Below are 115343 nucleotides of genomic sequence, written 5' to 3' on the forward strand. Positions count from 1 at the left end.
GCGGTGGTGGGACGGGCGGAGGTGGGACGGGCGGTGGTGGGACGGGCGGTGGTGGAACAGGCGGAGGTGGAACAGGCGGAGGTGGAACAGGCGGTGGTGGGACGGGCGGAAATGGCGACGGCGGTCACGGCGACGGCGGTCATGGTGGCGNGTCCGGTGGTCATGGAGATGGCGGCCATGGCGACGGCGGTCATGGTGACGGTGGTCATGGAGATGGCGGCCATGGCGACGGCGGTCATGGTGACGGTGGTCATGGTGATGGTGGTCATGGTGACGGTGGTCATGGAGATGGCGGCCATGGCGACGGTGGCCATGGTGATGGTGGCCACGGCGATGGAGGTCATGGCGACGGAGGTCATGGCGATGGCGGTCATGGCAGCGGTGGTCATGGTGACGGTGGTCATGGAGATGGCGGTCATGGCAGCGGTGGCCATGGTGATGGCGGTCACGGCGATGGCGGTCATGGTGACGGTGGCCATGGTGATGGCGGCCACGGCGATGGCGGTCATGGTGACGGTGGTCATGGCAGCGGTGGCCATGGCGATGGCGGTCACGGCGACGGCGGTCATGGAAGCGGTGGCCATGGAGATGGTGGCAAAGGTGACGGTGGCCACGGCGACGGTGGCCACGGCGATGGAGGTCATGGCAACGGTGGCCATGGAGACGGTGGCAAGGGCGACGGTGGCAAGGGCGACGGTGGCAAGGGCGACGGTGGCAAAGGCGATGGTGGCCATGGCGACGGCGGTCACGGCGACGGCGGCAAAGGCAGCAGCGGCCAGGGCCATGGCGGCGGTTTCGGTGGGGGCTTCGGCGGCGGTGGCGGCCATGGTGGCGGTTACGGCGGCGGCCACGGCAACGGCCACTAATGCATCTTGCAATCCTTAGCGCGCGGGCGGCCGACAAACGGCCGCCCGCGCCGCTTCAATTACCCGCCTTCTAAAGTTCGAAAAACATCCCCCCGACGCGACCCACGAAAACGCAAACAACCTCCGCCTGATAAAGTGCCGTCCATGATTAAATACCGGGTCACGCTCACCGCATAAAACGCCAAAGCCAACCCCCGGCGGCCACACCGCATCAGTCCATTTACAACGTTGCGCATTGCGCAAAACGGAGTCTGCGTTGAACAACAAACAGGTCTCGCTGCCGCAAGCACCATTGCGAATTGCGGCGGCGCAAGCGCAACCGGTGTCCGGCGACGTCACGGCGAACATCGCCAGAACGGTCGAACTGACCAACATCGCCGCCGACCGCGGCGCGAAACTGGTGGTCTTCCCCGAGAAATTCCTAAGCGGCTACGAACCTGACCTGATTGCCGGCGACCCCGCGAAATACGCTTTCGACGAACACGACGCGCGGCTCGAACCGATTCGCGAAGTTTGCCGCGAGCGCGAGATCGCCGTAATCGTCGGTGCGGCGACACGCGGCATAGGCAACGTGGACGGCCTTCATATTTCGTCGCTAGTGTTCAACCGCGCAGGCGAGCTGATCGAGTCGTATCACAAGCAGCATCTCTACAGCGGCGAGACAAAGATCTATCAGGCCGGCTTGCAAGGCTGCATGCTTGAGATCGACGGCTGGCGGCTCGCGCTCGGCGTGTGCTACGACTCCGGTTTTCCTGAGCACGCGCGCAACGCCGCTGTAAACGGCGCGCACGCTTACCTGGTGAGCGCGCTCTTCAGCGTGAAGACTGGCTATCATCAGTCGCGCATCTGGTTTCCCGCGCGTGCTTTTGACAACACCCTGTACGTGCTCTTGTCGAATCACGTCGGCACTACAGGCGGCTGGGAAACGTGCGGCGCGAGCGCGATCTGGGGCCCGTATGGCGACGTCGTGACGGAAGCGAGCCGCGATCGCGAGGAAGTGATTACCGCGCTACTCGATCCAACTGTGCTGGCCGATGTCCGGGAGCGCGAAACAATGCTCGCGGACTTCAAGGCGCACGTCGCTGAGACAGCGGGTGAGTACGTAGTGCATCGTCTGGATTAACCGCACGCGCGGCAAGATCACAAAGCGTGCCGTTACCGTCACTCGGCGTGGATGTCGAATAAGTTCACGCGAGCAATCATCCCGGCCAGAACATGCCGGCCGCAGCGAGTCCCATTGCTGCGGTAGCGATCCAGCCGAGCCAGCGCAACCAGCCGGTCACGACGAACTGGCCCATCACCTTGGGGCTGGCCGCCATCACCATCACGAGCACCATGATCGGAACCGCTGCGACGCCATTGATTACCGCGCTCCAATACAGCGCTTTGATCGGGTCGAGCCGCATGAATGTGAGCGCAATACCACCGAGAATCGCCACCGCGACCACGCCATAAAACTGCTTCGCCAGACGTACCTGTAACGCCAGACTATTGCGCCATTTCATCGTGCCCGCAGCCGCGTAGGCGGCCGAACCCGCCAGCACCGGCAACGCCAGCAGACCCGTGCCGATAATGCCGAGGCTAAACAGCGCAAACGCCAGGTTGCCGGCAATCGGCTTGAGCGCACTGGCGGCATCGGCGGTGGTTTTCACTTCGACGTGATGCGCGTGTAGCGTGGCGGCGGCAGTAAGCATGATGAAAAACGCCACGCCGTTCGAAACGGCCATGCCGACCCACGTGTCCATGTTGATTCGCTTCAGTTGTGCGGCCGCCTGCATCGGTGCGCGCAAAAGCGATTGCTGCGCGGGATTCGAGCGGATCTCCTCGACTTCCTGCGATGCCTGCCAGAAGAAGAGATACGGGCTGATGGTCGTCCCGAGTACCGCAACCACGGTCGTCAGATAACCGCCGGACAGTTGAACCGGCGGTTTCACGATGCTCAGTCCGACTGCTTTCCAATCAATCGGAATCACGAAGATGATGGCGACGTAAGCGAACAACGTGAGTGTCAGCCATTTCAGAATGCTCGCGTAGCGTTCGTAGGGAATGAATACCTGCATCAGCAGGGAGGCCGTGCCGAACAACGCGACGTAGAGTTGGACCGGGCCGCCGATCACCAGTTTTGCGGCGGCGCCCATTGCCGCGAGATCGGCCGCGATATTGATGGTGTTGGCCGCGAGCAGCACCAGTACCGCGAGATACAAAAGCGGAGCGGGGTAGTGGCGGCGCAAATTGGTTGCGAGTCCGCTGCCCGTCACCCGTCCCATGCGGGCACTGACAAGTTGTATCGACACCATCAGCGGGTAGGTGATCAGCAACGTCCATAGCAATCCAAAGCCGAATTGCGCGCCGGCCTGCGAATAGGTGGCGATGCCGCTCGGATCGTCGTCGGCGGCGCCGGTAATCAGACCGGGACCGAGCCGCTTCATCCAGGAGCGTTCGCCGATATCTTCGACGACAAGTTCCGGTTCCAGGTTTTCAGTAGTCATGGCATCCGCCTGCGAAAGGAACCGTATTGAGTCACTTGCAAAGCGCGCGTGCGCGCCGGGGCGACCCTACGTGCCGCTCGTCAGGAAGTAGCATTCTCTGTGCCACGGACTCTGCCGCTCAACTGCCTTTGCGCCTGTGATTGCCCAGCATCGGCGGTCAACGGCCTGCAACATGTCATCCGCTACAATGACACGCATTACCCACCTGGAGACTCGCTTTGAAATCTATCGTTGCTTTGGTCGCCGCGGCTGTTCTTTCTTCGACGGCGATGGCCGCTTCCACCACTGAGAAACTGCCTTCCGGCGTCATCGTTGAACATCTTACGCAGGGCACGGGCGCCCAGCCGGCCGCAGACGATGTCGTCAAGGTCAACTATCGCGGCACGCTCGCTAACGGCACCGAGTTCGATAGCTCGGCGAAGCATGGCGGTCCGGCAACCTTCCCGCTCAATCGCGTGATTCCGTGCTGGACGCAAGGCGTGCAAAAGATGAAGGTCGGCGAGAAGGCCAAGCTGACCTGCCCGTCGGCCACGGCCTATGGCGAGCGCGGAGTAGGCCCGATTCCCCCGAATAGCGACCTGACGTTTGAAGTCGAACTCGTAGGTATCGTCAAGTAATACCGCGCGAAGTGCGCTGAGACTGAACCCCGCTCCGGAGATCGAAGCGGGGTTTTTCTTTTTCAGGGCACTGCATTTGCCCACTGAAATCTATCTGTGATAAAAACCGCGCCGCTCTCGCGGTGATCTAACCTGACGTATTCACGATCAACGGGATTTCCTGAAAGGAAAGAAGTTCTCGCTTCGGTCGGCGGGCGTGGCGTATGTGTTCCCCTAAAAGTAGTGGCATTCTTTTTTAAGTCCTGTTGCACTCGGTCGTTTACCCTCTGCGCGTGCAGCGACACTGCAATCGCCGCTTTGCGCATTCCGGAATATCTAGCCGTCATTCGTCATTCGTCGCGCCTCAGGAGCGTTTTCCATGAATATCGACTTTCACTACGGGGTGGTCTATATCGTCGCCCGTATCGGCGGGATGGCGCCCGCCGAGGCGCTCACGGTGGCCCATGCCTGCCAGTATGTCGACGACGCGACCACTTCAGGAATACTGCGTTTTGCCGGCGGCGAGACATTCGAGCGCTTTGCTACGGCGCACAAGCTATTCGATTACACCAATACGGAAGACGACCAGAACCGTCTGGTGTGGACGCCATTTCATTTTCTGCCTGCCGGCGAGGGGGATACGCTCGAAGAGAAGGCGGTGTGCCGGCCGGATAGCGCAGTTGCTCGCGAGGTGGTGCGCCGGGCGATCCGGCAGCGGGGCGCCGATACGGCATTGCACCGCCTGGGTGTGACGCTTCACGCGTACGTCGATACGTGGGCCCACCAGGGCTTCGCCGGTATCGAAAGCCCGATGAATCGCGTTCATATGCTGGAGGCGGAAGATTGCACGAAGGAAAGCTGGCTTGCCCGTCTTACCCGCGCAACCCGGCATCTGGTCGAACACGTCGAGGAAGATGTGCTGACGCTTGCACTGCCTGTCGGTCATGGGGCCGCTTTGCACTATCCCGATCAGCCGTGGGCAAAATGGCATTACACCGACGGTAGAAATGAGCGCGTCGACAGGCACAATCTGCCGGAGTTCATGCAGGCGGCCGAGATGACTTGCCGTGCGGTGCGCGGCTATGTCGCGGGACGGGAAGATTTTGAATCCCAGCCAGGCCTGCCGGAAGATGTCAAAACCGCACTCACGAAGCTTCTCGACACCAATCGGAATCTGGACGACAACAAGCGCCTGCAGACCATTTGCGAAGCGGTGAAAACCGACGTCATTCCAGGCCTGTCAGAGTCGGTTCCGGACTATGTGGCCAAGGGGCTCGGCTCCTGGAAATATAAGGCCACCGGTTTGCAGTCCGATGACGATAGCGGGGACCGCCCCCGGTGGAGCGACATCTTTGAGAAAAGTGATTACCGGCGCTTTCACGACGCCGTCAAAGAGCACCGTTTTGTAATTACGCAGGAGATTCTGCCGGCTCACGGATTGCGGATCGCCTGAAAAGAGGACGCTTTTGCGCGTTATTTCAATAGCCGCCCCAGCGGCCGCATTCATGCCATTCGTGCTCGCGCCATTGCGCGCGACGCCATTCATGTTCACACCATTCGCGGCGTTCGCGCCGCTCGCGTGCGCATCAATCATAGATGAAACAGCGCTGCGAGATTGGTAACGTGGGCTTACCGGCAAAAAAATGAACTGCCGCCCTTTGAATCTCCGGATGCTTGCCTATAGTAGAAGCGGCTATTGCCGCATTGCACGGCGGCCGGCTTCTTTTGACATGGGTGACGGGGAAACAGAAATGACGCCATCGAATGCTGCAATCTATCAGGCCCAGGCTTGCACGCCGGATTCATTACGAACGCTTGCCACCTATCTCGAACTGGCGCTCGACGAGGGAGAAAGCGTGGTTCTGATGCGGATCGGCACGCAGGTGCGCAGTATCTATGTCGGCAATCCGTCCGGCACGTTGGAGGATTTGACTGATCACGGTGTAGTGGCCGCCTTCCAGGCCGACGAGATGCTTGCATTGACGCAGTTGGGACTCAACCGGATAACTGCCGACGATCAGCAGTACCGGTTCATGCGCAGTGTGAGGTATATCGCTGACCGCCAGGTTGTCGTTTTTACTCCTATTTGAGTGACTGGCCGGCAATTGGAAAGGTTAAGGAATGCGGTTATCGAGTAGTGAGCTCGAAAGGTTCGTACTCCACGGGATGCATTCCCGTGTAAACCTGATGCCTTTATAGTTGCATAGATCTGCCTTTCTCGCGCTATTCATGGCATAGTTCGATCGATTACCACATAAGGAGCAATCAAATGCCCACGTTAGAGCAAATCCAAGCAAAGCTTAAGAAGCTCCAGGCGCAAGCTGACGTCCTTATTGCCAGGAAAGCACAAGTTGCGGTCGACCAGATTCGCGAGCTGATGCTCAAGCACGGTCTCACTACCGCAGATATCGAAGCAAAGGCAAAGGCGAGACGCGCCGCGCGCGGCTTGAATGGCCATGCTGCAGGTGGCAAAGCAAAAGCCGCTGGCGCAGGTAAGTCGCTGCCGAAGTACCGCGACCATAAAACGGGCGCGACATGGACAGGTCACGGGCGTGCACCGGCCTGGATTGCCGCCGTGAAAGACCGGACTCAATTCCTGATTGAAGGCGCAAGCGAACTGAAGTCCGCGGCAAAGGCAGCGGTTACTCAGGCCAAGGGCAAAAGTAAAGGTCAGCCCAAAGGCGCACAGCCGCCCAAGTACCTCAATCCGAAAACTGGAGCGACCTGGAGTGGACGCGGCCCGGCGCCGGCATGGCTCGCCACGGTCAAGGACCGCACCAGATTTCTGATCGATGGCGCTTCGGCTACCAGCAATGCCGCTGCCAAAAAAGTTGTGACGGCGAAAAAGGCAGTGGCGAAGAAAGGTACCGCGGCCACTAAGAAAGCTGTAGCAAAGAAAAGCGCGGCCAAGCCCGCTGCGAAGAAAGCCGCGGCAAAGAAGACTGCTGTGAAGAAAACGGCAACGGCCAGGAAAGCGGCGGGCCGCAAGGCGGGTGCTAAACGCAAGGCCGGCGCGACGAGCGCCGCCGCAGCACCGCAAACCTCGTCAGTGCAAGCCGGCGCGTGAGCGCAACGGAGTCGCGAAGTAGATGACCAGCATGCTCGAAGTACCCCAGCAGGAGGACCATGTCGTCCTGCTGGATTCCGTTCCTCACCCGGCAGCCGACGCCGCCGAACCATTCATTGTCGCCAGCGACCGCCGGGTGATTCTGGCTTATCCGATTGCTGAATCCGACTTCGAACGGTTCGGACCATTCGATTCCGACGACGATCCATTTTGCACGGTGCTATTTCCCGACGCCGTGTTTCATCGTCTTGGGCCGCCCGGTGACGGCGATCTCGAGATACATCCACTCGCGTCGCAAGGACTCAGTGGGTACTCGGTTCACGAAGTCATGAATTCGTCGTTGGCCGCTGAGATTTCGGCCGTTACGTCGCCTGGTCCTTTGCAACGCCATTTCGTCATCACGTTTCAGGGTGCGACGTTCGAATGCGTGGCGTCGGACTATACGGTGGTCGGCGTGTACGGCGCGGGTGAGATTGCCTGGCGGGAAGCCTTCTCGCTGGTCCGCTAATCTTCCTGGCGGTTATTGCCGCTTGTTGCTGCTTGTTGGCGTTCATTGCCGCTGGGTGACGCGACCTCTTTCCAGTCTGTCCCATCGCCTGAACGCTCGCCTCGCGCAGCGTTCGGGCGTTCCAATGCCTGCCCCTCCAGTCAATCGGCACACTATGTAGCAAAACACGGTCCTGGCAACGGGCACGCGCAATGCGTCCTGCCCAGGTAGTAAGAACCCGGGCTTAAGGTCCCGGCGTGCCCGCCAAACGGCAAACCACGAACTGCAGGGTGCTTGCCCGCCGCATCCTGCCGATTAGCATCGAGGCCACGCATGCTGACGATTCCAATTACCGCCTTTGTCACGCTCGTCATCATATTGGTGATTGCCAATCTGTCGAGTGGCGAAAAGAAGATCGAACACAAGATCGAACGGCTTTATACGAGTGACGACCCGCAGTTTCTCCGTTCAATGGGCCTGCTGCTCGGGCCGCCCGTACTGTCCGGAAACCGCTTCGAGATGTTGCTGAACGGCGAACATATCTTTCCGTCGATGCTCGAAGGCATCCGCTCCGCAAGTAAAACCATCACGTTTGAAACCTTCATTTACTGGTCCGGCGAGATAGGCGAGCAGATCGCCAGCGCACTGGCGGACAAAGCACGCGAAGGCGTCGCCGTGCATGTGCTGCTCGATTGGGTGGGCTCGTCGAAAATGGATAAGCGTTATCTGAACATGCTTCAAGATGCGGGCGCGGAAGTGATCCAGTATCACAAGCCGCATTGGACCGGTCTCGGGCGAATGAACGATCGCACTCACCGCAAGCTGCTGGTGATTGACGGACACATCGGCTTTACCGGCGGCGTGGGCATTGCACCGGAGTGGACCGGCCACGCACAAGACGAAAAACATTGGCGCGATACTCATTTTCGTGTGGCCGGCCCGGTGGTTGGCCACATGCAGGCCGTGTTCATGGACAACTGGGTTAAAGCGACCGGCAATGTGCTGCATGGGCCCGACTACTTTCCGGAAGTTGAAGGCGTTGGTGACGGCCTCGCGCATATGTTCAGCAGTTCGCCTTCAGGCGGCAGCGATGACATGCAGTTGATGTATCTGATGGCGATCACCGCGGCAACCCGCTCTATTCATCTGGCGAGTGCCTACTTTGTACCGGACAAGCTGACAATCAATGCGATCGTCGAGGCGGCAAAGCGCGGTGTGAAAGTACAGATCCTCACGCCCGGAAAACGTATCGACACCCATACCGTGCGCGAAGCGTCGCGTGCCTGTTGGGGCAACTTGCTGCGAGCGGGTGTCGAGATGTTCGAGTATCAGCCGACCATGTTTCATTGCAAGTTGCTGGTGGTGGACGAGTACCTGGTCTCGGTCGGCTCCACCAATTTCGATAGCCGCTCGTTCAAACTCAACGACGAAGCGAACCTGAATATCTACGACCACGACTTCGCGAAGCAGCAAACCGCAACCTTCGCAGACGACATCAGACAGTCGCACCAGGTCACACTCGACGCGTGGCTGCGACGGCCGTTTCCGGAGAAGCTGATCGAGAAGTTTGCGTCGCTGCTGGATACGCAGCTGTGATGCGATGACTGCGCAACGCGCTGCTGTTTCCTTTCAATAACATTTTCCCGCCCATTTCGAACATATGCTCAATGACTTTTTTTAGCTTTTATTTTTGAAACATGTTAAAAAGCTTTCCGACATCGTATATTGACATGAAGTCTTCACGCAGTGAGGGCAGAGTGACAGCAACGAATGGCGTGCTGTAGAGATTGAAGCAACGCATTCGAAATTACATATAAATATATTACGAGGCATCGAACGCTCGATTGAAGCGGACCTGAGTTCAGGCGCGCGTCACGAAGAGCCGGCAGGTATCACGTCGAGTGGTACGTGTTTTCGGTGCAGCAGCGGTCGTCGCGGATCGGATTTGCCAGCGTAAGGGTACGTAATGGTACTTAAAGGCAAATCGCATGGGCCTGATCCCCGGTAGTACGGCCGCAAGGCGTCCGCGAGTGCGGGCGCGGTATCGGTACGCATTTGCGTTGCGCAAGTGCATGCGAATACGCCATGCCCATCGAAAAACTCCTTGTTCCGCTACCGGCGGGCCTGAAAGTCTACGTTGAACGTCACGTATTCGATCCGGCCTTCGAGAGTGTCATTCTGATCAACGGCGCGCTGGCCACCACGGCGTCGTTCGGACAGACAATCAAATACCTCGGCGAACGCTATAACCCAATTTGTTTCGATTTACCTTATGCGGGTCAATCGAAAACGCATAACGTGTGCGACTTCGTTCTGACAAAAGACGATGAAGTCGACATTCTGCTGCATCTAATAGGCTTATTCGAGCCGAGCTTCCTGTTATCGGTGTCGTGGGGCGGAGTGGCGTCGCTGCTGGCGCTCTCGCGGGCGCGCACCAGCGTGAGGCGCGCGGTGATTGCGTCGTTCTCGCCGCGGCTCAACGCAGCGATGACCGCGTATGTGACCGCGGCGCGCGACCACATCGCCGCCGGCGAAAATCTGAAGGCCGCGCAACTGCTCAACGATACCGTTGGGCAGCATCTGCCGCGCATCATGAAGCTCTATAACTACCGCTACCTCTCCACGCTGCCACGCGATGAGCAGGACCAGGTGGCCTTTCACGTCGACCAGATTCTGGCTATCCGTCCAGAGGACTATCTGCACGAGTTCCGCAACATCGAGTGCGGCCTGAAATTCCTCAACGGCGAGCTCGACGACTACACCACGCCTGAGGACGCCCGCTCGCTTAGCGCGCATCTGAAGCGCGCCGAGTTTCTCACGATCGAGCAGGCCGGGCATTTCCTCGATCTCGAAGGGCGGGCCGCACTGCGCCAGGTTCGGACGGCCATTTTCGATTACTTCGGCGCCGCGCGGGTCCAGGCGCCAGCCCGTGGGCTCGATGGTTTCGACACGTTCGCCGCCCGCACGTCCGCCATGCCGGTGCAACAACCCGCCATCGCGAACGTCGCGTTGCAAGCCACCGCCGATCACTCGTTCCAACAGGTCGAAACACCATGAATATCGCTCAGAGCATCACTATCGTCGTACCGTGGACGCTGTGGCTGCTGTATTGGATCGCGACGTCGAACCGCGTCAAGGAAACCGCGCGCAAGGAAGCGTCTCTGTCGCGCACGTTGCAGTCGATTCCGTTGATCGGCGGAGGCGCACTGATCATCCTGCCGGACTTCAACACAGCGGCGTTGTCCTTCGATCCGCATGCGATCGGGCCGCTGCAGCTGATGGGCTTGGCCGTGCTGTTAGCTGGCCTTGCGTTTTCCGTTTGGGCGCGGCTGCATCTCGGCACCAACTGGAGCGTCTCGGTCACGCTGAAGGAAGACCACGAGCTGGTGCGCAGCGGACCCTATGGACTGGTTCGTCATCCGATCTATACCGGCTGCCTGCTGGCGCTTCTCGGTGCTGTGCTGATCGGCGCGCAATGGCGTGGCGTGGCTGGGCTAGTGCTGATTTTCGCCTCGCTGGCGTACAAGGTCCGGGTCGAGGAGAGTTGGCTGACGGGTCACTTCGGCCGTGCGTATTCGCAATATCGCCGCGACGTCGCCGCGCTGATTCCCGGTCTCTTCTGAGCGACCTGAATGGCGAAAGTCATCATCACCGCGATCGGCTCGGCGGGCGACGTGCATCCTTTGCTCGGCATCGGCGCGGCATTAGCCGCGCGCGGTCACGAGATTGTCTTCTGCACGCATCCGCCGTTCGCGGAGGCCGCCTCGCGCCAGGGTTTCGCATTCGTACCGATCGGCACCGCCGCCGAATATGAAGCGGCGATGGCTAACCCGGCGCTATGGCATCCGCGTACGTCATTCCGCACGCTATGGGCGGTGATAGCGCCTACGCTGCGTCCGCATTTCGATACGCTGGCTGCGTTGACCGATAGCGACACCGTGCTGGTCGGCACGTTGTGGGCTTTTTCCGCGCGGTTGATGCAGGAGCTGTATCGGGTGCCGTTCGTATCGGTGCAGGTCTCGCCGTCGACGCTGCTCTCCGCGCATGCGCCGCCTACCCATCCACGGTTGACCATTCCGCGCGGCTTGCCATTGGCTCTAAAAACGGCGCTGCTGCGACTGATCGAGCGCCACGTACTCGACAAGATCTGCGGCCCCGCATTGAACGCGTTGCGCGTGGAACTGGGGCTCGCACCGGCGCGCCGCATTTTCGGCGAGTGGCTGCATTCGACCGATGGTGTGCTGTGTCTCTTTCCTGACTGGTTCGCGCAAGCTCAGCCGGATTGGCCGTCGCCGCGTTGCCTCAGTGGTTTTCCGCTGTTCAACGACACGGGCGTGCAGGCGCCCGATCCCCAACTCGAAGCCTTTCTCGCCGCGGGCGAGCGGCCGGTGGTTTTCACCGCGGGTTCGACCTTGATCGATCAGGCGCGCTACACGGATGCAGTGAGCGCGGCGCTGGCGGAAAGCGGGTTGCGCGGGATTCTTTTGACGCCGGATGCGCCAGCCGCCCAAACAGATGCGCAGACAGACGCACAGGGCATGCTGCTCAAGCGGCGTTACGTACCGCTGCAAAAGCTGTTGCCGCGCTGCCGGGCGCTGGTGCATCACGGCGGCATCGGCACCGCGGCGCTCGCGTATGCTGCCGGCATTCCGCAAGTGGTGACGCCGTTCGCGCACGATCAGTTCGATAACGCGCAGCGTGTCGTCGTGAGCGGTTGCGGCGTTCGGCTCGATAAGCCACTGGAGCCGCAGGCGCTTGCGCGTGCGTTGAAACATGTGCTCGGCAGCCCGTCGATCGCGACGCAGTGCGGACGCGTGCAGGACCGGCTTGCGTCGTCGCCGGATGGCTGCGAGGCGGCCGCACGGTATATCGAAAGTTTCGTGCCCGCCGGCGTGCGCGCGCAAAGCCTCGGCCGCGTGTCTATGCCGGCACTTGCAGACAGCGGGCATAGCGCATGAGCGCCGCCACGCCATTGCCGAAGCACGCTGCGTCGGCTGACGAGGCGCACGGCGTCGGCTCCGGCATTGGCCCCGCCGGCGAGCGCAGCACACCCGGCATGCGCGGTGCGCGGCTCGCCTTGCTGACGTTCGCGTTGTCGCTGGCCACGTTTATCGAAGTCCTGGATTCGACGGTAACCAACGTTGCGGTACCGGCGATTTCCGGCGGCCTTGGCGTGTCCAACAGCCAGGGCACGTGGGTGATCAGTTCGTACTCCGTGGCCGCCGCCATCGCCGTGCCTTTGACGGGCTGGCTCTCGAGGCGGGTCGGCGAAACGCGGCTGTTCCTAGGCGCGGTGATCCTTTTCACGTTGACGTCGCTGCTATGCGGCATAGCAGGCGACTTTCATCTTCTGGTTGTATGCCGGGCATTGCAGGGGCTTTTCTCCGGGCCGATGGTACCGCTCTCCCAAACGATCCTGCTACGGACCTTCCCACCGGATAAACGCGTCGTGGCACTCGCGCTGTGGGCGATGACGGTGCTGCTCGCGCCGATCTTCGGCCCGGTAGTGGGTGGCTGGATCATCGACAACTTTTCGTGGCCGTGGATCTTCCTCATCAATCTGCCGATCGGCATCTTTTCGTTTGCGGTGTGCATGACGCTGCTGCGCCGCGATGCACCCGTTGGCAAGGCGGTGCCGATTGATCTGCCCGGCATTATCTTGCTGGTCGTCGGCGTCGGCTCGCTGCAGACGGTGCTGGATCTCGGTCACGACCGCGGCTGGTTCGATTCGCCTTTGATCCTGACGCTCGCGATCATCGCCGGCCTGGCGATCGTGTCGCTGTTGATCTGGGAGGCGGGCGAACGGCATCCGGTGATCGATCTGAGCCTGTTCCGCGATCGCACGTTTTCGTTCTGCGTGTTGATCATTTCGCTCGGCATGATGAGCTTCTCGGTAGTCGGCGTGATCTTTCCGCTCTGGCTGCAGGCCGTGATGGGCTACACCGCGTACCAGGCCGGACTCGCCACCGCGCCGCTTGGCGTGCTCGCGCTGGTGTTCTCGATTCTGGTCGGCATTTATGCGGCCCGCTTCGACGCGCGCGTGCTCGCGACTTTCGGCTTTCTCGTATTCGCGGGCGTGCTGTGGTGGGATGCGCATTTCACACTGACCATGACCTTCACGCAGATCATCACCCCGGGTCTGATTCAGGGCATCGGCTTGCCGTGCTTCTTCATTCCGTTGACCGCTGCAACGCTCTCGCGCGTGTCCGACGACAAGCTTGCCGCGGCCTCGAGTCTGTCGAATTTTTTGCGCACGCTGTCGGCGGCGTTCGGCACGGCGATGAGCGTCACGCTATGGGATAACCGCGCGCTATATCACTACGACGTCGTCGCGCAGTCCGTGACGAAATCGTCCGGCAATACGCAGCGCTTCGTTCAGGGTCTGCACGGCATGGGCATCGACGGCGCGCGCGAACTCGCCACCTTGCATCACGTCGTGCAGCAACAGGCCTACATGATGGCGACCGGCGACATGTTCTACATGGCAAGCATCACCTGCCTCGTGCTCGCCGCGATGATGTGGCTCACGCGTCCGAAGCGCGGCGCGGCGATGGCTTTAGGTCACTGAGGAACTTCGAATGACGATCCTGGGCGCATTGATCATCCTGTTTCATCCGAGTGAAGAGCAGCTCGCGCGCGCGGTGGCGATGCGTTCGGCGTGCGACCGCCTGCTGGTAGTCGACAACTCGCCGTTGCCGGACGCGCGCGCCGCGATGGTGTTGGGCGAGGCGGGCGTTGCGTTGCTGCATCACGGTAATCGCAACGGCATTGCCGGCGCCTTCAATTGCGGCCTGAGCGCGCTGTTCGACGCAGGCGCGGATGCAGTCGCGCTGTTCGACCAGGATTCCGAGGCGCCAGACGCTTACTTCGCGGTGATGCGCGACCGGTGCACGTCGATGAGTGGCCGGGCATTTTTAGCGGGCCCGCGCATCTTCGATGAAAACGATCAACGCTTCCTGCCCGAACTCGCGACGAGCGGTCTGGCGGTGGAGCGGCTGTCGATACACGCCGACGCCGCGATGCAACGCTGCGCGTTTCTGATTTCGTCCGGCTGTGTGATTTCACGCGAGGCGTTCGCGCGGCTCGGCCGTTTCGATGAAACGCTTTTTATCGACCACGTCGACACCGAATACTGCCTGCGTGCGTTGCTGCGTAATGTACCGGTGTACGTGGTGCCGTCACTTGTACTGCTGCATCGGATCGGCTCACGGCGGCGCCACAAGCTGGGTTCTCTGGAATTGACGACGATGAATCACCCCGGTTTCCGCCGCTATTACAGCGCGCGAAACGCAATGCAGCTTGCGCTGCAGTATGGAATGCGCCTGCCGGTCGCCATCGTACCGAACGTGCTGACGCTCTGGCAAATCGTGCAGATTGCGCTGCTTGAAAAGGACAAGCTGGCCAAGCTCAATGCGATAGCACTGGGTCTATTCGATGGGTTCTTCGGACGAATGGGGCCGCTTGAGCGCACGCGTCCGCGACTCGCGGCCAAAGTTACCAGGACCGCGAATCTGGTTAATGCGACTAACCCGGCGAGGCTTGGCGAGATGAATACGCCGGTAGCAGGAGAACGTGCAATGCCTCTTACCCGGCACTCATGAGACGGTCTATGCAATTCCCCAAGCCACGCACTTTGCCGCTGCTGCTGCCGCCGCTGCTGATTGCAGCAGCGCTGAGCGGTTGCGTGAGCGACGCGGGCCTGCAAGCGAACGTCAAACCGATCAAGCCATCCGCCGATGCACTTTCGCAGACCATCGGGCCAGGCGCGAACGGCGCATGGCCCGCGCCCGATTGGGTAAAGCGTTACCGCGATCCGCAACTGGATGAGCTGACCGCTGAAGCCTTGCAAAACAATCCCGACCTGCGGATCGCCAAGGCGAGGGTGGGCGCCGCGCAGGCGCAACTCGAACAGTTTGCTTCGCTCACCGGCCTCACCGGCACGGCGGGCGCGACAGTGAGCAAGGCCCGCTTGCCGCAGCCGAACGACGTGGCCAACGTATCTGTCGGCGGCCAGCAGATTCCGGTGCAGTTGTTCAATGATCCGGTGGTGTCGCCGGCTGCGTTGTTCGCGGGCCTAAGCTACCAGCTCGACCTATGGGGCAAAAATGCCGCGCTAACCGGCAGTCTGCTGTCCACGCGCGACGCCGCACGAATCGATGCGGAGCAGGCGCGGCTCACGCTGACGGTCGCGCTCGTGACGCTGTATTGTGAACTCGACCGCGCCTTTGCGATGCAGGATATTCTGCTGCAGAAGCAACAGGCCGCGGATAAGGTCGATGCGGTGTTGCGCGAGCGGGGCGCACGCGGCATCGATAACGCGTACGACTCGGCGGAAGCCATACTCAAGCGAAGCCGGCTCGCCTCGCAGCAGGCGCTCAACGACGAGCGCATCAAGCTGACTGAGTTGCAGATCGGCGTGTTGACGGGACGCGGCGCAGAGCGGGGTTTGTCGCTTCATCGTCCGCAACTGGCCGCGGCGGCCGATGCGCCGATGCCTGCGCAATTGCCGGTCGATCTGCTGGGCCGCCGGCCCGACATCGTAGCGGCGCGTTTGCGGGCTGAAGCGGCGCTCGCCAACACCGACGCCACGCGGGCCCAGTTCTATCCCGACGTGAATCTGGTGGCGTTTGCCGGGCTGACAGCATTGACGCCCGGCGCGCTTTTCTCACGCGCGGCGTTGACCGGCTCGGTGGGACCGGCGATCTCCCTGCCGATTTTCGACCGGACCCGTTTGCACGCGCAATTGGGCGGCGATTACGCCAACGTCGACGCTGCGGTCGGCCTCTATAACAAGACTGTCGATGAGGCGCTCGGTGAGGTCGCGCGTCAACTGACTTCCTTGCGCACGGTCGATACGCTCGCGACCGAGCAGACGCGCGCGGTGGAAGCGGCTTCGCATATCGTCGCAATTGCTGAAGAGCGGCATCGCCGTGGTATCGGCATGCAGAAGGACGTGACGCTGGCCGACCTGTCTTTGCTCGACGAACGCGCGCAGCAAGTGGATTTACAGGGCCGCCGCAGAATGCTGCAGGTTGCGCTGGTCGGCGCGCTCGGCGGTGGCTTCGACGTACGCAAGGTGGCCGGCGCACCGATTTCTCACTATCAGACCACCTTTCCTTCCCACGCACGCATCACGGATACGCACTTCGATTGAATGCACAACGATAAACAGGCACAACACGCCGCGGGCTGGACCGAGGAGCAGGCAAACCCGGCAAACGCGGCAGGCATAACGAGCGACGCGCACGATGCGAAACGGGCGGCGCGCCGGCGGCGCTTTGCCGTTTTCTTCGGCGTGGCGGCGCTCGCCGGTATGGCGTGGCTGACGTACTGGGGCTTAAGCGCGCGCTTCTTCGAAGAGACCGACGATGCCTACGTGGCCGGCAACATCGTGCAGATCGCGGCGCAGATACCAGGCACGGTCACCGATATTCTGGTGGAGAACACACGGCAGGTCCGCGCAGGCCAGCCGCTTGTGAAACTCGACGACGCCGAAGCGGCCGCCGCGTTCGCGCAGGCTAAAGCGCAGCTGACGCTCGCCGTGCGACAAGTGGCCAACGCGACGATCTCGCGCAAGCTCTACGTTCAATCGATCGACGCGCGCCGCGCCGAACTCGCATTGGCGCAGCGTGCGCTGGCGGCGCGCGATCATGCGTCAGTGGAAGTCGTGTCGCCGGAAGAGTTGGCGCGCGCCCGCGAAGCAGTAGCCGTCGCGCAAGCGAATCTCGCCTCGGCGCAGGTCCAGCTCGACGCTGCACGCGCGCTCGGTGGGAAATTCCCGGTCGAAGCCAGCCCGCCGGTTTTGCAAGCTGCGGCGCAATTGCGGCTTGCTTACCGGAATCTGCAACGCACCACGGTCGTTTCTCCCGTCGACGGTACGGTCGGACAGCGTTCGGTGCAGATCGGCCAGCAGGTCGGGCCGGGGCTCGCACTCATGTCGATCATTCCGCTCGAGCGGCTGTGGGTCGAGGCGAATTTCAAGGAAGGCCAGATTCGCAGCATGCGCGTGGGGCAGCCGGTGCGCATCGTGTCGGATGTGTACGGCTCGCAAGTGGTGTATCAGGGGCACGTGGAGGGCTTTTCGGCTGGCACGGGTAGTGCGTTTTCGATGCTGCCGTCGCAGAACGCCGCCGGTAACTGGATCAAGGTCGTGCAGCGCGTGCCAATCGTGATTTCGCTCGACCCGGCCGAACTCGCGGCGCATCCGTTGCGGCTCGGGCTGTCGATGCAGGTGTCGGTGGATACGCATGTGCGCACCGGTCATCTGATCGGCAACGATACGCAGGCGGCCGCGCAGAGTACCCGCGTTCACGATAACGTTTCGCGCGATGCGGATGCGCTGATCGCGCAAATCATTCGGGACAATAGTGACCGTGGTGGTGCTGCTGACTAGCAATCTGCGCCGCTGAGATACGCTTCGACCTTCGATACTTGAGACGGATTGCCGCTCTCGTCACCAGGGCGGACAGGTACGGCAAGAATTGTTTTCGCTCGTTGATAAGCGCCGGCAAATCCTCGCAATTCCTGCGTAATCGGCCGGTCATCCAGCCGGCGGCGTAGCAGCGCTTGTGCAATGGAGCGTTCGATCAACGCGAGCTGGCTGTCGATATAGTCGAGGGACAACTGGCGGCAGCGTGCTGAAACACCTGCTACAGCCAATAGCGCCGGCACGATGGAAATGCTCAGAAACCCGCCCGCGGGAATGCGCGCCAACGCGGCGGGCGACTCGAATAGCTCTTTGCGCAGCGCTTCGAATACGGCCTTGCCCCATACCTTACTTTCGGCTGCGAGTGACTCACGGCGGCGTGCGAGTGCATCTCTCGCGGCCTCGTCTTCAATGCGGCCTTCTGCGACCATCAACTTGCCGTCAGCGCGGTCGCCTTCCTGAATACAATCGGTGCCGAGATACGCGGCACTCTGATTGCGTCCGGCCAATACCAGGTGTTGCAACGCATCCGGCACGAGTGGATCGAGCGGGACTACTTCGCACGTGAGCGGTTTGCCGTCGAAGTGAATCGCACAGCGTCCATCCTCTTCCAGCGCCGGGCAGCGTGCAAGAGAAGGGTAGTCGTAACCCTGCGTCGTGAGGCTGAACGTGTCTCCCGCGCGATGCAGCAGCGTATCCGCGATGGCATCGAAGGCGGCGACGTCAGTCTCGTCGAGTACGGTTTCGTATTTGCCGACCCGAAGCTTTTCACCCAATCGCTTGCGGGGCACACGCCCAATCGCAATGCAGCCGATGAACCGATCTCGATGTCGGAACAGTTCCGGCAACGACATCGCCGGCGGACTGTTGCAACATTTTCCGCACGCCGAGCATGCGAATGAAAACGTGCTCACCATGGCCGGCGTACCGAGTCCTGATAGTGCGTCAGGATGAAATGCGCGACCTCGGGTGAGTGATACGCGCCGATCAGTTGCGCGACCCACGGGTCAGTGCGGTCGCCGTCGCGCACGGTCAGCACGTTGGCATAGGGCGAGCGCGCGTCTTCGAGACCGAGGCTATCGCGAGCCGGGTAAAGACCCACGCGTGCCGCATCGTCGCTATCGATCACAGCGAAGGCCACGCTGTTCAAGCTGTCGAACAGGCGAGCATGCGGCACCTGACGGATCTTCAGGTTCAAGCGGTTGCTCGTGATGTCGGCAAGCGTGGCATGCAAACCGGCGCTGTCCTTGAAGGTCAGCAGCGTGAAATTTTGCAGCAGGATCAAGGCGCGCGCGGTGCCTTCACGGTCGTCGGGAATCGCAATGGTCGCGCCTCGCTGCAACTGGCCGAGGTTCGTCAATTTGCGCGAATACAGCGCGATCGGAAATGTGACGGTGGTCGCGACGCTCGTCAAGGCGTAGCCGTGTTGTTTGCGCTGCGCTGCGAGGCTCGGCCCGTCTTCGAAGCTTGCAGCATCGATCTGTTTTGCGGCGAGCGCGGCGTCGATGCCATCGGGCTTGTCGAAGACGACGACGTCGAGCGTAAGGCCTTGCGTGGCGGCAATACTCCGTACTTCGTCCATGATCTGCGCGTGGGCACCGGCGGTGACGCCGATCTTGACTACCTGCGATGCGGCGGCGTGCGCAGGATGGACCCACGAAGCTGCAATCAGCAGCGCCGTTGTGATGAACGCGCGTGGTTTCACGATGCATCCCTCAAGACAGTACGAAAGCCGATATGCGAGGCCGGCAAATCCGCTTCCTGCTGTTCGCGGGACGCCGCCCGATAGCGTACGCAATAGTCGCGCGAACACAGGAACGAGCCGCCTTTGATGATCATCGGCGTGTCGTGTTTGCGGCTTGCAGGTGCGACTGCCGCGGTATCGCCATTGGTGTGCGACTGATGCGGGCCGCTGTAGATGTCTCTCGTCCATTCCCATGCGTTGCCGATCATGTCGTAGAGCTTGAAATCATTCGCCGCATAGCAACCGACCGGCGCGAGGCCAATGTGACCATCCTCATTGGTGTTCAGCACGGGAAACACGCCTTGCCAATAATTCGCACTTGGCTTGCCGCGTTGGTCGCGTGGTGCAGTGTCGAGATCCGCGCCTTCGTGGCCGGCTTTGCCCGCATACTCCCACTCGGCTTCGGTCGGCAGATCGCGGCCGAGCCAACGCGCGTAGGCCAGCGCGTCAGCCTGCGTGACCATCGTCACCGGCTGGTTCATGCGGCCATCGAGATTGCTGCCGGGCCCCGTCGGATGATTCCACGCGGCGCCCTTGACCCACGTCCACCACGCCAGATCGCGCGCGTTCATTTCTTCGCGCGTCGGCGTATGAAAAACCACAGCGCCGCCCTGGCGCTCCGAATCGCTGACGTAACCCGTGGCTTTCACGAATGCGGCGAACTGCGCATTCGTCACATCGGTCTGGTCGATCCAGAAGCCGGCGACGTGGGTTTGGCCGTCGCCGGCAGGGCGCTCGTCTTCATACCCGAGTTTGCTGCCGAAGACGAAGTTGCCGCCATGCAGATGCACCATGCCGGCTTTCGGATCGTCGCGCCAGCGCGAAGGCAGGCCGGCATAGCGCTCGCATTGCTGTTCGGAGCCGAGCGCCACTAAAGCGCGCGAGCGGTTCAGTTCGTCGAATGCGCTCTGCTTCCCGCCGCTCAATGCCGCCGAGGCGGCCATCGCGGCGGTAAAGGCCGCGGTAAAAGCGACCGTGGCGATTGCAGCATAGGCGCCGTACAACGCCGCGGTGCTTTTCAGTTTGAATCGGACGGACATGGCGGGCTCAGTAGTAGCCGCGCGGACGCAACGGCTCGACACCGCCGACGCTGCTCATATAGCTGTTCCACTGCTGCACGAGGCCGTCGATTACCGACGGATTCTGCGTTGACACGTCCTGCGTTTCGCCGCGGTCGGCGCTCATGTCGAACAGTTGCCAGTGACCGTCCACCGGACCCAGCGGCGGTTCCGTCCACAAGGCTTTCCAGCGGCCGTCGGCGCTGCGCAGATAGCCGCGGCCGTAGGCTTCGTCGCCGAATGACGCGGTGTGCACGGCGTCGGTGGTCTGATCGTTCAGCAAAGACAGCAACGACTGCCCGGTGATCGGATACACATAGCGATTGTTGTAGACCACCTTGCCCTTGTTCTGATCGACGCCGGTGAGCGTATTGATCAGCGGCGGCGCAGCTTGTGTGGGCGGCGAGATCTGTGCGACGGCGAGGAATGTGGCGGTGTTATCGGTCACATGCGTGAAGTCGCGCAGCGTGGGCTTCTGTGTGGTCTGACCCGGCAGATGCACGATCAATGGCGTGGATACGCCACCTTCTCCGGAATAGCCCTTCGTCAAACGGAACGGCGTGGCGCTTACTTCAGCCCAGCGCAAGCCGTATTGCAGACGTTGCGCGTTCTGCTTGCCGTTGTCGGTGCCGAGTGTTGAATAGACCGGGTCGGCGGCATTCGCTGTGTCGGTGGCGGTCGGGTCTGCGCCGGAGTCGATCGGCCAGCCTTCGGCGCCATTGTCCGACTGGAACATGATGAAGGTGTTGTCGTACTCGCCGATGTCCTTCAGATGCTGGATCAGCAGGCCGATGTTGTGGTCGAGATTTTCGACCATGCCCGCGTAGATTTCCATGTAACGCGCCTGGGCTTTCTTCTCGGCTGGCGAGAGGCTCGCCCACGTCTTGTTCACCGTGCCGGGACCGTAGTCGGTATAGCCCTGCGCGGCGCTATGCACGGCGCTTACATATTTCGCGTTGGCAGTGCCGTTGTTTGCCGTGGCCGCTGTCGCTACGAGCGTTTCCGATGCGCCGCCGTACGGCACGAAGTCATTCGGAATGATGCCGAGCGTTTTTTGCCGCGCGATGCGCGCGTTGCGGATCACGTCGTAGCCGGCGTCGTATTTACCGACGTAATTGTGCAGATAGGGATCGGGCACCTGCAGCGGCCAGTGCGGCGACGTGTAGGCCGCGTAGGCGAAGAACGGCTTGCCGTCGCCCTTGTTCGAGTCGATGTACGAGATCAGACGTTGTGTGTAGAAGTCTGTTGAATAGAACACGGGGGGGCTGCCGCCTGCGCCGCCCGGCTGTCCAGGCTGACCGGGCTGCACGTACTTGCCGTCTTCGGTGTAGTTCTGCGAGTTCGCCAGTTCGTGAGCAAAGTGATTGGTCGCGGCGCCGCCGAGCAGCGCGTAGCTGTGCTCGAAGCCCCATTGATCCGGCGTCTGCCCGCCACCCGTCGTGCTGCCGACGATCCCGGAGCCGATGTGCCACTTGCCGGCCATGTATGTGTGATAACCGCCGTCCTTCAACAATTGCGCGACCGACAACGCGCGGTCGTTCAAATAACCTTCATAGCCGGGCAGGCCTTTGCGTTCGTCGGTCGGCACACCCATCGTGCCTTCGCCGACCAGATGGTGATCCGTGCCGGAGATCAGCATGGAGCGCGTGATCGCGCAGACGGTGCCGGTATGGTGATTCGTCAGGATGCGGCCCGACTGGACAAGAGCGTCGAGGTTGGGCGTATTGATTTCGCCACCGAAGGCATGGATGTCGGAATAGCCGAGGTCGTCGGCCATGATGTACAGAATGTTCGGGCGCTTTTGCGCGGCTACCGGCGCAGACGCCGTCGGTCCGGGCAGCTTGTCGTCGCCGCAGGAAGCGAGTACGACGAGGCTGGCGACGGCCGCGCCGATTATACCGAGACGAAGAGTGGGGCGTTGCGATCGTTGTGTTGTCATTGTTGTGCTGACCGGATATGTCGGGTCGCCGATGTTAGCAATGACGCGAGAGTGGCCAAAGATCGATTTCTGCGTTGCTATGTTTGATTGTCGATATAGGTGTTAAAGCGTGATGGGCGATATAACGCACGACGCAACTCCGTGTGCTGCTTCGTGTGTTTTTTCGTGCGCGGCTAGTTGCCGGGATCGATCACGGGCTTCTCAGGATCTGCCAGCGTTTTATAAGGTAGCGACGCGGCGCGCGGGTTGCTTGTGGTGTCGTCGATCACGCGATCGACGTCCGCGGTTTTCGCGAGTTCCGTGAGGAATGTCTGTTTGTCGAAGCCTGGTGCGACGCAGCCTTGCACGTAGATGAAGCGGCGTTGCAGCGTGAGCCACAGCGTCGACTGTTCGCGCCAGTGGATGGCGTAATTGATGTTGGTGAGACGCCGCTGGACGGCGTCGGCGATTTCCGCGTCGTAGAGATACGCGTTCGACAGACGGCAACGGCCCTCCACCCAGCAGCTATTGCCGCGCTCGATCCGGTAATGACTATCGTCGAGCCACTCCTGCTCGGTCTCGAGTGGGCCTAAGGGCACCGGGCAGTCGCTGATCGCTTTGGATATCTGAAAGAACGGATCGTGGCCGCGATTGACGCGCGCTGCTTGTGCTTGCGCCTGGGCATGCGTCGCGGCCATGCAGATCAGCAGACTTGCCAGGTACTGTTGGATCAGGCGTTTCATCGTCTTGGGCTCCGGGATTTGAGCGTGGGGCAGACGGACCGACGGTTTGGATTCTCGACTACCCAATCGAGATTATGCAGCGGCGGCCCAAAACTTCACTGACTCTTGCGACGATTTTCAACGGCGAACTTGATCAGCTCAGCCTGGCCTTCAATATCGAGCTTGCGCTTCAGATTCAACCGATGCGTCTCCACCGTGCGCACCGAGAGGTCGTTGCGTTGAGCGATCTGCTTGCTCGAGAGACCTTCCGCGAGTGCATCGAGAATATCGCGCTCGCGCGGCGTGAGTCTTTCAATCGGTGATTGCGTCGCCGATGCCTGGATCAATCGAGCGCCCAGTCCCGCGCTGAAAAACGTCTTGCCCTCCAGCACCGCGCCGATTGCCTGAATGATTTCGGTGGCGGGCGAGTCCTTGAGCACATAACCGCTGGCCCCTGCGCGCACGGCCTGGGTCACGTACTCGAGGTTGTCGTGCATGGAGAGCATCAGCACGCGTATCGCCGGGAAGCGCTCATGAAACATGCTGGCCAGCGCGATGCCGTTCATTCCGTTCATGCCGACATCCATCAGCACCAGATGAGGTTCCTGGCTGGCGGCGAGCGCGAGTGCTTCCTGCGCGTTGCCCGCTTCGCCGACGATCTCGATGTTGCGCACGGCTTCGAGTCTCGCGCGCAAACCATCGCGTACCAGCGGGTGGTCGTCGACCAGAATCAGACGTGCGATGGCGAGTGACATGTCGTTCATAGCGAGGTTTCCTGCAAGGCCGGCGATTGAAGCGCAGAGGCAACGACTGGCACGCGCGCGGTCACGATCGTATGACCGGCTTGCGAGCTGAGCGACAGCTTGCCGCCCAATGTGTCCAGCCGCTCGCGCATATTGCGCAGACCCACGCCTGCGCGTGGATTGACAAGTGCGTGCGCCACGTCGAAACCGCGTCCGTTGTCCGAAATCGTCAGCGTGACGGCGTCGCTCGATACTTCCAGCGATAGCGCCGCGCTGGACGCCTGTGCGTGCCGCACGATGTTCGTGAGCGCTTCCTGGGCGATGCGGAACAGGACCGTGTTTACCGCTTCCGGCAAGGCCGCTGCATGAGTGTGGGCGATCTGCGTGAAGCCGATTTCGATGCCGGATTCGTCGCTCAACTCGCGCGTGAGTTGCTCCAGCGCGGCAGCAACGCCCAGGTCATCGAGCATCGACGGACGCAGCGCGTGAGAAATACGGCGCACTTCACGCAAGGTCTCGCCGATGCGCGCCACGCTGGTTGATAGCGCGGCTTCCGCCGCAGGCACGCGCACATCGCTGCGTTCGAAGCGCGCCAATGCCGATTCGAGCAGCAGCTTCACGGAGACCATCATCTGGCTAATGCCGTCGTGCAATTCACGCGACAGGCGCGCCCGTTCATTTTCCTGCGAGTCGACCACCTGCTGCGCGAGCCGCTTCAGTTTTGCATCGGCACTGCGATATTCGGTGACGTTGAGCACCAGTGCACACAACGCGATCACGGCGAGCCCGGCGAGTGCGATGGCATCGATCCACTGCATCGTGCGGTCGATGTTGGCCGCCGCGCGCTGATCGATGTCCGCGAGCGTGGCGTCGACGTCGTCGAGATAGATGCCGGTGCCGATCATCCAGCCCCAGCGTTCGAGCGGCACCACGTAACCCAGTTTCGACGCGAGCTTGCCCGTCGACGGACGATGCCACACATAGCGCACATAGCCGCCGCCGCGCGTGGCCGCGGCGAGCAATTGCTGGATCGTCAGCTTGCCTTGCGGATCGCGCAGCTCCCAGAGGTCGCGTCCGACGAGGTCGGGTTCGCGCGGATGCATCAGCGAACGGCCGTGCATGTCATAGACGAAGAAGTAGCCGTCCTTGCCGAAATCCATTTTCTCGAGGATGTCGAGCGCGCGGGTGCGCAGCATTGCGTCGTCACGCGCGTTGTCCTGGCCGGCGTTGTAGAGCGGGGCGATCGCCGTGGTCGCGAGCTCGACGTAGTGCTTGAGTTCGATTTCCTTGCTGGCCATGTACGCGGCCTGGGTGGTCGCGTGTTGCGTCTCGGCGAGCGCAGTGGCTTCCTGGCGCACGCCAATTTCAATGCTCGCGATGGCCGCCAGAAAGGGAACGATCGCCAGCAGGACAATCTTTGCTTTGAGTTTCATCGTAGACAGGACGGCCGACAGGCTACGTAATATTACGTAGCCGGCTTACGTAGTTGCGCGCTTGTGAGAGCGTTCACGAAGGCGAATACTACATCCCCACGACGCACCGCGCCTTCCGGCGCGCAATGGTGCGGCGCACAGTTGCAAAAGCAGAACCCGGTTTTGCCGTCTAATTTCAGGTAACCGGTTTTCCGCGTGCTCGACCACAAGTCATGGCGCGCGGTTTCAATAATAGACCTAGGAGATGTTTGTGGAGACCTCCCAATCTGCCGGCCGTTCATGGCTATGGCTCATCCTGCTGATCCCGTACATTGCGTTGCTGTGGTTGCCGTTCTATAACGACACGCGGCCCTCGTTCGCCGGCTTTCCGTTCTTCTACTGGTATCAGTTCTTGTGGGTTCCGTTGACCTCGCTACTGATTTACGTCGTGTACCGAGGTGTCAAATGAGCGATGTCACTCCTGTGAACCCGGTTGCGATGACCGTCTTTATCGCATTCTTTGTTCTCGTCACTGTCATCGGTTTTTTTGCCGCGCGCTGGAAGCGGGGCGATTTGACGCAATTGCATGAGTGGGGCCTGGGTGGCCGCCAGTTCGGCACGTTGATTTCGTGGTTCCTCGTGGGTGGCGATTTCTATACCGCCTATACCGTGATCGCGGTGCCCGCGCTGGTGTATTCGGTGGGCGCGTATGGCTTCTTTGCGCTCCCGTACACGATCATCGTCTATCCGTTCGTGTTCGCGGTGATGCCGAAGCTGTGGAAGATCGCGAAGGCGAAGGATCACATCACGGCGGCGGACTACGTGCAGGGTGAATACGGCGGCAAGTGGTTCCCGGCTGCGGTTGCATTGACCGGCATTGTCGCGACGATGCCGTATATCGCGCTGCAACTGGTGGGCATGCAGGTGGTGATCAAGGGGCTCGGCGTCACCGGCGAGATGCCGCTGATCGTCGCCTTCGTGATTCTTGCGCTGTACACGTATGCAAGCGGCTTGCGGGCGCCGGCGATGATCGCGTTCGTCAAGGACATCATGATCTATATCGTCGTGATCGCGGCGGTCTGGCTGATTCCGGCGAAGCTCGGCGGCTATGCGCATGTGTTCGATGCGGCCGATACGTATTTCAAGGCCAAGGGCGGCGCAACCGGGATCATTCTGAAGCCGACGCAGTTCACTGCTTATGCATCGCTTGCGTTAGGTTCGGCACTGGCGGCGTTTATGTATCCGCATACGATGACCGCAGTCTTGTCGTCCTCGTCGGCTAATACGGTGCGCAAGAATGCGATTTTCCTGCCGGCTTATACGTTGTTGCTGGGGCTGATTGCGTTGCTTGGGTATATGGCGATTGCGGCTGGCGTGCATGTGAAGTCGGCGTCGGATATGGTGCCGGCGCTGTTTAACACGCTGTTTCCGTCGTGGTTTGTTGGTTTTGCGGCTGCTGCTATCGCGATTAGCGCTTTGGTGCCCGCCGCGATCATGTCGATTGGGGCGGCTAATCTGTTCACTCGGAATTTGTGGCGTCCTCTTGTTTCGCCGGGTATCACGCCTGAGGCGGAGGCTTCTACTGCGAAGATTGTTTCGCTTGTTGTTAAGTTTGGGGCGCTGTTGTTTATTGTGTTCTTGCCTACGCAGTATGCGATTGATTTGCAGTTGCTGGGTGGGGTTTGGATTTTGCAGATCTTTCCGGCTATTGTGTTTTCGTTGTATACGCGGCGGTTGAATACTACAGGGTTGTTTCTTGGGTGGCTGGTCGGGATCGTGTTGGGGACTGGTCTTGCTATTTCTCAAGGGCTCAAGCCGGTGTTTGCTTTGCATGTCGGAGATGCTGTTTATCCGGTTTATATCGGGTTGATTGCGCTCGCCGCTAATGTTGTTGTTAGTTTTGTTGTGTCGGTTTTGTCGCCGCGCAGGGTTGTGGCGGCGGTTTGATGTTGTTGTTTGGCGTGGCTGACGCTGCTAGGGTGGTTGCTCCGGCGGCGTTGGCCTTTCCTTGAATTGTTAGTGGTCTATTAGCGTTGCCCCTGTGCGGGGCGGCACCTACTTTTCTTTGCCGCCGCAAAGAAAAGTAGGCAAAAGAAAGCGGCTAGAAACCCCTGCTAAGTGGGTCCCGCAGCTTGCTACCGGTAGTGGTGCATCTGGAATCTGTGTTCGTGCCACTACATGCGCTTGTGACAAGGGCGTCATACTTCCGGCGGCGCTGCGCGCGCCGAAGAGTTGTTCAAAAACCATTCGGTATTTGGAGCTTGTCTCGTCGGGGTGCGGCGGATGCTGCGGCGTGCTCCTTGTTAGCGTCTACGCCGAAAGTTAATCCCCACGAACACGGCCATCAATGTCAAAAATCCGCCGAACAGTAGGGCGGAATTGACGACAACGTGTCTGACGCCAAGCACGTCGACGTTGATGAAAGGATACGGATAAAAGTCTGACAAACTGCCGCGCCAGAAGGTAATGGCGAGGTACGCGACAGGATAGATCAGCCACAGCAGGCAATGCCGTAGCCGCAAATGGAATCGCGGTACGAATAACACCCAGTAAAGCACCGCCAGCATCGGTAAAAGGCTGTGCAACGATTCGTTGAGCAGCAGCCTGTACGCCCTCGGTGACCACATTCCGCGTAGAAGCAGGTTGTAGGCGATCCCCACAAATGCCATGTAGACAACGACCGCGGTCACGACGGTGGGCTGTCGAAAAAAATGCACGATTACCGGACTGCGCCTTCGTAACGCTACGCAGGTAAAACAGACCGCGCACGCTAATACCGTTAGATTGGTGAGGTAACTGCTCATCCGCGCAACCCCATCGAGCACGCCGAGCCCGCGGGCTAGCGTGCGGTCGATCGTCAAATCGGCTTGCGCAACGATCGAAATCCACGCGATTACGGCGATGATCGCCGCCAGCGTCACAGACGAGACGCTGGGCGTGTGGAGCGGAAGCTCGGGCTCATGGTGATGATGTGGGGCAGGGCGCATGCGAATGATTCTATACACACCACATTCGCTTTGCAGCAAGTGCGAAAAATCGAGTGAGCCGAGGTCGAAGTCGATCCGGACTCAACCTCTGCCCAATAAAAATTCTACGGCGTGCTATGTGAAACGCTGACCGGCTGCAAACGGCTCACTACTTCGGGTATAGCCGAACTTGCGGGCGATGTTTCGTCAATCGTCGTGCGGCCGCCGTCGTGGAAGAACGCGAGTTCCGCGGCCTTGTTCAGTACAAGGATACTGATGCGCCGATTGGTCGGCTCGTCGGCGACGTTGCTGTTTAGCGGCAACACATCGGCGAGTCCGCGCACCTGCAGCAGCTTCTCGCCGTGCATGCCGCCTGCTACCAACGCGCGGCGTGCGGCGTTGGCCCGCTCGGACGAGAGTTCCCAGTTTGAGTAGCCCTCTGGGCCGGCCGTGTACGGCACCGCGTCGGTGTGGCCGGCTATCGAAACGCGGTTCTCCACGTCGTTGAGCGCGGCGCCGATTTGCGTCAGGATCGTCACGGCGTAAGGCTGCAACTTTGAACTGCCGGACGGAAACATCGGGCGATTCTGTGAATCGACGATCTCGATGCGCAAACCCTCGTTCGTGATCGAAATGCGGATCTGATCCTTGAATGTCTTCAGCACCGGGCTCTGTTCGATCAGGGCGGTGAGCTTCTCTTTCAACTGCTGAAGCCGTGCCGCGTCGGCGGGCGCCACGATCGGTGCGACCTTTGTCGGCGGTGTGGGTTCGGTCTGGGTTTTCTTGCCGTCGCCGGGTCGGCTGTCGGTGATGTCGCGCCCGCCGCCCTGGATGACGTTCGGACGGGCCGCTGCCGTGCCCTCGTTGCCGCCGAGCAGGCTCGACAGCGGGGTGTTGAAATAGTCTTCGATGCCCTGCTTGTCGTACTTGGACGTCGAACCGAGCAGCCACATCAGCAGGAAGAACGCCATCATCGCGGTGACGAAGTCGGCGTAGGCGATTTTCCATGCGCCGCCGTGGTGGGCGCCATGGTCGCCACCCTTCTTCGAGCGGCGCACGATCACCGGAGCGCTTGTCTCGTCCTGCTGGGACGCGCGCGATCTTCTTTCACTCATGATGCCGCTCCGCGTCAGGCCGATTTCGGCATCTTGGTGGCGCGCACGGCGTCGTCGAGTTCCTGGAAGCTCGGGCGGTCGGCGGTGAACAGGACCTTGCGGCCGAATTCGACGGCGATCGGCGGTGCATAGCCGGAGAGTGAAGCGAGCAACACGGCCTTCACGCACTGGTAAGGTTTGGCTTCGGCGCGGCCCTTGGCGTTGAGCAGATCGGCGACCGGACCGATAAAGCCATAGGCGAGAAGAATGCCGAGGAAGGTGCCGACCAGTGCGCCGGCGATCATTTCGCCGAGCACGGCAGGCGGCGCGCCGACCGAGCCCATCGTATGAACGACACCCATCACGGCGGCGACAATGCCGAATGCCGGTAAGCCGTCAGCCATTTTCTGAATCGCGTTGGCCGCGACCGATGCTTCCGCATGATGTGTGGCCAGCTCTTCGTCCATCAGGTCCTGCACTTCAAGCACGTTCACGTTGCCGCCGGACATCATGCGCAAATAGTCGACGATAAAGTCGAGCAGATGATGGTCCTTCAGGACGTGCGAATACTTCTGGAACAGCACGCTCTCTTCCGGCGCCATGACGTCGGCTTCGAGCGACATCATGCCTTCCTTGCGTGCCTTCTGAAGCAGCTCGTAAAGCAGCGCGATCAGCTCGAGATATTTTTCCTTCGTATACCCACCGCTTTTAAAACACGAAGGAATCGCCTTGATCGTTTTCTTCAGCGTGGAGGTCGGATTGCTCACGACAAACGCACCGATCGCCGCGCCAAAAATACATAGCAATTCGAACGGTTGAACGAGCGCAGGAAGATGCCCGCCTACACCGACAAAACTACCGATCACAGAAGCCATTACCACTACCCAGCCGATTGCGACAAACATGCTCTCTCCGTTATCTTGCGCGACGCACGTTCGGCGGAACAGGCCCGATTTCATGGGCTTTTTCGAGTGCGTCACTCATATTCGCTATGTACCGGTAAACGGCCAGATTCGCGATGTCTGAAGTGTGCGCATCAGTGAAAAATAAAATATTCACCAACTGGTTAATCGCCTGTTTTATTTCCGGTAATTTTGTCCGCCGAATTTGATCAGTCGTTGCGGTCGCAACCAATAGTGGAGATTTGAAAACCGGGTGATTGAAGACGTGGTTGCATGACTGCATTATTCAAAATGCATGGTGTGGCATTTTTACCGGGCGGTCTGCTAGCATGGCTAACAGTTTGTAACGTCCCGGCGCTCGAAGCCGCTACGCGGCTTCTCGTCGGCTCACGAATGCCGGCAGCGACAGCGGCCCATCCGGAGATGCGAAAAACATGCGGAATCTGAATTCTGCCGGGAACATCAAGCTCACAACCAAAGCGTCCTCCTGCCTTGTCGGTATCGGGCTTCTGTTCGCGTCCAACGCGGCTGACGCCCAGGAGTTTTCCCTATTCGGCGGCGGCTCGCGCGCGGGCAGTACAAACACCTACACGTGGGCGTTCAACTATCAGGAAGGGCTCGGGCAATACTTCGCCGCGAGCTTCACGTGGCTCAATGAGGGACACATTCCCAACCATCATCGCGACGGCCAGATGATCCAGCTATGGGGCCGTATTCCCGTCGGCAGCCCGCAGTTCGTCCTGCAGGCGGGCGTCGGTCCATACCGTTACTTCGACACCACCACGGCCGTGCAAGGCGGCAGCTATTCGGACACTCACGGCTGGGGTGTCGTGTATAGCGTGCGCGCGGCGTACTACGCGTCGAGCCGGTGGATCACGCAACTGCAGTTGAATCGCGTGCATGTGCAACGCGGGCCGGATGCGACCAGCGTGATGTTCGGCGTCGGCTATCAGCTCGATGCCCCGGGCACCCCCGGTCCGCGCGACTGGGCGAGCGGCAGTACGCACAACGTCACTAACAACGAAGTGGCGGTGTACCTCGGCGAGACGATCATCAATTCGACCAGCTCGCCGACTGCACTTGGCGGCGCGATCGAATACCGGCGTGGGCTTGCGAAATACCTCGATGTGACGGTTGGCTATCTTCACGAGGGCAGCAGCAAGGTGGCGCGCCGCGACGGCTTGACCAGCCAACTGTGGGCGACGCGTGCCTTCCTCAACGATAAGGTATCGCTCGGGCTCGGCGTCGGCGCCTACTATGCGATCAACGAAAACGAGAACAGCCTGACGCCGGGGCCGGGCGCCGGGAAGTTTTCCGGGCTCGTTACGATCGCCGGCTCGTATCGCTTGACCGATCACTGGAATGCGCGGATCGAATGGAATCGTGTCGTGACACGCTATGATCGCGACTCGGATGTGATTTTCGGCGGTGTGGGCTACCGTTGGTGATGGCTCACCGTGTCAGCAGAAGCAGTCTTCTAGAACCGATAGTAAAGATTCACAGAAAAAAACCGGAGAAGAGCATGAAAGCCAGCACCATCGCCGAACGGGAGGCCCGTGGCCGTGCCGCCCGTGAGCACTCGAAGCGCTCGAGCCATCGCACGGTAGGCGAGTTGCATCGCAACCCGATCGAGTTGCTCAAGCAAAGCAGCGAGGGGCGCGTCGAAAGGCTTGTGCCGCTGCGCTACGGGCGCATGTCGGTGTCGCCGTTCACCTTCTTTCGCGGCACCGCGATCATCCAGGCGCACGACCTGAGCCGTGTTCCCGACACCGGCCTCACCATGCCGATTTGCGGCGACGGTCATCTGATGAATTTCGGCGGCTTCGCGACACCGGAGCGTCAACTCGTATTCGATCTGAACGACTTCGACGAAGTCGCGACGGGTCCCTTCGAATGGGACCTGAAACGCCTGACCGCGAGCCTCGTGGTCGCCGCGCGTCATATGCGTTTGAGCCGTGGCGCAGCCGAGAATCTGGTGATGACCGCCGTTACCGAATACCGCGACCGCATGACGCAATACGCGCAATGCGGCGCGCTCGAACTCTGGTACGACCGCATCACCTTCGACCGCATGGCGGAAACCGCGCTGACCCCCGAGCGCCGCCGTATCGTGCGCCGCGGTATGGAAAAGGCCGCGAGCCGTACCCACGAAAATCTGCTGGAGAAAATGGCCGAGCACGACGGTGACCACTGGACGATCCGCGATGCGCCGCCGGCGCTGTTCCACGTGCTGGGCGCGAACACGCTGTTCACGCCTGAAGAAACCGAAGCATTCAGGGGCCACAACTGGCGCAAGATGCTCGAACGCATGTGGGGCGAGTACCTGAAGACGATGTCGCATGACCGGCGAGAGTTGCTCAGCCATTTCACCGTGCAGGACATCGTATTCAAAGTGGTGGGCGTTGGCAGCGTCGGCACGCGCTGCATGGTGGTGCTGAACGTGGATCACATGGGCAAGCCATTGTTCCTGCAGCTCAAGGAGGCGCGGCCGTCTGTGATCGCCCAGTACTACAAGTCGGCTCCCGTGAAGCACGAGGGCGAACGCGTCGTGCAAGGGCAGCGCATGCTGCAGGCCGCGAGCGACATTTTTCTCGGCTGGGCGAACGGACCGCTAGGGCGCCATTTCTATTTCCGGCAACTACGCGACATGAAACTGTCGGCGAATATCGAGTTGTTCGACACCGACCTGCTGGAAGGTTACGCGAAGCTTTGCGGCTGGATCATGGCGCGTGCGCATGCCAAGGCGAGCGGCCAGGCGATCGAAGTCAGCGCGTATATCGGTCGTGGCGACCAGTTTGCGGAGTCACTCGCAGCTTATGCCGCCAGCTACGCGGATCAGGTGGAACGTGATTACGACGTGTTCCTGAAGGCCTGCCGCAGCGGCGAGCTCGAGGCGCGCACGGACGAAGACATGGCGGCGGATTTCCGGGTGTAAGAGGGCGCGGCGTGGCTCGCCACGTGTCGGTGGCCGAGCCACGCGGCAAGATTTCTCGCAGTTCAGTCGTCGACGCGCGCTTCACGCAGCGTAACGAAGCGCAGGTGCTGTTGGCGCGCCGCTTCGATCACGCTCGGCAGGACGGCGAGTATCAGCGGTTTGCCTTCGAGGGTGAGCGCGGCGTTTCCATCGTGCAGGAGCAGGATGTCGCGCGGGGCAAGGCCCTGAAGCAGCCGATGCGTGACCACCTGGGGATCGCGTTCGCGCGTGTCGTAGCCACGCCGCGTCCACGCCGCGAGCCGCAAATCGAGTTTGCGCAGCACGGGCTCGAGAAAAATGTTGCGCAGGCCCGCCGGGGCGCGGAAGAACATTGGCCGCTCGCCGCTCAATGCCTGGAAGGTGCGCTGCGCCGCTTCGATCTCGCGCGTGAGAGCACCCGGAAACGTGATCGAAAACGTGTGCACGTGAACCTGTGAATGGTTTTCCAGCGCATGGCCGCGTGCGACGATCTCGCGTGCGAGCTCCGGGTAGCGTTGCGCTTTCGCGCCGATACAGAAGAAAGTGGCGCGCACGTTGAAAGCGTCGAGCAGATTCAGCACTTGCGGTGTGACGACCGGGTCGGGACCGTCGTCGATGGTCAGTGCGATCGCGTCTGCGTTGCGCGCGCCGGCGGGCAGGCGCGTCCAGTTTGGGCCCAGCAGCGAGGTGCGTGGCAACAGGCCGGCTACCGTGAAAATAGCGTGATTCGCGAAGATCGCGGCGAGCCACCATGGCCATGCGGCGGGTGTCAGCAGCCAGCCGGCCAGTACGAATACATGCCATGCGGCGGTGGCGGTGACCATCGCGGGATAGCCGGTGCGCGGCCAGCGGTGCTGCGGCGCGACCTCATTGCGATGCGGGGTGAAAAGTTCGTTCATAAAGCGTGCTTCCTGTCTTCCTTCCTCCGTCCTGGGAGGGCCCTGAATCGCGCGCGTGACGCGCAACAGTCAACCATACCATTGATGCGCAACGCGGCGCTGTTGCGGAAGGTAACGATAAGTAATGAAAGAAATCTGAAAGACATCATGCTTCGCGAAGGCTGCGCCGTTGCCGTTGCGTTTGTGATGGGCGACCTGCTGTTGTATGGTGCTAGGGCCAAAGAAACCGAGCGGGAGAAGTGCTGTGACAGGAACGGGAATCAAGAAGGTCGCGCTGGTGACGGGCGCGGGCAGTGGCATCGGCCGGGCCTGCGCGCTCAAGATGCTGGAACATGGTTATAGCGTCGTACTCGCAGGCCGTCGCCAGGCGCCGCTCGACGCCGTGGTCGAAGAAGCGCAGCAACTCGGTGGCGATGCGCTTGCCGTGGCCTGCGACGTGACGGATGCCGATAGCGTCGCTGCGCTGTTCGACACGATCCGCTCGCGGCGCGGCCGTCTCGACGTGCTGTTCAACAATGCGGGCCGTAACGGCTCGCCGGTGGATATCGACGAGCTCGATGTCGACGAATGGCGCTCGGTGGTCGACACCAATCTCACAGGCGTGTTTCTCTGCACACGTGCCGCCTTCGGTCTGATGAAAACGCAGACGCCGCGGGGCGGCCGCATCATCAACAATGGCTCGATTTCCGCGCATGCGCCGCGGCCGAACAGCATTGCCTATACGGCGACCAAGCACGCGATTACCGGCATCACCAAAGCGGTTTCGCTCGACGGCCGCAAATACGACATCGTGTGCGGTCAAATTGACATCGGCAATGCGGCGACGGAAATGGCCGAGCGGATGGCGCGCGGCGTGCCGCAGGCGAATGGCGAAATCGCGGTCGAGCCGTTGATGGACGTGCAGCACGTCGCCGACGCGGTGCTGCATATGGCCGAATTGCCGCTGTCCGCGAACGTGCAGTTCATGACCATCATGGCGAGCAAGATGCCGTTCGTCGGGCGGGGTTGAGCAGGGCGCGTCCGCACGCATCGCAGGAGATCAACTTATACTGGGCGCTTCCCGCCTTCCGGAAAACGATTCGCCGTGCCCCGCGCCACACCCAAGGACGACCCGCAGCCGGTGCCGCCCGTGCAGCCCGACCTCGACGATTGTTGTCATAGCGGCTGCAATCCGTGTGTCTTCGATCTCTACGATGAAGCACTGGAGCGCTATCAGTCAGCGCTCGCCGAATGGCAAGCGCGGCAGGCGGCACTCAGGGTGCAAAAGGTACAAAAGGTACAAACCGTGCAAGCGCGGCACAGCAAACCGCGTACGCGCCGCTAAACGGTGTTTCAGGTTTTACGCCAAGGCCGCAGCCATACCCCGTCCCCGTCATGACCGACCTTCAGCCCGCGCACATCGAACCCTTCAACGAAACGCACACGCTGGACGACCTGCATACCTTCGTGCAGCGTTATCCGCGTCTGTTCGTGCTAACCGGTGCGGGCATCAGCACAGATTCCGGCATTCCAGGCTATCGCGACGACAACGGCGAATGGAAACGTTCGCCGCCGATCACGCTGCAGGAATTTCTCGGCACGGCTGCGATGCGCCGACGCTATTGGGCACGCAGCATGGTGGGCTGGCCGGTGGTGGCCGACGCGCAGCCGAATGCCGCGCATACCGCTCTCGCCCGGCTCGAGGCAGCCGGCCATGTGCCGACGCTCGTCACGCAGAACGTCGACGGTTTGCATCAGCGGGCGGGCAGCCGCGAGGTGATCGAACTGCATGGCGGTATCGATGGCGTGACGTGTCTGGACTGCGGGATGCAGCATTCGCGCGCGTCGATCCAGCGCACGCTCGAAGCCGACAATCCCGCGTTGCTGAACGTCACCGCTGAAACCGCCGCCGACGGCGACGCGCATCTGGAGTGGCACGATCTCGACGCTTTCCGCGTTCCGGCGTGCACGAACTGCGGCGGTTTGTTGAAGCCCGCCGTGGTGTTTTTCGGCGAAAGCGTGCCGCGCGAGCGTGTCGAAGCGGCGTCGCATGCGCTCGATGCGGCGGACGCGGTGCTGGTGGTCGGCTCGTCGCTGATGGTCTATTCGGGCTACCGCTTCTGCGTGTGGGCGCAGAAGCAGGGCAAGCCGATCGTCGCGATCAATCTGGGGCGCACGCGCGCCGATCCGCTGTTGTCGCTGAAAATCGCCGCGCCCTGTGCCGACACGCTGACTGCGCTGGCGGGGCGTCTGGCACTGGATTGAGCGGGCCGCCCGAGCTGCGCGCGGCTCGCACAAATCGTCGATAATCCCAATCCCACGCAGTGCCGCCCTCACGAAAAGCAACCGTCCCGCAAAAGGAACGCCGATGTTGACGACGATCGAACAGCTCGAAGCAATCTACGGTCAGCCCCACGAACGCGCAGTGAAGAAAGAGATTCCCTACGTCAACGAAGACTATCGTGCGTTCATCGAAGTCGCGCCCTTCGTCGTGCTCGCCACCGCCGGTCCGGAAGGCCTCGACTGTTCGCCGCGCGGCGACGCGCCGGGCTTCGTGCGTGTGATCAACGAACGCACGCTCGCGCTGCCGGACCGCATCGGCAACAATCGCGTCGACAGTCTGCGCAATATCATCGTTGAGCCGCACCTGGCGCTGCTGTTCATCATTCCGGGCGTCGGCGAAAGTTTGCGCGTGAACGGCCGCGGCCGCATTTCCAACGATCCGGAATTGCTGGACAGTTTTGCCGTCGAAGGTAAACTGCCGCGTACCGTGCTGCTGATCGACGTCGAAGCGGTGTACTTTCATTGCTCGAAGGCGCTGGTGCGCTCGAAACTGTGGGATCCCGCGCGTCATATCGAACGTTCGCGCCTGCCGAGTGCCGGCGAGATCCACCAGCGCATCAACGGCGCCAGTTTTGATGCCGCGACCTACGACCGTGAACTCGCCGAACGCGTGCGCACGACCCTGTACTGAAACAACCCGAACATGACTGATTCCCATCCGGCGTTGCGGCAACATTCGCCCTCCGCCGAACGCAATCGCGAACCGATCCTTGCCGTATTGCGCGAAGTGCTGCCGGCTACCGGCCGTGTGCTGGAAATCGCGAGCGGCACGGGGCAGCATGCTATCTGCTTCGCCGGCGCATTGCCCGGGCTCGACTGGCAACCGAGTGATCCCGATGCGGACGCGCGTGCGTCGATTGCGGCGTGGATCGCGCATGCAGGGCTGGCGAACGTGCGCGCAGCGCTCGCTCTCGACGTGCATCAGGCGGAGTGGGGTGTGCAAACGCTGAATGCGCCCGATCAGTTTGACGCCGTGGTCTGTATCAACATGATTCACATCTCGCCGTGGAGCGCGACGCAAGCGCTATTCGCCGGCGCGAGTCGCCGACTGGTCGACGGCGGTGTACTGTATCTGTACGGCCCTTACAAACGCGGTGGCGCGCATACCTCGCCGAGCAACGATGCGTTCGATCAGCAATTGCGCAGCCGCGACCCCGCGTGGGGCGTGCGCGACATGGAAGCGGTGGTCGCGTTGGGCGCATCGGTCGGGCTCGTGTGCGACGAGCCGATCGCGATGCCGGCGAACAATTTCAGTCTGGTTTTCAGGAAACGCCTGGACGCGGCGCGGGTCTGACAGACGTTGCGTAATGCGGTGTGTGCGGTGTGTAAGCGGTGCGTCATAAAGCGCATCACCGGGCACCGCCTAAAGTTGAGGCCCGCACGCAGTGGAAAGCCTGCTCGCTGAGCGCAAATGCGCGTCAGCGAGCGGCAAGCCGGCATTTCTTTTATCCTTTCACCCTCGACGTTCCGCCGACGTTCTTTCCGGCGCGGCGTCTCGACATTTTTTGGACTCTGGAGAATTCACATGGGCAAACAGGCAATCGGCGTGGTGGGGCTAGCGGTCATGGGCCGCAATCTGGCGCTCAACATCGAAAGCCGCGGCCACGCGGTGTCGGTGTACAACCGTAGCCGCGAGAAAACCGACGAACTCATCGCCGAATATCCGGACAAGAAGCTGGTGCCGGCCTTCACGCTGGAAGACTTCGTGGAGTCGCTGGAAAAACCGCGCCGCATTCTGCTGATGGTCAAGGCAGGCGAGCCGACCGACGCCACCATCGCGTCGCTCAAGCCGCTGCTGGACAAGGGCGACATCCTGATCGACGGCGGCAATACGCATTTCACCGACACCATCCGCCGCAATCAGGAACTGGCGAAAGCCGGCCTGCATTTCATCGGCACGGGCGTGTCGGGTGGCGAAGAGGGCGCATTGAAAGGCCCGTCGATCATGCCGGGCGGCCAGCGCGACGCCTATGACCTGGTTGCGCCGATCCTCACCGAAATCGCCGCCAAGGCGCCGGACGGCGAGCCGTGCGTCGCGTATATGGGTCCGGACGGAGCGGGCCACTTCGTGAAAATGGTGCACAACGGCATCGAATACGGCGACATGCAGTTGATCGCCGAGAGCTATGCCGTGCTCAAGCAGGTCGTCGGTCTGTCGAACGAGGAACTGGCCAAGGTCTACACCGAATGGAACGAGGGCGAACTCGACAGCTACCTGATCGAAATCACCTCGAAGATCTTCAAGAAGAAAGACGAAGAAACCGGCAAGGATCTGGTCGACGTGATTCTCGATCGCGCGGCGCAGAAAGGCACCGGCAAGTGGACCAGCCAGAACGCGCTCGACCTCGGCGCACCGCTGCCGCTGATTACGGAAGCCGTGTTCGCACGCGTGCTGTCGTCGTTGAAGACTCAGCGCGTGGCCGCGAGCAAGGTGCTGGAAGGGCCGGCAGCCAAGCCGCTCGGCGCCGAGCGTGACGCGTTCATCGAATCGGTGCGCCGTGCGCTGTACTTCAGCAAGGTGATTTCGTACGCACAAGGTTTCGCGCAACTGCGCGCGGCATCGGAAGAGTACAAGTGGGATCTGGACTACGGCACGATCGCGAAGATTTTCCGCGCCGGCTGTATCATCCGCGCCCGCTTCCTGCAGAAGATCACCGACGCCTATACGAAAGACAAGGCGATCGCCAACCTGCTGCTCGATCCGTACTTCCGCGACATCGCGAAGAACTATCAGTCGGCGTTGCGCGAAGTCGTGATTGCCGCCATCAATGCTGGCGTGCCGGTGCCGGCATTCGCGTCGGCAGTGGCGTATTTCGACGCATATCGCTCGGAACGCCTGCCGGCGAACCTGGTGCAGGCTCAGCGCGATTTCTTCGGCGCGCACACGTTCGAACGTATCGACAAGCCGGGCAGCTTCCACGCGAACTGGAGCTGAGCGTTTGAATCGTGGCCCGGCGCGCGCTTGCAGCAAGGCGCGCCGGGCCACATAAGCGATTGAATTCAAGGCGGGCAATTATTGCTGATAGCTATCGTGCAGATAGCGTGGCAGCACGCTGGACCCTCTACTATTGCGAATTTCGGAATAGAGTTTCATCGTTTTAGGGGTTTCCCCTAGATGTTGCCGCTCCTAAACTTCTACTTAAGCGCTACGGGACAACGAGCCCAAAGCACATTAAATACAAGTTCTGGAGGTTTACATCATGAAGACTCTTATCTCTGCAGTTGTCGTCGCTGCCGCTCTGGTCGCTCCTGTTGCTTCGTTCGCTCAATCGAACCAGCCGCTTACCCGCGCTGAAGTGCGCGCTCAACTGGTGCAACTGGAAAAGGCCGGTTACAACCCGATCGGCGATCATGTCGATTACCCGGCTAACCTGCAAGCTGCGCAAGCCCGCGTCGATGCACAGAACGGCACCGCTCAAGCTGTGAACAGCGGCTACGGCGCACCGATCGCTGGCACCTCGCAAGCCGGCCGTCCGCTGACCGGCAACGACCGTAACTCGGTCTACTTCGGCAACTAATTCGCCGAAACTGATGTGAACGCCGCCTGGCTGACAGGCGGCGGGTAATAAAAAAACGCCGACCGGATTGCCGGGCGGCGTTTTGTCGTTTACGGCGTTGCCTCGCCGTCAGATCGATTTCAAGGCGCGCTTCAACGGTTCGGCAAATGCGGAATCCCTTCGTTGCTGGTCAGATTCAACTGATGAATCTGCCGATGCGCCTTGTTCAGATGCGCCTGCGCGGCGACGCGTTGCGCTTCCAGTTGCGACACCTCTTTGCGCACCTGATGCTGCCGGTTCGACACGGTCTGTTCCTGCGCGCCGCGCCGTTGCAGATCCGTGCGCAGCCGTTCGGCCTGCGCCTCGGAGCGCGCGATCATGCGCGCCAGCTGTTCGTTTTGCGCCTCGAGTTGCGCGCGGCGCGTTTCGCCTTCGGAGAGCCGCGTCGCCTGTTCCTCGAAGTGATGGAAGGCCGCTTCCGCGGCTTCGAGGTCGGCGGCTTTGAGCGCGCGCCACAGCGAGCCGTCCTGATACAGCGCGACGTAGTACGTCAGTTCCTTCGCGTGGAACAGCAGACTGACCGAATAGGCGAAGCTGCGGAACACGCGGAACGGCGTCAGCGCTTCTTCTTCGGCGAGCCATTCGATTTCGGCGGTGTCGGCCATCTGCACGCCGCGCGCGCTAACCTGCGAAGGCACCACCGGCACCGGCCGTAACGTCGTTACCGGCCGCGCCGGCTCGGCGACGGGGGCGGGCTGGGCACCAGCGGCAGCGGGCGTGACGCCGGCCGCCGCGGCCAGCGCCGCCTCCTCGCTGTCGTCGGGCGAAACGGAATCGGCGGCGTTCTCTCGTGCGACCTGCACGAGATGCGATGGGCCTGCCAGCACGCTGCGGCGGTTCAGGAGACTTTTCACGGCGGTTCCTCCGGTTGACTCGCCCGAAACCTTCAGACGGCGTCGACAGTCAAGCATGCCGGACAATCTGGCGGTTCGGGCGGTGAGCGAAAAGTGGCGGACCGGCGGTACTAGCAACTGAGCACCGGGGTGCGCGGCAGTGCGGATGCGTTTTCCGCAAGCGCAGCTTTAATGCAAGGTGCGATGCCGGCGGCCTATTTCATCGAACAGCGCGCGGCTGGGTTCGAGGGCAAGCAACCAGGATTCGTCGTAACCACTGAGATTGTCGAGCGCCTCGCGCAGCCGTTCAATCGCCAGTGCCGGAATCTCGACGCTGGCTTCGACGCCGCTCGACAATCCCGCGATGCTGGCCAGCTGGACCAGCGCGTCGGCGGCTTCGGCGACGTCTGCCGCGAAAATCAGATGGGTGTTCAGCAACTCGACCAAACCGGGCGACGCCGCAATATCGTCGACGTTGAGTTGCACGGCCAGAAACGTGGCTTTGTTCATCCTCAACTCCTCGCTGGATCCAGGCGTTTGCGTACGGTGCGTTGCGGCAGCATGACTGAGTATAGGCGAGGGTTAAAAGGATTCAATAATCACACGAATGCGTTCGCCCGGCCGTGTGGCGGCGGTTGCGCCTGCCGCAACACCTATAATGGGGTCGGTCGAAACGCGTGATCCCGCTGGGCCGGGCGGTTTGGTATGCGGCACGGATAACGCGTCGACAGCGTCTGCTTCTCAATCCACTATTCACCATGAAGATCATTCGCAGCAAGAGCTTCACCGCGACGCGTCCGTGGGGCGCGCTCGATATCGCCAACATGGGCGGCATCACGACGCGCCTGCATTGGACTGATCAGCCGTACAAATGGCATGTCAACGACGGCGAGGAAGTGTTCGCCGTGCTCGACGGCCGCGTGGAGATGCGCTATCGGGAAGGCGGCGTGGAACAGTCGGCGATTCTGGAAACGGGCGATGTGTTCTACGCGTCGGTGGGCACCGAACACGTTGCGCATCCGATCGGTGTGGCGCGCATTCTGGTGGTCGAGGCCGAGGGCAGTGTCTGACGGTTCCTTGGCCCATGCCGTGTCGAAGCCGTTGCCAGCGCGCACGGCGGCATAATGGATAAGTGCCGTGGCGCCCGTGGCGAGCGGCACGGCGAATGCTTGGGGCTGATTGAATCCGATTGAATCTAAGTGTCGAGGAAAATCACATGACAAGACAATGGCAATTCACGGCGACCCGGTTGCTGATCTCGGCGACACTCGGCGTGATGATCAGCGGTTGTACGTCGATGCCGTGGGAAAGCACGCCGTTCTATAGCAGTGCGCCGTCCCGCCCGACTACCCTTGGCACCGTCCCTGTGCCAGCCGGTTACTACCGCGCCAATCAGGGTGACACGCTGGCGGGCATCGCGTCGGCGTACGGTCGCAAGCCGCAGGAGATTGCGGCATGGAACGGCCTCGCAGCGAATGCGGCGGTCAATCCGGGGCAGGTGCTGCGAGTGGCGCCGCCCATGGCGTCGGGTAGCGTGGTGACGCCGCCGGTCGGTGTTGCCGGTCAGAATGGCGCTGCCGCGACGCCTGGCACGCCCGGCGTGCCGCAGCAAGGCGTGCTGCTGTGGCCGTTGCGGGGTCCCGTGCTGAAAGCCTTTGCGCCGGGCAAGTCGAACGGTATCGTGATCGGCGGCCACGCAGGCGATCCGGTCAAGGCCGCCGCGACCGGCCGGGTGGTTTACGCCGGCACGGGTATCGAGGCGTACGGTCCGCTCATCATCATCAAGCACGACGATTCGCTGATTACCGCCTACGGGCAGAACAGCACGCTGCTGGTCAAGGAAGGCGATGCTGTCGCGCAGGGACAAACCATCGGCGAAGTCGGCGTGGATAGCCGCGGCGTGGCGTCGATCCAGTTCGAAGTCCGTCAGAATGGCCAGCCGGTCGACCCGCTTGCGTGGCTGCCGAAGTCGGGTGGGTGAACCGCGCCTATTAGCGCGGTTTTCAGCGCCGCGTTAATTAATTGAATACACTGTGTGGCTCAACAGCCGGAGTCGTGGCCGTTCATCGAAGCAGATGAAGCGGTACGCGGGCCGGCGATCACAGGCTGTCATGCATTGACACAAACAGGGACACACGAGGTTTTCACCATGATCGATTTGCGCAGCGACACCGTAACCCGTCCAACTCCTGCCATGCTCGCGGCGATGTCGGCCGCCGAAGTGGGCGACGACGTCTGGGGCGACGACCCAACCGTGCTGCGTCTGCAGGCAACGGTCGCCGAGCGTGTCGGCAAGGAAGCCGGCCTGTTCTTTCCGAGCGGTACGCAAAGCAATCTGGCAGCGTTGATGGCGCATTGCGCGCGCGGCGACGAATACATCGTCGGCCAGTTGGCGCATACCTATAAGTACGAAGGCGGCGGCGCCGCGGTGCTCGGCAGCATTCAGCCGCAGCCGCTCGAGAATGCCGCCGACGGTTCGATCCCGCTCGAGAAGATCGCCGCCGCGATCAAGCCGATCGACAACCACTTCGCGCGTACGCGGCTGCTGGCGCTGGAAAACACCATCGGCGGCAAAGTGCTGCCGGCGGGTTATGTCGACGAGGCGGTGCAGTTGGCGCGTAAGCATGGCTTGTCGGCTCACCTCGACGGCGCGCGGGTCTACAACGCGGCGGTTGCATCGGGCAAGCCGGTTGCGGCGCTGTGTGAACGGTTCGATTCAGTCTCGATCTGTTTTTCGAAGGGCCTCGGTGCGCCGGTCGGCTCGGTTCTGGTCGGCAGTCAGGCGCTGATCGACGTGGCGCATCGCTGGCGCAAGGTGCTGGGCGGCGGGATGCGTCAGGCCGGCGTGCTGGCGGCGGCCTGCCTGTACGCGCTGGATCACAACGTCGAGCGTCTTGCCGACGATCACGCCAACGCCGCGCATCTGGCGGCCGGTCTGGAATCGATCGACCAGGTCAAGGTGCAATCGATCGCGACCAACATGGTGTTTGCGCATTTTCCGCAGCAACATTGCGTACCGCTCGAAGCGTGGCTCAAGGAGCGCGGGATCCTCACGCAGATGCTGTATGCGTCGCGCTTCGTCACGCATAAGGATGTGTCGCGTGCGGATATCGATACGTTTATCGCCGCGGTGAAGGGGTATTTCGCCGCGCATTGATCGATCGAAATGCCGGGAAGAAAAAACGGGCGCACTGCCACAGCAGTGCGCCCGTTTTGTTTACTTCGCCGACGCTTTCGCGTGCGCGCCTGAGCGATGCGAAGGCGCGAACAGCCGCAGTCCGCTTGCAAGGCTCGCCGCGCCGGCAAAGAAGGCGCCGGCGCTGAGCGCGAGTGTGGGCCCATGACGGCCGGCGATACCGAAGCTCAGCGCGACCAGCGCAGCGCCGGTGGTCTGTCCGAGCAGCCGGGCAGTCGCGACGATGCCGCTGGCGCCGCCGCTGCGCTCGGGCGGCGCGCTCGCCATCAATGCCTTCAGGTTGGGTGACTGGAAGAAGCCGAAGCCCGCACCGCAAATCGCCATGCGAATGCCGATGTCGAGCACATGCGGATGCACCGGCAACAACGCCAGCGACGCCATCCCCGCCGACATTACCGCCAGGCCGATCGCGCCAAGCAGGCCCGGTGGATAGCGATCGGACAGACTGCCCGCCAGCGGCGCGGCCAGTGCGACCACCACGGGCCACGGCGTCATCAGAAAGCCGGTCTCGACCTGGCTGCGATGCAGCACATCCTCGAAGTAGAAAGGCAGCGACACGAACGCCAACCCTTGCGCGGCGAACGAGCACACCGCAGTCACTGCCGACAACGCAAACACCGGCCGCTTGAACAGATCGACCGGCAGCATCGGTGCGGGGTGACCGGCTTCACGACGAATCAGCAGTACGCCGAACACCACGGCGATCGCGGCCGCGCTCAGCACCAGTTGTGTCGAGGCGCGCTGGGCCGCTTCGCCGAGCGCGAAGATCAGCGCGGCGAAGGTGATCACGTTGAGGAGCGCCGCGATCGGGTCGAAGTTGTGTTTGCCGCGCTCGGTGTGCGGCAGCGCCGGCCATGCGAAGGCCAGCGCCAGCAGACCCAGCGGCACGTTGACCGCAAACAGCCACGGCCACGCGGCAACGGACAAAATCAGCGAGGCCACCGTCGGCCCGACCGCGAACGATACGCCGACGATCAACGCGTTAGTGCCGAGGCCGCGTCCGAGTCGATGCGGCGGATACAGATAGCGGATCAGCGCCGTGTTGACGCTCATGATCGCGCTCGCGCCGAGACCTTGCAGCACGCGCGCGGCGGCCAGCATCGGCAGTGTCGAAGCGAGCGAACACGCCAGCGACGCCAGCGTGAACAGCGCAATGCCGCCGATATAAATCCTGCGATGCCCAACGATGTCGCCGAGTGCGGCGAGCGGCAGCAGTGTCGCGACCATTGCGAGCTGGTAGGCGTTGATGATCCACACCGAAGCCGCGGGCGCCGCGTGCAGATCCGCCGCGATGGCGGGCAGGGCGGTGTTGGCGATTGCGGTATCGAGCGTGGCGAGCGCGACGGCGAGCATGATCGCGGCCATCGCGCGGCGATTGGCGGCGCTCATCGGGCCGTCCGTCGGAAAGGTCTGGTCGAGCGTGGCGCCACGGGCGGCGCTGGGTTTGTCGGACAAGGCGTGGCTCGTCGGGTTATGCATGCCGCAGCGCCGGGCGCGCCGGAGGGACGGCGCTGCGGCGTGCAGGCGGCAGGGTTGCGTGGCGTGAAGCGCGGGGCCCGAGTCCAGCGGTCAGGGCGGCGCGCGCGGCGAATGAAGTGATTGTTACAGAGACGTGGAAATCGTGCTGGGAGGGCGGCAGGGCGGGGCGCTTGATCGGACGTCTTCAACGCAACTAACGGTCAAGTCCGCCCGGCGTCTTCGAATCGGCGTGGCGCCTCGTTATCGCATATCGCTTCGGCATAACAGTTCAGCAGACGAGGCGCGCCGATGTGACCACGTATTGAACCGGTCAACGCTTTCATCGGCACGTCACACGTCGAAAAAGATAATCGTGCTGCCTCTCTCCCATGCAGTCGGCTTTCATCGCTTGATATCGTTTGCCTGTTTTGCGGGCCGATGCACGCGCCTAGTGCCGCGCACAGGCTACCGCTGCACCGCGTGCGTGCGCGGAATGCGTGTGAAATGCGTGAAGCCCCGTATGTCGGCGGGCATGGCATGTGCATGACCACCCGCTCGCGCCCGGCGGTGTTCCTGCGCCGTAAAATGTCGTACTCTGTTTGCTAACCCGCCTGACCGACACGCGCCTCCCGTCCGTCATCTATGCGGTTCGCGTATGTCGCGTCGTTTTTTCCCCGGAGGCCTCGATGACAGCCGTCGATCTGGAATTCGACCAGCTCAACAGTACCGTCGACGCGCTACGGCGCTCAATTTCCAATCGCATGATGTACGGCGTCGGCAAGGACGCCGTCACCGCTCATCCACATGACTGGCTGCACGCCGCGGCGCTCGCCGTGCGCGACCGGCTGGTCGCGCGCTGGATGAAGACCACGCGCCTGCAGTACGAACAGGACGTCAAACGCGTCTACTACCTGTCGATGGAATTCCTGATCGGCCGCACGTTTACGAACGCGTTGCTGGCGCTCGGCATCCACGATCAGATGAAGGAAGCGCTTGCGGATCTCGGCGTCGATATGGACATGCTGGTCAATATCGAACCGGACGCGGCCCTCGGCAACGGCGGCCTCGGACGCCTCGCCGCCTGCTTTCTCGATTCGATGGCGACGCTCGGCATTCCGGGTTTCGGCTACGGTATCCGTTACGAATACGGCATGTTCCGTCAGGAGATCGTCGACGGCGAGCAGGTCGAAGCGCCGGACTACTGGCTGCGCGCGGGCAATCCGTGGGAGTTTCCGCGGCCCGAGATCAAGTACATGGTGCACTTCGGCGGCCGCACGGTGCAGCGCGGCGAGCATGTGGAGTGGATCGACACCGAGCATGTGAACGCCACCGCGTATGACACCGTCATTCCAGGTTACGCGACAGACGCGACCAATACGCTGCGCCTATGGTCGGCGCGCGCCACCGAAGAACTCGATCTCGGTGCGTTCAATCGTGGCGACTACCGCAACGCGGTCGATACGAAGAACATGTCGGAGAACGTCTCGCGCCTGCTGTATCCGGACGACTCGACGCCGGCCGGCCGCGAACTACGGCTGCGGCAGGAATACTTCTTCGTCTCGGCGACCATGCAGGATCTGATTCGCCGCTATCAGCGCACGCACAGCACGTTTGGCCGCTTCTCCGAAAAGGTGGCGGTGCATCTCAACGACACGCACCCGGTTCTGGCGATTCCGGAATTGATGCGCTTGCTGGTGGATGTTCATCATCAACCGTGGGACAAGGCGTGGCATCACGTCACCAAGATCTTCTCGTACACGAACCACACCTTGATGCCCGAAGCGCTCGAAACGTGGGACGTCGAGATGCTCGCGCGTCTTTTGCCGCGGCATCTGGAGATCATCTTCGAGATCAATGCGGGCTTTCTCAAGCATGTCAGCGAGCAATCGGGACACGACGGCGAGATGATCCGCCGCATTTCGCTGGTCGACGAATATGGCCAGCGGCGTGTGCGGATGGCGTATCTGGCGATCGTCGCGAGTCACAAGGTGAATGGTGTATCGAAGTTGCATTCGCAACTGATGACGCGCGATATTTTCTCCGACTTTGCGCGCATCTATCCGGACCGCTTCACCAACGTCACCAACGGCATCACGCCGCGGCGCTGGCTGGCGCAGGCGAGTCCGTCGCTCTCGTCGCTGATCGATCAGCAGATCGGCAAGCATTGGCGCAGCAATCTGTTCGAGCTGGAGCAACTGCGCAGTCTGCGCAACGACAGCGCGTTCATCGACGCCTTTCATGAAGCGAAGCGGCAGAACAAACTGCGGCTCGTGCAGCGGCTTGCGCATCACACCAAACTGCACTTTGATCCCGATGCGTTGTTCGATCTTCAGGTCAAGCGTATTCACGAATACAAGCGGCAGTTGCTGAACGTGTTGCACGTGATCGTGCGCTACAACCAGATTCGCGCGAATCCGGAGCGCGATTGGGTGCCGCGCGTGGTGATGTTCGCCGGCAAGGCGGCGTCCGCGTATCGCATGGCGAAGACGATCATCAAGCTGATCGGCGATGTCAGCGAGAAGGTGAATCACGATCCGTTGATCGGCGATCGCCTCAAGGTGGTGTTCGTGCCGAACTACGGCGTGAGCGTGGCCGAGTTGATCATTCCAGCGGCTGATCTCTCCGAGCAGATTTCGATGGCCGGCACCGAAGCGTCAGGCACCGGCAACATGAAGCTCGCGTTGAACGGCGCGTTGACGATCGGCACGATGGACGGCGCGAACATCGAGATCTGCGACGCGGTGGGACACGACAACATTTTCATCTTCGGCCATACCGCTGATGAAGTGGACAACCTGCGCGCCACTGGCTACCGGCCGCGGCAAGTCTACGAGGAGAATCCGGAACTGCGCATGGCGCTCGACCAGATTCGCACGGGTTACTTCTCACCGGATGATCCGCTGCGCTTCTCGGACATTTTCCACACGTTGGTGGATTGGGGCGATCACTATATGGTGCTCGCCGATTTCGCTGCGTTTGCGAAAGCGCAGGACGAAGTGGATGCGCGTTTCGTCGACCGGCGCGCGTGGACCGAGAGCGCGATCGAGAACGTCGCGGGCATGGGGCAGTTTTCGTCGGACCGCACGATCGGCGAATATGCGCGCAATATCTGGCACGTGAACCCGCTCAGTATGGAGTGACGGGGTGGAGTGACGCAGGCACGTTTGTGTATGGCGCTTGCTCAAATGAAAAAGGCCGTGCGAAATTTTTCGCACGGCCTTTCTTTATCGATCGATGACTATCACGGGGCGAATCGTTCGCTCTCTTGCGCGGCATACAAACCGAACTGCCCGCGCGGGAAATCGAATAACACGTCGATGTTCTGCATGGCCATCAAACCGACCACGATGCGGTTAGCGTCCGGCTTCGCCTTGACGATCGTGACTTGCGCCTTCTCGTAACGGTGCACCCACGATCCAGTGCCGATGGCCGTCTCGTAGTTGCCCTGATCGAGCACGTTGCCGACATCGCCGTCACCGGTCCAGTTGGGCGCCTTGTCCATTTCGAGGCGGATCATGCCGGTGCTGCCGGTTGCGAACACCAGCGGCGCGCAGAAGGTCATCTTGTCAGCCACGTTCACACAGCCTCGTGGCCATTGCGCCGTGCCGTCTCTCGACATTGTCATTGGCACCATCGTGTAGTTTTTGGTGATGGTGCTCGAGGGGCTCAACACCATGTACGGCTTTGCGAAGTTCGCGTGCACCAGATAGCGTTGACCGATGTTGCCGGGCAATGCGCGCAACGGTTGCGTGTAGCTGTTGTCGTCGGGCTGCGCGGCGCCGACGCCGAGGATGCCGGAAAACGCCCAGCCGAATTCGCCGGTGTAGCCGTCCATCCCGACGCACTTGCGCGCGTTCGGCAAGCAACGCACGACGTCCACCGCTTGCGCGGCAATCGGCGTCGGGGTGGTGCCGGCGAGGCTGAACGGCACCTTCACGGCCGAGCCGAGCACCTCCACGCCGTTCGCGAACGACAACGATGTCACGCCGCCGGCGCTTGTGTAGCCCGAACCGGGCAGCACCGACTTCAACACCCGCGTGCCTTGCGTACCCGTGTCGAGCGCCATGTAAACCGGCTTGCCGTCGAGTTGAACCGGCAGACCGAGGCGCGCGTGGTCTTCGTCGGCACGCTCCACGTGCAGCGGAATCAGCAGGCCATCGTTGCCGCCGTTGATCAGCGCGGCATTGGGGGCTGGCGGCGTGGGGGTGGGGAAGGTGACGGCGCAGCCGGTCAGCGTGGAGAACGCGCCGGCTGCAAGCAGTGCCGCCGAAGCTGAGCGACGAAATTGAGAATGAAAATGAGAACCGACATGCCGGCGTGCGGCATCGAGAGACGACAGGAACATAGGATCACGCTTTGCAAAAAGGCGGGTCCCTGGCGAAGGCGATGCATCGTGGGCTGCGGGTCGGACAACTCGAACAGCACTGGCGGCAATCTCACTGGATTGCCGCGGCGTGAGCGGAAAAACCGGAACGCTTGCGGGGGCCTGCGGGAGGGAACACGCGATAACAGGAGCGGCGACTCTACACGGCCACCCGCGGGCATTTGCAAAGATGTGTAAAGGTTTTGGGGACGGCTAGCAAGTCGCCCGTGCAAGCGTTGATCTATGTCAATAGTCGCGCGGACGGCGGATTACGGTGGTTTGCGCGCGGCCGAGCGTGGCGCGGTCGAGAGCGCATGTCAGCAGGCCGATCACATCGTCGAGGGTGCGCGAGGTGACTTCGACACGGAAGGTTACGCGCTCGTGTTGCTGGTCGACGGTAACAACGTAGAGGCGTAGATCGTCGCCGAGGGCGGTATGCAACGCGCGCCGCCCGTGTGCCGACGAGGTGCCGGGCACGGTGACGTCAATGATGACGAGCGGAACGACGACATGCGTGCGGCGGGGAAGACGTGATTCGCGCGCTGCGCGCGGGATGGGGACTTCAGACGTTGCAACTGACGTGAGCATCGTGGTTGCGCCGATTCGGCGAGGCGGCGCGCGTTGTTGATACCCAACCACTCTAACGACGCGCGCCTCAACGACGCGCAAAAGCTGCCGCGTCGCGAATCAATTTTGTGTTAACGCGCCGCGCCTCGCGTATATCGGACGGCGGCTGCTCAGGCCTTGGGCGCTACAGCGACGCTCTTCGCTTCGTGCACGGCTGCGGCAACGCGCTCGACGAACTCGCGATCGGTGCTCATAAGCGCCTCACGCAGACCATTCGCGGTCTGCACCATCAGACGATGCGTGATGTCCTGGGTCGCCCACGTGAGCCAGCCGACCACGACCAGCATCGTGCCGCACACCATGCCGACCGGCGAGCGCAATATCCCGCCGACAATCGCGCCCACGAGTCCAAGCAACGAGATCGCACGGGGCAGGGCCTTGTTCTTCTGCACGGTGACGACTTGCACGTCGACGATGTCGCGCAGCGGAAAGACCTGGCCGGCCGACGAGAGTGCGTTACGCGTGACCGACACGCCGCGGTCGTTGAAAGGGGTTTCCATCGAGTCCAATGCAAGCGGTAGCAAAGGGCGCAGCGTACCAGATGCGGCGGCAGCGCTGGAAGTGGCGGGGGGAGGAAGACGCTGCTGGCGGATTTGATCAGTGTGACACTTTGGCCAGAAGCTTGAAAAATGGTATCACTAATGGCACCATTGATTCATGACGGAGAAAATTCTTGGCCAGATGCGCCGTGAGCCGACCAACGTCCGCTTTTCGGCGTTGCTCAAGGTATGCACGCAATATTTTGGCGAACCACGCCGCTCGGGCACGAGCCACGCAGTGTTCAAAACCCCATGGCCGGGAGATCCTCGCGTCAACATTCAAAACGATAACGGCAAAGCCAAGGCGTACCAGGTACGTCAGGTATTACAAGCCATAGAAAAGCTCACGGAGAGTCAACATGCCCGCTGATCACTACACCTATCGCGTTACCTGGTCGCCCGAGGACGGCGAACATGTCGGCTTGTGCGCGGAGTTTCCGTCCTTGTCGTGGCTTGCGCGCACGCCGGATGCCGCGTTGAAGGGAATTCGCGCTGCGGTCGCCGAAGCAGTCGCAGATATGCAGGAAGGCGGGGAGGCGGTACCGGAACCATTGGCCGAGAAGCGCTACAGCGGCGAGTTTAGAGTTCGGATCCCGCCGCAGCAGCATCGCGCGCTCGCAATGCAAGCGGCTGAACAGGGCGTCAGCCTGAATCGGCTGGTGAGTATGAAGCTTGCGGCATAGGTGTCGACGTGGGCACGCGAAAACCGCTCCCCTAAAAGAAAAACGCCCCGCAGGGCGTTTTCCAGAACCTCAGGACAGCAAGGAACTCGCGCTCCTCGCCGACCAGGTAAAACTCGCTTAGAACTTGTGACGCAGGCCTGCGCGAACTGCCAGTTGCGTGCTTGCGCCTGCCACCGGCAGGAAGCTGCTCGTGCTGGAGCCGATCTGCGCTTGCAGGCCGGTATTCTTCGACGTCTTGCCCGCAGCTGCCTGATAAACGCCCAGCAGGTACACGTCGGTGCGCTTGCTCAATGCGTAGTCGACGCTGGCGTCGATCTGGTTCCAGTGGCCGTTGGTCTGGTCCTTCGACTGCATGTACGTGTAGCCCAGCGCGCCCGTCAGTGCCGGCGTGAAGGCGTACTTGCCGCCTGCTTCGTACGCGTTGAACGTCGTCATGTGACCGGTGATCTGTTCGATGTTCGTGTGCGTCCAGAGAGCCCACATCGTTGCCGCGCCGATCGAGTACTTGGTGCCAACGCCGACCGTGGACAGGTCCTTAGCCGTACCGCTGATCGCCGAGTTTGCGAGCGTCGTCGAGAAGGTGGTCGGCGATGCCGAACCCGGGTAGCGGATGTCCGTGTACGCAGCGCCGATGCCGAACGGGCCGTTCGCATAGTTCACGCCAAAGCTGTACACCGACGACGAACCGGTTGCGCCCGGCGCGCCAGCAAATGCACCAGCCTGGTTCGAGAAGCCGTACATACCGCCGAAGGTCAGGCCCGCGAAGTTCGCGCTGGTGAACTTGACCGCATTGCTGACGCGGCTCGACGTGAGCTGGTCGACGTCGTTGATGTGATAGCCGTAGTTACCCGCGACGGTCTGGCTGCCGTTGCTGTACACGCCACCCAGGAAGTCCGTCGAGAACGAGTATTGGCGACCGAACGTGAGCGTGCCGATGCCGTTCTGCGACAGACCGACGTATGCCTGACGGCCGAACAGCGAGCTGCCCTGGCCGAGCGCGCCGGTGCCGGAGTTAAAGCCGTTTTCCAACGTGAACAGCGCCTTCAGGCCATTGCCGAGGTCTTCCGTACCGCGCAGGCCCCAACGGCTGGCTTGGGCGACACCGTCGCCGTATTGATAAAGCTTCTGGGCTTGAGGGCCAGCATGGTTGACATAGGTGAAACCGGCATCGATCAAGCCATACAGCGTGACGCTGCTTTGTGCGTGTGCGGCGGTGGCGAAGACGGCGAGCGTAGCGGCGGCCAATACTTTCTTGTTCAAGACTTTCTCCGATTAAAAATTAAGCGATCACCACGCCGTACTCTTAGGTAAGGTCGTGAGATGGAGCGAAATTTAAGGGAATGCAGAGTAAGGTATGTGACAGCTTTGCTTATTTTTGTAATCTGTCGCGCTGGCGCGACACTCACATAGCATTGCCAGTTGAAATCGAGCAAGGCACGTCGCGCATAAGCTTTTTCCAGATCGTGCATATAAGCGTGTGAAAAACGATTGGTTTTCGGGGGCATTTGCTGCATGCGAGGATCCGCACCTGCCAATCAAAATCGCTCGTGGGGAAATGCATGCAACGCCGGAAAATCATCCAGAATCTGCTCGCTATCGCCGCCGTTTCGCTGACGGCAACGTTTGCGCACGCCGACGACAAACAACTGAAGATCGGCACGATGAGCGGCCCGGACGCACAAATCTGGTCGGTCGTGACCAAGGTGGCGGCGCGCGAAGGGCTGAATGTGAAGGTCATCGAATTCAACGACTACGTGCAGCCGAACGCGGCACTTGACGCCGGCGACCTCGACGCCAACGGTTTTCAACACCAGCCGTTTCTCGATAGCCAGATCAAGCAGCGCGGCTACAAGATCGTCAACGTCGGCCTGACCTATGTGTCGCCGATGGGCTTCTATTCGAAAAAGCTCAAGTCGCTCAAGGACTTGCCGGAAGGCGCGAAGGTCGGCATCCAGAACGATCCGTCGAACGGCAACCGCGCGCTGCTGCTGTTGCAGAAGTACGGCGTGATCAAGCTGAAGCCGGGCGTCGGCACGAACGGCGTCAACGCCACGCCGCTCGACGTCGCCGAGAATCCGAAGAAGATCAAGCTGGTGGAACTCGACGCCGCGCAATTGCCGCGTTCGCTCGACGACCTCGACGCGGCGTCGATCAACACGGACTACGCGGTGAAGGCCGGCTTGCAGCCGACGAAAGACGCGATCGCAATCGAGGACCTCAAAGGTCCGTACGCGAATCTGATCGCCGTGCGCGCGCAGGACCGCGACAAGCCGTGGGTCAAGAAGCTGGTCGCGGCGTATGAGTCGGATGAAGTGCGCAAATACATCGACACGCAGTTCAAAGGCGCGATCATTCCGGCTTTCTGAGCGGTTTTACAGGCGGCTTTCCGGTCGCCTTTGAGTAATCCGCTCTTTTGCAACAGACCCGTAAACGCAGAACGCCCGCTGAAATAGCGGGCGTTTTGCTTTGCAGGCGCAACTTTTACAGATGAATCCTGCGAAAGCGCGGCTTCAATTGTTCCTTAGTTAGTTGCTCAACAACGATCCGCTTCTGAACGCCTTCGCACCGGCAATGCGTGCGAATTCCAGCCCGGCCGTCGCGAAGCGCGTCAAATGCCGCGCATACAGCACACCGGCTACGGTGCTCTTCAGCGTGATGACGCGATCGGTCAACGGATCGACGATATCGGCGATCTCATGGCCGACATCGACCCAGGTACCGACTTCACAGCGATACACGAGCACACCGCTGATCGGCGCGACGATCGGCTCGGCGCCGGCCAGCGGCGTAGCGGCGAATTCGAGCGCCGGCAGCGGAGCGGCCGTTCCGTCGATCACGCCACGCGAGGTCAGGTACTCGATGATCGCCTGAGCGTCGCGCTCCGCGTACTCGTACGACACGTCGCGTTGACCACGCAGTTCGATCGTGACCGAGACCGAACCGTTCGGAATCGGGAAACGGTCGCCGTAACGGCCGCGCAGATCCGACCAGCAGAAGCTGTGGATTTCGTCGAACGGATTACCCACCGAATTCAGCGCCAGCAACGACGCCTTGGCGTCCAGATAGCAGGCAAGCGGCTCGACTTCCGGCCACAGGTCCGGGTTCGTGTAGATGTGCATCGCGGCGTCCCAGTCGCAGTGCAGATCGAGCACGACATCGGCGTCATACGAGAGCTTTTGCAGCGCCAGACGTTGCGATTCGAGTTCGGTGACCGGCGCTTGCGCGTCGAGCGCTTCGCGCATTGCCGCGCGGATCGCCGTGCGATTGGCGTCGATGTTGTCGGTCAGGCGCGCTTCGATGCCGGGCTGAATCAGCGCCGACAGTTCGTAGAAGTTGCGGTTGAAGTTCTGCGCGCTGTTGGTTTCGAAGCGGCCCGTCAGATGGCCGAGAAAGTGCTGATTCAGGCCGATCGGATTGGCCACCGGCACGATCACGACTTCGCCGCGCACCTTGCCGGCGGCTTCTAGCGCGGCGAGCTTGCGGCGCAACGCCCACGAAACCAGCATGCCAGGCAACTCGTCGGCATGCAGCGACGACTGGATGTAAATCTTCTGCCCGCCGCCGGGACCATAGTGAAAACTCGTCAGATTACGGGCGGTGCCGAGCGTCGGGGCAATCAGCGGATGGGTTTGGGTTTGCATGATTTTCAAATCCGCGGGCATCTGGGGCGTGCCGCGCTATGTCGTTGATTACAAGGGGAAAGGGTGTTTAAAGGTCGGGCATTGGCGGGCGGGTTCGCAGCGCCTCTAGCGCACGATCTTAGCCGATATGACGCGGCGCGTGGTCTTAGGCGGCGCCGTTTGGATCGCGCGTGGCACGCGGGCCGGGCTATCCGGTTCGATCACAGTCCGGGCGGCGCGGCAAAGCGGCCCCGCAAACGAAACGGGCTCCGCGTGATGCGGAGCCCGTTTTCTGCAAGCCGGCAAGCGCGCCGTCAGGCGCGCGTGACAGGCTTAGCTGCCGTACACGTCGAAGTCGAAGTACTTCTTCTCGAGCTTCTTGTACGTACCGTCCTTGATGATGTCGGCAATCGCCTTGTCGACCTTCGCCTTCAGATCGGTGTCTTCCTTGCGCATGCCGATGCCTGCGCCGTTGCCGAGGATCTTCGGATCGTCGAGGTCCTTGCCGACGAAGTCGAAGCCCGCGCCGCGCGGCGTCTTCAGGAAGCCGATCTCAGCTTGCACTGCGTCTTGCAGCGCTGCGTCCAGACGGCCCGACAGCAAATCGGCATAGACCTGGTCCTGGTTCTGATACGGCACAACCTTCGTGCCCTTCGCTTCCCAGTACGTCTTCGCGTAGGTTTCCTGGATCGTGCCTTGCTCGACACCAACCGTCTTGCCCTTGAGCGAATCGGCGGTCGGCAGAATGCCCGAACCCTTCTTCGCGACGAGGCGCGTCGGCGTGTTGAACAGCTTCGACGAGAAGGCGATCTGCTCAGCGCGTTGCGGCGTCATGGACATCGACGACAGCACGCCGTCGAACTTCTTCGCCTTCAGGGCCGGGATCATGCCGTCGAAGTCGTTTTCGACCCACACGCACTTGGCCTTCAGGCGCGCGCAGATTTCATTGCCGAGGTCGATGTCGAAGCCCGCGAGCTTGCCGTCGGAGCCCTTGGACTCAAACGGGGGGTAGCTGGCGTCAACGCCGAAACGGATTGTCGACCAATCTTTAGCGTGTGCGCCAATCGAGACGGTTGCAAGCAGAGCAACCGTCAAAGCCGCTAGCAGTTTTTTCACTGTTTAACTCCTCGGTGTAGTTCGAATACTCCCGTATGCGGTTGTGCCGCTGCGGGACGCCCGGCGCGACTCACGACCGGGCTTGGGTTGAAGCTGCCGGCCGGGGCGGCCAGCAGCGCGCGCCAAGCTTATCAGTTCAAAAAGATTGGGTAGCTAGTGAAACACCGGATAGCGCACGGGAATAGCTTCTAAAGCCTGAATGTGGTGGAGTTTCGACGGGGTCGTCATGCGAATTGCATGGCCTTGGGATGCTACCTGTTGTCGCGTAAAGGAGCCGTAATGAAGTTGGCTACCCACGGCGCTTTTCCGGCGTGCTTCGCACCTTGCGCTGTGCCGGCAAAACCAGTATTCAGAATGGCGCTATTACCAGCAGTTATTGCAGACTATTACGCGACCGTGATTGTCTCAATTGAGCGTCGCCGAAGTTAAAGATTTCGCGAGAACAACCGTTAAATACAGATGAGCGTATTTGTTAAATCTCACCTGACCAATTGTTTTTTCTCGATTGAGGCGGGGCCGGAACCAAAAATGCATTGCTTGGCGCTATGATCAACGCTCCGCACGGCTGCCTTTGCAGCGTACGGTTGCACCGGTATCTGTCTGAACAAAGTCATCGAGCACTACGCCCGCGATTAAATACCGCGCGCCTGTTTGCGTTCGTCTTAATGACATTCTGCTAAGCGGTTGTATATGCACACGATTTCGATGGCAGACGAAATGCGCTGTTTCAAACCATCGCGCCGGAGCCGAACTGCAGTCGCAGCGGCACGCGCGAAGTCACTGCGCGGCCGCGCGTTTTCCGCTTTTTTGACATTACTGATAAACGCCGCTTTCTGCTGTAGCCTTTTGTCTTCAGCACCCGTCGTGGCCGCCGACAACGTTCTGCGTGTGCTGGCATGGCCCGGTTATGCGGACGCTGACGTCGTCAAGACTTTCGAGTCACGCTACAACGCGAAGGTCGAAGTCACGCTGGTCGATTCCGACGAGGCGCTATGGGCGCAGATGCATGCTCAGGGCATGCCGCAGTTCGATGTGCTCGCAGCGAATACTGCTGAAATCGAGCGCTATACCCGCGCGAATCTGCTGGCGCCGCTCGATCTTGCCAGTTTGCCGAATACGAAAAAACAGTTGCCGCGGTTTCAGGCGCTGTCGGCGATCGAAGGGCTGACCTCGGCAGGCAATGTGTACGCCATTCCATTCACGTACTCGTCGATGGGGCTGATCTATGACCGCAAGCAGATCGCCGTTGCGCCGCGCTCGATGCGCGAATTGTGGAACCCGCGCTATCGCGGCAAGGTGCTCGACTTCAATAGCGCCCAGCATAATTTCTCGTTCACCGCGCTGGCGCTGGGCTATCCGCATCCCTTCCAGCTCGACGCCACGCAGATGCGCGTGATCGCTCACAAGCTCGTCGACCTGCGCCGCAACCTGCTGACCTATTACACGTTGCCTGAAGAAGCGACCGCGTTCTTCATCCAGCACAAAGTTGCCCTGATGTTCGGCAACTACGGCACCCAGCAGGTTGAATCATTGCGCCGCGCGGGCGCCGACGTGGGCTACGTGATTCCCGAAGAAGGGGTGCTCGCCTGGCTGGACTGCTGGTCGATGACGCGTTCCGCCAAGGATCGCCCGCTCGCGCTTGCGTGGATCAACTACATGCTCGAACCGGACGTCAGTGCGTTGCTGACGCAACGCCAGGGGCTCGCCAACACGCTGACGGCGCCGGCGGAGAACGGCGACAAGGCGCATATCCTTTGGATCGGCCCGGTGGAAGATATTCAGCGGCGCGAAGATCTGTGGAGCAGAATCGTGTCCGGCGACAGGTCGGAGCGTTTCTGATGATGCGCCCCGGCCTGACATTCAAGTTATCGATTCTGCTTGCGTGCATTGGCGTGCTCGCGTCCGGTGCAACGGGTTATTACACGTATCGTGCCAACCGTACGATGCTCGTGAACGAAGCCGAACGCAGCCTGCTGACCTCAACGGAGTTGTTGGGACAGCGCTTTTCCGTGGCGATCGACGATGTTGCCGCAGACGCGCTGGTGCTCGCGAGTTTGCCCTCTCTGGCGGACGTCGCGCAGACCGACAACGGCGTCGGCGCGAATGCGCAGCGCGAACAGCTGGCGCAGGTGTATGCCAGCTTCATGATTCATCACTCCGAGTACCTGCAGATTCGTTTCATTGCCCGCAAGCACTACGGACTCGAGCTGATCCGTTTCGACCGCGATGCGGACGGCCTGGTGCGGGTTGAGGGGAACAACCTGCAGGAAAAAGGCCAGTTTGCGTATGTGTTCGACACGCTGGGGTTCTCGCCCGGACGCATTTACACTTCGCCGATCGCGGTGAATCACGAGTATGGCGCGCATGCCGCTGAGGGCAAACCGACACTGCGGCTCGGCACACCGGTGGCGAACGCGAGTGGCGCGGTAGTGGGCGTCGTGATTATCGATATCGATCTGGCCGGACTGCTCAACCGTTTGCAGAGCGACTTGCCGAGCGACTATCAGGTCTATCTCGCCAACGAATGGGGCGATTTCCTGGTCCATCCGGATGCCTCGAAAACGTTCGGCTTCGACAAGGGCCGCCGCGTTCTGATGCAGGACAGCTTTTCCGCCACCAAGCCGCTCTTCGATCAGTCAAAAAGCGAGGTTCTGCTGAACGGTCTCGTGCGGCCGGGGCAGGCGGCCGGCCAGGTGCTTGCTTTCGTGCGCAGACCGTTCGGCGCATCCGAAGGCAACCGTTTTATCGTGATCGGCCTTGCCAAGCCGCTCGAGGATGTCTTGTCCGGCGCTACGCAACTGGGTAACAGAATCATTCGCATGGTGCTGATATTCAGCGTGCTGGCGCTGTTCCTCGCGATTCTGTTTGCGCGCGCCTTGACCAAGCCTTTGCACATCCTCGCGTATGCGGCGACGCATCTGTTCGCCGAGCACACGATGGAAACGCTGCCGCTCAAACGTACCGACGAGATCGGCGTACTCGCGCGCTGCTTCGATCGTTTGCGCCGGGAAATCAAGTCGCAAATGGACGTGCTGCATAACAAGCAACGTGAGCTCGTGCATCTCGCCACGCACGACGGGTTGACCGGCCTGCCGAACCGCATGTTGTTCATGCAGAAGCTGGAGGCGGCGATCGAGGAAGCAACAAGGCGTCAGGAAGGGCTTGCCGTGCTGTTCGTCGACCTCGACCGCTTCAAGCAGATCAACGACCAGTTCGGCCATTCGATTGGCGACAAGGTGCTCGCCGCCGTGGCGAAGCGGCTGAAGAAGGTGCTTTGCACGGCGGATGTTGCCGCGCGCCTCGGCGGCGATGAGTTCATCGTGTTGATCGAGGGGCCGCGCTCCGCGGAGGCCGCACCGGGGATTGCCTCGCGCATCATGGGGGCGTTGAACGAAGAACTGGTGATCGACGGACAAAGCATGACGGTGGGCGCGAGCATCGGCATCAGCCAGTTTCCGGAGGATAGCGCCACGGTGGAGGAGTTGCTGCTCCATGCCGATGCGGCGATGTATGCAGCCAAAGCCGGTGGACGGTGTGGCTATCTGCGCTACCAGGATGTGCTGGCGGCGCGCAAGCGTGAGCAGGAGAGCGAAGGGGCAACGGAAGGCCGTGAGGCGGAGCCGACGGCCTGAAGCGCCGAATTTCATTGCAATGCTGTGATGGCTCCTCGTGCGCCGTGTTCGTGAAGCAGCTGCAATGCGTGTCGAAGCGTTTTTCTGAACTCGGGCAGGGCGGCCAGATCTTCCGGAAACACTTCACGCACAGTCAGTAACGCATCCATCAACGCTTGCGGCTCACCGTCAGCGGACGCCACGAGCGTCTTCAATCTGCCGGCCAGCGGATCGCTGATTTCGTAACGCGTGCCGTCGTCCGCGTGGCCGCACAAAAACATCATCCAGGCCGCTATCGCCAGCGCGAGACGCGTGAACGGTTGACCCGCGCCGATCCGCGCCGCAATCGTTGCAAGCAGACGGGGTGGAATCTTCTGGCTGCCATCCATCGCGATCTGCGCGCAGCGATGTTTCAGCGCCGGATTCGTGTAGCGCTCGAGCAGTGCGTCCCGATAGGCGGCCAGGTCGAATGATGCGGGCATGGTAAGCGTCGGTGCGATTTCTTCCGTCATCATCGCGTGGATGAGATTGCGCATGGGCGGGTGAGAGATCGCTGCATCGATCGTCTCGAAGCCGCCGAGCATCGACAGATAGGCCAGCGTCGAGTGCGTGCCGTTCAGCATGCGCAGCTTCGCCAGTTCGAACGGCGTCACGTCTTCCACGAGTTGCGCGCCGACTGCCTCCCATGCGGGACGTCCCCCCGCAAAACGATCTTCAATGACCCACTGCCGGAACGGCTCGCAGGGCACCGGTACGGTGTCTTCATAAACGATGGCGTGGGCCACGGTGACGCGTTCGGCATCCGTGGTGGCCGGCACGATGCGGTCGACCATCGTCGACGGAAACGCAACGTGGGCGGCGATCCAGTCGGCCAGCTCGGGATCGCGTTGCCGCGCGAACGAACAGACTACCTGGCGCAGCGCGGCGCCGTTATGGGAAAGGTTGTCGCACGAGAGCACCGTGAACGGTTTGCCGCTCGCGCTGTCGCGCCGCTCGCGCAATGCCGCGACGAGGATGCCCGGTACGGTACGCGGTTCGAGCGGGTTGGCCAGATCGTGTGCAACGGCGGGATCATCCAGCGCGACCTCGCCGGTTTTCGGGTCGCGGCAATAGCCTTTTTCCGTGACGGTCAGTGAGACGATCTGTACCAGCGGATCCGCGAGACGCGCGAACAGGGCGGCGCGATCGTGCGGCATGGCCAGCACTTCGCGTAGCGCGCGCACGACCGTCACCTTAGCGCCATGCGGGCCGCGCTCAACCACGCTATACAAACCTTGCTGCGCCATCAGCGCATCGCGCTTGTCGACATCGCCTTGCAGCGTGACACCGCAAATCCCCCAGTCACCACCCGCGGCAAGCATGGCCTCTTCGGTATAGAGGGCCTGATGCGCGCGATGGAAGTTGCCGATCCCCAGATGAACGATGCCGATGCGCGGCTCCTGCCATTGCGGTGAGAGCAGGTGTGATTGCAGCGTGGGCAGTGCTTGGCGGACGAGGCGAGGCAAGGTGGCTACAGAAATCATGTGACGAATTCCAGGTTGCGGAAAGGCTTCAAACCGACGCCGTTCAACGGGAAAACCCTGATTTGACGTGTCGCTATACTTGTATGGTAGCATCGTTCAAACGGTTTGAGACAGGTTGGCGAGTGCGATTTTCCACTGCAACCAGAGCCAAAAATCGACATGAAAAACAGCCAGTCGTATGCCGCCGTTGTGCGCGGTTCGCGGCTTGCCTCTGCAAGGAAGAAGTCATGAAGATCGTTCGCGCCGACGTGATCGTCACGTGCCCGGGCCGCAATTTCGTCACACTGAAAATCGTCACGGATGAAGGCGTATACGGCATCGGCGATGCAACGCTGAACGGCCGCGAACTCGCGGTCGCTTCGTATCTGAAAGACCACGTGTGCCCGTTGTTGATCGGCCGCGATCCCGGCCGTATCGAAGACACGTGGCAGTACCTCTACAAAGGCGCGTACTGGCGCCGCGGCCCTGTCACGATGTCGGCGATCGCTGCGGTGGATATGGCGCTGTGGGACATTCTCGGCAAAGTAACGGGCATGCCGCTGTACAAGTTGCTCGGCGGCGCCTCGCGAGAGGGCGTGATGGTGTATGGCCACGCCACCGGCCGCGATATTCCCGAAGCGCTCGACCGTTACGAGGAACACATCGAAGCCGGCTATCAGGCCATTCGCATTCAATGCGGCGTGCCGAATATGCGCTCGGTGTACGGCGTGTCGAAAGGCAGCGGCATGTACGAGCCGGCTACCAAGGGTGCGGTGGAGGAGCAGAGCTGGTCGTCGGAAAAGTATCTCGACTTCGTGCCGAAACTCTTCGAAGCCGTGCGCGACAAATTCGACTTCGATACGCATTTGCTGCATGACGTCCATCACCGTTTGACGCCGATCGAAGCCGCGCGTCTCGGCAAATCGGTCGAGCCGTATCGCCTGTTCTGGATGGAAGATCCGACGCCCGCGGAAAACCAGGCCGGCTTCCGGCTGATTCGCGAGCATACGGTCACGCCGATCGCCGTCGGCGAAGTCTTCAACAGCATCTGGGATTGCAAGCAGTTGATCGAGGAACAGTTGATCGACTATATCCGCGCGACCCTGACGCACGCAGGCGGCATTACGCATCTGCGGCGCATTGCGGATTTTGCTTCGCTCTACCAGGTGCGAACCGGCTGTCACGGGCCATCGGATCTGTCACCGGTGTGCATGGGCGCGGCGCTGCACTTCGACCTGTGGGTGCCGAATTTCGGGGTGCAGGAATACATGGGCTTTCCGCCAGAAGCGCTCGACGTATTCCCGCATGCATGGCGCTTCGAGCGCGGCATGATGCATCCCGGCGAGGCTCCGGGCCACGGCGTCGATATCGACGAAGCAGCGGCCGCGCGGTATCCCTACGATCCCGCGTATCTGCCGGTCGCACGTCTTGAAGACGGAACGCTATGGAACTGGTGAGCTGATTTTGCTCGACTGACCCTAACTACAAAATCATGGAGACACGCGTGAACCCAGCACGTCCGCAAGCCGCCGCGCCGGCCAGCACTGCCATGCTGCGTCGCGTGGCCTTCGCCTCGACCATCGGCACCGCGGCCGAGTACTACGACTTCTTCGTCTACGGCACGGCTGCGGTGCTGGTGTTCGGCCAGAAATTCTTTCCCTCCGCGGACCCGCTGATCGGCACGCTTGCCGCCTTCGCCACCTACGCAGTCGGTTTTCTGGCGCGGCCGCTGGGCGGCATCGTGTTCGGGCATTTCGGCGACCGCGTCGGCCGCAAGAAGGCTTTGATCGTGACGATCCTGATCGTCGGCTTGGGGACGTTTGTGATCGGCCTGCTGCCGGACTATCAATCGATCGGCATCTGGGCGCCGATTGCGCTGATCGTGATTCGCGTGTTGCAAGGCTTCGGCGTGGGTGGCGAGCAGGCGGGCGCGGTGTTGCTGACGGCGGAATACGCTCCGCCTGCGCGGCGCGGCTTCTTCGCGAGTCTCGTGCAACTGGGTGCGCCTGCGGGCTTCCTGATTCCTTCGGGTCTGTTCGCGCTGCTTAGCGCGACGTTGACGCAGGCGCAATTGCTCGACTGGGGCTGGCGCATTCCGTTTCTCGCGAGCGCGCTGCTGGTTGCGGTGGGCCTGTATATCCGCTTGCGCACCGAAGAGTCGCCGATCTTCGCAACGATCCAGCGCACCAAGGCAGTGGCTTCGCGCCCCGTGGTGGAAGTGGTAAGGCAGTTCGGCCCGACGATCGTCAAAGGTGTCGGCGCGAAATTGATCGAGGCTTGCGCCTTCGCGATGTACACGATGATCGTGCTCGCCTACGGCAAGGCACACGGCATTGCGCAAAGCATGCTGCTCGAAACGGTGATCGTTGCGGTCGCGCTCGAGCTCGTCACGATTCCGCTCGCCGGTGCGCTGTCCGATCGCATCGGACGGCGGCCGACCTTTATCGCCGGTGCGCTATTGCACGTGGCGTTGGTGGTGCCGTTCTTCATGGCGATCGATAGCGGCAATCGCGCGGCGATCCAGCTCGTGATGATTCTCGCCATTAGCGTGGGTCACAGCCTTTGCTATGCACCGCAAGCGGCGCTGTTTCCCGAACTATTCCCCGCGCGCGTGCGCTGCAGCGGCATCGCGCTGATCTGGCAGATCGGCTCGTTGCTCGGCAGCGGCGTGCTCGGACTGCTGGCCGTCAAACTGATTCAGGTCACGCATGGCAATTCGCTCGCGTTAATCGTCTATGTGGCCGTGCTCGGCATTGTGTCGGCTGTATCGCTTTTTGCATTGCCGGAAACCGCGCCTCTACGCCGCGGCGGCGATCTCCACGATTGGGGCGGCGGCGAGCCGGCAGAAGCCCATACGGCAGCGCAAGCCCTCGCGTCCTCATCTTCATCTTCTTTCGCGCGGCACTGAGCGCGAGACCTTTGTCATACCGGAGTCCTTCATGCTCGCAGCCGTGCTTCACGAACCCAAACTCATCCGCATCGACGAAGTCGAGCCGCCTGTACCCGGCCCCGGCCAGGTGCGAGTACGCGTGCGCGCCGGCGGTATTTGCGGCTCCGATCTCTCTTACTACTTCAAAGGCAAGAGCGGCGATTTCGCGGTACGCGAGCCGTTCGTGCTCGGACATGAAGTGGCCGGCGAGATCGATTCGCTCGGCGAGGGCGTGAGCGCGGAGAGTCGCCTGACACCCGGGCAGCGTGTTGCCGTCAATCCAGGGCTGGCCTGCGGGACGTGCCGCTTTTGCATCGGCGGGATGCCCAATCATTGTCTGAACATGCGCTTCATGGGCAGTGCATCGACGTTCCCGCACACGCAGGGCATGTTCCGACAGTACATCGTGGTCGCGGCGCGGCAATGCGTGTCGGTGCCGGATGGCGTCGATTTTGCGCAGGCGTCGATGGCCGAGCCGCTTGCCGTTGCATTGCATGCAGTGAAGCAGGCGGGTTCGCTCGTTGGCGCGAGTGTCCTGCTGGTCGGTTGCGGGCCGATCGGTTGCATTCTGCTGAGCGTGGCGCGCCGCGCCGGTGCCCATCGCCTGGTCGCGCTGGATCTGTCGGATCGGGCGTTGCAGGTTGCGCAGCAACTCGGTGCGGATCAGATCGTGAACGCGAAAGACAGCGCCGCGATCGATCAATGGTCCGCACAACGCGGCACGTTCGACGTAGTCATCGAGGCATCGGGCAGTCCCGCGGGACTCGATACGGCGCTGCGTGCGGCGCGCGCGGGCGGCACGGTGATTCAGGTCGGCAATCTGCCGGCCGGCCAGTCGCCGGTGGCAGCGAACCTGGTGATGTCGAAAGAACTCCGCTATCAGGGCTCGTTCCGCTTCACCGGCGAATACGCCATCGCCGCCGATGAAATCGCCTCCGGCAAAGTCGACTTGCGACCGCTCATGACGCATGCATTCGCGATGAGTGAAGCAAACCATGCGTTCGAAGTGGCGCTCGATCGCTCGCAGTCGATGAAGGTGCATCTGAACTTCGACTGAGCATCTCCCGTGGCATGAGGCGTTGCACCTGACCGCAGCGCCTTGCCATGCCAATCCAGCTACTTAAGCTATTCAAACGCCCATCAAGAGGCGACCCGAAGGAGACACCTGATGATCAAGAGTCAACGCTGGTTTGTTGTCGCGCTACTGTTTCTGGCCGGCGTCATCAACTATCTCGACCGCGCGGCGCTGTCGATTGCCGCACCGCTGATCCAGAAAGATCTGCACTTCTCGCATGCGCAGATGGGCATCGTGTTCAGCAGCTTTTTCATCGGCTACGCGTTGTTCAATTTCGTCGGCGGCGTGCTGTCGGACAAGGTCGGTGCGAAACGCGTGTTCGGCACCGCGATGGGCGTGTGGTCGGTGTTCTGCGGTGCGACTGCGTTGGCCACCGGCATCGGTTCGCTGATCGTGCTGCGTGTGCTGTTCGGCATGGGCGAAGGTCCGTTCAGTTCGTCGAACAGCAAGATGGTCAATAACTGGTTCCCACGCAAGGAAGTCGCGAGCGCGATTGGCGTGATCAGTTCGGGCACGCCGCTCGGCGGCGCGCTGGCGGGACCGGTGGTCGGCTTCATGGCGGTCCAGTTCGGCTGGCGCTGGGCCTTTGTCGCGATCATGCTGCTGGGACTCTTGTGGCTCGTCTTGTGGGCGGCAACGACCACTGAACACCCGCACGAAAACTCGCGCGTCACGCCCGACGAGATCGAACTGATTCGCGCCGGTCAGGCGGACGAACATGCGATCGCCCATTCGGCCGACGGCGAGCGACTCGGCCTGCGGCACTTCCTGAAGAAGCCGATCATTCTTGCGACGGCCTTCGCATTCTTCTCATACAACTACGTGCTGTTTTTCTTCCTGTCGTGGTTCCCGACGTATCTGACCGAAGCGCATCACCTGAGTCTGCGCGACATGAGTTTCGCCACGGTGATTCCGTGGCTGCTCGGCAGTATCGGTCTCGCGGCAGGCGGCTTCATCTCCGACTTCATCTTGCGCCTGACCGGCAAGCCGCTGCTGTCGCGCAAGATCGTGCTGAGTAGCTGTTTGGGCGCGGCGGCGGTGTGCGTCGCGTTGGCCGGGCGTGTTGCCAGTACGCAGAGCGCCGTCGCGCTGATGTCGGTGTCGATCTTCTTCCTGTATGTGACGGGCGCAGTGTATTGGGCCGTGATTCAGGACACCGTGCCGCGCGAACACGTCGGCGGTGCGGGCGGTTTTGTGCACTTGCTGGCGAATCTGGCCGGCGTGATCGGCCCCGCGGTGACGGGCTTCATCGTCGAAGCGACGCACGGTAACTACACGAGTGCGTTTGTGCTGGCGGGGGCGATTGCCGTGCTCGGCGCGGTGTGTTCGCTGGTGTGGATTCGCGAGCCGCGAGCGAGTGCCTTAAACATGAAACGTGCATGGTAGTATGGTGCGGCACACTTTAGTGGATAGGCTGGTGGGTATTCATGGTGTGTGCCGTCTCTGTCGATATTCATTCGTTGCTATCCGTTGCTTTAACCGATGCCGACCAAGAACCTCCACGCCAACCCGTCTTCTTTCTCCTCCGACACCATGCTTGCACCCCGCACAAGGCGTCGCGTGAGCGTGCAGGCCGGCGCGCGTGTCGAACTGCCGGATCTGACCGCCAGCGTCTCGTTCGACTCGCACGAGCCGATCGGCAAGCAGATTTTCCGTGCGTTGCGTCAAGCAATTTTCGCCGGTCAACTGGTGCCGGGCACGCCGCTCTCGGAGAAGGAAGTGTCCGACATGTTTCAGGTGTCGCGGCAACCGGTGCGGGAGGCGTTCATCAAGCTTGTTGAAGCGGGTGTGCTTCAGGTATTGCCGCAGCGCGGCACTTTCGTGAAGCGCATTTCGCCGCGTCAGGTGCGGGAAGGGCGTTTCATTCGCGAAGCGATCGAGACGGCGGTAGTGAAGAAGGCAGCCGTGTCGATCACGGACGAGCAGTTGCAGGCGCTGGCCGACAACCTTCGCGACCAGAAGCTTGCGGCGAAATCGAACGACACCGCCGCCTTCCTCGCGCTCGACGAGGCGTTTCATTATGCGATCGCCCAGGCGATCGATTGCACGGCGGCATGGGAAACGATTCAGGACATCAAGGCGCAGATGGACCGGGTGCGCTACCTGAGCTTGCCGGAGGTATCGCCGCTCGATCTGCTGATCAAGCAGCACGCGAAGATTCTGGCTGGCCTGCGCGCGCACGATCCGGGCGCGGCTGAAGAAGCGATGCGCAGCCATCTGCGCGAGATTCTGGTGTCGCTTGGTCCGATTGCGGAGCGCAATCCGGCGTGGTTCGACGCGGACGAACCGGAGCGTGTGCCGCTGTCGACTTAGGCCGATCTGCGGGCGGGCCGCCGGCTTGCTCGCTTACGGCCACATTACTGTCATGGGCGTAGCATCCCCGCTGCGCCCGTCAGCGAACTTCATGCATGACCCGCAGAGCCCCGTCCCGCGCCCTCTCCAGCCCACAATCCTCATACGAATATTCCCCTCCAAACGCGAGGCAACTTCGCCTCGTTCGACGCTTCATCGAGCGTCGAAGCAATCGTTTGCGCCGATCTTGAGGTAACTCTTTTTGATTTTCGCGGGCGCGTTTTCGACCTATCAACTTTTCCCGCGCGTCTGCCGAAAACAACTCTATAGCAACGGGATTGACTGGAGACGGGTGTGAAGCGACAGGTGTGGTTTTTTGTAGCCGTTCTCGCGCTGGCCGGGTGCGCACAGATGCCCGCGCAGAATGCCGCGCACACGGACAAGGCGCCTAACGAAGTCATCAGCTTCGAGATTCCGCCGGATGCGCTCGGGGCGCATGACCCGCAACTCACCGCCGTGCTGACCAAGGCAGGCGCACTGGCTGCCGCGCAACCGCAATCCACGGTCGTGCTGGTCACCGCGCTGGGTCAGGATTTCGCGTACCTGAACCAGGCAGTATGGAAGGGTGTGCCTGCGCAACGCATGTCGAAGGTGAGCTTCGAGAATCGAACCGCCGGCCTGGGTCAGCCCTATAGCGTGTCGATCAGAACGGTGCAATGAAGGAGGCCATCGCGATGTTTCGAATCACCTTACTGACGGTGGCCACATTGCTCGCCACGCCTGCTTTTGCGGGCCAGCCGGGAACGGATCTGCAGTCGGCAGGCGCGTTTCCTGCCACGTTTCCCCCGGCGGCGGACAAGGTTTATCCGCCGTTGCCAACGCTTGCGATGCTGCCGCCGTCGAGTGGCGCTGATGATGATTTGCCGGTGAAGCCGACGACGCATCGAAAGAAGTCGCGTGCGCCGATCCAGACGCAGGAACGCAGGGGAGCGCCGATGCCGGCAGTCCGGCTCGTCGTGTCCGACGCTTCACATACGTACCTCGACTCCGTGCAACGGCAAATCGATCTGGCGTTGGCCAAGTAATTCGCCCGCGGCGTGGAGTTCATCACTTTTGTCGCTATCAAGCGGAAGGATGAATCGTGTCCTTGAAACTCTTCTGTGCCGCGCTAGCGTGGCTGTCGATGTGCGGCGCGGCCCAGGCGGCAGACGATTGCTTCAATGAGGCCGCGGCCTACCAGGGCGTCAATCCCTGGGTATTGCGCGCGGTTGCATGGTTCGAATCGAAGGGCGACCCGGACGCGATACACCAGAACGCGAACGGTTCGATCGACGTCGGCCAGTTGCAGATCAATTCGATTCATTTCGGCGACCTCGCACGCGAAGGCGTGCCGCACCGCGCATTGACCGATCCGTGTGTGAACGTCTACGTAGCCGCATGGCTGCTGAAGCAGAAGATGGTCAAATACGGCAACACTTGGCGCGCGATCGGTGCATACCACTCGGAAACTCCGAAGCAGCGCGACGCCTACGCCCGCAGCATCCAGCAGGTGCTGGTCGGATGGGGGCAGTTGCCGTCGGCGCACCAATCGCTGCTCGCCGATCGCTAGTCACGAAAACGCAGTGTCGCGTGGTTATCATGAGGCCCCGGACGGCCTCGATTTCACGCACCGCGCAGCCTCATGCATGCTGCATCGTGCGGAGAAAGCAGGGCCAGGCTGTACTTGCTGAGGCCCTCGTTGATCAGATCACATACGCGTAAAGCGGCAGTGTTGGTGGCGCTTGCCGGTATCGGCCTCGCCGTCGGCGCGCCTTTCGTTCTCAATTCGCACGCGGCGTTCGCCGGACTGCGTAACGTCTCTCTGTACGTATTCGCCGTACTTGCCGCGAGTGCTGCGATCAGCGCGATGGCAAAAGCGGGCAAGCTGCATCTGATGCAGACCGCGCTCGGTTTCCGGATCAGTTTCCTGCGCACGTTTGCCATCACGTTGGCTACCGATTTCGCGTTCCTGGCGTCTCCGTTGGGCGCGGCGGGCTACGGCGTCAACATCGGCCTGCTGCAGCGCGCCGGGGCATCCTGGTCGCTGGCGACGACGGTCGTCGGCGGGGATCAGGCGCTCGATCTCGCGTTCTTCACGAGCGCCGTACCGATTTCCCTGTTGTTTGCCTTCGGGCCGCTAACGCAAGTGATTCCGCGCGCTAGCGCGCCGCTCGTGTTCGGCGGGCTGGCCGGCGCCGCATGTCTGATCGGCGTTTGCTGGATGAATCGCCGGCGTGTGGCGGCGGCACTGGACGCCGCCGGCCGGCGCGTTCATTGGCTCAACGAGCGCCGCGCGAGATTGAGCCGTTTTTTCCACAGCGTTCGCCGGCAATGGCTGGAGCTGGTCGCCGTACCCAAGTGGCGGCTTGCAGCGTTGTGTCTGCTCACCACGCTGCAGTGGTTGCTGCGCTATGGCGCCCTCTGGTTTATCTTGCGCGAACTCGGTTACCGCTTGCCGTTGGGTTTCGTTCTGGCCGTGCAGGCCGTCGTGCTGCATGCCGCGTTGTGGACCGGCGTGCCCGCAGGCGGTGGCACCGGCGATATCGCTCTTGCTGCCGCATTCGCGAGTTGGGTGCCCCGCGCGGGCATCGCGACGGCATTGGTGTTGTGGCGTTTCGCGACGCTTTACAGCCCGCTGGCGCTGGGCGCGGCAGGTTTTGTTGCGCTTGCAACGAGGGGGCGCAATCCGCTATCGGCCGCTGACTGAAACCTCGAGGGCCGGGTTTCAATGGCACCGTACGGCTCACGGCGCTCGCCAGCTTCGGTAAGCGCTTCAGCGCGCACTGTCGGTATCCGGCACTTTGCGCATGCGTGCCGCAAAACTCGCGCGTGAGTCCTGCTCACTGCGTAAGCGAAGCATTTGAAAGGTCTGTGAAATCAGCGCGAGCGGATAGACCGCTTTCAGAAGGTCCGCGATCATGCGCCATTCCGCACGCATGCCCCTCCAGTAGCCGAGTTTCTCGGTTTTTCGGGCTTGCGTGACGTGTGGCCAGTGCGTCACTGCAATCGGCAGACGGCGCGCGATGATGCGGCGGTTCATGAACACTTCGACCCCAAAGCGCGGCAGGCCATGAACCTCCTGCAGGACTTCGCTGAGCAGCGTTTTTTTGACCACGCGCTCGCCGGAGACGAAATCGAGGCCGATGGCGCGGAATGCGAGCAGGCTGTTCTGACGCAGGCTCATGCTTACTTGCGCGCTGCCTTGCAGGACGGGCAGGGCGAGCGCGCTGATGCTCTCGGCGGTCAGTCCCTTCAGGTCGGCATCGAGCAGCATTAGCAGTTCGCCACGCGCGGCGGCGATTCCGGCTGCCATCGCGGCGCTTTTACCGCGATTCTCGGCGCACCGGATCAGCCGCGCCGACGCGAAACGCTCGACCACGTCCGCGGTGCCATCGGTCGAACCGTCATCCACCACGATGACTTCGCCGAGCAAAGGATGCGCGCAGGCCACGGCCAGCACCGTGCCGATGCGGGGCGCTTCGTTGTACGCGCAAATGACGCAGGAGATTCGTGGAGGCGGTCTGAGTGGGGCGCGAGCGGTCATGTAAAGGGCCGTAAAGATCAACAATGGTGCATTGCAGCACGATGCTTGTTTTTCAGCTATAGTCGGGACACGGCTTACGCCCAGAGAGGTACAAAATGTACGACGCCGAAATCGCCGCCACTCTCCTGAACCGCTGGGACAAACGTTCATCAACGACCGACTTCGACACCTACCTCGAGTTGTTGCGCGAAGGTAATCTCAGTTTCACCTACCAATCCGGTCACGTGCGTGACGCCGGCATTGAAGAGGGGAGCGCATTCAATATCGAATCCCTGGTTTTCGGTGACGGCTCGCGCACCTTGCGCGTCGAAGCACCTGACCAGACACCCCGCTGGACGCGCTGGGCCGCGGTCGAACCGCTGCTGCCCGTCACCAGCGAGGCCTGACAACTTCATCAGACGATCCGCGCTCCGGCGCGATACGTTGCGCGCGGCACCGGCAGCGTGTCGAGCATCGTGACGCGCACGAAGTCAGCGCGCAAACCCGCTTCAATCGCCCCGCGGTCATGCAGGCCTGCCGTACGAGCCGGCTCGGCGGAAACCGTCGCCATGGCGCGCGGCAGGGTCCAGCCAGCCTTGCTCACCAGATCGAACACGGCCGTCATCAAACTGGACGGCACGTAATCCGAGGACAGGATATCGAGCAAGCCTGCCTTCGCCAGTTCGAGGGCCGACACGTTGCCCGAATGCGAGCCGCCGCGCACGATATTCGGCGCCCCCATGATGGTCGAAATGCCGTGCTCGCGTGCCGCCTCGGCGGCGATGCGGGTCGTCGGGAATTCGGCCAGCACGATGCCTTCGGCCTTGGCCTGTTCGATGTGCTCGATCAGCGTGTCGTCATGGCTCGCCACCGGAATGCCGAGCCGGTTACAACGCGCAACGATCTCGTGGCGGTGTGCGTCGGCGTAACGTTCCTGTTCCACGGACAGTTCGGCCAGCGCGGTCGCCACGTGTTCGTCGCTCAGCTTGCCATTGCGCTCCTGGAAACGGCGCCATTGCTCGCGGTCGTGCCATTGACGTTGGCCGGGCGTGTGATCCATTACCGAGGCAAGCCGCAGCAGCGGATGCCCGCACAACGAATCGAATACCTCGACTACGTCGGCCGTGGCGATTTCGCAGCGCAGATGCAGAAAGTGTTCGGCGCGCAGCAGCTTGCGCTCCGAGAAGCGCGCGAGGGATTCGGCGCACTGGGTCTGCAGATCGCGGCCGCGCAGCCCTACGTTCGAGCGCGAACCGATTGCGAGGGCGTCGAACACCGTGGTGATGCCGGCCGCCGCCACTTGCGCGTCGTGAATCACGAAGGCGGCGTCGGTATTCCACTGCACGCCCGGACGCGGCGCCAGGTGCTTCTCGAGGTTGTCCGTGTGCAGTTCGATCAGACCCGGCAACAGATAGTCGCCTTCCCAATCTTCCGCTTCGCGCGCCGAGGTCGTGCCACGCTCGACGTCGCGAATCACGCCGTCTTCGATGCGTACGACACCGGTAAATACTTCGTCTCGCGTCACGATGCGAGCGTTCCTGATCAACATCTACTTGCTCCGTAGTCTGTCCTGAGTGTTGCACCGCTGTGTTTCGATTTGGTGCTCGACTCAATGTTTCAGCTCAGTGGTTCAGTTTAGTGCCGTTTCGTGTCAGTTAGTGATGCAACTGCGGACGCAACGGCGGCTGGAGTTCAAGGCGGCGTGTGGCCACCTTGTTGCGGGTATCTTCGTCGTGAAAGATGCCGACGATCGCCGCGCCGCGCTCGCGTGCTTCGACGATCAGATCGGCAACCACGTCGCGGTTCTCCGCGTCGAGCGAGGCCGTGGGTTCGTCGAGCAACAGCAGCGGATGCTCAGCGATCAAACCGCGGGCGATGTTCACGCGCTGCTGTTCGCCACCGGAGAAGGTGGCGGGCGCGAGCGACCACAACCGCTCGGGCACGTTCAATCTCGCCAGTAGGGCTGCCGCACGTGCACGGGCTTCGTCTTCGGCCACGCCGCGCGACAGCAGCGGTTCGGCGACGAGCGTCAGCGTCGGCACGCGCGGAATCACACGCAGAAACTGGCTGACGTAGCCGACCACGCCGCGGCGCAGGCGCAACACGTCATGCGGCTCGGCACCGGTGATCGACACCGGCGGGCCGTTATGCGCCGCCGCATCGCGAATCGCAATCGAGCCCGCGCTGGTCAGGTAGTTGCCGTACAGACAGCGCAGCAGCGTGCTCTTGCCCGCGCCCGAAGGTCCGATCAGCACGACGCACTCGCCGCGCTCGACATCGAGCGACACGCCCGCGAGCGCCTCGATCTGCACGCCGCCCTGGCCGTGCAGCGTAAAGGTCTTGCCGATGCCGACCGCGCGCAGCATCAGCGCGTTGTTCTCGATGAACGCGCGTTCGGTGGCGTGGAAGTCCTTGCTTGTTTCAATGGATCGCATTGTGAGCCTCAAACCGGCAGAACCGAGGAAACCAGCGTTTGCGTGTACGGATGCTGCGGATCGTCGAGCACCTGGTCCGTCAGGCCGGACTCGACAACTTCGCCGCCTTGCATGACCATCAAACGATGCGCGAGCAGCCGCGCCACGCCGATATCGTGCGTGACGATCAGCACCGACAGATGCAGCGTGGACGTCAACGTGCGCAGCAAATCGAGCAGACGCGCCTGCACCGAGACGTCGAGACCGGCGGTCGGCTCGTCCATGAAAACAAGGCGCGGACCGGTGACGAGATTGCGGGCGATCTGCAAACGCTGTTGCATGCCGCCGGAAAACGCCGCGGGAAATTCGTCGATGCGGGTGGCATCGAGTTCGACGCGTTCCATCCATTGTGTTGCGGTGTGGCGAATGTCGCCGTAGTGGCGAGCGCCGACGGCCATCAACGGCTCGCCGATATTCGCGCCGGCGGAGACGCCGCTGCGCAGGCCGTCGCGCGGATTCTGCTGCACGAAGCCCCACTCGGTGCGCATCAACAGGCGCCGGCGCGGTTCGGACAGGGCGAGCAGATCGAGCTTTTCGCCATGCGCGGCCGTGTAGTGGAGCGAGCCGCTATCGGTTTCGGTTTTCAGCGCGAGCGCATTGAGCAGCGTGGTCTTGCCCGAGCCGGATTCGCCGACGATGCACAGCACTTCGCCCGGATACAGATCGAAGCTGACGTTCCTGCAGCCGTTGCGGCCGCCAAATTGTTTGGTGAGCGAGCGGGCGCTCAACAGCGGCGTCATGCGGTTTCTCCTTTGCGCGCTTCGTATGCCGGCAGCTCGAGGTCCTGATCGCCGCGGCGTTCGTGGCAGTAGTCGCTATCCGAGCAGACGAACATGCGCTTGCCGGCGTCGTCGACGATCATTTCGTCGAGGAAGCTTTCCGTCGATCCGCACAGCGCGCACGCGTGCTGCCACTTCTGCACTTCGAACGGATGGTCGTCGAAGTCGAGACTGCGCACGGGGGTGTATGGCGGAATCGCGTGAATGCGCCGTTCGCGGCCGGCGCCGAACAATTGCAGCGCGGGGTTCATATGCATCTTCGGGTTGTCGAACTTCGGAATCGGCGACGGCGAACTCAGATATCGGTTGTTGACGATCACCGGGTAGTCGTACGTGGTGGCGATACTGCCGTGATGGACGATGTCCTCGTACAGCTTCACGCTGATCAAGCCGTAATCAGCCAGTGCGTGCAGCTTCTTGCATTCCGTGGCGCGCGGTTCCAGCCTGTATAGCGGTTCAGGCATCGGCACCTGATAGACGAGAATCTGCTTGTCGGTGAGCGGCGCTTCCGGAATCCGGTGACGTGTCTGGATGATCGTCGCTTCCGTCGTGCGGCGTGTGGTTGCCACGCCGGTGGTGCGCGCGAAGAAGCGGCGGATGTTGACCGCGTTAGTGGTTTCGTCGGAACCCTGATCGATGACCTTCAGCGTATCGTTGCTGCCGATGATCGCCGCGGTCACCTGAATGCCGCCCGTGCCCCAGCCGTACGGCAGGGGCATTTCCCGCGAGCCGAACGGCACCTGATAGCCCGGCACCGCGACGGCCTTGAGCAACGCGCGGCGCAGCATGCGCTTGGTCTGTTCGTCGAGGTAGGCGAAGTTGTAGCCGTCCGCGGCGCTGTCGTACGACGCGGTGGTGTGAGATGTGGCCGGCGCGTTCATGCCGCTTGCTCCTGCTGATCGTGATCCTTGCGCAGATCCTGGCCGTCTGCGCTGTGTTGCGCCCGCAGTCGCCGCACGAGTTCGAGTTCGGACTGGAAGTCGACGTAGTGAGGCAACTTCAGATGCTGAACGAAGCCGGACGCTTCGACGTTGTCGCTATGCGAAAGCATGAATTCGATGTCCTGCGTCGGCGAGGCGAGCGTTTCGCCGAGTTCCTCGGCGCGCAACGCGCGATCCACGAGTGCCATGGCCATCGCTTTGCGTTCCGAGTGTCCGAATGCGAGACCATAGCCTTGCGTGAAAGTAGGCGGCACCTCGCTGCTGCCGGCGAACTGGTTGATCATCTGGCATTCGGTGACATCGATATCGCCGATTTCAACGGCTTCGCCCAATTCGTCGAGCTCCATTTCGACGGCGATCGTGCCGAAGCGGATCTCGCCGGCAAACGGATGCGTGTGCGCGTAGCCCCGCTGGGTGGCGTAGCCCATGGCGAGCAGGAAGCCTTCGTCGCCGCGCGCGAGATTCTGCAAACGCGTGGCGCGGCTCGCGGGAAACGCGAGCGGTTCGCGCGAGAGGTCACCCGGTTCCGGCGCGTCCGGCGTGGGGCGTTCCTGTTCGATCAGGCCTTCCTTGTCGAGCAGCGTGACCACGCGCGGCATGGCTTCAACTGCGGACTGGGCGGCTTGAATGGAAGCTGGGGTCGTGGCCAAATCGTTTCCGGCATCGCCTTCGGCAAGCAGCGCAAAATCCAGCAGACGTTGCGTGTAATCGTAAGTCGCGCCGAGCATTTGCCCGCCGGGCACGTCCTTGAACGTTGCCGAAATACGGCGCTCAACCTGCATGGCTTCCGTGTCGATCGCCTGCGTATAACCGAACCGCGGCAACGTGGTGCGATACGCACGCAGCAGAAAGATCGCTTCAACCAGATCGCCCGCGGCCTGCTTGATCGCGAGTGCGGCGAGTTCTTCGTCGTAGACCGAACCTTCGGTCATCACTCGCGCGACGGCGAGGCGCAATTGCTCGCGAATCTGCGCGACGCTGAGCTCGGCCAGCCGCGTATCGCCGCGGCGCGACTTGTCGAGCAGACGCCACGATGCTTCGATCGCGCGTTCTCCACCCTTGACGGCAACGTACATCAGTTCACCTTCGCTTGAGTTGTGCGCGGCAGGCCGATCAGCGTGCTGTCGCAGACGAGATAACAATCGATGCCGCACGGAAAGAGCGGCGCGAGGGCGGCGCGTTCGCGCCAGAAGTGCTCGGGCAGACCGATCGGCGCGATCGTCGTGGTGTGCTGAATGCCGGGACCGCTGAGCACGATCGGTGCACCGCCTGTCAACGCTTCGACGCGGATCAGCAAGGTCACCGAGTGCTCAGGCGATTCCGCTTCGCCGAGTGCAAAGCTTTCCAGTGCCGGCATTGCGCTTGCGTCGTGGATATAGGCGAAGGCAGCAAGCCCTGGTTCGTCGACGAGCGGCGCGCCGGTATGAAAGCGCAGTGCCGAGCCCAGTGCCGAATCGGGTTGTGCGAGCCAGACGGGCGTGGCGTAGTCGCACAGGGTCAGCAGCGCGGCGAAAGCGGCGAGCGCGGCGCGCGTGGCCCGCACCTCCGGCAAACCTTTTTCGACGACGCCCACCGTGCCCGGACGCGACAGTGCGTCGAGCAGCGTGCGGAATACGGCCTGGGTGTCGTGGACCGGGTCCGCGAAGCCGGGCGTCAAGGTAGACAATGCTATCTGCGAGTTTTCCATCAATCGCCTCTGACCATCGTGAAGAATTCGACGCGCGTGGCTGCGGCGTCCTGTTGGCGTTCGGCGCGTTGCGCGGCTTGCTGTTCGGCAAACGGCGCGATCAGTTGCTGGTGCAAGGCGCTGTAATGTTCGGGCATCTGCAGCAACGCATCGGCAAGCGCGGCCAGTTCGGCGCGGCGGCGGTCACGGCCCAGATGGCACGCTACGCCGACGGCTGCGGCTGCATCACCCGTGCCGCGCAAACGCAACGTGGCGCGCGTGACGGTGGCTTCGCCGAGATTGAACGGGTCGCCGCTGCCACCGACGCGGCCGCGCACCATCGCGAGGCCGATTTCGGGTGGCCGCAGCCAGTCGTAAGCAGGAGGTGGAGCGCCTTGCAGCGCGCGTTGCAGCGCAGCTTCGAGATCGGCGCGCGGGGTGCGGGCCAGCACGGCCATCCATGCGCGCCGCGTGGCGGAGGAAGGCGAGGCGGAAGTGGCACTCATCGAAATTCCTGTTGATCCAGCGAGTGGACATTTAAGCATCTATTCATCTAAACGTCTAGACGTTTAGGGGTATGCTCGCGGAGCGTTGTCGTGCATGGCCGCCGTTTCACATTTCCATCACGGCTTGCGCACTACAATGCATGGCATAGCGAATATTTGAACCCAAGGGAATGACAGCACCATGACATCGAACGACAACGCGACGCCGGGCACGCTGCTCGAACGCGGCGCGGGCGTTGCCGTCTGGCGGCAGATCGAACAGATTCTGGCAGCGGAAATTGCAGCGAGCGGCTTTGGCGAAGACGGCCGTTTGCCGAGCGAGGGCGAACTGGCCAAACGCTTCGACGTGAACCGGCATACCGTGCGCCGCGCCATGCTCGGTCTTGCCGCATTGGGCCTCGTCAGTGTCGAGCAGGGGCGTGGCACCTTCGTGCAGCCCGGCGCGATCGACTATTCGATTGGCCGGCGCACGCGGTTTACAGAAAACTTGCGGCAGCAGCACCATGCGGCGGCGGGCACGATGTTGTCGTCCGCACGCGTGAAGGCCGAGCCGAATGTGGCGAAGGCGCTCAGCTTGCGGGCGGGCGCCGCGGTCTACCGGATCGAGACCTTGCACGAATCGGATGGCGTGCCGCTCACGTTCGCGCGTAACTGGTACCCGGCTGGGCGTTTCCCAGACTTGCCGGAGGTGCTGGAGCGTACCGGCGGCGTGACCAAGGCCATGGCCGAATTGGGCGTAACCGATTACCTGCGCAAGTGGAGCCGTATCGGCAGCGTGTTGCCTGAGCCGGAAGTGGCGCGGCGTTTGAATATCAACCGGCAGCAGCCGGTGTTGTGGGTCGAAAACGTCGACGTCGATCTGGAAGGCACGCCGATTAAATACGGCTTCACGCATTTTGCGGCGGACCGTGTGCAGTTGCTGGTGGAGCATGAAGTATGAGCGCGGTGGTGGGGAACACCGGCGATCAGGTCGAATGGAGTGCCGGCGCACGGTTCGCGGTCTATTACGCGCCTTCGCGCGAGTCGGTATGGTGGAGCGCCGGTTCGGCGTGGCTGGGGCGTGACGCGGAAAGCGCCGAGCGCTGTGTATCGCCGCAACCGGAAGGCCTGGCGCGTGCGCTGGCGGAGCTAACCGAAGCACCACGTCGCTATGGCTGGCACGGCACGCTGGTCGCGCCGTTTCGTCTCGCTGACGGCGTGACTCAACAGCATGTGCTGGAAGCGACGCGTCAATGGGCGCATACGCAAAACCCATTCGCATTGCCGGTCGAAGCCGCAACGCTGGGCGATTTCGTCGCGCTGCGTCCCGCGGATCAGAACGGCGAAGCAAACATTGGTGCTGTTGCCGCAAGTGCATTGCGCTCGCTCGATGCACTGCGCGCCAGACCCTCCGCGGCCGATCTCGCGCGCCGTCTCGCCGCGCCGTTGAGTGAGCGGCAACGTGCGCTGCTGATCGAATGGGGTTATCCGTACGTCTTCGACGAATTCCGTTTTCACATGACGCTATCCAGTTCTCTCGCCGATGCCGATGAGCGCGCAACGCTGGTTGCATGGTGGCAGGCGCAAACGCCCGCGCTCGGGCCGCTCGCGGTCGATCACGCGGCGCTCTTTGTCGAACCCGCGCCTGGTGAGCCGCTCGTCTTGTGGCAGCGCGTGCCGTTTCAGACCCGCGAGGTGAAATAACAATGGCAGGTCGTTTGATTTATGTAATGGGGCCGTCCGGCGCGGGCAAGGATTCATTGCTGAGTTTTGCGCGCAGCCGCCTGATGGGCGAGCCGATTCTGTTTGCGCATCGCTACATCACGCGGCCGAGCGGCAACGGTGAAGAGCATGTTGCGTTGAGCGTCGAGGAATTCGCGGCGCGTTCAGTGCTCGGTCTGTTCGCGCTCGAATGGTCGAGCCATTCACTGCGGTATGGCATCGGTATCGAGATCGATGCATGGCTTGCACGCGGGTGCACGGTCGTCGTCAACGGGTCGCGCCAGCATTTGCAGCATACGTTGGCGCGTTATCCGCGCATGGAAGTCGTGCATGTGGACGCCGCGCCGCATATCCTCGAAGCACGGCTCGGCGCGCGGGCGCGTGAGTCGGCGGAACAGGTTGCGGCCAGGCTTGCGCGACGGGCACCGTTTTCATTGCCGGAAGGGCTTCGATGCACAACGATCGATAACTCCGGAGCACTGGAAGACGCGGGGCACGCGCTGATCGCTTTTTTGCAGGCGGAAGCGGATATTCCCCGCGTTTCCCATGCTCCCCACGTTCGCTAGGCTCGACTACCCGGCCGCCGCCATGCGCTTCCGGGTCGCTTCCTGCAAACACGATACCAACTGCAGCACCGCCGGCGTGGGCAGCAAATCGCGCCGCGAGATGATGCTCAAGAAACAGTATCTTGTTCGAAAAAGATGGCGTGGCTATAGTGCTCGTCTGTTTGCCGCGTCATGCGGCGTGAATTCCATGGAGCGATAGATGAGCGAAGCCGCGCGATTTACCGAAGTGTCCGACCTGGCGCCTGCAACCGAGAGCCTGCGCGAGATCCGCCATCACATCCATCACCATCCGGAATTGGCCTACGAGGAAGTGCAAACCGGCGCGCTGGTGGCGGAGAAGCTCGAACAATGGGGTTGGCAGGTTACGCGCGGAGTCGGTCAAACCGGCGTGGTGGGCACGCTGAAGGTGGGCAACGGCACGCGCAGCATCGGCATTCGCGCCGACATGGACGCGCTGCCGATCATCGAACAAACCGGTCTGCCGTATGCGAGCGGCACGCACGGCAAGATGCACGCCTGCGGTCACGACGGCCACACGACGATGCTGCTTGGCGCAGCGCAACATCTTGCCGCCACGCGCAATTTCTCGGGCACCGTGCATCTGTACTTCCAGCCGGCCGAAGAAAGCGGCATCGACAGCGGCGCGATGAAGATGATCAACGACGGCCTGTTCGAGCGCTTTCCGTGCGACGCCGTGTTCGGTTTGCACAATCATCCGGGTGCCGAACCGGGCGTGATGTTGTTCCGCAAGGGGCCGTTCATGTCGGCGGGCGACAAGGCGATCATCACGATCGAAGGCGTCGGCGGCCATGCGGCGCGTCCGCATCTGACGGTCGATCCGGTGGTCGTGGCGGCGAGTATCGTGATGGCGTTGCAGACGATCGTGGCGCGTAACGTGGACCCGTCGCAGCCGGCAGTGGTGACGGTCGGCTCGATGCATGCGGGCACCGCGAACAACGTGATTTCGAGCAGCGCGAAGCTGGAATTGAGCGTGCGCTCGTTCAGCCCCGAAGTGCGCACGCTGCTGAAGAAACGCATTACCGAACTCGCCGAAAGCCAGGCCGCGAGCTATGGCGGCAAAGCGGTGGTGGAATATATCGAAGGCTATCCGGTGGTGATCAATTCGGATGCCGAAACGGACTTCGCGGTGCAGGTGGCGCGTGAGTTGGTTGGCAACGACAAAGTGGTCGAGCAGACCGACATATTGATGGGCAGCGAAGATTTCGCTTTCATGCTGCAGAAACGACCCGGCACGTTCCTGCGGATCGGCAATGGGGCGGGCGAAGACGGCTGCATGGTGCACAACCCCCATTACGATTTCAACGACCGCAATCTGCCGGTCGGCGCGGCCTTCTGGACGCGGCTGGTGGAGCGGTACCTGGGGCAATGAAGCGCCCGGATTGCTAATGAGGCGCCGCGTCAGGCGCAATGGGCGCGCGTGCGAGAAGCGCGCGCCCTGATCGAAGCCACCGGCGCGCAATCAACCGCGCCGCGCCACCATCTCCGAGACCGTCTGCGCAGCCTGCTGCAGCGGCTCCAGAAACGCCTTCACCATCTGCTTGGCCGAATTGCGCTGAGCATTGCCGCTGATGTTCATCGCCGCGATCACGCGCCCCTGGCGGTTGCGAATCGGCGCGGACAGCGAAATCAACCCGCCTTCCAGTTCCTGGTCGACGATCGCCCACCCCTGGCGGCGCACCTGCGCGATCAGCTTTTTCAGCTCCTCCTTGTCGGTCACCGTGCGCGGCGTATGCGCATAGAGCGGCGTCGAACTCAGGGTCGCTTCGAGCGCTTCGTCGTCGAGCGCGGACAGCAGCACGCGGCCCATCGACGTGCAATACGCCGGCAAGCGGCTGCCGATCGACAGGTTGATGGTCATAATCTTGTGCGTCGGCACGCGCAGCACGTAGACGATCTCGGTTCGGTCGAGCACGGCCGCCGAGCAACTCTCGTGAACCTGCGACGACAGATTTTCCATCACCGGTTCGGCGAGATTCCAGAACGGCATCGAAGTCAGATACGCGAAGCCCAGATCGAGAATCTTCGGCGTGAGGCGGAACAGGCGGCCGTCGGCCTCCACGTAGCCGAGCGTCTGCAGGGTCAGCAGAATGCGGCGTGCGCCGGCGCGTGTCAGGCCGGTGGCCGCGGCGACGTCAGTGAGCGTCTGTTCGGGGCGGGCGGCATTGAACGCGCGAATCACCGAGAGGCCTCGCGCGAACGACTGCACATACGAGTCGCCCGGTTTGTCCGCGGCCGGTTCGGCGCTGGCAGGAACGGCAGAAGGCGGTGGCAGGGCTTTGCTCATGGACCTTGAAAGATGCGTTCGAAGAAGGGCGCGTAGCGTTCGCGCGTTTCAGCCGGCGCGATGCGGTGCAAAGGCGTGACGATAGCGTAAGCCTTTTGTTTCGCCAACATTGCCCGCTTTTGCGCCTAGGTCGATACGAGTGAAATCTGCTTTGCACCTAGTGGCTAAGTCGTTGATTATAAATAATTCGTTGACTCGGGAGGCGGACTAAACGTTAGCCTGCCTCCTGCGCGGCAGCGTCCCGATGATGATCGGCAGCGAGGAACATATACATTGCAGGCACGACGAACAAAGTAAAAAGGGTGCCGATCGATAGCCCCGTGAAGATCACGAGCCCCATCGCGTTACGGCCCGCAGCGCCTGCGCCCGAGGCAAACACGAGCGGCACGACGCCGAGCACCATCGCCGCGGTGGTCATCAGAATCGGGCGCAGCCGCACGGCCGCCGCTTCCTCCAGGGCTTCGCGCTTCGACTTGCCGGCGTGTTGCAGCTCGTTGGCGAACTGGACGATCAGGATGCCGTGTTTACTGACGAGCCCCATCAGCGTGACGAGCCCGACCTGCGTGTAGATGTTCAGCGTCGTCAAGCCGATGTTGATGAAGATGAGCGCACCGAACAGCGCCATCGGCACCGAAACCAGAATCACGATCGGGTCACGGAAACTTTCGAACTGCGCCGCAAGCGCAAGGAACACGATGATCGTGGCGAGCAGCAGCGTGATGACGAAGCCGCCCGATTCCTGTACGAACTGCCGCGACTGGCCCGAATAATCTGCCGCATAGCCTGCCGGTGCGACCTGGGTGGTCGCCTTGCGCAGAAAATCGAGCACCTCGCCCTGCGACACGCCCGGCACGATCACGCCCGAGATCGTCGCCGAGTTGAGTTGCTGGAAGTGGTTGATCGATTCCGGCACCACGTTGTGTTCGAGGTGCGCAATCGTCGAAGCCGGCATGACGCTGCCGTCCGGCGTGCGCAGGTAGTAGTCGAGCACCTGAGAAGGATTCAGACGATCGGTCTGCAGGACCTGCGGAATCACCTTGTACGAGCGCCCGGCGATCGAGAAGTAGTTGACATAGCCGCCCCCGAGCGCCGACCCGAGCGCTTGCCCGACGTCGCTCTGCGAGAGCCCGAGGGAGGCGACCTTGTCGCGATCGACCACGAGCGTGGCTTCCGGCTTGTCGAGCTTGAGATCGCTGTCGACGAAGAAAAACATCCCGCTCTCGCGGGCTTTTTGCAGGACTGCCTGCGAAACTTCGTTGAGGTTCTCGAACGGCTCGGTCGTGCTGATGACGAACTGCACCGGCAAGCCCTGCGAGCCCGGCAGCGGAGGAAACTGGAACGCCGCGACGCGCGCACCTGAAATCTGATTCCATTTCTGCTGCAGTTCCTGCTGCAAGGCGGTCGCGCCCTTGCTGCGCTGGTCCCATGTCTTGAACAGCACACCACCGATCCCCTGGTTGAGTGTCGGCGCACCCGTGAGCTGGAACATCTGCGCGTATTCAGGCAGCGCCTTGGAGATATCGAACACCTGGTCCGCGTACATCTGCATCTGCTGGATGGTTGCGTTCGGCGGCCCCTGGATCTGCGACAGGACGATCCCCTGATCCTCCTGCGGCGCAAGCTCCGCCTTCGAGGTCATGAACAGGTAGACCGTGCCGCAGAGCAGCAGCGCGCCCATGATGGTGAACACGGGCCACGTGTCGAGCGTCGAGTGCAACAGGCGGCCATAGCCACGATGGACACGTTCGAACTGGCGGTCGACGAAACGCGCGAAGCGCCCGGACTCCTGGTCCGCACGGAAGAAGCGCGAGCACATCATCGGCGACAACGTCAGCGCGATCACCCCGGAGACCGTCACCGCGCCGGCGAGCGAGAAGGCGAATTCGGTGAAGAGGGCGCCCGTCAGGCCGCCCTGAAAACCGATCGGCACATACACGGCGATCAGCACGACAGTCATCGCGAGAATTGGTCCGCCGAGTTCGCGCGCGGCGATCAGCGCGGCATCGAAAGGCGCCTTGCCTTCCTCCTTCATATGGCGATCGACGTTTTCGACGACGATGATCGCGTCGTCCACGACGAGCCCGATCGCGAGCACGAGCGCGAGCAGTGTCAGCAGATTGATCGAATAGCCGAGCAACTGCATCACGAAGAACGTGCCGATGAGCGACAGAGGCATCGCGATCAGCGGCACGATGACCGCGCGGAAGCTGCCGAGGAACAGGAAAATCACCGCGGTGACGATCAGCAGCGCCTCGACCAGCGTCTTGATCACCTCGACGATGGCCGTGTTGACGAAGTCGGTCGCGTCATAAACGATCTCGCCGGTCATGCCGGTCGGAAACTGCTTCTGCAGCCCGGGAAATACGGCCTTCACGCGTTTGGCGACATCGAGGATATTGGCGTCCGGCGCCACCTTGATGCCGATGAACACCGAACGCTTGCCGCTGAACGCGACGTTGAAGTCGTAGCTGTCGGCGCCGAGCACGACGTTCGCGACGTCTTCGAGGCGCACGATCGCGCCGTTCTTCTGCTTGATGACGAGTTGCTTGAAGTCGTCGACGGTATGCAGGTCCGTGCCCGCGTTCAGGTCGACGCTGACCATTTGTCCCTTAGTCGTGCCGAGCGTCGCGAGGTAATTGTTGTTGCCGAGCGCCGTGAAGACGTCGCTCGCCGTCACGCCGTGCGCGGCGAGCCGCGTCGAATCGAGCCACGCGCGTAACGCGAACTGCCGTCCGCCGAGAATTTCCGCCGTCTGCACGCCTTCAATCGAATCGAGCTTGGGCTTGATGACGCGCAGCAGATAATCCGTGACGTTGTTGCTCGGCAGCACGTCGCTGTAGAAGCCCATGTACATCGCGTCAGTGGTCTGCCCGGTCTGTACCGTCAGCACCGGCTGCTGCGCCTGCGGCGGCAACTGGTTGCGCACCGAGCCGATCTGCGTGTTGATCTCGGTCAGCGCGCGGTTCGCGTCATAGTTCAGGCGCAGTGTGGCGGTAATGGTCGACACGCCGGTGCTGCTCGTCGACGACATGTAGTCGATGCCTTGCGCCTGAGCGATTGCCGCCTCGAGCGGCTGCGTGATGAAACCGGCGATGGTGTCGGCGTTCGCCCCGTAGTAAGCCGTGCTGATCGTCACAACGGCGTTTTCGGTTTGCGGATACTGGCTGACTTTCAGGGTCGCCAGCGAGCGCAGTCCGAGCACGAGAATCAGCAGGCTGACGACCGATGCAAGCACGGGCCGCCGGATAAAGAGATCGGTGAATGTCATCGCGCGGTCTCTCTATTGTTCCTGCGGCGTCGGGTTCGGACTGTCCGAGGGCTGCACGCTGTTGTTGATGACGAGCGGCGTGCCGTTCTTGAGCTTGAGTTGCCCACTCGTCACGACCTGCGTGCCGGCGGCGACACCTTTGAGGATCGCGACCTGATCGCCGCGCGTCGGCCCTGGCGTGACGAACACCTGCTGCGCGACGGGCAGCTTCTTGCCTTGCGCATTGGCTTGTGTGCCCGGCTTGACGACGAACACGGTCGCGCCATAGGGGTTGTAGGTGATCGCGGTTTGCGGCAGCGTCAGGTAGCGCTGTCCGGCGCCCGCGTCGATTTTCACGTTCGCATACATGCCCGGCAGCAGCTTGCGCTCGTGATTGTCCACGCTCGCTTCGATCTGCACGTTGCGCGTGGTGCTGTCGACTTTCGGGCTGAGCGACTGGATCTTGCCCACGAATGTTTGACCGCTAAACGCGTTGGTGTCGACCACGATGGTCTGGCCGATCGCGAGCTGGCCGAGCTGCTGTTGCGGCAGGTAGAAATCGGCGTAGATCGGATCGATCGCTTGCAGCGTGACGATCGCATCGCCCGGATTGATGTATTGGCCCGGATTGATCGTGGTGATGCCGAGACGCCCCGCAAACGGTGCGCGGATGGTCTTCTTGTCGACGAGCGCGGCCTGTTGCGCGACTTGCGCCTTCTTGCCCTTCAGGTCGGCGGCGTCCGCGTCGAGCTGCGCCTTGGCGATGGCCTTGATGTCGTACTGCGCCTTGTCGCGCGTGTAGACCGTCTGTGCAAGTTCTGCTGCAGCCTGGAGCGACTGGAGCAGCGCCACGTCGCTGTCGGCATTGAGTCTGACGAGGACTTGCCCGGCCTTCGCTTCCTGCCCCGAGCTGAACGCCACCTCGCGCACGAGGCCCGCGACTTCGGTCGTAACGTCGACGCCGCGCACGGCGCGCAGGCTGCCGACCGCCGCCAGCTGCGGTTGCCACGACTGATAACCGGCGACGACCGCCGAAACGGTGGCGGGCGGCGCCGCGTTGCCCGCCATGAACTTGGCGAACATATACGAGCGGAACTGGTTGAAGCCGACGAGTGCGGCCAGCAGCAGGCCGACACAGATCAGCATGATCACCATCCGCTTCGTCATCGGTTTTCTTTCGGTCATCGTGATGTCCTTTGCACGGCATTGGGCGAAGCGCCGGACCTTGCATGCCTTCGTGTCTAACAGCGCGTGTTGCAAAGAGCGGTACGGCGAGCGTTCTGTCTGGCTATGTCAATGCGTCAGTTATTGCGACGGTCATTGCGTCGTCGCAGCGGCGGTCGGCGCGGCAGCGTTCCACCAGCCGCCACCGAGCGCCTGGAAGAGGGCCGCGGTGTCGGCGTAGCGGGAGGCCTGGGCCTGCGCGAGGCTCACCACCGTTTGCTGATACTGGCGTTGGGCATCGAGGAGCGCCAGGTAGCTCACGCCGCCGACGCGATACTGCCCGCGCGTCAGTTCGAGCGAATCGCTGGCGGAGCGCCAGGCGTCCGTCTGCGCTTTCAGGCCGGTCGCGTCGTGATCGAGCGCGCGCAGCGAGTCCGCGACGTTCTGGAACGCCAGCAGCACCGTTTCACGATATTGCGCATCGGCCTGTTCGTATGCCGCCTCGGCCGCGCGCTTCTGCGCGCTCAGTTGTCCGCCGTGGAAGACCGGTTGCAGCAGACCGGCGCCCAGGCTCCAGATCGTGCTGCCGGCCTTGAACACCTGGGCCGGCGTCAGGGCCTCGGCGCCGTAGCTCGCGGACAGCGTGATCTGCGGATACATCGCCGCGGTCGCCACGCCGACTTGCGCGCTGGCCTGATGCAGCACGGCGTCGGCAGCGAGGATGTCGGGCCGCTGCTGCACCAGTGCCGACGGCAGGCTTACAGGCAGCGCTTCGGGCAACGAAAACATCTCGAGTCTGAATTCTGGCAATGTAGCGTCGCTGGGCAATTTGCCGGCCAGCACGGCGAGCTGGTGACGGGTCTGGTCGAGCTGTTGTTGCAGCGGCGGCAGCGTGGCGCGAGTTTGCGCGAGGAGGGTTTGCTGCGCGAGCACCGCCGTGCGGCCCACGCCGCCCAGTTCGAACTGCTTGCCGAGTACGCCGAGTTGCTCGTCTTCTTCCGCGGCGATCCGCTCGGTTGCCTCGATCTGCGCGCGCAGCGACGCTTCCTTGACGGCCGCGGTCACGATGTTGGCGGACATCGCAAGATAGGCGGCTTGCAACTGGAAACGCTGGTAATCGATTTGTGCGTGCAGCGCTTCGAGCTCACGCCGCGAGCCGCCGAACACGTCGAGTTTGTACGACACGTTCACCGATGCGTTGTACAGATTGAACTCATCGACCACGCCGGGTTGGCCGAATGCGATGCCGTTCAGTTTTTCGCGCGTGGCGCCAAGCTGCGCGTCGACGCTAGGCAGAAGGGTGCCGCCGGCTTGCGCCGAGAAGTTTTCGCGTGCCTGCCGCAAGGCGGCCTGCGCCGCGGTGATGTTTGGACTGTTGACAAGGGCCTGACGGATCAGCGCGTCGAGCGGCTCGCAATGAAAGAGAGCCCACCAGGCGGCGGGAATGTCCTGTCCCGGCACAAAGCGCTGCGGCAAGCCGGCGGCTCCTGGAGAAGAGGCCGTCTGGTCGGGCAGTGGCGAGGCGGTGTAGGTGTCGGTAGCGGGTGCGGGGGGAGTACGGTAGTCGGGACCGACCATGCAGCCGGCGACTGCGGCGCAGCCGCATAGGGCGACGCACAGGCGCCGCTGCCGGACAATATGCTGGATAACGTCGATCATCGATCCACCTTATATCGCCTGCGTTTAACCTAAACGACGGAGCGGACGCGGATATTCAGGCAACTTGAACTTTCGATGTTTCTTTTCCCGACGCCGCAATTTATACCACGCGGGACATTTCTACGCGTAGCCTAGCATGGCCGATCGCTGCGCTTGCGCACGAGATCACGTAGTCAGGGCGCTTTACGGACTTTCGGGCTTGGGGATTAACGTCGCCGGGACATCCAGATGAAAGAGATCGCCGCATTTCCCTTCTTTAGCCGCCGCGACAGCGAAGCGGTCCCGTGGCAGCGATCGGCCGTCGCCCCTGGCGTTGAAGTCAAAAACCTCGGCACCGCGGACGGCCGCGCAATTCAGTTAGTGAAATTCGCTCCGGGCGTGACCTTTCCGGACCATTTCCATACTGGGCCGGAATTCATTTACATGCTCGAGGGTGAGGCTGTTCAGAACGGCGAGGTCCTGTCGGCAGGATGGGTCGGCATTGCCAGCGCGGGAACCATCGATCACGGCTTCAGGAGCGAAACGGGGTGCGTGTTTCTGTTTATCTATGACCATGGGCAGGTATTTGATTCTGTGCAGCCGCCAGTGAAGGAATAGGAACACCACCGCCGACTGATGTCCGATCGGCCGTTACGACGTGCGCGCCATAGGCGTCGCGCGACCGTGCCCAGAAAACTCAGGGTTTGCATCGATGCCGCCCGAGCCTCAAATTTGTATGATGACCCGACAACCTGATTCTTCGGGGCCCCCATGTTCGACAAGATTCCTGCCCGCGCGCTGAGCGATACCGTCGCGCAGCAGTTGCTCAAGCAGATCGACAAAGGCACCTTCGCGCGCGTCGGCAAGCTGCCGACCGAGGCGGTGCTGGCGCAGCAGTTCGGCGTAAGCCGCACGGTGATCCGCGAGGCGATTTCGCGGTTGAAAAACGAGGGCGTGGTCGAGCCGCGCCAGGGCAGCGGCGTGTTTATCGCCGCGCACGGCGCGATCCGGCCGCTGCGCATCGACTATGCGGAAGCGGTCGAAACCGGCTCGGTGCTGCAGATCCTCGCGCTGCGGCGGGCGATCGAGGCGGAAGTCGCCTCGGAAGCCGCCATGCGCCGCAGCGACGCGGACATGATGTCGATCGACGCCGCCCTCGCGAAGATCGACGAAGTGGTGGCCGAAGGCGAGAACGGCGTCGCCGAAGATGTCGCTTTCCATCGCGTAATCGCCGCGGCCACCGGCAATCCGTATTTCCTCAAGACACTCACCTTCCTGAATCAGTACCTCGAGGCCGGCACCTTGGTCACCCGTCGCAACGAAGCGCTGCGCGATGACTTCTCACGCCAGGTGCGCGAAGAGCATGCGGCCATCGTCGCGGCGATCCGGGCCGGCGATTCGATGGCGGCGCGCAATGCGGCGAGTACGCATATGAACAATGCGGCCCGGCGGCTCGCCGACGCGGGCATTTGTTGAGCTGAACCAAGCCGGCGCGGGTGCCGGGTTGGGTTTTATCGCTGCGCTCGCGGCTAACCAAAGTAGAGGTCAGGCATGTCCAGAAATGTCGGCGTTATCGGTCTCGGGGCGATGGGCATGGGCGTCGCGCGCTCACTGCTGAGCGCGGGTTTTCAGGTCCACGCATGCGATCTGCGCAGCGAGATCCTGCAAGCGTTCGTGGCGGCGGGCGGCGTCGGCTGTGCGTCGCCTGCCGAGCTCGGCGCGCAATGCGAGGTAGTCGTCACGCTGGTCGTGAATGCGGCCCAAACCGAAGCGGTGCTATTCGGCGCGCAAGGCGCGGTCGCCGCGATGAAACCCGGCAGCGTGGTGATTGCAAGCGCAACCGTCGCTCCGGACTTCGCGATCGAACTCGGCAAGCGCATCGAAGCGGCCGGTTTGCAAATGCTCGACGCGCCGGTCTCCGGTGGCGCGGCGCGCGCCGCGTCCGGCGAAATGACGATGATGACGTCCGGCCCGGACACCGCTTATACCGCGTGCGAGGACGTGCTGGCCGCGATGGCGGGCAAGGTTTATCGGCTGGGCTCGGCGCACGGCGCGGGGTCGAAGGTGAAGATCATCAATCAGTTGCTGGCCGGCGTGCATATCGCCGTGGCCGCCGAGGCGATGGCGCTCGGCTTGCGCGAAGGCGTCGATCCTGATGCGCTGTACGAGGTGATCACGCACAGCGCTGGCAATTCGTGGATGTTCGAGAACCGCGTGCCGCATATTCTGAGCGGCGATTACACGCCGCTCTCGGCGGTCGATATCTTCGTGAAGGATCTTGGTCTCGTGCTCGATACCGCGCGCCGCTCGAAATTCCCGCTGCCCCTATCGGCGGCGGCGCATCAGATGTTTATGATGGCGTCGACTGCAGGGCATGGTGGCGAGGACGATTCGGCTGTGATCAAGATCTTCCCCGGCATTGACTTGCCGGCGGCGAAGTAAGCGCGGAGCCTGCCATGACCACTCCGTCCAGACGCGCGCTGCTCGGCTGTATCGCCGACGATTTCACCGGCGCCACCGATCTCGCCAACATGCTGGTGCGCGGCGGCATGCGCACGGTGCAGACCATCGGCGTGCCCGCGTCGAACGATGCCGTCCAAGCCGACGCGCTGGTCGTCGCGCTGAAATCGCGCACGATTCCCGCCGCCGACGCGGTCGCGCAATCGCTCGCCGCGCTCGACTGGTTGCGCGCACAAGGATGCCGCCAGTTCTTTTTCAAATATTGTTCGACGTTCGATTCGACCGACGCCGGCAACATCGGTCCGGTCACGGATGCCTTGCTCGACGCGTTGTCCGCAGAGGTTGGCGCAACGGCTTTCACGATTGCCTGCCCGGCATTTCCCGAGAACGGCCGCACGATCTATCGCGGCTATCTGTTCGTCGGCGACACCTTGCTGAACGAATCGGGTATGGAAAACCATCCGCTGACGCCGATGCGCGATGCGAACCTCGTGCGTGTGCTGCAGCGACAGACTGGATCGAAAGTCGGCCTCGTGCGTTATGACACGGTGGCAAAAGGCGTGTCGTCCGTACGCGATTCCCTCGATGCACTACGCGGCGATGGCGTGCGAATAGCGATTGCCGACGCAGTATCAGACGCGGATCTTTATGTGCTCGGCGAGGCATGTGCCGACCTCACGTTGATCACCGGTGGCTCCGGCGTGGCGCTAGGTTTGCCCGCCAATTTCCGTCGCGCTGGTTTGCTTGCGGAAGGCAATGATGCCGCGCAATTGCCGCGTGTCGAAGGATTGTCGGCGGTGCTGGCCGGCAGTGCTTCGAAAGCGACTAACGCGCAAGTGGCGGTCTGGCGCGAAACACGGCCCGCGTTCCGCATCGATCCGCTGGCGGCGGCACGCGGCGAACCGGTGATCGAGCAGGCGCTGGCCTTTGCGCAGCCGTACCTGGACAAAGCCGAGCCCGTATTGATCTACGCGACCGCCACGCCCGACGAAGTCAAAGCGGTGCAACGCGAGCTCGGCGTCAACGAAGCGGGACACCTGGTTGAATCCACGCTGGCGTCGATCGCACGCGGTTTGCACGAACGCGGCGTGCGCAAGTTCGTGGTGGCGGGCGGTGAAACCTCGGGCGCCGTAGTGCAGGCGCTCGACGTGCGCACGTTGCGGATCGGCGCGCAGATCGATCCCGGCGTGCCCGCCACTGCAACGACGGACGCCGACCCGCTCGCGCTCGCATTGAAATCCGGCAACTTCGGCACGACCGACTTTTTCGACAAGGCGCTGCGTCACCTCGATGGAGGCGTGCAATGACCGGCACACCCGCACTCCACACGACGAGCGAAGCACGCGTGCGCGAAGAAATCTGCGTGACCGGTGCGAGTCTCTATCAACGCGGCTATACGGTGGGTAGCGCGGGCAACATCAGCGCGCGCCTTGACGACGGCTGGCTGATCACGCCGACCGATGCCTGTCTCGGCCGGCTCGATCCCGCCGATATCGCCAAGGTCGATTTCGCCGGCAATGCGGTGTCCGGCGGCAAGCCGTCGAAAACGCTGGCGCTGCATCGGGGCATTTACGCACGCAATGGCGAGGCACGCGGCATCGTCCACACGCATTCGACGCATCTGGTTGCGTTGACGCTCGCCGGCGTATGGCACGACGACGATGTTCTGCCGCCGATCACGCCGTACTACGTGATGAAAGTGGGTCACGTCCCCCTGATTCGTTACAAGCGCCCCGGCGACCTGCAAGTGGCCGAGCAGATCGCCGCACTCGCCGGCACCGTTCGTGCGGTGTTGCTCGAGCGCCTCGGCCCGGTGGTGTGGGAGCGTTCGGTGGCGCAGGCGTCGTATGTGCTTGAGGAGCTCGAAGAGACCGCCCGCCTGTGGCTGATGACGAACCCACGACCCTTGCCGCTCGACGAAGTCGCGCTCGAAGAACTGAAAACCGTATTCGGCGCGCGCTGGTAGACGCATGCGCCATCGTGAGATTTTGCGTGCGGAGCACGCATTCATGGCTGCTTCCGCACGCTGAACGAAACCGTTTTAAAGGAGTTGCTGCCATGCCTCGCTTTGCTGCGAATTTGACCATGATGTACAACGAGCACGCCTTCCTCGACCGTTTCGCCGCCGCGGCTAAAGACGGCTTCAAGGCTATTGAGTTTCTGTTCCCCTACGATTTCCGTGCCGGGGAAATCAAGGCGCGGCTCGAAGCGAACGGCCTGACTCAGGCGCTCTTCAATGCGCCGCCCGGCGACTGGGCCGCGGGCGAACGCGGCATTGCTTCGCTGCCCGGGCGCGAAGACGAATTTCGCCGCAGCATCGAAACCGCGCTCGATTACACGCGCGTGCTCGGCAATCGCAAACTGCATGTGATGGCCGGTTTGATCGGCGCGGATCAACCGCGGGCGAAGCATCGCGAGGTGTATCTGAAGAATCTCGCTTATGCCGCGAAGGCCGCGCAAGGGGACGGCATTACTGTCGTGATCGAGCCGATCAATACGCGCGATATACCGGGCTTCTTTCTGAACCGCCAGGATGATGCGCAGGCGATTTGCGCGGAAGTGGGTGCACCGAATCTCAAGGTGCAGTTCGATTGTTATCACTGCCAGATCGTCGAGGGCGACCTCGCGGTCAAGCTCAAACGCGATATGGCAGGTATCGGCCACATTCAGGTCGCCGGTGTGCCGGAACGTCATGAACCCAATATCGGCGAACTGAATTATCCCTACCTGTTCGATCTGATCGACACGCTAGGCTACGACGGCTACATCGGTTGCGAGTACCGCCCGCGGGCCGGCACATCGGCTGGGCTCGATTGGCTTAAGCCGTATCTGAATGCCGCGCGCTAGCAAGCGACAGAGCAGCCGATCAAGCAAGGACAAAGCACATCATGAAAGTACTGATTACCGGCGGTGCGGGTTTTCTCGGCCAGCGTCTCGCGCGCGAACTGTTGGCGCGCGGTTCAGTGAAGGATGAGCACGGCAAGCCGCAAGCGATTACCGAACTGGTGCTGCTTGACGTGGTGCACGGAAGCGATTTCGGCGATGCGCGTGTACGCACGGAAGTGGGCGATATCGCCGAGCGCAGCGTGCTCGAGCGCGTGATCGACGACAGGACGTCGGCCATCTTCCATCTTGCCGCGATCGTGAGTGGGCAGGCCGAGGCGGATTTCGATCTCGGCATGCGCATCAATCTGGACGCGTCGCGCCTGCTGCTGGAAACGTGCCGGCAGCGTGGGCATGCGCCGCGTGTGGTGTTTACGAGTTCTGTGGCCGTGTACGGCGGCGATCTGCCCGCAGTCGTGCAGGACGACACCGCGCTGAATCCGCAATCGTCGTACGGTGCGCAGAAGGCGATCGCAGAGTTGTTGCTCAACGACTACACGCGGCGGGGTTTCGTCGACGGGCGGGTATTGCGCCTGCCCACGATTAGCGTGCGCCCGGGCAAGCCGAATGCGGCGGCCTCGTCGTTCGCGAGCGGCATCATTCGCGAGCCGCTGAACGGCGAAGCGGCGGTGTGCCCGGTAGCGGGCACGACGCGTTTGTGGCTGCTGTCGCCGCGCAAGGCCATAGAAAGCCTGATCGCCGGACTCGAAATCGATGCCGCTGCGCTCGGCAACCAGCGTGTGCTGAATCTGCCGGGGATTTCGGTGAGCGTCGACGAGATGGTGGCGGCGCTGCGCGAAGTAGCGGGAGAAGAGGCCGCGAAGCGGATCGTGTGGCAGCCGGATGCGCGGGTGGAGAAGATCGTCGGCAGCTGGCCGGGGCAGTGGGACCCTTCGCGTGCCGAACGGCTCGGCTTGACCGGCGACCAGAGCTTTGCCGATGTGATTCGCGGCTATATCGCCGACGAGGGTATTCAGATCCGCTGATAACGCGCGTGTTGAAGCTGCCATTTCAATCATGGCATCCCGGACAGCAGAACCGTCCAAAGCCTCATGCCGGCAGGCGTAAGAACACGCTTGCCGGCATGAGCGCGTCAATCTTCAGACCTTTTGGCGGGTCACGGCTAGACGCCACCGGCCTGCAGATATTCCCTGGTTCGAGGCCGGCTTTGCTTGACATGGTTTCGGGCACACGCCTATTATCGAGCCTAAGTTGTTCGATATATGACCTTGTGTTCGTGTATAGAACAAATGACTAAGATCCTGAGCCCATCGTTCATCATCCTGCGCTAAGCTGATCAGTCGCGACGGCTGCTATGTGACCGTTCCCGTTGCGTCAGCCGGGTCGATACCGCACGGTATCCAGCGCGCGTCACGCGCGAGCGGCCGGCGTCACGAACCGATATCCGCTAGCGGCGCAGCGCATGCAGCACATCAACTGGAGACATCACATGACCGAAGCATTCCTGTGCGACGCGATTCGCACCCCCATTGGCCGCTATGCGGGTTCGCTGTCGTCGGTTCGCGCCGACGATCTGGGCGCGGTGCCGCTCAAAGCGCTGATGGAGCGCAACAAGGACGTCGACTGGAACGCGATTGACGACGTGATCTACGGCTGCGCGAACCAGGCCGGTGAAGACAACCGCAACGTCGCGCGCATGTCGTTGTTGCTGGCCGGTTTGCCGCAAGGCGTGCCGGGCTCCACGGTGAACCGCCTGTGCGGCTCGGGCATGGACGCCGTCGGCATTGCCGCACGCGCGATCAAGTCGGGCGAGGCTGCGTTGATGCTGGCCGGCGGCGTCGAAAGCATGAGCCGTGCGCCGTTCGTGATGGGCAAGGCCACCAGCGCGTTTTCGCGCCAGGCCGATATCTTCGACACGACGATCGGCTGGCGTTTCGTGAATCCGCTGATGAAGCAGATGTACGGCGTCGATTCGATGCCCGAGACCGGCGAAAACGTCGCCACCGATTACAAGATCAGCCGTGCCGATCAGGACGCGTTTGCGCTGCGCAGTCAGCAGAAAGCAGCACGCGCACAACGCGACGGCACGCTCGCGCAGGAAATCGTCGGCGTGACCATCGCGCAGAAGAAGGGTGATCCGATCACGGTGTTGCAAGACGAGCATCCGCGTGAGACGAGCCTCGAAACGCTCGCCAAACTCAAGGGCGTGGTGCGTCCGGACGGCACGGTCACGGCGGGCAATGCGTCGGGCGTGAACGACGGCGCGGCGGCTTTGCTGCTCGCGAATGAAGAGACCGCCAGGCGCTTCGGCCTCACGCCGCGTGCACGCGTGCTCGGTATCGCAACGGCAGGCGTCGCGCCGCGCGTGATGGGCATCGGCCCGGCGCCGGCCACGCAGAAGTTGCTGGCGCGTCTGAACATGACCATCGATCAATTCGACGTGATCGAACTGAACGAAGCGTTCGCGTCGCAAGGCCTCGCGGTGCTGCGCGCACTCGGCGTGGCCGACGACGACGCGCGCGTGAATCCGAACGGCGGCGCGATCGCGCTCGGCCACCCGCTCGGCATGAGCGGCGCGCGTCTGGTGACCACCGCGATGTATCAACTGCACCGCACGCAAGGCCGTTTTGCGCTGTGCACGATGTGTATCGGTGTCGGTCAAGGCATCGCGATCGCGATCGAACGTGTGTAACGGTTTGGCGTTTGCGCGGGGAAGTGCCGCAGCATCTTGCGTGTCGACGCTTCGCGTATAGCAGTCCCGTAGCCGCATAACGAACAGCCCCTTCGCTCAGGCGACGGGGCTGTTTTATTTTGCGCGGCGCGTGAATTCACAGGCTATTGAATTGATGTTTAATCGGTGTTAATGCGGTTTCCTATTGCATTGCGGCGAATGTCGTCGATAAAAGAATAATGAAACCATTGGGTCGCCATGCAGTACGTATTTAATGCTTTATGCATGGCGAGTATTGTCGCCATATATAGATGATCTGGCAGGTTAAAGCAATGCTGTCAACTCGCTAGGTGCCGCTACGACGGCACGTTGTGGCATTTTGCAGCATGCCGCACGCTGATTTTAAAATCAGCAATATAAACGGCCGTAGCTTCTTGTAAGGCATGTACAATCGTTGCGCCGTACCCTTTTAGTAATTGTCACCCCGAAACTGTATGCATTCGTGGCGTTAATCGGCATCCTGCGGTTTCAGATCGCCGTCACGCCAGATCGAACAATTTCTCGAGGAGAGAGTAAATGAAGGCAGCGACGATTGGAGCAGCGTTGATGGTAGCGGCTTTCGCCGCGGCACAACCGGCATGGGCGCAAGATGCGATGGCCAGTGCCGCGCAGGGAATCGTCAGCGCAGTGCAACCGGTGCACGTGAAGGCGCAGATCGTCGGTATCGATCCGGGCACCCGCACGCTCACGCTCAAAGGGCCGGGCGGCAATGTGGTGGTCGTGCTGGTGAGCCAGGAAGTCGCGGGCTTCGATCAACTGAAGATCGGTGATCGGGTGGACGTGCTCTACAAGAATGCGTTGCTGGTGAAGGCAGACAAGGTCGCCGGTCCGGACAAGGGCATTCGTGCGCGCGTCGATACCCAGGTGTATGCCCCGGCCTCGGGTGGATTTGCATCAGCGCGTCAGGTCGAAGTGCTCGCCACCGTGCAGAAGATCGATCACAAGAAGCGCCTCGTTACGCTGCGCGGCGCGTATCAGACACAAACGCTCCAAGTCGGACCGGACGTCGACCTGAAGGGCGTCAAGGTCGGCGATACGATTCACGCGGTATTCGTTTCGGCAGCGGCCGTGCAGGTGACGCCGCAATAGGTGGCACCACATCAGGTGGCGCAGTCAATGCCACGTCAGCAAACACCCCTCATTGCAGGGGTGTTTGCTTTTCTACGGCACGAAAGTACGAAGTTCGAATCGCGAGGGGCGTGCTATCGAGCCGCCGGTGGCCCGAGGCCCAACCATGCGAGCCGCCCCAGCCATCGCCTGATGAAACCGCGTTGGGCGGGCAGCGCGCAACTCAACGACACGCGCGCGGTGCGTTCGCTATCCGTGCTGAGCCACACGCGTTCGCCGCGTTGCAGCCGGAACTCGTTGCCGGGTTCGAGCCAATGATCGTAAGGCGAGCTGACGCGCGTGAGCCATAGGCGCGCGCCTTGAACACTGAGCGTGCTGTCGGCATCGACACGCCACGTCAGCGTCGCGCCTCGCACTACGGAAAAATGTACGACTACCTTCGGCAGACGCTCGTCCGGTTGATATCCAGACAGACTTGAGTCGTCGTCCATGCACTGCGGGCTTGCCTGATCCATCTTGCTCTCCGTCATCGAGCCGGCGGGCGGAGGCACCTACAAAACAAAAGGCCCCTTCCGTTACCGGCGGGGCCTTTGGGTCCTGTTTGCAGATTCAGACTGCTAACGCGCACATGCTCCCAAACGCCTGCCGATGATGGCATGCATTGTTCGGTTTTTAATCGCGACTGCGATGGAGGTGTGCGTCAACATGCGAATGAGTGTGCCGTTTTGCCGCACGTCTTGTCAATAAAAAAATCGCAATGGATTCAAGCGACAACGCGAGGCAGGCAGAGCCGGCTCGCTTTGCTTGCTGAGACGCTGACGCGGATTTGCGCGGCGAGTGCGCTTCGCAATGCGTAGCGCTTGCGACGGATTGCGCTGCCGGTATTGTCGCCCTGACGTTCAGCCAGATAACGTGCCGGCGGTGCGAGAACGAACCAGCCATTCCAGCGCGCGAGCGCCCCGCACTCGATCGACAGCCGATCGTAGTCCGCGGCCACGCGACGCTTTCTCAGGCAATAGCGCCAGTTCGCGTAGATGTGCGCCTGCTTCGAAACGATGAAGGTGCCGCCTGCATCGAGCGCCGCGGCGACACATTGCGCGAGGTAAATCACCAGCACTTTCGGCCGTAGTCCGTACCAACGCTTGGTGAGCGCGCGAAACAGCTCGCGGCCATTGACCGACGTGTCCGGACCCTGGACGGAGCCGATGCAAAGACGCGGCCGCCGCACTTTGCCGCCGAGATAGGCGAGGCTGAAGGTGCAGGAGACAATGCGCCGGTCCCGCGCATCGCGGATGCACAAAGTCCAGTCGCCTTCCTTCTGAAACTGTTCGATCGACTCGAGCGACACGTGCCAGCGTTCGGCGCCTACCTCAAACGATGCGATCGGCGCCGAGCCGGCTGCGGCGATGCGCGCGGCAAGTTGCGGCACGCGCTGCTGGGTCAGCGCATGATGATCGAGGCTCGCCGTGAGGCGTTCGCGCGGACTGAAGCGGGTATGAAGGAACGGTCGATGCATGCGTTCGAGCGCGGTGGGATGACGTCGCACCAGATCTTGCAAGGGTGAAATGGCGCAGCCTTTGAGCCATACTTGCGTCGAACGCCACGACATCAGCGAGCGCAGCCATAAGCGCAGGCGGCGCCAGCGATGAAACACGCTGGTGCCGGGATAGAGTGCATGAGCGGCTTGCTGAATGACCGCAAAGGACGCAGTGGCTCTCGCGAACCACGGCGAGCGGGCGCGAGCCCCCTGGTTGGAAACGGTCGTCATGGCAGATCCCTTGGCTATTTCAACGAGGCGATGCTAGTGGCGGGGATTGCGCTACCGTGTCGAATTGCTTGAGTGTTTGTCGAGTTTTGTCGCGCATGTCGCATGATGTGCGGCGCATCCGCTATGCTGTGCGTCGAGCCGCCTCGTCCGGTTCGTTGCCGGCCGGGTCCGCGCCGTGCGGATGCGCGTGCTGAGCGGCGCCGTCGCTTGCTGGCCGTGCAGCGCTCCACACTGTTGCCCGCCGCTATTAAATGAGTTAGCCCTGAACGATTCGTCCCATGCCATTCCGGATCCTGCTTGTCGAAGACGATGACCGCTTGTCCGCGCTGGTCGCCGGTTATCTGCGCAAACACGAATACGAAGTCGAGGCCGTGCTGCACGGTAACGACGCCGTGCCGGCGATTCTCAAACGCCGCCCGGACCTGGTGATTCTCGACGTGAACCTTCCCGGCAAGGATGGGTTCCAGATTTGCCGCGAGGCGCGCGAGCAATTCGACGGCGTGATCATCATGGTGACCGCGCGCGACGAGCAATTCGACGAAGTGCTGGGCCTCGAATTCGGTGCGGACGACTACGTGCACAAGCCTGTCGAGCCACGCGTGCTGCTGGCGCGCATCAAGGCGCAGTTGCGCCGCGTGAGCGCACGCACGCCGGAGTCCGGCCGCCCGGAGAGCTATACCTTTGGCAAGTTCGAGATCAGCCGGGCCAGCCGCACGGTCAAGCTGCCGGACGGCAGCCTGCCCGATCTGACATCGGCCGAATTCGATTTGCTGTGGGCCTTGGTGAGTAGCGCGGGCGAGGTGGTGAGCCGCGACGAGCTCATGCGGCAATTGCGCGGTATCGAATTCGACGGCCTCGACCGCACGATCGACGGCGGCATTTCCAAGCTGCGCCGCAAGCTGCATGACGACGCTAGCACTCCGCAGCGCATTAAGACGATACGCGGCAAGGGCTACCAGTTCAGCAAATCGGCGTGGGATTGACGAGGCTTACGGCAGTTGCGCTTGAGTGTGGTCGCAGTTCGACGGAGTCCGCATTGAGTTTCAATTGAGTAATACGTCGAAATATCGGCCGACAAAACTCCACAAACGCGGCATCAAATCGACAGTCACGCGAGACGGGGATGATTAGCATCGCAGCCTTGTGTAATGACAGGCTTATCGATGTCCGCTCGCGTTTCCCCACTTTCCCGCCATGCCGTGTTGATGATTCACGGCTTGGGTGGCACACGCCATGATTTCGGCGCGCTCGACCGCAAGTTCGAGCAGATCGGTTGCGACGTGCATTTGCCGTCGCTGCCGGGCCACGGTTCGAACCCCGACGCATTGAGCCGCGTGACGTTGAGCGACTACATGCAGTTGCTGAGCCGCACCTACCGCGAACTGGCTAAACGTTACGAGCGAGTCGACGTGGCGGGTATTTCGATGGGGGCCTTGCTTGCATTGATGTTGAGTGCGCGGGAGCGCATGACGACAGGGCGTCTGATTCTGCTTTCGCCGCCGCTATTCCTCGACGGCTGGGGCGGTTCACGCCTGCGTCCCTTGCGGTACCTGATGTATTGCGTACCGGGCCTGCGCCGATTGATTCGCGTCCCGGAGGGCGAGCCGTTCGGCATCAAGAACGCGCGCATACGCAACCTGATCCGCCGTCATCTGCAGAAGGGGAGTGGTGTCCACTATCCGTATGTGCCGTTGGCGGCGATCGAGCAGGTTGACTGGATGCGCTTCGCGGTGAAGCGAGCCCTGAGCCGCGTGACATGCGAGACCCTGGTCATGCATTCGGAAGAAGACGAGGTGACGAGCATCCGTTCCGCGGAATTCGTGTGCGAACACTTGGGAAGCCGCGCCGTGACCTTGGTACGCTTGACCGACAGCTACCACATGATCACACTGGACAACGAACGAGACAGGGTAGCGGAGCAAACCTTGGCGTTCGTGCAGAGGGCGTAAGCGGCGAGCGGAAGGGCAAAGCAAACCACCGACATCGCACCGAAGAAACCAAGCTAAACTGCCGATTGGTTTTAAGAAGAACGCTTCGGCGCGCGCAGCGCCGCCGGAAGTATGACGCCCTTGTCACAAGCTTATGCATGGGCATGAACACAGATTCCAGTCGCACCACTACCCTGAGCGAGCTGCGGGACCCGCTTAGCAGGGGCTTCTAGCCGCTTTCTTTGCTTACTTTCTTTGCGGCGGCAAAGAAAGTAAGTGCCGCCCCGCACAGGGGCAACACTAATAGACCACTAACGCATTAAAGAACGCGAAGAGAAAAAAAATGCCACCCCCAGCGGAGCAAAAAAAACTAACCCCCTACCGCTATGGAAAATGGCGCTGGCACCGTTTCCGCCGCTCATGGACGGACACCCGAGCAGACAGAATCCCGAGCTGGTCGAGGCTATACCTGCGCGTCTACACACGCCTACTGACACTGACAGTACTGGTGCTAGCAGCATCAATAGCAACCTTAGCCCTGACACTAAAAACCTCACCATCAATCTGGCAAACACTAACAACACCAAAAGCATCAATCCCAATCACATTGGCAACCCTACTGCTACCAGCAGTAACCGCCTACCGCTGGATGCGCCCAGTCTGGCTAGACCTGGTAATGGTCCGCGAACGCGCAATCGACTTCACAGGCGGCCGCTTCAACACCCGCGCCCGCGAATCGCACAGCGTCATAATCGGCCCACTGGCCCGCACGTTAAACGCCCTTGCCGAACGCATGGAACGCCTGATCGCCGCACAGCGCGAACTCACCAACGGCATCTCTCATGAGCTGCGCACACCTTTGGCCCGCGTGCGCTTCGCGCTAGAAAACCTCCGCGAACCCGCGTCCGCGGCCGAGTACAACAGCGCATTAGCGAGCATCGACCAGGACGTCACCGAGCTCGACGAGCTCATCGACATGAGCCTGACCTACGCGCGCCTCGAATACAGCTCCCTGCAATCGAACCTCGAATCCACCTTGCTCACGGCATGGTTCGACAGCCAGATCACCGACGCCACGCTGCTGTACGCGGACAAGCAACTCGTCCCGCAAGCAGACGTCGACGCATCGCTACGCGTGGTGATGGACAAGCGTCTCATGTCCTACGCAATGCGAAACTTGCTGCGCAACGCGAGCAAATACGCCCATTCGCGGATCATGGTCGGATTGAGCGTCAAGCATGGCAACGTGGAAATCTACGTGGAAGACGATGGCGCAGGCGTGCCGCCTGAACAGCGCGAACGCATTTTCAGTGCCTTCGTGCGGCTCGATCGTCAGACTGGCGGCTACGGGTTGGGTCTCGCGATTACGCAACAGGTGCTGCGCGCCCACCATGGCCGGATCGCCGTGACCGATCCGTTGATGCTAGGCGGAGCACGCTTCGAAATGAGCTGGCCGGTGGGCACAGTGGCGTGAAACACAAAACACACCGTACCCGCGCAGCGTCAATAGGTATGTCCCAACTGGAAGTAAAAGTTATGACGGCCGCCCGGTGCGAACGCTACGCCCAGATAGATCGGTCCGAATGAACTGGTCATCGCGGTGAAGGCAGTCACGCTGCGCTTCAGTGGCCCGCTGCCGAACTGCGAATCGCGGTTCCAGACGTTGCCGGCTTCAAGGCTCAGCCCCGCAAACAGACCGCGAATCGGCGACGCATTGAACGTGGCGAGCTGATTCATATAGGTGATCTGGCCGTACACCATCGAGTTGCCGGACAGTTGGTCGGCGGCATAGGCCGACAGATGCTGGAAGCCACCCAGTGTGAAGCCGAACGGATTCGTCAGATTGGTGCCGCCGAAGTCATTACCCGCTTCGATGCTTGCGTTGATGCTGTGCCGTCCATAACTCGCTGCAACAAGGCTTTTTCCGTATACCTCGGTGAAGCTGTCGCTGCCCGCGAACAACGAACGTTCCACGCGTAGTTCGCCGAAATAACCTTTGCGGGCAAACAGCGGATCGTCGAGCTGATCGATCACGAGACGTGCGCGCGCGCTAAGCTGCCGTCCGTAGATATCGGGGAACAGCAACGGCGAGTTGAACGCGTCCTCGAGCGGCAAGTTGTATTGCGGCGACGCGTAGCCATGAGCGTATGCCACGCCGATACGGAAGTCGCCGAGACGGGCGAGCGGTACGCCGAAGTCGACCCCGGCGCGCTCGGTTTGCAAGCTGTATTGCGTGATCTTGACGTTGCCGGAATCGTCGTAGAGATTGGCATAGCGGCGCTGAAACTCGAGATAAGGCGCCACGTAATAGCCAAAAGAACTCGACAGTGGCTGCCGCAGCTCCGCATGCAGGTCGATCAGATCGCTGCCGACGGTCCCGTCCACTCGCCCTTCGAGCCCTGACGACGTGAGCCACGGGCGGCGATAACCGAGATGCAGCCGGAAGCCGCCTTCATCTGTCGAGCTGCTCGACAAACCCAGCCCGAACAGCAGGAAATTCGGTCCCCACAGCTTCTGCTGCGCGGAAACAATGAGCGTGTGCGCGTCGCCGTCGTCGACGAGTTGCTGGCTCACGCTGTCGAAGTCACCCGCGGTGGTGAGCGCCAGCAAGTCCTTGTTGAGCGCGACCGGATCGTAGACATCGCCGGTTTTGACATGCAGTGCGGCGCGAATACGTGCCTCAGGTACGTAGCCCTGCGAGGCGATCTCGATCTGCGTGATCCGTACCGGATGCGCCGCGGGCACACCGTGCCGGGCGCGCCACGCGGCGTAGTCGGCGGGCGAAAGCGCCAGATGCTGAAGCTGCGGCATGGCCGCGCGCGTGGCAGCAGCACCGGCGGCGATGGCCTGGCTGGCGTTGGCAAAATCGGTGAAGCTCAGCGAGCCGAGCGCCGGTTCGATCAGGACGTCACCGGCCTGCAGCTGTTCACGTTGCCGCGCAACGTTCTGGTGAATCAGAATGCCGATCATCTGCTGCATCACGTCGGCGGGCGAAGCCAGCGCATCCAGCGGTCGCAGCGGCGAGCCGATATCGACCGCGATCACGACTTTCGCGCCCATATCGCGCGCCGTTTCGATCGGCAGATTGCTGACGATGCCGCCGTCCACCAGCGTGCGCCCGTCGATATCGGCCGGAGCGAACAGGCCGGGCAACGCCATGCTGGCGCGAATCGCTTGCGGCAGCGAACCGCGATCGAGCACCACCTTCTGGCCGGTGCGCAGATCGGTTGCGATCGCGCGATAGGGGATCGGCAGCCGGTCGAACGAGACGTTGCCCGGTACGGCGGACGTCCAGTCCTGCAGCAGCGCCTGCAAACGATTGCCCTGCACGAGCCCGACCGGCAAGCGGAAGCCATTGGTGCCGAAGCCGAGCGAAAGGCTGTTCACATACAGCCGCTCGTCTTCACGGCGCGATTGCGGCAGGTCGGCACGGTCGGTGACGTCGAACGCGATGTCCGCGAGATTGATGCCCGCGAGGCGGTTTTGCATGTCCTGCGCCGTCATACCGCTCGCATACAGGCCGCCGACCACGGAGCCCATGCTGGTGGCGGCGATGCAATCGACCGGGATGCGGTTTTCCTCGAGCACCTTCAGTACGCCGAGGTGGGCATAGCCGCGCGCGCCGCCGCCCGACAGCACGAGGCCGACGGAGGGGCGGCCGGCTGGCCCGGCTTCTGCGCTGCACGCGGATTCGGCTGCGAAAGCGGGGCGTGCGACGGCGGCGACCCCACACGCCAGCAACGCCACGGTGCAGTGAAAACGAAGAACGATGGGCCGGCGCCGCGTGTGCGCCGCCGTTTGTTGAAGTTGTTCGCTCGCCAACGCTCGACTCATCTGTTTTGATGCCGGAAGAAAACCGAGAGATTACATGGTTTTGCCCCGGTAAAAACAGGTGATTTTGTGCAAACGCGCGTTTGCGGAAAAACGTAGTCCTGATGCTTTTTATCCGGCATCGCGGCGGAATACGTGTTGCGGCCACGAGCGCGGTCCCTGAAACACGTCCCTCGTTCTTCGCCGCTAGCGGCGCAGCAAAGCTCGCACGGCCCGGGCAGCCATCGGACGCCCCAAATCGGATGCGACGAAATGAGCCACTTTGCGCTCGGCGAGGTTGATCGTTACATAGTCGTTCGGCGCTTTCGTGTTGAGGCCGTCGGACGCCGAGTGATACTCGATACGCAACTGCGTCGCGGTCACGACCACGCGCAGATAGCCGTAGTTGGTGTCGTCATAGTTTTCCAGCACGACCTGATCGGTAGTGGCTGAAGCCGCCTGCATGATTTGCGGCGCACGGATGGCGGGCGCACCTTGTGCAGCGAGCTTGACTAAACCGTGTCCGCCATTCCCGCACACGAGGTAGGGAATCTGCGTGCCGTCCGCATTTCGCGTGCGCGTGAAGCGTTGATAATTGTGTGCATGGCCGGACAGAAATGCATGCGGCCACACACCGTTGGCTTCGCACACCTTGTCGATCTGCGCCAGCATATCGACGCTCGACCCGTGTCCGCCCGCGCTGTACGGCGGATGGTGATCCGCGATCAGCAGGGCGCCAGTGAACTGCTCGGCCTTGACGCGCTTGAGCGCGGCGTCGAGAAAATCGAGCTGAGTACTCCCGATCTTCGGGTCTGAAATCACACCGGGATCTTCGAGCGTGTTGCTGTAAATCACCAGCACGCGCACGAATGGCGCTTCGAGCGTGAAGAAGACGCCGGGCTGGATTTGCGCGGTGCGCGACAAGCCACCGGCTTCGGGCGTAACGGCGAACGTCTCCGCACAGAAATTTCGCAGGAACGCAGTGAGACTCGCGGCGTGCGCTTCCGGCGAGACCATTCCGTCATGATTGCCGGCGCAGGCGAGGATCGGCGCCGGGTAGTCCCGATACGGTTCGTAAAACTGATCGTAATAGTACTGGCTCTCGCCGAAGCTATAGACGACGTCGCCGAGCAACAAGGCGAACTGCGGCACCTCACTGGCGTTGGCTTCGTTGAAATCGGCGGTCAATTTGTCGGCCACTTCGTTCTGCGTCGCCGGGCCTTTCGTATTGCCGCAATCTCCCAGCGCATGAAACACCAATTGTCCGGCGGCTGTGATCCTGTCGATGGCGGTTGCGTTGCCGCCCATGACCTCGGCCAGCGTGAGCTGAGGCTCCACGCCGCCTCGTGGTGCGGGAAACGGCAACGGAAACAGTTTGTGCTCTGCATTGAGCTTGTCGATTTCCTTATAGGCCGCGTCGTCCGATGGATGAGGCACACGAAACACCGTCGGGTCCGCGGTCGGCTGAGGCTGTGCGAACACGGGCTTGTCCAGCATCCGCGGACGGAGCGCCGTCGCGCCGACGCTCGCCACGGGCTGGTTCGAACTGCTGGCTAGCGCAGTAGCCTTTTTGCCGGATGCCGCAGCCTTGCTGGGCGACTTTCGTTTGCCTTCTGCTTTCGCCGTGCTTTCTTTTGCCTTGGCCTGGGATTTCGACTCGCGTTTTGCCGACATGAGCGCCTCTTGAGGAAGAGTAAGCGGGGGATACGCAAGCGGCTTTCGCCGTTGTGTTCATCGAACCCTACGACATGTGTATTTCGGAAAAGTGTCGCGGCGCTGTCGAAACTGGCCCGCTGAAGCGCTTGGTCCCACGCGCGGGACGGGCGGAGTCTGCCCCTGAAACAATTTATGTCAGCTTATGTCGCGGCGCCTCCGAATCGCCCGGAAAGCCTTGCCCAGCGGGCCTCTGTCGTGGTGAAACAGGGTGACATATCTTCGCTGCTGATTAAATCCAGGCGTCCTCCTATAGTCCGTTTGTCGCCACGCCGCAGTGCGCAGAAGTGGCCCGAAATCAAGAAGGACATACCGTGAAAAACTGTTCGTTCGTCGTCGCAGCCACCGCCGCTTCTCCTGCCTCCGTGACGCCCGCCGCATCCGTACGTGGCGCGCTGCGCAAGCTCGCGCTCACCGCAACCGTTACCGTGCTCGCGCTCAGCAGCGCTTCTGCTTTCGCCTGGTCGCAGCACGGCACCGCCTACACCTCGCGTGGCACCTATAACGGCGCGCGTTACGGCTCGTGTGGCGGCGGTAGCTGTTCGCATGCTGGCGGCGTGGCCGGCCCCTACGGTGGCGTGGCGACCAACACGGGCACGGTGACCCGCAACGCGCCGGGCCAGTTCTCGAATTCGGGCACCGCGACGGGGCGCTACGGCAACCAGGTCCAGCACGCCGGCGACACCAACTGTGCGGGCGGCACGTGTTCCCACACCGGCACCCTCACCGGACCCGACGGTAAAACAGCCACGACCTCAGGCGATGTGACCAAAACCGCGCCCGGCCAGTATTCGTCGTCCGGGTCGGTCACGGGCTCGAACGGCAACACGGTCAACCACTCGGCATCGACCAACTGCGCGGGCGCGTCGTGCTCACGTTCCGGCACGGTGACCGGGTCTGATGGCGGAACCGTCAATCATTCCGGCACGGCGACGCGTGTAGCACCGGGCGTCGTGACAACGTCGACGAGCACGACGGGCACGCACGGCAACACCGTGACGACGAGCGGAACGGTCACGACTACCGGCGTCGTTACGACGGGCAGCACGACGGTCGTGGTTGCACCGAAACCGGTTGTTGTCGTACCGCCTCCGGTCGTTGTTCCGCCGCCGGTTGTGTATGTGCCGCCGCCTCCGGTTGTCTACGTTCCGCCGCCCCCGCCGCCGGCTGTGTATGTCGCGCCGCGTGTTGTCTATGTGGCGCCTGCGCCGCGCCCTGTCGTGTGGGTGCCGGGGCACTGGGTGGGGAATGTCTGGGTGCCGGCGCACTGGTCATGAGTAAAAACGTGCGAGTGAGAACCGGCGATGAGGCCGGCCGGATCGGTCCGCAGTGGATGAGCGAGGAGGGAAGTGCTCGGACGCTGCGGCCACGTTTCAACGCGATACGCACACGGACGCTATGCAAGGTCGGTGCGTTGGCAACGATGATCGTTGCAACGGGGATAGCGATTGCAGTCGGTGAGGGCATCGCAAGCACGGAAACGCCTACTGTGCACCGAGCGATTGAACCTGAACAGGACTGTTCGGCGAAATATGCAGCGTTGCTTGACCTCGCCGAACTGGCGAGACGTGATGGCAAGTCGTCCGAAGTTGTGATGCGAGGACTGAGCGACCGCGGCGGCGCAATGGGCGACTGTTTGCCGACTGGCGGGAACGCCGGGGCGAGATAAACGAAACGCGCGAATGGCCGAAGCGGCCATTCGCGCATTGTCAAAAGCGGTCTTTTAGAAAAGGCATGCCTTTGACCAACGGTCGGTTGCTACCGGCCCTGCTGCTGCAGATACTGCCTGACATCGCTCATGGTCACGCTTCCTTTGTGGCTCGTGTCGATCTGATCGAAGTGCTTGGCAACGTAGCCGAGCCCCGCGGTCTGAGCCTGCGTTTTCGTGACCGCGGCGCCATTGCTGAGAGCCGTGTTCGCTCCCAGTCGCGCTTCAAGCCGCTGCTGGGCTTCCTGCTGCAGCGCCGTGCCTGTCGTCGGCGTGACGGGAGCAGCACGGTTTTGAGGAAAGAACGGACCGTCGACTCCCCTGGCCCCGTTTGGCGGCGTCGCCGGCGCTACCGCTTGCGGCGGTAACGCATGCGCGCTGCCAACAAAGCAGCAGAGGGCGATCAACGGGGAGACACGCCGCAACATATCGATAAGGGACATGATGACTCGCATTGATTGAGTGAATAGAGTAGCGCGAACGAGGCGCATCGCGTCAGTTCAGTCAGGGTGCCGTGACTTGCGCCGTGGCGGTAGCGGTCGGCTGACTGGCTGGGCTCTCGTCGCGCCACGGCGGCGGCAGCGTCCAGAGGGCGAGCGCATCCGGAAGTGGCGTGCCGCGGTAGAAGCGCACCAGATCCCGTTTCATCAGCGGACGGGCGACGTCATCCAGATAGATCATATGTCCGCCCTGGAAGAAGTTGACCTGCAAATCCGGATTCAGACCGGGTACCGTCTGCAGCCGTGCCAGTTGCTTCTCGGTATTGAAGAACGGTGTGGCCAGATCGTGAAAGCCGTTTTCCGAGAGTACCTTGAGCTGCGGGTTGAGCGTCAGCGCGCCCAGCAGATCCGGAATCGTGTCGGGCAAGGGCTTTCCGTCATGCGAGAAGTCCCACACGTTGATGATGTTGTCGTTCAGCGGCAAATAGGTTGCGTTCGGCGCCGTGTAGCCGAGGTAGTCAGGCATCTGCGTCGCCAGAGCCGTGGTGAACGGCTGGGAGATCAGGATGTCGGACGGGTCCCCATCGCTTTGCAGACGCGGATCCGAGTTCGGCAATGACACGCGTCCGTCGTACCGCCCGATCGTCGTGCCCGGTATCAGGCTCGTCGAGAACGGGTTGGCGCCGAAGTAGCCTTGTAGCGCCTGCAGGGTCAAACTGGATGGCAAGGCCCACGACTGAAGCGTTTTCGCATTGGGGAACACCGGCGTGCCCAGAGCGTCCGGTATACCGAGCTGACTGAGCACCCACGACTGCGAGTACCGCCTGAACTTGTTGTATTCGTTCGTGACGAACAGGCTCGCCTGGTATGCGTACAGGTCCTGATTGAGCGGCGCCGGCGACACCTGGTTGTAGTAAGCCGCTACTTCCGCGTAACCGGGGAAATAGCCCGCCAGCGTATCCGTATCCAATGCCAGCGCGCTGGTCGAGTTCGTGATGGCGACGGCCTCGATCGCATCCGCAAAATAGTTCAGGATTGCAGACTGAAGGACGATGCCGGTCAGATGCACGCCGGCCGATTCGAGCGCCAATGCGAGCATGTCGGTGCGCGGCGTGCCATATGACTCGCCGTACAGATAAATCGGCGAGCTGCTGCGACTGTTGACCGTCAGATAGCGCTGGATAAAGTCGCGCATGATGTTGACGTCCGCGTCGGTCGTCCAGTACTTCTGGTTCGTATTCGGCAGAATCGCCTCGGACAGACCGGTTCCGGGCGGGTCGATGAAGACCATGTCTGTGGTGTCGATCAGGCTCTCCTTATTGTCGACGAGCGGATAATTCGGCCAGTTCCCAAACACCGGGTCAGGCGTGGCAACCCGCGTCGGCGCGAACGATCCGAGCCGCAACCAGATGGAAGAGGACCCGGGGCCACCGTTGTAGACGAACGTGACAGGCCGCGGCGAGCCGTTCGTACTCGGCACGGTGTACGCGACATAGGACATCGTCGCTTCGGGGTTGCCGCTCGAATCGGTGGCGGTCAAATGGCCGGTCGTGGTGGTGTAGTTGATCGGCGTTCTGCCTTGGGTCCACTGGTAGTGCATGACCGCAGCTTTCTCGGACGCCTGAGCCGGCGCGAGGCCATCTGTGGCATTGCCCGAATAGGCGACCGGGTCGATATAGGTTTGATTGGCCGTTGGCGATTGCGACTGCGCGGCGGCCTGTGCGGTGAGCTGCTGATTCGCTGCAGTCTGCTGCATGCTCACAGCCGTGCCGGAGGACGAACCGCCGTCCCCTCCGCCGCATCCGCCGAGAAGCAGGATCGCGACTGTTAATGTGCCCAGGCTCGTTCCCAGGCCCGGCAGCCTGTCTTGGCGATGTTGGCTATTGCCGGAAAGACGCTCGTCTCGTTTCATCTCTATCCTTGGTGGTGGGTTCAGATACCGTTTCACAAAGGCCGCTATCGCCGATGAAAATATATCGGAGTTCGAAATATTAGTGATGCATCGTCGGCATGCAGCGGTGAGACCAACTTACTTCAAAGCGCATAGATTCAGATCTCTATGCAGTATGCGTAGAATAACTAAATATCTGGATTGGATATTCCGGTTCTTTTCGGGGCATTTTTCCGCAATCGAATATTCGTATATTGGCGGCAGATGAAAAATAGGTGACGCCACCAGCCTTTGTCAAGGATGTACCGGATTTCCGTAATTGCAACTTCGGGAAATTGTGCTTGAAGTCGCGCAGGGCCCGGCCGGTCGGGGCGTGACGCGTGTGTGAGTTAATCGATTATTTATTACGAAGTTAAATGTTTTTGTTTGTTAATCGTAATAATTAAAATGTACTGATCATCCGGTTTGGGTGCCGGATGCCGACAGGTAGTTATTCGGCTTCGGTGAGCACGAGCGGGAACCGGATTTCGAACGTCGTCCCAACGCCTTCGTGTGACGCAAAATCAATCTGGCCGTTTAGCACGCGGCAGAGCTCCTTGACGATCGCAAGGCCGAGACCCGTGCCGGGAATATCGTCGCCTGCAGCGCGCTCGAATTCGTCAAAAACGCGGTTCGCGTCCGCAGGGGCGATGCCCACGCCGGTATCCGACACGCGAATCGACCAGTGCTCCGCATCGGCCATGGCGAAGGCAAGTTGGATCTCGCCGGACTTCGTGTACTTCGTCGCGTTGGAGAGCAGATTGACTGCAATCTGCTTAAGCTTGAGACGACTGGACGTGACTACGGATAGCGCCGGATCGAACGCTGCATGTAGCTTAAGTCCTTTGGCTTCGATGGCCGGGCGCGAGGAGGCGACGAGCTCATCGTAAAGCGCATGCAGATCCACTGGCTCGAATGTGTTCGGCGTGCCGTCGCCGAGCACGACGGAGTACTCGACCATCTGGTCGACGAGTTGCTTCATATCCGCAGCTTGCCGGTTGGCCAGCGTCAGCGCCATATCGGCCTTTGAAGGCGCCCGTTCGATCAGTTGCAGCGCAATCGAAAACGCGTTCAGAAAATTGCGCAGATCGTGAACCACGCTGCGGGTGATCTGCATGCGCGACTCGTAAAGATCTCCGACCAGCCGCTGCTTGAGCGTCAGCTCGTGATTGGCGCGCTCGAGCCTGCCGGTGTATTCATCGATCTTGCGGTCCCGTTCGCTGACCACCTCCTTGATCGATGTGAGCGTCACCATGCTGAGTGTTTCCGCGATCAGGCGCCGAGCCCGCCCTTCATGGCGGCGCGTGAACGTGCTGTCCTGGGCGGCGAATTCGTCCAGCGCGTCAGCGAGCACCTGATGGAACAGATCGAGCTCGCGCACGAGTTCCTCGATCCGGTAGCCCTGACGCCAGCGGACCAGGCCGTGTTTTCTCGCATCGCGTTCGATCGCCGGCTCGACGCGTTCGAGATCTTCGACGTCGAGCGCAAGGCATAGTCCTTCGAGAATTTCCGGCAGGTGATCGGCGAGTTGTTGATAGGTGAGCTTGTCCGCTTCGACGAGGTCGACATCGCCGAAAACGGTTTTCATCCATTGCGCGGTCAGGCGCGTCCGCTGCTCGCGAACGGAATCGGCAAATTTGCGCAGCGGGGTAACGCGTGTTTCGGTCATAGTGGGTGCATCGGGGGTGAAGGTCCTAACAGAAGTTTCTGCCCCATTATGGCCGCAATTGCTGATTGTGGAACATGCTCTTGCGTAAGCCAGGCCAGATGAACACCAGGTTCAACCCGGCGGTCCCGATGTAGTTGTTCACGCGGCTTCATGTCCGGCAATCTTTGCCGTTCGCGTGCGGGGGAGTAAAGGCAAGGGCTCGACCTTACCGACAATGAACAGATACGACAGGGCGCCGACCACGCATAGCGAGCCCGCAACCATCAGCGGAATCACAAACGAACCCTTTGTGATCGCCAGCATGACCCCGGTAAATGTGGTGATAAAAATCCCGGCGAGATTCCCTGCAAAGTTCTGAATGCCGCCGAGCGACGCCACATGAGCGGGTGTCGGCGCCACTTCGCCAACCAGGGTCCATACATTAGCGCCGGCGAACGACAAGCTGGCGTAGGCAAGCGCGAACAGTGCGAGGCATGCCCACGTGCTCTGAACCAATACCGACAACGCAATCGACGACGAGAGAAGCATGCCGATCACAAGGCATGTCTTGCGAGCCGCGGTTGCGCTCCATCCGCGTTTGAACAGACTGTCCGACACGAGGCCGCCAAGCCAGCCGCCAGGAATGGCCAGCAGCGCCGGCAGCATACCCCACGTGCCGAGTGACGCGAGCGAGAATCCACGTGACTGCAGCAGATAACTCGGGAACCACGTGATGAAAAAATAAATCGCGAAGTTGAGGCAGAACAGCCCGATCATCATGCCCCACACCGTGCGATAGCGAAACAGATCGAGCCACGACACCGTGCCGGCGTTCTCGTCTGACGTAACGGCTGCGGCAGGGGCGGCGCGCTGTGCCAGCAAAGCGTCGACGGCCTCAGGTGCAATGGCTCGGTAGCGCTCCGGGTCGCGATAGATGAACCACCAGGCGAGCGCCCACACAACGCCGAGGCCCCCCGTGATCACGAACGAGCCACGCCAGCCGACAAGCGATATCAACCACGCAACCAGGGGCAGCGAGAGCGCTGAGCCCACGCGGGAGCCGCTATCGAAGATGCTGCTCGCAAGCCCGCGCTCGCTGCGCGGAAACCAGTTGAACGCAACCTTGGCGAACGACGGAATCGCCGCGGCTTCGCCGACGCCGAGCATCAGTCGCACGCCCACGAGTTGCGCGAGACCGCGAGCCGCGCCGGTCGCGATCGTGAAGGCCGACCACCAGCCGACCGCCAGCGCCAGACTCACGCGCACGCCGACCTTGTCGATGAACCAGCCGGCCGGCAGTTGCAGGAACGCGTAGGTCCAGAAGAACGCGCTGAGCACGAGCCCCATGCCGACGGCGTCCAGACCCAACTCCGCGCGAATGCTCGGCGCGGCGATCGCCAGGTTGGCCCGATCGACGAAGTTGATGACGTTGGCGAGGAAACACATGAAGATCATGGTCCATCGGATGCGTGGCATGGGAGTCTCCGTTTTTTATAGCGTGATGGCGGCGCCGGCTGGCAGTGCGCCGGCGCGTTTTGTCTGGATCGTTCTATTCGGGCTTCAGGAAAGCTTGTCCATCGCTTCCCACAAACCGTTGATATACACGGCACCAAGCGCGCGGTCGTACAAACCATAGCCAGGCTTGCCGGTTTCGCCCCAGATCATGCGGCCATGGTCCGGGCGGAAATAGCCTGTGAATCCGGTGTCGTGATACGCCTTGACGATCGCGGCGATATCCAGTGAGCCGCAGCTAGACAGGTGGGCCGATTCTTCGAAATCGCCCTCGGGCGTGATCTTCACATTGCGAATGTGCGCGAAGTGGATGCGCCCCATGCCGCCGAATTCGCGCACGAGTGCTTCCACGTTGTTCTGCGGTCCGGCGCCGAGCGAACCGGAGCAAAGGGTGAGGCCGTTCGCCGGCGAGTCCACGATCCCTACGATGCGCGCGAGGTCGTCACGGTTCTTCACGATACGGGGCAATCCGAAGATAGGGCGCGGCGGGTCGTCCGGATGAATGGCCATTTTCATGCCGCATTCTTCGGCGACGGGAATGATCGCTTTCAGGAAATATTCCAGATGCTGCCAAAGCCTTGTTTCGTCGACTTCGCGGTACTCGGCGAGCAGCGCTTTCAATTGTTCGGGCTTGTAGCTCGAATCCCAGCCGGGTAGCGCAATGCCGTTGTTCGGATCGATCTCGTCGATTTCCTTCGTGCTGAACGCGAGGCATGTCGAACCGTCTTCGAGCGTTTTCGACAGTTCCGTGCGGGTCCAGTCGAACACCGGCATGAAGTTGTAGCAGATGACCTTGATGCCCGCCGCCGCGAGGTTCCGGATGGTCTGCTGATAGTTGGCGATGAGACGGTCACGGCCCGGCTTGCCGAGCTTGATGTCTTCATGCACGGGCACCGATTCGACAACTTCGAACCGAAGCCCGGCCGCTTCGATCGTCGACTTCAGCGCGGCGATCCTGTGCGCGGGCCACACTTCGCCCACTGGCTCGTCGTAGATGGCGGACACGATGTCCGTCATGCCGGGAATCTGGCGAATGTACTGCAGCGTGACGGGATCGGACTCGCCGTACCACCGGAAAGACATTTTCACGACTTCACTCCTTGGATTGATTGCACCAGCCTTGCCGGCTCGGGAGGGAACGCGTTGTCCGGTCTCCCGATTCAGGCGGA

Annotated in this window: 102 protein-coding genes and 3 pseudogenes; 61 read left to right on the forward strand and 44 right to left on the reverse strand. The window is 61.9% G+C overall.

The genetic code is table 11. The annotated features are described in order from the left end of the window. Positions 1-1122: 1122 nt before the first annotated feature. Entirely contained in the window at positions 1123-1989 is an 867-nt protein-coding gene (locus tag M0D68_RS26565; RefSeq protein WP_200653999.1) for a carbon-nitrogen hydrolase family protein, read from the forward strand. A gap of 76 nt (positions 1990-2065) precedes the next feature. On the opposite strand, the gene M0D68_RS26570 is transcribed toward M0D68_RS26565, so the two are convergent. Next, complete coding sequence (locus M0D68_RS26570) at positions 2066-3355, reverse strand: NRAMP family divalent metal transporter (protein WP_266225862.1); 1290 nt, start codon at positions 3353-3355, stop codon at positions 2066-2068. A gap of 269 nt (positions 3356-3624) precedes the next feature. On the opposite strand from M0D68_RS26570, the gene M0D68_RS26575 reads away from it, so the two are divergent. From M0D68_RS26575 to M0D68_RS26635, 13 genes and pseudogenes are all read left to right on the forward strand, one after another. Further along, positions 3625-3972 (forward strand): FKBP-type peptidyl-prolyl cis-trans isomerase, encoded by a 348-nt coding sequence (locus tag M0D68_RS26575; RefSeq protein ID WP_233465191.1) that lies wholly within the window; start codon positions 3625-3627, stop codon positions 3970-3972. Between the two features lie 358 nt (positions 3973-4330). Continuing rightward, positions 4331-5404, forward strand: a complete 1074-nt coding sequence (locus tag M0D68_RS26580) for a DUF6765 family protein (RefSeq protein ID WP_308187612.1) — start codon at positions 4331-4333, stop codon at positions 5402-5404. A 298-nt stretch (positions 5405-5702) separates the two neighbouring features. Next, on the forward strand, positions 5703-6041 hold the full coding sequence (locus M0D68_RS26585; RefSeq protein WP_093634831.1) for a hypothetical protein: 339 nt from the start codon (positions 5703-5705) through the stop codon (positions 6039-6041). 179 nt (positions 6042-6220) lie between these two features. Then, positions 6221-7018 carry an H-NS family nucleoid-associated regulatory protein gene (locus M0D68_RS26590; RefSeq protein WP_200653997.1) on the forward strand — a complete coding sequence of 266 codons (798 nt, stop codon included), beginning with the start codon at positions 6221-6223 and terminating at the stop codon, positions 7016-7018. Between the two features lie 22 nt (positions 7019-7040). Beyond that, positions 7041-7526: a hypothetical protein gene (locus tag M0D68_RS26595; RefSeq protein WP_093634829.1), complete on the forward strand. Its 486-nt coding sequence runs from the start codon at positions 7041-7043 to the stop codon at positions 7524-7526. A 312-nt stretch (positions 7527-7838) separates the two neighbouring features. After that, the gene (cls, locus tag M0D68_RS26600) at positions 7839-9101 is read left to right on the forward strand and encodes a cardiolipin synthase (protein WP_093634828.1); all 1263 of its coding nucleotides are present in this window, start codon (positions 7839-7841) and stop codon (positions 9099-9101) included. A 489-nt stretch (positions 9102-9590) separates the two neighbouring features. Continuing rightward, a pseudogene (locus tag M0D68_RS26605) lies at positions 9591-10409 on the forward strand (alpha/beta fold hydrolase); the annotation flags it as partial. A 149-nt stretch (positions 10410-10558) separates the two neighbouring features. Continuing rightward, complete coding sequence (locus M0D68_RS26610) at positions 10559-11128, forward strand: isoprenylcysteine carboxylmethyltransferase family protein (RefSeq protein ID WP_211707937.1); 570 nt, start codon at positions 10559-10561, stop codon at positions 11126-11128. Positions 11129-11137: 9 nt separating this feature from the next. Then, entirely contained in the window at positions 11138-12463 is a 1326-nt protein-coding gene (locus M0D68_RS26615) for a glycosyltransferase (protein ID WP_266225865.1), read from the forward strand. Positions 12464-12561: 98 nt separating this feature from the next. Beyond that, positions 12562-14073: a DHA2 family efflux MFS transporter permease subunit gene (locus M0D68_RS26620; protein WP_266225947.1), complete on the forward strand. Its 1512-nt coding sequence runs from the start codon at positions 12562-12564 to the stop codon at positions 14071-14073. A gap of 10 nt (positions 14074-14083) precedes the next feature. After that, a pseudogene (locus M0D68_RS26625) lies at positions 14084-14962 on the forward strand (glycosyltransferase family 2 protein); the annotation flags it as partial. Positions 14963-15114: 152 nt separating this feature from the next. Continuing rightward, positions 15115-16659, forward strand: a complete 1545-nt coding sequence (locus tag M0D68_RS26630; RefSeq protein ID WP_266225867.1) for an efflux transporter outer membrane subunit — start codon at positions 15115-15117, stop codon at positions 16657-16659. Further along, positions 16660-17898: an HlyD family efflux transporter periplasmic adaptor subunit gene (locus tag M0D68_RS26635; RefSeq protein WP_266225869.1), complete on the forward strand. Its 1239-nt coding sequence runs from the start codon at positions 16660-16662 to the stop codon at positions 17896-17898. Here the strand turns inward: M0D68_RS26635 and M0D68_RS26640 are convergent. The 7 genes from M0D68_RS26640 to M0D68_RS26670 all read right to left on the reverse strand — a co-directional run bounded on the left by M0D68_RS26640 (position 17895) and on the right by M0D68_RS26670 (position 25549). Beyond that, positions 17895-18722: a hypothetical protein gene (locus tag M0D68_RS26640; protein ID WP_266225870.1), complete on the reverse strand. Its 828-nt coding sequence runs from the start codon at positions 18720-18722 to the stop codon at positions 17895-17897. The two genes, M0D68_RS26635 and M0D68_RS26640, sit on opposite strands and share 4 nt — an antisense overlap. A 119-nt stretch (positions 18723-18841) precedes the next feature. Beyond that, positions 18842-19606: a MetQ/NlpA family lipoprotein gene (locus tag M0D68_RS26645; protein WP_266225948.1), complete on the reverse strand. Its 765-nt coding sequence runs from the start codon at positions 19604-19606 to the stop codon at positions 18842-18844. A gap of 26 nt (positions 19607-19632) precedes the next feature. After that, on the reverse strand, positions 19633-20715 hold the full coding sequence (locus M0D68_RS26650) for a formylglycine-generating enzyme family protein (protein WP_266225872.1): 1083 nt from the start codon (positions 20713-20715) through the stop codon (positions 19633-19635). A gap of 7 nt (positions 20716-20722) precedes the next feature. Then, on the reverse strand, positions 20723-22672 hold the full coding sequence (locus M0D68_RS26655) for an arylsulfatase (protein ID WP_266225874.1): 1950 nt from the start codon (positions 22670-22672) through the stop codon (positions 20723-20725). 173 nt (positions 22673-22845) lie between these two features. Continuing rightward, positions 22846-23394, reverse strand: coding sequence for a hypothetical protein (locus M0D68_RS26660; protein WP_266225876.1), 549 nt, complete (start codon positions 23392-23394; stop codon positions 22846-22848). A 95-nt stretch (positions 23395-23489) separates the two neighbouring features. Further along, positions 23490-24137, reverse strand: a complete 648-nt coding sequence (locus M0D68_RS26665; RefSeq protein WP_200653989.1) for a response regulator transcription factor — start codon at positions 24135-24137, stop codon at positions 23490-23492. Next, positions 24134-25549, reverse strand: a complete 1416-nt coding sequence (locus M0D68_RS26670) for a cache domain-containing protein (protein WP_200653988.1) — start codon at positions 25547-25549, stop codon at positions 24134-24136. Before M0D68_RS26670 ends, M0D68_RS26665 begins: the two co-directional genes overlap by 4 nt. Positions 25550-25799: 250 nt before the next feature. Here M0D68_RS26670 and M0D68_RS26675 point away from each other — a divergent pair, with 250 nt between their 5' ends. Together M0D68_RS26675 and mctP are read left to right on the forward strand one after the other, a co-directional pair. Next, positions 25800-25997, forward strand: a complete 198-nt coding sequence (locus tag M0D68_RS26675; protein WP_093634922.1) for a DUF3311 domain-containing protein — start codon at positions 25800-25802, stop codon at positions 25995-25997. Next, positions 25994-27475 (forward strand): monocarboxylate uptake permease MctP, encoded by a 1482-nt coding sequence (gene mctP / locus M0D68_RS26680; protein WP_093634816.1) that lies wholly within the window; start codon positions 25994-25996, stop codon positions 27473-27475. Before M0D68_RS26675 ends, mctP begins: the two co-directional genes overlap by 4 nt. Before the next feature lie 356 nt (positions 27476-27831). Here the strand turns inward: mctP and M0D68_RS26685 are convergent, their stop codons facing one another. The 3 genes from M0D68_RS26685 to motA all read right to left on the reverse strand — a co-directional run bounded on the left by M0D68_RS26685 (position 27832) and on the right by motA (position 30493). Next, positions 27832-28515: a Pr6Pr family membrane protein gene (locus tag M0D68_RS26685; protein ID WP_266225877.1), complete on the reverse strand. Its 684-nt coding sequence runs from the start codon at positions 28513-28515 to the stop codon at positions 27832-27834. A gap of 104 nt (positions 28516-28619) precedes the next feature. Next, entirely contained in the window at positions 28620-29609 is a 990-nt protein-coding gene (gene motB, locus M0D68_RS26690; protein ID WP_266225879.1) for a flagellar motor protein MotB, read from the reverse strand. Positions 29610-29623: 14 nt separating this feature from the next. Continuing rightward, entirely contained in the window at positions 29624-30493 is an 870-nt protein-coding gene (gene motA, locus M0D68_RS26695; RefSeq protein WP_093634921.1) for a flagellar motor stator protein MotA, read from the reverse strand. Positions 30494-30924: 431 nt separating this feature from the next. On the opposite strand from motA, the gene M0D68_RS26700 reads away from it, so the two are divergent. Further along, positions 30925-31938: a hypothetical protein gene (locus M0D68_RS26700; RefSeq protein WP_093634814.1), complete on the forward strand. Its 1014-nt coding sequence runs from the start codon at positions 30925-30927 to the stop codon at positions 31936-31938. 74 nt (positions 31939-32012) lie between these two features. Further along, positions 32013-33425, forward strand: a complete 1413-nt coding sequence (locus tag M0D68_RS26705) for a DUF2252 domain-containing protein (RefSeq protein ID WP_266225880.1) — start codon at positions 32013-32015, stop codon at positions 33423-33425. Positions 33426-33487: 62 nt separating this feature from the next. On the opposite strand, the gene M0D68_RS26710 is transcribed toward M0D68_RS26705, so the two are convergent. Beyond that, positions 33488-34342, reverse strand: coding sequence for a polysaccharide deacetylase family protein (locus M0D68_RS26710; RefSeq protein WP_256456758.1), 855 nt, complete (start codon positions 34340-34342; stop codon positions 33488-33490). Between the two features lie 244 nt (positions 34343-34586). Between M0D68_RS26710 and M0D68_RS26715 the strand changes: the two genes are divergently transcribed. The 7 genes from M0D68_RS26715 (at position 34587) to M0D68_RS26745 (ending at position 40182) form a co-directional block, all read left to right on the forward strand. After that, complete coding sequence (locus tag M0D68_RS26715; protein ID WP_093634811.1) at positions 34587-35351, forward strand: SDR family oxidoreductase; 765 nt, start codon at positions 34587-34589, stop codon at positions 35349-35351. A gap of 75 nt (positions 35352-35426) precedes the next feature. Further along, positions 35427-35666 (forward strand): oxidoreductase-like domain-containing protein, encoded by a 240-nt coding sequence (locus tag M0D68_RS26720; RefSeq protein WP_266225882.1) that lies wholly within the window; start codon positions 35427-35429, stop codon positions 35664-35666. A 50-nt stretch (positions 35667-35716) separates the two neighbouring features. Next, complete coding sequence (locus M0D68_RS26725; protein WP_093634810.1) at positions 35717-36586, forward strand: NAD-dependent protein deacetylase; 870 nt, start codon at positions 35717-35719, stop codon at positions 36584-36586. A 103-nt stretch (positions 36587-36689) separates the two neighbouring features. Continuing rightward, positions 36690-37295, forward strand: a complete 606-nt coding sequence (locus M0D68_RS26730; protein WP_093634809.1) for a pyridoxamine 5'-phosphate oxidase family protein — start codon at positions 36690-36692, stop codon at positions 37293-37295. A 12-nt stretch (positions 37296-37307) separates the two neighbouring features. Next, on the forward strand, positions 37308-37958 hold the full coding sequence (locus tag M0D68_RS26735) for a DUF938 domain-containing protein (protein WP_266225885.1): 651 nt from the start codon (positions 37308-37310) through the stop codon (positions 37956-37958). A 231-nt stretch (positions 37959-38189) separates the two neighbouring features. Continuing rightward, entirely contained in the window at positions 38190-39599 is a 1410-nt protein-coding gene (gene gndA, locus M0D68_RS26740; protein ID WP_200621285.1) for an NADP-dependent phosphogluconate dehydrogenase, read from the forward strand. Between the two features lie 265 nt (positions 39600-39864). Further along, a complete protein-coding gene (locus tag M0D68_RS26745; RefSeq protein WP_093634806.1) occupies positions 39865-40182 on the forward strand; it encodes a DUF4148 domain-containing protein in 318 nt (105 codons plus the stop codon). Positions 40183-40313: 131 nt separating this feature from the next. Here M0D68_RS26745 and M0D68_RS26750 read toward each other — a convergent pair whose 3' ends face one another. Together M0D68_RS26750 and M0D68_RS26755 are read right to left on the reverse strand one after the other, a co-directional pair. Continuing rightward, entirely contained in the window at positions 40314-41075 is a 762-nt protein-coding gene (locus M0D68_RS26750; RefSeq protein ID WP_200621286.1) for a DUF2968 domain-containing protein, read from the reverse strand. A gap of 168 nt (positions 41076-41243) precedes the next feature. Next, positions 41244-41564 carry a hypothetical protein gene (locus M0D68_RS26755; protein ID WP_093634804.1) on the reverse strand — a complete coding sequence of 107 codons (321 nt, stop codon included), beginning with the start codon at positions 41562-41564 and terminating at the stop codon, positions 41244-41246. Between the two features lie 248 nt (positions 41565-41812). On the opposite strand from M0D68_RS26755, the gene M0D68_RS26760 reads away from it, so the two are divergent. The 3 genes from M0D68_RS26760 (at position 41813) to ltaE (ending at position 44211) form a co-directional block, all read left to right on the forward strand. Beyond that, positions 41813-42124 (forward strand): cupin domain-containing protein, encoded by a 312-nt coding sequence (locus tag M0D68_RS26760; RefSeq protein WP_054041883.1) that lies wholly within the window; start codon positions 41813-41815, stop codon positions 42122-42124. Between the two features lie 146 nt (positions 42125-42270). Further along, positions 42271-43035: a murein hydrolase activator EnvC gene (locus tag M0D68_RS26765; RefSeq protein WP_200621288.1), complete on the forward strand. Its 765-nt coding sequence runs from the start codon at positions 42271-42273 to the stop codon at positions 43033-43035. Between the two features lie 168 nt (positions 43036-43203). Continuing rightward, positions 43204-44211, forward strand: a complete 1008-nt coding sequence (gene ltaE, locus M0D68_RS26770; RefSeq protein WP_266225888.1) for a low-specificity L-threonine aldolase — start codon at positions 43204-43206, stop codon at positions 44209-44211. 60 nt (positions 44212-44271) lie between these two features. On the opposite strand, the gene M0D68_RS26775 is transcribed toward ltaE, so the two are convergent. Continuing rightward, positions 44272-45639 (reverse strand): MFS transporter, encoded by a 1368-nt coding sequence (locus tag M0D68_RS26775; RefSeq protein ID WP_211700999.1) that lies wholly within the window; start codon positions 45637-45639, stop codon positions 44272-44274. A 755-nt stretch (positions 45640-46394) separates the two neighbouring features. On the opposite strand from M0D68_RS26775, the gene M0D68_RS26780 reads away from it, so the two are divergent. Further along, positions 46395-48848 (forward strand): glycogen/starch/alpha-glucan phosphorylase, encoded by a 2454-nt coding sequence (locus M0D68_RS26780; RefSeq protein WP_266225889.1) that lies wholly within the window; start codon positions 46395-46397, stop codon positions 48846-48848. Between the two features lie 101 nt (positions 48849-48949). Here the strand turns inward: M0D68_RS26780 and M0D68_RS26785 are convergent, their stop codons facing one another. The 3 genes from M0D68_RS26785 to M0D68_RS26795 form a co-directional block, all read right to left on the reverse strand. After that, on the reverse strand, positions 48950-50053 hold the full coding sequence (locus M0D68_RS26785) for a hypothetical protein (RefSeq protein ID WP_266225891.1): 1104 nt from the start codon (positions 50051-50053) through the stop codon (positions 48950-48952). Positions 50054-50317: 264 nt separating this feature from the next. After that, positions 50318-50659 (reverse strand): hypothetical protein, encoded by a 342-nt coding sequence (locus tag M0D68_RS26790; RefSeq protein ID WP_266225893.1) that lies wholly within the window; start codon positions 50657-50659, stop codon positions 50318-50320. 149 nt (positions 50660-50808) lie between these two features. Then, positions 50809-51198, reverse strand: a complete 390-nt coding sequence (locus M0D68_RS26795) for a DUF6232 family protein (RefSeq protein ID WP_093634797.1) — start codon at positions 51196-51198, stop codon at positions 50809-50811. 157 nt (positions 51199-51355) lie between these two features. Between M0D68_RS26795 and M0D68_RS26800 the strand changes: the two genes are divergently transcribed. Further along, the gene (locus M0D68_RS26800; protein WP_063499892.1) at positions 51356-51607 is read left to right on the forward strand and encodes a hypothetical protein; all 252 of its coding nucleotides are present in this window, start codon (positions 51356-51358) and stop codon (positions 51605-51607) included. Further along, entirely contained in the window at positions 51597-51920 is a 324-nt protein-coding gene (locus tag M0D68_RS26805) for a type II toxin-antitoxin system HicB family antitoxin (RefSeq protein WP_200652609.1), read from the forward strand. Before M0D68_RS26800 ends, M0D68_RS26805 begins: the two co-directional genes overlap by 11 nt. A gap of 117 nt (positions 51921-52037) precedes the next feature. Here the strand turns inward: M0D68_RS26805 and M0D68_RS26810 are convergent, their stop codons facing one another. Further along, the gene (locus tag M0D68_RS26810; RefSeq protein WP_093634795.1) at positions 52038-53180 is read right to left on the reverse strand and encodes a porin; all 1143 of its coding nucleotides are present in this window, start codon (positions 53178-53180) and stop codon (positions 52038-52040) included. A 299-nt stretch (positions 53181-53479) separates the two neighbouring features. Here M0D68_RS26810 and M0D68_RS26815 point away from each other — a divergent pair, with 299 nt between their 5' ends. Continuing rightward, entirely contained in the window at positions 53480-54286 is an 807-nt protein-coding gene (locus tag M0D68_RS26815; protein ID WP_093634794.1) for a MetQ/NlpA family ABC transporter substrate-binding protein, read from the forward strand. A 159-nt stretch (positions 54287-54445) separates the two neighbouring features. On the opposite strand, the gene M0D68_RS26820 is transcribed toward M0D68_RS26815, so the two are convergent. Together M0D68_RS26820 and M0D68_RS26825 are read right to left on the reverse strand one after the other, a co-directional pair. Beyond that, a complete protein-coding gene (locus M0D68_RS26820; protein WP_256456751.1) occupies positions 54446-55561 on the reverse strand; it encodes a succinylglutamate desuccinylase/aspartoacylase family protein in 1116 nt (371 codons plus the stop codon). Positions 55562-55873: 312 nt separating this feature from the next. Beyond that, positions 55874-56656, reverse strand: a complete 783-nt coding sequence (locus M0D68_RS26825; protein WP_093634793.1) for an ABC transporter substrate-binding protein — start codon at positions 56654-56656, stop codon at positions 55874-55876. A gap of 690 nt (positions 56657-57346) precedes the next feature. Between M0D68_RS26825 and M0D68_RS26830 the strand changes: the two genes are divergently transcribed. Together M0D68_RS26830 and M0D68_RS26835 are read left to right on the forward strand one after the other, a co-directional pair. Beyond that, positions 57347-58495: a PotD/PotF family extracellular solute-binding protein gene (locus M0D68_RS26830; protein ID WP_266225895.1), complete on the forward strand. Its 1149-nt coding sequence runs from the start codon at positions 57347-57349 to the stop codon at positions 58493-58495. After that, complete coding sequence (locus M0D68_RS26835; RefSeq protein WP_266225897.1) at positions 58495-60288, forward strand: GGDEF domain-containing protein; 1794 nt, start codon at positions 58495-58497, stop codon at positions 60286-60288. Before M0D68_RS26830 ends, M0D68_RS26835 begins: the two co-directional genes overlap by 1 nt. A gap of 11 nt (positions 60289-60299) precedes the next feature. On the opposite strand, the gene M0D68_RS26840 is transcribed toward M0D68_RS26835, so the two are convergent. After that, positions 60300-61790, reverse strand: coding sequence for a mannitol dehydrogenase family protein (locus M0D68_RS26840; protein WP_266225899.1), 1491 nt, complete (start codon positions 61788-61790; stop codon positions 60300-60302). A gap of 227 nt (positions 61791-62017) precedes the next feature. On the opposite strand from M0D68_RS26840, the gene manD reads away from it, so the two are divergent. The 9 genes from manD to M0D68_RS26885 all read left to right on the forward strand — a co-directional run bounded on the left by manD (position 62018) and on the right by M0D68_RS26885 (position 70811). Continuing rightward, entirely contained in the window at positions 62018-63226 is a 1209-nt protein-coding gene (gene manD, locus M0D68_RS26845) for a D-mannonate dehydratase ManD (protein WP_266225901.1), read from the forward strand. A gap of 47 nt (positions 63227-63273) precedes the next feature. Further along, a complete protein-coding gene (locus tag M0D68_RS26850) occupies positions 63274-64677 on the forward strand; it encodes an MFS transporter (protein ID WP_266225902.1) in 1404 nt (467 codons plus the stop codon). Positions 64678-64708: 31 nt separating this feature from the next. Next, positions 64709-65755: an L-idonate 5-dehydrogenase gene (locus tag M0D68_RS26855; RefSeq protein WP_266225904.1), complete on the forward strand. Its 1047-nt coding sequence runs from the start codon at positions 64709-64711 to the stop codon at positions 65753-65755. A gap of 111 nt (positions 65756-65866) precedes the next feature. Continuing rightward, complete coding sequence (locus tag M0D68_RS26860) at positions 65867-67159, forward strand: MFS transporter (protein WP_266225906.1); 1293 nt, start codon at positions 65867-65869, stop codon at positions 67157-67159. Between the two features lie 96 nt (positions 67160-67255). After that, positions 67256-68086 (forward strand): GntR family transcriptional regulator, encoded by an 831-nt coding sequence (locus tag M0D68_RS26865; protein WP_266225907.1) that lies wholly within the window; start codon positions 67256-67258, stop codon positions 68084-68086. 390 nt (positions 68087-68476) lie between these two features. Further along, positions 68477-68785 (forward strand): hypothetical protein, encoded by a 309-nt coding sequence (locus tag M0D68_RS26870; RefSeq protein WP_244179369.1) that lies wholly within the window; start codon positions 68477-68479, stop codon positions 68783-68785. A gap of 14 nt (positions 68786-68799) precedes the next feature. Continuing rightward, positions 68800-69150 (forward strand): hypothetical protein, encoded by a 351-nt coding sequence (locus tag M0D68_RS26875; RefSeq protein ID WP_234487041.1) that lies wholly within the window; start codon positions 68800-68802, stop codon positions 69148-69150. A gap of 98 nt (positions 69151-69248) precedes the next feature. Beyond that, on the forward strand, positions 69249-69674 hold the full coding sequence (locus M0D68_RS26880; protein WP_093634916.1) for a lytic transglycosylase domain-containing protein: 426 nt from the start codon (positions 69249-69251) through the stop codon (positions 69672-69674). 129 nt (positions 69675-69803) lie between these two features. Beyond that, complete coding sequence (locus M0D68_RS26885) at positions 69804-70811, forward strand: lysylphosphatidylglycerol synthase transmembrane domain-containing protein (RefSeq protein ID WP_266225908.1); 1008 nt, start codon at positions 69804-69806, stop codon at positions 70809-70811. A 66-nt stretch (positions 70812-70877) separates the two neighbouring features. On the opposite strand, the gene M0D68_RS26890 is transcribed toward M0D68_RS26885, so the two are convergent. Further along, positions 70878-71648 carry a glycosyltransferase gene (locus tag M0D68_RS26890; protein WP_200652615.1) on the reverse strand — a complete coding sequence of 257 codons (771 nt, stop codon included), beginning with the start codon at positions 71646-71648 and terminating at the stop codon, positions 70878-70880. Between the two features lie 95 nt (positions 71649-71743). Here M0D68_RS26890 and M0D68_RS26895 point away from each other — a divergent pair, with 95 nt between their 5' ends. Then, a complete protein-coding gene (locus M0D68_RS26895; RefSeq protein ID WP_093634783.1) occupies positions 71744-72034 on the forward strand; it encodes a hypothetical protein in 291 nt (96 codons plus the stop codon). Between the two features lie 8 nt (positions 72035-72042). Here the strand turns inward: M0D68_RS26895 and M0D68_RS26900 are convergent, their stop codons facing one another. The 7 genes from M0D68_RS26900 to phnG all read right to left on the reverse strand — a co-directional run bounded on the left by M0D68_RS26900 (position 72043) and on the right by phnG (position 77993). After that, on the reverse strand, positions 72043-73176 hold the full coding sequence (locus M0D68_RS26900) for an alpha-D-ribose 1-methylphosphonate 5-triphosphate diphosphatase (RefSeq protein ID WP_093634782.1): 1134 nt from the start codon (positions 73174-73176) through the stop codon (positions 72043-72045). A gap of 106 nt (positions 73177-73282) precedes the next feature. Then, positions 73283-74062 carry a phosphonate C-P lyase system protein PhnL gene (gene phnL / locus M0D68_RS26905; RefSeq protein ID WP_266225910.1) on the reverse strand — a complete coding sequence of 260 codons (780 nt, stop codon included), beginning with the start codon at positions 74060-74062 and terminating at the stop codon, positions 73283-73285. Positions 74063-74070: 8 nt separating this feature from the next. Next, positions 74071-74841 (reverse strand): phosphonate C-P lyase system protein PhnK, encoded by a 771-nt coding sequence (gene phnK / locus M0D68_RS26910; RefSeq protein ID WP_200621550.1) that lies wholly within the window; start codon positions 74839-74841, stop codon positions 74071-74073. Continuing rightward, complete coding sequence (locus M0D68_RS26915; RefSeq protein WP_200621549.1) at positions 74838-75761, reverse strand: alpha-D-ribose 1-methylphosphonate 5-phosphate C-P-lyase PhnJ; 924 nt, start codon at positions 75759-75761, stop codon at positions 74838-74840. Before M0D68_RS26915 ends, phnK begins: the two co-directional genes overlap by 4 nt. Continuing rightward, on the reverse strand, positions 75758-76897 hold the full coding sequence (locus M0D68_RS26920) for a carbon-phosphorus lyase complex subunit PhnI (RefSeq protein WP_200621548.1): 1140 nt from the start codon (positions 76895-76897) through the stop codon (positions 75758-75760). Before M0D68_RS26920 ends, M0D68_RS26915 begins: the two co-directional genes overlap by 4 nt. Further along, positions 76897-77508, reverse strand: a complete 612-nt coding sequence (phnH, locus tag M0D68_RS26925; RefSeq protein WP_256456745.1) for a phosphonate C-P lyase system protein PhnH — start codon at positions 77506-77508, stop codon at positions 76897-76899. Before phnH ends, M0D68_RS26920 begins: the two co-directional genes overlap by 1 nt. Next, positions 77508-77993, reverse strand: coding sequence for a phosphonate C-P lyase system protein PhnG (phnG, locus tag M0D68_RS26930; protein ID WP_093634777.1), 486 nt, complete (start codon positions 77991-77993; stop codon positions 77508-77510). Before phnG ends, phnH begins: the two co-directional genes overlap by 1 nt. Before the next feature lie 181 nt (positions 77994-78174). Between phnG and phnF the strand changes: the two genes are divergently transcribed. The 3 genes from phnF to phnN are packed head-to-tail and all read left to right on the forward strand — an operon-like array spanning position 78175 to position 80260. Continuing rightward, positions 78175-78933, forward strand: a complete 759-nt coding sequence (gene phnF / locus M0D68_RS26935; RefSeq protein WP_093634776.1) for a phosphonate metabolism transcriptional regulator PhnF — start codon at positions 78175-78177, stop codon at positions 78931-78933. Continuing rightward, entirely contained in the window at positions 78930-79676 is a 747-nt protein-coding gene (locus M0D68_RS26940; RefSeq protein ID WP_266225914.1) for a DUF1045 domain-containing protein, read from the forward strand. The genes phnF and M0D68_RS26940 overlap by 4 nt, the downstream gene beginning before the upstream one ends. A gap of 2 nt (positions 79677-79678) precedes the next feature. Beyond that, positions 79679-80260, forward strand: coding sequence for a phosphonate metabolism protein/1,5-bisphosphokinase (PRPP-forming) PhnN (gene phnN / locus M0D68_RS26945; protein ID WP_211700421.1), 582 nt, complete (start codon positions 79679-79681; stop codon positions 80258-80260). 6 nt (positions 80261-80266) lie between these two features. Here phnN and M0D68_RS26950 read toward each other — a convergent pair. Beyond that, a pseudogene (locus M0D68_RS26950) lies at positions 80267-80371 on the reverse strand (LysR family transcriptional regulator); the annotation flags it as partial. Positions 80372-80459: 88 nt separating this feature from the next. On the opposite strand from M0D68_RS26950, the gene M0D68_RS26955 reads away from it, so the two are divergent. Then, the gene (locus tag M0D68_RS26955) at positions 80460-81650 is read left to right on the forward strand and encodes a M20 aminoacylase family protein (protein ID WP_266225915.1); all 1191 of its coding nucleotides are present in this window, start codon (positions 80460-80462) and stop codon (positions 81648-81650) included. Positions 81651-81740: 90 nt separating this feature from the next. Here M0D68_RS26955 and M0D68_RS26960 read toward each other — a convergent pair whose 3' ends face one another. From M0D68_RS26960 to M0D68_RS26975, 4 genes are all read right to left on the reverse strand, one after another. Then, positions 81741-82565 carry an IclR family transcriptional regulator gene (locus M0D68_RS26960; RefSeq protein WP_093634772.1) on the reverse strand — a complete coding sequence of 275 codons (825 nt, stop codon included), beginning with the start codon at positions 82563-82565 and terminating at the stop codon, positions 81741-81743. A gap of 214 nt (positions 82566-82779) precedes the next feature. Beyond that, positions 82780-85833, reverse strand: coding sequence for an efflux RND transporter permease subunit (locus M0D68_RS26965; protein WP_093634771.1), 3054 nt, complete (start codon positions 85831-85833; stop codon positions 82780-82782). Between the two features lie 12 nt (positions 85834-85845). After that, entirely contained in the window at positions 85846-86997 is a 1152-nt protein-coding gene (locus tag M0D68_RS26970; protein WP_200652624.1) for an efflux RND transporter periplasmic adaptor subunit, read from the reverse strand. Positions 86998-87129: 132 nt separating this feature from the next. Then, positions 87130-88635, reverse strand: a complete 1506-nt coding sequence (locus M0D68_RS26975; RefSeq protein ID WP_211700424.1) for an efflux transporter outer membrane subunit — start codon at positions 88633-88635, stop codon at positions 87130-87132. A 228-nt stretch (positions 88636-88863) separates the two neighbouring features. Here M0D68_RS26975 and M0D68_RS26980 point away from each other — a divergent pair, with 228 nt between their 5' ends. The 9 genes from M0D68_RS26980 to M0D68_RS27020 all read left to right on the forward strand — a co-directional run bounded on the left by M0D68_RS26980 (position 88864) and on the right by M0D68_RS27020 (position 97738). Then, positions 88864-89232, forward strand: coding sequence for a cupin domain-containing protein (locus M0D68_RS26980; RefSeq protein ID WP_211700425.1), 369 nt, complete (start codon positions 88864-88866; stop codon positions 89230-89232). A gap of 153 nt (positions 89233-89385) precedes the next feature. After that, positions 89386-90090 (forward strand): FadR/GntR family transcriptional regulator, encoded by a 705-nt coding sequence (locus M0D68_RS26985; protein WP_266225918.1) that lies wholly within the window; start codon positions 89386-89388, stop codon positions 90088-90090. Positions 90091-90165: 75 nt separating this feature from the next. Beyond that, the gene (gene ltnD / locus M0D68_RS26990) at positions 90166-91056 is read left to right on the forward strand and encodes an L-threonate dehydrogenase (protein WP_200623111.1); all 891 of its coding nucleotides are present in this window, start codon (positions 90166-90168) and stop codon (positions 91054-91056) included. Positions 91057-91070: 14 nt separating this feature from the next. Next, positions 91071-92381 (forward strand): 3-oxo-tetronate kinase, encoded by a 1311-nt coding sequence (gene otnK / locus M0D68_RS26995; protein ID WP_093634766.1) that lies wholly within the window; start codon positions 91071-91073, stop codon positions 92379-92381. Next, positions 92378-93040 carry an aldolase gene (locus M0D68_RS27000; RefSeq protein WP_266225919.1) on the forward strand — a complete coding sequence of 221 codons (663 nt, stop codon included), beginning with the start codon at positions 92378-92380 and terminating at the stop codon, positions 93038-93040. The genes otnK and M0D68_RS27000 overlap by 4 nt, the downstream gene beginning before the upstream one ends. A 92-nt stretch (positions 93041-93132) precedes the next feature. Beyond that, positions 93133-93921, forward strand: a complete 789-nt coding sequence (gene otnI, locus M0D68_RS27005) for a 2-oxo-tetronate isomerase (protein WP_200620379.1) — start codon at positions 93133-93135, stop codon at positions 93919-93921. Positions 93922-93962: 41 nt separating this feature from the next. Continuing rightward, on the forward strand, positions 93963-94943 hold the full coding sequence (gene denD / locus M0D68_RS27010) for a D-erythronate dehydrogenase (RefSeq protein WP_266225920.1): 981 nt from the start codon (positions 93963-93965) through the stop codon (positions 94941-94943). Positions 94944-95407: 464 nt separating this feature from the next. Then, a complete protein-coding gene (gene pcaF / locus M0D68_RS27015; protein ID WP_200655424.1) occupies positions 95408-96610 on the forward strand; it encodes a 3-oxoadipyl-CoA thiolase in 1203 nt (400 codons plus the stop codon). Positions 96611-97165: 555 nt separating this feature from the next. Beyond that, positions 97166-97738 (forward strand): hypothetical protein, encoded by a 573-nt coding sequence (locus tag M0D68_RS27020; protein WP_266225921.1) that lies wholly within the window; start codon positions 97166-97168, stop codon positions 97736-97738. A 113-nt stretch (positions 97739-97851) separates the two neighbouring features. Here the strand turns inward: M0D68_RS27020 and M0D68_RS27025 are convergent, their stop codons facing one another. Together M0D68_RS27025 and M0D68_RS27030 are read right to left on the reverse strand one after the other, a co-directional pair. After that, complete coding sequence (locus M0D68_RS27025; protein WP_093634760.1) at positions 97852-98232, reverse strand: DUF2917 domain-containing protein; 381 nt, start codon at positions 98230-98232, stop codon at positions 97852-97854. A 248-nt stretch (positions 98233-98480) separates the two neighbouring features. Further along, entirely contained in the window at positions 98481-99485 is a 1005-nt protein-coding gene (locus M0D68_RS27030; protein ID WP_093634759.1) for a DUF535 family protein, read from the reverse strand. A 278-nt stretch (positions 99486-99763) separates the two neighbouring features. Between M0D68_RS27030 and M0D68_RS27035 the strand changes: the two genes are divergently transcribed. From M0D68_RS27035 to M0D68_RS27045, 3 genes are all read left to right on the forward strand, one after another. Further along, a complete protein-coding gene (locus M0D68_RS27035) occupies positions 99764-100468 on the forward strand; it encodes a response regulator (RefSeq protein ID WP_266225923.1) in 705 nt (234 codons plus the stop codon). Between the two features lie 180 nt (positions 100469-100648). Beyond that, positions 100649-101434 carry a carboxylesterase gene (locus M0D68_RS27040; protein WP_167378386.1) on the forward strand — a complete coding sequence of 262 codons (786 nt, stop codon included), beginning with the start codon at positions 100649-100651 and terminating at the stop codon, positions 101432-101434. A gap of 322 nt (positions 101435-101756) precedes the next feature. Beyond that, entirely contained in the window at positions 101757-102887 is a 1131-nt protein-coding gene (locus M0D68_RS27045; protein WP_266225926.1) for an ATP-binding protein, read from the forward strand. 29 nt (positions 102888-102916) lie between these two features. Here M0D68_RS27045 and M0D68_RS27050 read toward each other — a convergent pair whose 3' ends face one another. Both M0D68_RS27050 and M0D68_RS27055 read right to left on the reverse strand, forming a co-directional pair. Then, on the reverse strand, positions 102917-105247 hold the full coding sequence (locus tag M0D68_RS27050; protein ID WP_266225927.1) for a patatin-like phospholipase family protein: 2331 nt from the start codon (positions 105245-105247) through the stop codon (positions 102917-102919). A 183-nt stretch (positions 105248-105430) separates the two neighbouring features. Beyond that, a complete protein-coding gene (locus M0D68_RS27055; RefSeq protein WP_256456728.1) occupies positions 105431-106897 on the reverse strand; it encodes a metallophosphoesterase in 1467 nt (488 codons plus the stop codon). Positions 106898-107250: 353 nt separating this feature from the next. On the opposite strand from M0D68_RS27055, the gene M0D68_RS27060 reads away from it, so the two are divergent. Next, positions 107251-108213, forward strand: a complete 963-nt coding sequence (locus M0D68_RS27060) for a hypothetical protein (RefSeq protein WP_211707178.1) — start codon at positions 107251-107253, stop codon at positions 108211-108213. A 481-nt stretch (positions 108214-108694) separates the two neighbouring features. Here M0D68_RS27060 and M0D68_RS27065 read toward each other — a convergent pair whose 3' ends face one another. From M0D68_RS27065 to uxuA, 5 genes are all read right to left on the reverse strand, one after another. Beyond that, a complete protein-coding gene (locus M0D68_RS27065; protein ID WP_234486853.1) occupies positions 108695-109087 on the reverse strand; it encodes a 2-oxoglutarate dehydrogenase in 393 nt (130 codons plus the stop codon). Positions 109088-109148: 61 nt separating this feature from the next. Further along, positions 109149-110996: a peptidase S10 gene (locus tag M0D68_RS27070; RefSeq protein ID WP_266225929.1), complete on the reverse strand. Its 1848-nt coding sequence runs from the start codon at positions 110994-110996 to the stop codon at positions 109149-109151. 469 nt (positions 110997-111465) lie between these two features. Then, positions 111466-112683, reverse strand: a complete 1218-nt coding sequence (locus M0D68_RS27075) for a sensor histidine kinase (protein WP_266225931.1) — start codon at positions 112681-112683, stop codon at positions 111466-111468. Between the two features lie 138 nt (positions 112684-112821). Next, complete coding sequence (locus M0D68_RS27080) at positions 112822-114138, reverse strand: MFS transporter (RefSeq protein ID WP_093634750.1); 1317 nt, start codon at positions 114136-114138, stop codon at positions 112822-112824. Between the two features lie 84 nt (positions 114139-114222). Beyond that, the gene (gene uxuA, locus M0D68_RS27085) at positions 114223-115263 is read right to left on the reverse strand and encodes a mannonate dehydratase (RefSeq protein WP_208620655.1); all 1041 of its coding nucleotides are present in this window, start codon (positions 115261-115263) and stop codon (positions 114223-114225) included. Positions 115264-115343 lie beyond the last annotated feature (80 nt).

Source organism: Paraburkholderia sp. SEWSISQ10-3 4, assembly GCF_030464785.1.
In the GTDB taxonomy this organism is placed as follows: domain Bacteria; phylum Pseudomonadota; class Gammaproteobacteria; order Burkholderiales; family Burkholderiaceae; genus Paraburkholderia; species Paraburkholderia aspalathi.

Excerpts from the sequence above, each read along its gene's own strand:
- M0D68_RS26805 (WP_200652609.1), top strand. The coding sequence starts at position 51,597 with ATGCCCGCTGATCACTACACCTATCGCGTTACCTGGTCGCCCGAGGAC.
- M0D68_RS26920 (WP_200621548.1), bottom strand. The coding sequence starts at position 76,897 with ATGTACGTTGCCGTCAAGGGTGGAGAACGCGCGATCGAAGCATCGTGG.
- M0D68_RS26665 (WP_200653989.1), bottom strand. The coding sequence starts at position 24,137 with ATGAACGACATGTCACTCGCCATCGCACGTCTGATTCTGGTCGACGAC.
- M0D68_RS26975 (WP_211700424.1), bottom strand. The coding sequence starts at position 88,635 with ATGATCGACGTTATCCAGCATATTGTCCGGCAGCGGCGCCTGTGCGTC.
- M0D68_RS26570 (WP_266225862.1), bottom strand. The coding sequence starts at position 3,355 with ATGACTACTGAAAACCTGGAACCGGAACTTGTCGTCGAAGATATCGGC.
- denD (WP_266225920.1), top strand. The coding sequence starts at position 93,963 with ATGAAAGTACTGATTACCGGCGGTGCGGGTTTTCTCGGCCAGCGTCTC.
- M0D68_RS26580 (WP_308187612.1), top strand. The coding sequence starts at position 4,331 with ATGAATATCGACTTTCACTACGGGGTGGTCTATATCGTCGCCCGTATC.
- motB (WP_266225879.1), bottom strand. The coding sequence starts at position 29,609 with ATGAGTGAAAGAAGATCGCGCGCGTCCCAGCAGGACGAGACAAGCGCT.
- M0D68_RS26830 (WP_266225895.1), top strand. The coding sequence starts at position 57,347 with ATGCACACGATTTCGATGGCAGACGAAATGCGCTGTTTCAAACCATCG.
- phnH (WP_256456745.1), bottom strand. The coding sequence starts at position 77,508 with ATGGAAAACTCGCAGATAGCATTGTCTACCTTGACGCCCGGCTTCGCG.
- M0D68_RS27030 (WP_093634759.1), bottom strand. The coding sequence starts at position 99,485 with ATGACGACCGTTTCCAACCAGGGGGCTCGCGCCCGCTCGCCGTGGTTC.
- M0D68_RS26960 (WP_093634772.1), bottom strand. The coding sequence starts at position 82,565 with ATGAGCAAAGCCCTGCCACCGCCTTCTGCCGTTCCTGCCAGCGCCGAA.
- M0D68_RS26870 (WP_244179369.1), top strand. The coding sequence starts at position 68,477 with ATGCCCGCGCAGAATGCCGCGCACACGGACAAGGCGCCTAACGAAGTC.
- M0D68_RS26670 (WP_200653988.1), bottom strand. The coding sequence starts at position 25,549 with ATGAAACTCAAAGCAAAGATTGTCCTGCTGGCGATCGTTCCCTTTCTG.
- M0D68_RS27035 (WP_266225923.1), top strand. The coding sequence starts at position 99,764 with ATGCCATTCCGGATCCTGCTTGTCGAAGACGATGACCGCTTGTCCGCG.
- M0D68_RS26595 (WP_093634829.1), top strand. The coding sequence starts at position 7,041 with ATGACCAGCATGCTCGAAGTACCCCAGCAGGAGGACCATGTCGTCCTG.
- M0D68_RS26610 (WP_211707937.1), top strand. The coding sequence starts at position 10,559 with ATGAATATCGCTCAGAGCATCACTATCGTCGTACCGTGGACGCTGTGG.
- M0D68_RS26630 (WP_266225867.1), top strand. The coding sequence starts at position 15,115 with ATGCAATTCCCCAAGCCACGCACTTTGCCGCTGCTGCTGCCGCCGCTG.
- M0D68_RS27045 (WP_266225926.1), top strand. The coding sequence starts at position 101,757 with ATGCCACCCCCAGCGGAGCAAAAAAAACTAACCCCCTACCGCTATGGA.
- otnI (WP_200620379.1), top strand. The coding sequence starts at position 93,133 with ATGCCTCGCTTTGCTGCGAATTTGACCATGATGTACAACGAGCACGCC.
- M0D68_RS26755 (WP_093634804.1), bottom strand. The coding sequence starts at position 41,564 with ATGAACAAAGCCACGTTTCTGGCCGTGCAACTCAACGTCGACGATATT.
- M0D68_RS27080 (WP_093634750.1), bottom strand. The coding sequence starts at position 114,138 with ATGCCACGCATCCGATGGACCATGATCTTCATGTGTTTCCTCGCCAAC.
- M0D68_RS26710 (WP_256456758.1), bottom strand. The coding sequence starts at position 34,342 with ATGAACGAACTTTTCACCCCGCATCGCAATGAGGTCGCGCCGCAGCAC.
- M0D68_RS27075 (WP_266225931.1), bottom strand. The coding sequence starts at position 112,683 with ATGACCGAAACACGCGTTACCCCGCTGCGCAAATTTGCCGATTCCGTT.
- mctP (WP_093634816.1), top strand. The coding sequence starts at position 25,994 with ATGAGCGATGTCACTCCTGTGAACCCGGTTGCGATGACCGTCTTTATC.
- M0D68_RS26965 (WP_093634771.1), bottom strand. The coding sequence starts at position 85,833 with ATGACATTCACCGATCTCTTTATCCGGCGGCCCGTGCTTGCATCGGTC.
- manD (WP_266225901.1), top strand. The coding sequence starts at position 62,018 with ATGAAGATCGTTCGCGCCGACGTGATCGTCACGTGCCCGGGCCGCAAT.
- motA (WP_093634921.1), bottom strand. The coding sequence starts at position 30,493 with ATGTTTGTCGCAATCGGCTGGGTAGTGGTAATGGCTTCTGTGATCGGT.
- M0D68_RS26800 (WP_063499892.1), top strand. The coding sequence starts at position 51,356 with ATGACGGAGAAAATTCTTGGCCAGATGCGCCGTGAGCCGACCAACGTC.
- M0D68_RS26785 (WP_266225891.1), bottom strand. The coding sequence starts at position 50,053 with ATGTTCCTGTCGTCTCTCGATGCCGCACGCCGGCATGTCGGTTCTCAT.
- M0D68_RS26590 (WP_200653997.1), top strand. The coding sequence starts at position 6,221 with ATGCCCACGTTAGAGCAAATCCAAGCAAAGCTTAAGAAGCTCCAGGCG.
- M0D68_RS26880 (WP_093634916.1), top strand. The coding sequence starts at position 69,249 with ATGTGCGGCGCGGCCCAGGCGGCAGACGATTGCTTCAATGAGGCCGCG.
- M0D68_RS26705 (WP_266225880.1), top strand. The coding sequence starts at position 32,013 with ATGAAAGCCAGCACCATCGCCGAACGGGAGGCCCGTGGCCGTGCCGCC.
- M0D68_RS26860 (WP_266225906.1), top strand. The coding sequence starts at position 65,867 with ATGATCAAGAGTCAACGCTGGTTTGTTGTCGCGCTACTGTTTCTGGCC.
- gndA (WP_200621285.1), top strand. The coding sequence starts at position 38,190 with ATGGGCAAACAGGCAATCGGCGTGGTGGGGCTAGCGGTCATGGGCCGC.
- M0D68_RS27025 (WP_093634760.1), bottom strand. The coding sequence starts at position 98,232 with ATGGATCAGGCAAGCCCGCAGTGCATGGACGACGACTCAAGTCTGTCT.
- M0D68_RS26775 (WP_211700999.1), bottom strand. The coding sequence starts at position 45,639 with ATGAGCGCCGCCAATCGCCGCGCGATGGCCGCGATCATGCTCGCCGTC.
- M0D68_RS26970 (WP_200652624.1), bottom strand. The coding sequence starts at position 86,997 with ATGACCGAAAGAAAACCGATGACGAAGCGGATGGTGATCATGCTGATC.
- M0D68_RS26790 (WP_266225893.1), bottom strand. The coding sequence starts at position 50,659 with ATGCTCACGTCAGTTGCAACGTCTGAAGTCCCCATCCCGCGCGCAGCG.
- M0D68_RS26745 (WP_093634806.1), top strand. The coding sequence starts at position 39,865 with ATGAAGACTCTTATCTCTGCAGTTGTCGTCGCTGCCGCTCTGGTCGCT.
- M0D68_RS26865 (WP_266225907.1), top strand. The coding sequence starts at position 67,256 with ATGCCGACCAAGAACCTCCACGCCAACCCGTCTTCTTTCTCCTCCGAC.
- M0D68_RS26900 (WP_093634782.1), bottom strand. The coding sequence starts at position 73,176 with ATGTTGATCAGGAACGCTCGCATCGTGACGCGAGACGAAGTATTTACC.
- M0D68_RS27020 (WP_266225921.1), top strand. The coding sequence starts at position 97,166 with ATGAAGGCAGCGACGATTGGAGCAGCGTTGATGGTAGCGGCTTTCGCC.
- phnN (WP_211700421.1), top strand. The coding sequence starts at position 79,679 with ATGGCAGGTCGTTTGATTTATGTAATGGGGCCGTCCGGCGCGGGCAAG.
- M0D68_RS26815 (WP_093634794.1), top strand. The coding sequence starts at position 53,480 with ATGCAACGCCGGAAAATCATCCAGAATCTGCTCGCTATCGCCGCCGTT.
- phnL (WP_266225910.1), bottom strand. The coding sequence starts at position 74,062 with ATGCGATCCATTGAAACAAGCAAGGACTTCCACGCCACCGAACGCGCG.
- M0D68_RS27000 (WP_266225919.1), top strand. The coding sequence starts at position 92,378 with ATGACCGGCACACCCGCACTCCACACGACGAGCGAAGCACGCGTGCGC.
- M0D68_RS26725 (WP_093634810.1), top strand. The coding sequence starts at position 35,717 with ATGACCGACCTTCAGCCCGCGCACATCGAACCCTTCAACGAAACGCAC.
- cls (WP_093634828.1), top strand. The coding sequence starts at position 7,839 with ATGCTGACGATTCCAATTACCGCCTTTGTCACGCTCGTCATCATATTG.
- M0D68_RS26955 (WP_266225915.1), top strand. The coding sequence starts at position 80,460 with ATGAGCGAAGCCGCGCGATTTACCGAAGTGTCCGACCTGGCGCCTGCA.
- M0D68_RS26615 (WP_266225865.1), top strand. The coding sequence starts at position 11,138 with ATGGCGAAAGTCATCATCACCGCGATCGGCTCGGCGGGCGACGTGCAT.
- M0D68_RS26730 (WP_093634809.1), top strand. The coding sequence starts at position 36,690 with ATGTTGACGACGATCGAACAGCTCGAAGCAATCTACGGTCAGCCCCAC.
- M0D68_RS26855 (WP_266225904.1), top strand. The coding sequence starts at position 64,709 with ATGCTCGCAGCCGTGCTTCACGAACCCAAACTCATCCGCATCGACGAA.
- M0D68_RS26650 (WP_266225872.1), bottom strand. The coding sequence starts at position 20,715 with ATGTCCGTCCGATTCAAACTGAAAAGCACCGCGGCGTTGTACGGCGCC.
- M0D68_RS26735 (WP_266225885.1), top strand. The coding sequence starts at position 37,308 with ATGACTGATTCCCATCCGGCGTTGCGGCAACATTCGCCCTCCGCCGAA.
- M0D68_RS26980 (WP_211700425.1), top strand. The coding sequence starts at position 88,864 with ATGAAAGAGATCGCCGCATTTCCCTTCTTTAGCCGCCGCGACAGCGAA.
- M0D68_RS26635 (WP_266225869.1), top strand. The coding sequence starts at position 16,660 with ATGCACAACGATAAACAGGCACAACACGCCGCGGGCTGGACCGAGGAG.
- otnK (WP_093634766.1), top strand. The coding sequence starts at position 91,071 with ATGACCACTCCGTCCAGACGCGCGCTGCTCGGCTGTATCGCCGACGAT.
- M0D68_RS26820 (WP_256456751.1), bottom strand. The coding sequence starts at position 55,561 with ATGCAAACCCAAACCCATCCGCTGATTGCCCCGACGCTCGGCACCGCC.
- M0D68_RS26940 (WP_266225914.1), top strand. The coding sequence starts at position 78,930 with ATGAGCGCGGTGGTGGGGAACACCGGCGATCAGGTCGAATGGAGTGCC.
- M0D68_RS26915 (WP_200621549.1), bottom strand. The coding sequence starts at position 75,761 with ATGAACGCGCCGGCCACATCTCACACCACCGCGTCGTACGACAGCGCC.
- M0D68_RS26585 (WP_093634831.1), top strand. The coding sequence starts at position 5,703 with ATGACGCCATCGAATGCTGCAATCTATCAGGCCCAGGCTTGCACGCCG.
- M0D68_RS27055 (WP_256456728.1), bottom strand. The coding sequence starts at position 106,897 with ATGTCGGCAAAACGCGAGTCGAAATCCCAGGCCAAGGCAAAAGAAAGC.
- M0D68_RS26795 (WP_093634797.1), bottom strand. The coding sequence starts at position 51,198 with ATGGAAACCCCTTTCAACGACCGCGGCGTGTCGGTCACGCGTAACGCA.
- M0D68_RS26700 (WP_093634814.1), top strand. The coding sequence starts at position 30,925 with ATGCGGAATCTGAATTCTGCCGGGAACATCAAGCTCACAACCAAAGCG.
- M0D68_RS26685 (WP_266225877.1), bottom strand. The coding sequence starts at position 28,515 with ATGCGCCCTGCCCCACATCATCACCATGAGCCCGAGCTTCCGCTCCAC.
- M0D68_RS27050 (WP_266225927.1), bottom strand. The coding sequence starts at position 105,247 with ATGAGTCGAGCGTTGGCGAGCGAACAACTTCAACAAACGGCGGCGCAC.
- M0D68_RS26620 (WP_266225947.1), top strand. The coding sequence starts at position 12,562 with ATGCGCGGTGCGCGGCTCGCCTTGCTGACGTTCGCGTTGTCGCTGGCC.
- M0D68_RS26780 (WP_266225889.1), top strand. The coding sequence starts at position 46,395 with ATGACAGCCGTCGATCTGGAATTCGACCAGCTCAACAGTACCGTCGAC.
- M0D68_RS26875 (WP_234487041.1), top strand. The coding sequence starts at position 68,800 with ATGTTTCGAATCACCTTACTGACGGTGGCCACATTGCTCGCCACGCCT.
- M0D68_RS26840 (WP_266225899.1), bottom strand. The coding sequence starts at position 61,790 with ATGATTTCTGTAGCCACCTTGCCTCGCCTCGTCCGCCAAGCACTGCCC.
- M0D68_RS27040 (WP_167378386.1), top strand. The coding sequence starts at position 100,649 with ATGTCCGCTCGCGTTTCCCCACTTTCCCGCCATGCCGTGTTGATGATT.
- M0D68_RS26765 (WP_200621288.1), top strand. The coding sequence starts at position 42,271 with ATGACAAGACAATGGCAATTCACGGCGACCCGGTTGCTGATCTCGGCG.
- phnG (WP_093634777.1), bottom strand. The coding sequence starts at position 77,993 with ATGAGTGCCACTTCCGCCTCGCCTTCCTCCGCCACGCGGCGCGCATGG.
- pcaF (WP_200655424.1), top strand. The coding sequence starts at position 95,408 with ATGACCGAAGCATTCCTGTGCGACGCGATTCGCACCCCCATTGGCCGC.
- M0D68_RS26985 (WP_266225918.1), top strand. The coding sequence starts at position 89,386 with ATGTTCGACAAGATTCCTGCCCGCGCGCTGAGCGATACCGTCGCGCAG.
- phnF (WP_093634776.1), top strand. The coding sequence starts at position 78,175 with ATGACATCGAACGACAACGCGACGCCGGGCACGCTGCTCGAACGCGGC.
- M0D68_RS26895 (WP_093634783.1), top strand. The coding sequence starts at position 71,744 with ATGTACGACGCCGAAATCGCCGCCACTCTCCTGAACCGCTGGGACAAA.
- M0D68_RS27070 (WP_266225929.1), bottom strand. The coding sequence starts at position 110,996 with ATGAAACGAGACGAGCGTCTTTCCGGCAATAGCCAACATCGCCAAGAC.
- M0D68_RS26660 (WP_266225876.1), bottom strand. The coding sequence starts at position 23,394 with ATGAAACGCCTGATCCAACAGTACCTGGCAAGTCTGCTGATCTGCATG.
- M0D68_RS26890 (WP_200652615.1), bottom strand. The coding sequence starts at position 71,648 with ATGACCGCTCGCGCCCCACTCAGACCGCCTCCACGAATCTCCTGCGTC.
- ltnD (WP_200623111.1), top strand. The coding sequence starts at position 90,166 with ATGTCCAGAAATGTCGGCGTTATCGGTCTCGGGGCGATGGGCATGGGC.
- ltaE (WP_266225888.1), top strand. The coding sequence starts at position 43,204 with ATGATCGATTTGCGCAGCGACACCGTAACCCGTCCAACTCCTGCCATG.
- M0D68_RS26760 (WP_054041883.1), top strand. The coding sequence starts at position 41,813 with ATGAAGATCATTCGCAGCAAGAGCTTCACCGCGACGCGTCCGTGGGGC.
- phnK (WP_200621550.1), bottom strand. The coding sequence starts at position 74,841 with ATGACGCCGCTGTTGAGCGCCCGCTCGCTCACCAAACAATTTGGCGGC.
- M0D68_RS26575 (WP_233465191.1), top strand. The coding sequence starts at position 3,625 with ATGGCCGCTTCCACCACTGAGAAACTGCCTTCCGGCGTCATCGTTGAA.
- M0D68_RS26655 (WP_266225874.1), bottom strand. The coding sequence starts at position 22,672 with ATGACAACACAACGATCGCAACGCCCCACTCTTCGTCTCGGTATAATC.
- M0D68_RS26835 (WP_266225897.1), top strand. The coding sequence starts at position 58,495 with ATGATGCGCCCCGGCCTGACATTCAAGTTATCGATTCTGCTTGCGTGC.
- M0D68_RS27065 (WP_234486853.1), bottom strand. The coding sequence starts at position 109,087 with ATGTCCCTTATCGATATGTTGCGGCGTGTCTCCCCGTTGATCGCCCTC.